90 protein-coding genes, 3 tRNA genes and 1 pseudogene (1 of these 94 running past the window's edge) are annotated in these 115,343 nt (G+C 72.0%); 42 read left to right on the top strand and 52 right to left on the bottom strand.

Going from position 1 to position 115,343, the window contains the following annotated elements; translation table 11 throughout:
• The 5 genes from ABZ172_RS12075 to ABZ172_RS12055 form a co-directional block, all read left to right on the top strand.
• Positions 1-891: the 3' portion of an aminoglycoside phosphotransferase family protein gene (locus tag ABZ172_RS12075; RefSeq protein WP_356882927.1), read on the top strand. 153 nt of this gene lie to the left of the window's left edge; the window shows 891 of its 1,044 coding nt (coding positions 154-1,044); its start codon lies off the left edge, out of view; the stop codon is at positions 889-891.
• Between the two features lie 75 nt (positions 892-966).
• Entirely contained in the window at positions 967-1,557 is a 591-nt protein-coding gene (locus tag ABZ172_RS12070; protein WP_356882925.1) for a DUF4291 domain-containing protein, read from the top strand.
• Positions 1,558-1,833: 276 nt separating this feature from the next.
• Positions 1,834-4,662 carry an alpha/beta fold hydrolase gene (locus ABZ172_RS12065; protein ID WP_356882923.1) on the top strand — a complete coding sequence of 943 codons (2,829 nt, stop codon included), beginning with the start codon at positions 1,834-1,836 and terminating at the stop codon, positions 4,660-4,662.
• Complete coding sequence (locus tag ABZ172_RS12060) at positions 4,659-5,534, top strand: ABC transporter permease (RefSeq protein WP_356882921.1); 876 nt, start codon at positions 4,659-4,661, stop codon at positions 5,532-5,534. Before ABZ172_RS12065 ends, ABZ172_RS12060 begins: the two co-directional genes overlap by 4 nt.
• 119 nt (positions 5,535-5,653) lie before the next feature.
• The gene (locus tag ABZ172_RS12055) at positions 5,654-7,237 is read left to right on the top strand and encodes a von Willebrand factor type A domain-containing protein (protein ID WP_356882919.1); all 1,584 of its coding nucleotides are present in this window, start codon (positions 5,654-5,656) and stop codon (positions 7,235-7,237) included.
• A gap of 98 nt (positions 7,238-7,335) precedes the next feature.
• Here ABZ172_RS12055 and ABZ172_RS12050 read toward each other — a convergent pair whose 3' ends face one another.
• From ABZ172_RS12050 to ABZ172_RS12020, 7 genes are all read right to left on the bottom strand, one after another.
• Complete coding sequence (locus ABZ172_RS12050; protein ID WP_356882917.1) at positions 7,336-7,650, bottom strand: L-rhamnose mutarotase; 315 nt, start codon at positions 7,648-7,650, stop codon at positions 7,336-7,338.
• A gap of 15 nt (positions 7,651-7,665) precedes the next feature.
• Positions 7,666-8,751, bottom strand: coding sequence for a rhamnose ABC transporter substrate-binding protein (rhaS, locus tag ABZ172_RS12045; RefSeq protein WP_356882915.1), 1,086 nt, complete (start codon positions 8,749-8,751; stop codon positions 7,666-7,668).
• Between the two features lie 79 nt (positions 8,752-8,830).
• Positions 8,831-9,883, bottom strand: coding sequence for an ABC transporter permease (locus ABZ172_RS12040; protein WP_356882913.1), 1,053 nt, complete (start codon positions 9,881-9,883; stop codon positions 8,831-8,833).
• On the bottom strand, positions 9,867-10,919 hold the full coding sequence (locus ABZ172_RS12035; RefSeq protein WP_356882911.1) for an ABC transporter permease: 1,053 nt from the start codon (positions 10,917-10,919) through the stop codon (positions 9,867-9,869). The genes ABZ172_RS12040 and ABZ172_RS12035 overlap by 17 nt, the downstream gene beginning before the upstream one ends.
• Complete coding sequence (locus ABZ172_RS12030; RefSeq protein ID WP_356882909.1) at positions 10,916-12,439, bottom strand: sugar ABC transporter ATP-binding protein; 1,524 nt, start codon at positions 12,437-12,439, stop codon at positions 10,916-10,918. Before ABZ172_RS12030 ends, ABZ172_RS12035 begins: the two co-directional genes overlap by 4 nt.
• A 243-nt stretch (positions 12,440-12,682) precedes the next feature.
• Positions 12,683-13,249: a GNAT family N-acetyltransferase gene (locus ABZ172_RS12025; protein WP_356882907.1), complete on the bottom strand. Its 567-nt coding sequence runs from the start codon at positions 13,247-13,249 to the stop codon at positions 12,683-12,685.
• A 200-nt stretch (positions 13,250-13,449) separates the two neighbouring features.
• Entirely contained in the window at positions 13,450-14,715 is a 1,266-nt protein-coding gene (locus tag ABZ172_RS12020) for a phosphoribosyltransferase family protein (RefSeq protein ID WP_356882905.1), read from the bottom strand.
• On the opposite strand from ABZ172_RS12020, the gene ABZ172_RS12015 reads away from it, so the two are divergent.
• Positions 14,659-15,633 (top strand): HAD-IIA family hydrolase, encoded by a 975-nt coding sequence (locus ABZ172_RS12015; protein ID WP_356882903.1) that lies wholly within the window; start codon positions 14,659-14,661, stop codon positions 15,631-15,633. The genes ABZ172_RS12020 and ABZ172_RS12015 overlap by 57 nt on opposite strands.
• A gap of 352 nt (positions 15,634-15,985) precedes the next feature.
• On the opposite strand, the gene ABZ172_RS12010 is transcribed toward ABZ172_RS12015, so the two are convergent.
• Positions 15,986-17,929, bottom strand: coding sequence for a DUF6461 domain-containing protein (locus tag ABZ172_RS12010; RefSeq protein ID WP_356882901.1), 1,944 nt, complete (start codon positions 17,927-17,929; stop codon positions 15,986-15,988).
• 266 nt (positions 17,930-18,195) lie between these two features.
• On the opposite strand from ABZ172_RS12010, the pseudogene ABZ172_RS12005 reads away from it, so the two are divergent.
• Positions 18,196-18,390 (top strand): annotated as a pseudogene (locus ABZ172_RS12005) (ATP-binding protein); the annotation flags it as partial.
• A gap of 391 nt (positions 18,391-18,781) precedes the next feature.
• Here ABZ172_RS12005 and ABZ172_RS12000 read toward each other — a convergent pair.
• Positions 18,782-18,857 (bottom strand) — tRNA-Arg (locus ABZ172_RS12000).
• 1,504 nt (positions 18,858-20,361) lie between these two features.
• On the opposite strand from ABZ172_RS12000, the gene ABZ172_RS11995 reads away from it, so the two are divergent.
• The 5 genes from ABZ172_RS11995 (at position 20,362) to ABZ172_RS11975 (ending at position 24,511) form a co-directional block, all read left to right on the top strand.
• A complete protein-coding gene (locus tag ABZ172_RS11995) occupies positions 20,362-20,580 on the top strand; it encodes a hypothetical protein (RefSeq protein ID WP_356882899.1) in 219 nt (72 codons plus the stop codon).
• A gap of 328 nt (positions 20,581-20,908) precedes the next feature.
• The gene (locus ABZ172_RS11990) at positions 20,909-21,127 is read left to right on the top strand and encodes a hypothetical protein (RefSeq protein WP_356882897.1); all 219 of its coding nucleotides are present in this window, start codon (positions 20,909-20,911) and stop codon (positions 21,125-21,127) included.
• An 81-nt stretch (positions 21,128-21,208) separates the two neighbouring features.
• Entirely contained in the window at positions 21,209-23,566 is a 2,358-nt protein-coding gene (locus tag ABZ172_RS11985; protein ID WP_356882895.1) for an AAA family ATPase, read from the top strand.
• Positions 23,567-23,625: 59 nt separating this feature from the next.
• Positions 23,626-24,039, top strand: a complete 414-nt coding sequence (locus ABZ172_RS11980; protein WP_356882893.1) for a hypothetical protein — start codon at positions 23,626-23,628, stop codon at positions 24,037-24,039.
• Positions 24,040-24,070: 31 nt separating this feature from the next.
• Positions 24,071-24,511 (top strand): hypothetical protein, encoded by a 441-nt coding sequence (locus tag ABZ172_RS11975; protein WP_356882891.1) that lies wholly within the window; start codon positions 24,071-24,073, stop codon positions 24,509-24,511.
• 293 nt (positions 24,512-24,804) lie between these two features.
• Here ABZ172_RS11975 and ABZ172_RS11970 read toward each other — a convergent pair whose 3' ends face one another.
• From ABZ172_RS11970 to ABZ172_RS11950, 5 genes are all read right to left on the bottom strand, one after another.
• On the bottom strand, positions 24,805-25,251 hold the full coding sequence (locus ABZ172_RS11970; RefSeq protein ID WP_356882889.1) for a hypothetical protein: 447 nt from the start codon (positions 25,249-25,251) through the stop codon (positions 24,805-24,807).
• Positions 25,238-25,378, bottom strand: coding sequence for a hypothetical protein (locus ABZ172_RS11965; protein ID WP_356882887.1), 141 nt, complete (start codon positions 25,376-25,378; stop codon positions 25,238-25,240). The genes ABZ172_RS11970 and ABZ172_RS11965 overlap by 14 nt, the downstream gene beginning before the upstream one ends.
• Positions 25,379-25,787: 409 nt before the next feature.
• Positions 25,788-26,018 carry a hypothetical protein gene (locus ABZ172_RS11960; protein ID WP_356882885.1) on the bottom strand — a complete coding sequence of 77 codons (231 nt, stop codon included), beginning with the start codon at positions 26,016-26,018 and terminating at the stop codon, positions 25,788-25,790.
• Between the two features lie 89 nt (positions 26,019-26,107).
• The gene (locus ABZ172_RS11955) at positions 26,108-26,587 is read right to left on the bottom strand and encodes a hypothetical protein (RefSeq protein ID WP_356882883.1); all 480 of its coding nucleotides are present in this window, start codon (positions 26,585-26,587) and stop codon (positions 26,108-26,110) included.
• Positions 26,588-26,993: 406 nt separating this feature from the next.
• A complete protein-coding gene (locus tag ABZ172_RS11950; RefSeq protein ID WP_356882881.1) occupies positions 26,994-27,446 on the bottom strand; it encodes a hypothetical protein in 453 nt (150 codons plus the stop codon).
• A gap of 276 nt (positions 27,447-27,722) precedes the next feature.
• Here ABZ172_RS11950 and ABZ172_RS11945 point away from each other — a divergent pair, with 276 nt between their 5' ends.
• Positions 27,723-28,523 carry a hypothetical protein gene (locus ABZ172_RS11945; protein ID WP_356882879.1) on the top strand — a complete coding sequence of 267 codons (801 nt, stop codon included), beginning with the start codon at positions 27,723-27,725 and terminating at the stop codon, positions 28,521-28,523.
• A 222-nt stretch (positions 28,524-28,745) separates the two neighbouring features.
• Here the strand turns inward: ABZ172_RS11945 and ABZ172_RS11940 are convergent, their stop codons facing one another.
• Positions 28,746-28,919 carry a hypothetical protein gene (locus ABZ172_RS11940; protein WP_356882877.1) on the bottom strand — a complete coding sequence of 58 codons (174 nt, stop codon included), beginning with the start codon at positions 28,917-28,919 and terminating at the stop codon, positions 28,746-28,748.
• 376 nt (positions 28,920-29,295) lie between these two features.
• Here ABZ172_RS11940 and ABZ172_RS11935 point away from each other — a divergent pair, with 376 nt between their 5' ends.
• Positions 29,296-29,589, top strand: coding sequence for a hypothetical protein (locus ABZ172_RS11935; RefSeq protein WP_356882875.1), 294 nt, complete (start codon positions 29,296-29,298; stop codon positions 29,587-29,589).
• A gap of 78 nt (positions 29,590-29,667) precedes the next feature.
• Here the strand turns inward: ABZ172_RS11935 and ABZ172_RS11930 are convergent, their stop codons facing one another.
• Positions 29,668-30,045 carry a hypothetical protein gene (locus ABZ172_RS11930; RefSeq protein ID WP_356882873.1) on the bottom strand — a complete coding sequence of 126 codons (378 nt, stop codon included), beginning with the start codon at positions 30,043-30,045 and terminating at the stop codon, positions 29,668-29,670.
• A 478-nt stretch (positions 30,046-30,523) separates the two neighbouring features.
• Between ABZ172_RS11930 and ABZ172_RS11925 the strand changes: the two genes are divergently transcribed.
• The gene (locus ABZ172_RS11925) at positions 30,524-30,754 is read left to right on the top strand and encodes a GntR family transcriptional regulator (protein WP_356882871.1); all 231 of its coding nucleotides are present in this window, start codon (positions 30,524-30,526) and stop codon (positions 30,752-30,754) included.
• On the opposite strand, the gene ABZ172_RS11920 is transcribed toward ABZ172_RS11925, so the two are convergent.
• A complete protein-coding gene (locus tag ABZ172_RS11920) occupies positions 30,751-31,752 on the bottom strand; it encodes a site-specific integrase (RefSeq protein ID WP_356882869.1) in 1,002 nt (333 codons plus the stop codon). The genes ABZ172_RS11925 and ABZ172_RS11920 overlap by 4 nt on opposite strands.
• A 638-nt stretch (positions 31,753-32,390) precedes the next feature.
• On the opposite strand from ABZ172_RS11920, the gene ABZ172_RS11915 reads away from it, so the two are divergent.
• The 7 genes from ABZ172_RS11915 (at position 32,391) to ABZ172_RS11885 (ending at position 41,216) form a co-directional block, all read left to right on the top strand.
• Positions 32,391-34,034: a dynamin family protein gene (locus ABZ172_RS11915; protein WP_356882867.1), complete on the top strand. Its 1,644-nt coding sequence runs from the start codon at positions 32,391-32,393 to the stop codon at positions 34,032-34,034.
• Positions 34,031-35,983 (top strand): GTPase, encoded by a 1,953-nt coding sequence (locus ABZ172_RS11910; RefSeq protein WP_356882864.1) that lies wholly within the window; start codon positions 34,031-34,033, stop codon positions 35,981-35,983. Before ABZ172_RS11915 ends, ABZ172_RS11910 begins: the two co-directional genes overlap by 4 nt.
• Positions 35,984-36,136: 153 nt before the next feature.
• Positions 36,137-36,562 carry a single-stranded DNA-binding protein gene (locus ABZ172_RS11905; protein ID WP_356882862.1) on the top strand — a complete coding sequence of 142 codons (426 nt, stop codon included), beginning with the start codon at positions 36,137-36,139 and terminating at the stop codon, positions 36,560-36,562.
• Positions 36,563-36,751: 189 nt separating this feature from the next.
• Positions 36,752-38,212, top strand: coding sequence for a Cys-Gln thioester bond-forming surface protein (locus ABZ172_RS11900; RefSeq protein WP_356882860.1), 1,461 nt, complete (start codon positions 36,752-36,754; stop codon positions 38,210-38,212).
• 207 nt (positions 38,213-38,419) lie between these two features.
• Entirely contained in the window at positions 38,420-40,084 is a 1,665-nt protein-coding gene (gene ettA, locus ABZ172_RS11895; protein ID WP_356882858.1) for an energy-dependent translational throttle protein EttA, read from the top strand.
• Positions 40,085-40,089: 5 nt separating this feature from the next.
• Positions 40,090-40,512 carry a thioesterase family protein gene (locus ABZ172_RS11890; protein WP_356882856.1) on the top strand — a complete coding sequence of 141 codons (423 nt, stop codon included), beginning with the start codon at positions 40,090-40,092 and terminating at the stop codon, positions 40,510-40,512.
• Positions 40,509-41,216, top strand: a complete 708-nt coding sequence (locus ABZ172_RS11885) for a hypothetical protein (protein WP_356882854.1) — start codon at positions 40,509-40,511, stop codon at positions 41,214-41,216. The genes ABZ172_RS11890 and ABZ172_RS11885 overlap by 4 nt, the downstream gene beginning before the upstream one ends.
• 241 nt (positions 41,217-41,457) lie before the next feature.
• Here ABZ172_RS11885 and ABZ172_RS11880 read toward each other — a convergent pair whose 3' ends face one another.
• The 18 genes from ABZ172_RS11880 to ABZ172_RS11795 all read right to left on the bottom strand — a co-directional run bounded on the left by ABZ172_RS11880 (position 41,458) and on the right by ABZ172_RS11795 (position 68,578).
• Entirely contained in the window at positions 41,458-42,414 is a 957-nt protein-coding gene (locus tag ABZ172_RS11880) for an ABC transporter ATP-binding protein (RefSeq protein WP_356882852.1), read from the bottom strand.
• Complete coding sequence (locus ABZ172_RS11875; protein ID WP_356882850.1) at positions 42,411-45,182, bottom strand: ABC transporter permease; 2,772 nt, start codon at positions 45,180-45,182, stop codon at positions 42,411-42,413. The genes ABZ172_RS11880 and ABZ172_RS11875 overlap by 4 nt, the downstream gene beginning before the upstream one ends.
• 1 nt (position 45,183) lies before the next feature.
• A complete protein-coding gene (locus ABZ172_RS11870; RefSeq protein WP_356882848.1) occupies positions 45,184-48,507 on the bottom strand; it encodes an FtsX-like permease family protein in 3,324 nt (1,107 codons plus the stop codon).
• Between the two features lie 156 nt (positions 48,508-48,663).
• Positions 48,664-49,068: a globin gene (locus ABZ172_RS11865; RefSeq protein ID WP_356882846.1), complete on the bottom strand. Its 405-nt coding sequence runs from the start codon at positions 49,066-49,068 to the stop codon at positions 48,664-48,666.
• A gap of 84 nt (positions 49,069-49,152) precedes the next feature.
• A complete protein-coding gene (locus ABZ172_RS11860) occupies positions 49,153-50,484 on the bottom strand; it encodes an FHA domain-containing protein (protein ID WP_356882844.1) in 1,332 nt (443 codons plus the stop codon).
• Between the two features lie 114 nt (positions 50,485-50,598).
• Positions 50,599-51,960: a VWA domain-containing protein gene (locus ABZ172_RS11855; RefSeq protein WP_356882842.1), complete on the bottom strand. Its 1,362-nt coding sequence runs from the start codon at positions 51,958-51,960 to the stop codon at positions 50,599-50,601.
• Between the two features lie 292 nt (positions 51,961-52,252).
• Complete coding sequence (locus ABZ172_RS11850) at positions 52,253-53,617, bottom strand: protein phosphatase 2C domain-containing protein (protein ID WP_356882840.1); 1,365 nt, start codon at positions 53,615-53,617, stop codon at positions 52,253-52,255.
• 2 nt (positions 53,618-53,619) lie between these two features.
• Positions 53,620-56,373 carry a tetratricopeptide repeat protein gene (locus ABZ172_RS11845; RefSeq protein WP_356882838.1) on the bottom strand — a complete coding sequence of 918 codons (2,754 nt, stop codon included), beginning with the start codon at positions 56,371-56,373 and terminating at the stop codon, positions 53,620-53,622.
• Positions 56,370-57,728 carry a hypothetical protein gene (locus tag ABZ172_RS11840; protein ID WP_356882837.1) on the bottom strand — a complete coding sequence of 453 codons (1,359 nt, stop codon included), beginning with the start codon at positions 57,726-57,728 and terminating at the stop codon, positions 56,370-56,372. The genes ABZ172_RS11845 and ABZ172_RS11840 overlap by 4 nt, the downstream gene beginning before the upstream one ends.
• Before the next feature lie 46 nt (positions 57,729-57,774).
• Positions 57,775-58,803: a glutamate ABC transporter substrate-binding protein gene (locus ABZ172_RS11835; RefSeq protein ID WP_356882835.1), complete on the bottom strand. Its 1,029-nt coding sequence runs from the start codon at positions 58,801-58,803 to the stop codon at positions 57,775-57,777.
• Between the two features lie 11 nt (positions 58,804-58,814).
• On the bottom strand, positions 58,815-60,194 hold the full coding sequence (locus ABZ172_RS11830) for a hypothetical protein (protein ID WP_356882833.1): 1,380 nt from the start codon (positions 60,192-60,194) through the stop codon (positions 58,815-58,817).
• Between the two features lie 296 nt (positions 60,195-60,490).
• Positions 60,491-61,459, bottom strand: coding sequence for a BadF/BadG/BcrA/BcrD ATPase family protein (locus tag ABZ172_RS11825; protein WP_356882831.1), 969 nt, complete (start codon positions 61,457-61,459; stop codon positions 60,491-60,493).
• On the bottom strand, positions 61,450-62,715 hold the full coding sequence (locus ABZ172_RS11820) for a 6-phospho-beta-glucosidase (protein WP_356882829.1): 1,266 nt from the start codon (positions 62,713-62,715) through the stop codon (positions 61,450-61,452). The genes ABZ172_RS11825 and ABZ172_RS11820 overlap by 10 nt, the downstream gene beginning before the upstream one ends.
• Before the next feature lie 5 nt (positions 62,716-62,720).
• Complete coding sequence (locus ABZ172_RS11815) at positions 62,721-63,620, bottom strand: carbohydrate ABC transporter permease (RefSeq protein ID WP_356882827.1); 900 nt, start codon at positions 63,618-63,620, stop codon at positions 62,721-62,723.
• A gap of 1 nt (position 63,621) precedes the next feature.
• On the bottom strand, positions 63,622-64,620 hold the full coding sequence (locus tag ABZ172_RS11810) for a sugar ABC transporter permease (RefSeq protein WP_356882825.1): 999 nt from the start codon (positions 64,618-64,620) through the stop codon (positions 63,622-63,624).
• 11 nt (positions 64,621-64,631) lie between these two features.
• Complete coding sequence (locus ABZ172_RS11805; RefSeq protein ID WP_356882823.1) at positions 64,632-65,972, bottom strand: ABC transporter substrate-binding protein; 1,341 nt, start codon at positions 65,970-65,972, stop codon at positions 64,632-64,634.
• A 247-nt stretch (positions 65,973-66,219) separates the two neighbouring features.
• Entirely contained in the window at positions 66,220-67,380 is a 1,161-nt protein-coding gene (locus ABZ172_RS11800; RefSeq protein WP_356882821.1) for an ROK family transcriptional regulator, read from the bottom strand.
• Between the two features lie 133 nt (positions 67,381-67,513).
• On the bottom strand, positions 67,514-68,578 hold the full coding sequence (locus tag ABZ172_RS11795) for a mechanosensitive ion channel family protein (protein ID WP_356882819.1): 1,065 nt from the start codon (positions 68,576-68,578) through the stop codon (positions 67,514-67,516).
• A gap of 309 nt (positions 68,579-68,887) precedes the next feature.
• On the opposite strand from ABZ172_RS11795, the gene ABZ172_RS11790 reads away from it, so the two are divergent.
• The gene (locus tag ABZ172_RS11790) at positions 68,888-69,424 is read left to right on the top strand and encodes an HNH endonuclease (RefSeq protein ID WP_356882817.1); all 537 of its coding nucleotides are present in this window, start codon (positions 68,888-68,890) and stop codon (positions 69,422-69,424) included.
• A 31-nt stretch (positions 69,425-69,455) separates the two neighbouring features.
• On the opposite strand, the gene ABZ172_RS11785 is transcribed toward ABZ172_RS11790, so the two are convergent.
• Positions 69,456-72,452 carry a beta-N-acetylglucosaminidase domain-containing protein gene (locus ABZ172_RS11785; RefSeq protein WP_356882815.1) on the bottom strand — a complete coding sequence of 999 codons (2,997 nt, stop codon included), beginning with the start codon at positions 72,450-72,452 and terminating at the stop codon, positions 69,456-69,458.
• Between the two features lie 355 nt (positions 72,453-72,807).
• Between ABZ172_RS11785 and ABZ172_RS11780 the strand changes: the two genes are divergently transcribed.
• The 5 genes from ABZ172_RS11780 (at position 72,808) to alc (ending at position 77,748) form a co-directional block, all read left to right on the top strand.
• Entirely contained in the window at positions 72,808-73,140 is a 333-nt protein-coding gene (locus ABZ172_RS11780) for a hypothetical protein (protein WP_356882813.1), read from the top strand.
• Entirely contained in the window at positions 73,141-75,282 is a 2,142-nt protein-coding gene (malQ, locus tag ABZ172_RS11775) for a 4-alpha-glucanotransferase (protein WP_356882811.1), read from the top strand. It begins immediately after the preceding gene.
• Positions 75,283-75,320: 38 nt separating this feature from the next.
• Positions 75,321-75,533, top strand: coding sequence for a hypothetical protein (locus ABZ172_RS11770; protein ID WP_356883010.1), 213 nt, complete (start codon positions 75,321-75,323; stop codon positions 75,531-75,533).
• A gap of 80 nt (positions 75,534-75,613) precedes the next feature.
• Positions 75,614-76,546, top strand: coding sequence for a LysR substrate-binding domain-containing protein (locus ABZ172_RS11765; RefSeq protein ID WP_356882809.1), 933 nt, complete (start codon positions 75,614-75,616; stop codon positions 76,544-76,546).
• 59 nt (positions 76,547-76,605) lie between these two features.
• A complete protein-coding gene (alc, locus tag ABZ172_RS11760) occupies positions 76,606-77,748 on the top strand; it encodes an allantoicase (RefSeq protein ID WP_356882807.1) in 1,143 nt (380 codons plus the stop codon).
• A 93-nt stretch (positions 77,749-77,841) separates the two neighbouring features.
• Here alc and ABZ172_RS11755 read toward each other — a convergent pair whose 3' ends face one another.
• The 6 genes from ABZ172_RS11755 to pepN (ABZ172_RS11730) all read right to left on the bottom strand — a co-directional run bounded on the left by ABZ172_RS11755 (position 77,842) and on the right by pepN (ABZ172_RS11730) (position 89,714).
• The gene (locus ABZ172_RS11755; protein ID WP_356882805.1) at positions 77,842-78,393 is read right to left on the bottom strand and encodes a hypothetical protein; all 552 of its coding nucleotides are present in this window, start codon (positions 78,391-78,393) and stop codon (positions 77,842-77,844) included.
• 124 nt (positions 78,394-78,517) lie between these two features.
• The gene (gene pepN / locus ABZ172_RS11750; RefSeq protein ID WP_356882803.1) at positions 78,518-81,094 is read right to left on the bottom strand and encodes an aminopeptidase N; all 2,577 of its coding nucleotides are present in this window, start codon (positions 81,092-81,094) and stop codon (positions 78,518-78,520) included.
• Positions 81,095-81,278: 184 nt separating this feature from the next.
• Positions 81,279-82,307, bottom strand: coding sequence for an aspartate-semialdehyde dehydrogenase (locus ABZ172_RS11745; RefSeq protein WP_356882801.1), 1,029 nt, complete (start codon positions 82,305-82,307; stop codon positions 81,279-81,281).
• 184 nt (positions 82,308-82,491) lie between these two features.
• Positions 82,492-85,794: a S8 family serine peptidase gene (locus ABZ172_RS11740; RefSeq protein WP_356882799.1), complete on the bottom strand. Its 3,303-nt coding sequence runs from the start codon at positions 85,792-85,794 to the stop codon at positions 82,492-82,494.
• Between the two features lie 150 nt (positions 85,795-85,944).
• Positions 85,945-86,952, bottom strand: a complete 1,008-nt coding sequence (locus ABZ172_RS11735) for a hypothetical protein (protein ID WP_356882797.1) — start codon at positions 86,950-86,952, stop codon at positions 85,945-85,947.
• A 173-nt stretch (positions 86,953-87,125) separates the two neighbouring features.
• Positions 87,126-89,714 (bottom strand): aminopeptidase N, encoded by a 2,589-nt coding sequence (pepN, locus tag ABZ172_RS11730; protein WP_356882795.1) that lies wholly within the window; start codon positions 89,712-89,714, stop codon positions 87,126-87,128.
• 142 nt (positions 89,715-89,856) lie between these two features.
• Between pepN (ABZ172_RS11730) and ABZ172_RS11725 the strand changes: the two genes are divergently transcribed.
• Entirely contained in the window at positions 89,857-90,507 is a 651-nt protein-coding gene (locus tag ABZ172_RS11725; RefSeq protein WP_356882792.1) for a DsbA family protein, read from the top strand.
• Between the two features lie 60 nt (positions 90,508-90,567).
• Here the strand turns inward: ABZ172_RS11725 and ABZ172_RS11720 are convergent, their stop codons facing one another.
• The gene (locus tag ABZ172_RS11720) at positions 90,568-90,849 is read right to left on the bottom strand and encodes a DUF3253 domain-containing protein (RefSeq protein ID WP_356882790.1); all 282 of its coding nucleotides are present in this window, start codon (positions 90,847-90,849) and stop codon (positions 90,568-90,570) included.
• A gap of 287 nt (positions 90,850-91,136) precedes the next feature.
• A complete protein-coding gene (locus ABZ172_RS11715; RefSeq protein ID WP_356882788.1) occupies positions 91,137-91,778 on the bottom strand; it encodes a superoxide dismutase in 642 nt (213 codons plus the stop codon).
• Positions 91,779-91,914: 136 nt separating this feature from the next.
• Between ABZ172_RS11715 and ABZ172_RS11710 the strand changes: the two genes are divergently transcribed.
• Positions 91,915-92,367 carry a GNAT family N-acetyltransferase gene (locus ABZ172_RS11710; RefSeq protein WP_356882786.1) on the top strand — a complete coding sequence of 151 codons (453 nt, stop codon included), beginning with the start codon at positions 91,915-91,917 and terminating at the stop codon, positions 92,365-92,367.
• A 117-nt stretch (positions 92,368-92,484) separates the two neighbouring features.
• Here the strand turns inward: ABZ172_RS11710 and ABZ172_RS11705 are convergent, their stop codons facing one another.
• Together ABZ172_RS11705 and ABZ172_RS11700 are read right to left on the bottom strand one after the other, a co-directional pair.
• A complete protein-coding gene (locus ABZ172_RS11705) occupies positions 92,485-93,900 on the bottom strand; it encodes an amino acid permease (protein WP_356882784.1) in 1,416 nt (471 codons plus the stop codon).
• 118 nt (positions 93,901-94,018) lie between these two features.
• Positions 94,019-95,416, bottom strand: coding sequence for an amino acid permease (locus ABZ172_RS11700; protein WP_356882782.1), 1,398 nt, complete (start codon positions 95,414-95,416; stop codon positions 94,019-94,021).
• A 262-nt stretch (positions 95,417-95,678) separates the two neighbouring features.
• Between ABZ172_RS11700 and ABZ172_RS11695 the strand changes: the two genes are divergently transcribed.
• Complete coding sequence (locus tag ABZ172_RS11695) at positions 95,679-96,272, top strand: biotin transporter BioY (RefSeq protein WP_356882780.1); 594 nt, start codon at positions 95,679-95,681, stop codon at positions 96,270-96,272.
• 299 nt (positions 96,273-96,571) lie between these two features.
• Here ABZ172_RS11695 and ABZ172_RS11690 read toward each other — a convergent pair whose 3' ends face one another.
• Positions 96,572-98,011, bottom strand: a complete 1,440-nt coding sequence (locus ABZ172_RS11690) for an amino acid permease (RefSeq protein ID WP_356882778.1) — start codon at positions 98,009-98,011, stop codon at positions 96,572-96,574.
• Positions 98,012-98,261: 250 nt separating this feature from the next.
• On the opposite strand from ABZ172_RS11690, the gene ABZ172_RS11685 reads away from it, so the two are divergent.
• Positions 98,262-98,750, top strand: a complete 489-nt coding sequence (locus ABZ172_RS11685; RefSeq protein WP_356882776.1) for a ribose-5-phosphate isomerase — start codon at positions 98,262-98,264, stop codon at positions 98,748-98,750.
• 73 nt (positions 98,751-98,823) lie between these two features.
• Positions 98,824-99,648 (top strand): DNA-formamidopyrimidine glycosylase family protein, encoded by an 825-nt coding sequence (locus ABZ172_RS11680; RefSeq protein ID WP_356882774.1) that lies wholly within the window; start codon positions 98,824-98,826, stop codon positions 99,646-99,648.
• A gap of 153 nt (positions 99,649-99,801) precedes the next feature.
• On the opposite strand, the gene ABZ172_RS11675 is transcribed toward ABZ172_RS11680, so the two are convergent.
• Positions 99,802-101,034 (bottom strand): GNAT family N-acetyltransferase, encoded by a 1,233-nt coding sequence (locus tag ABZ172_RS11675; RefSeq protein WP_356882772.1) that lies wholly within the window; start codon positions 101,032-101,034, stop codon positions 99,802-99,804.
• 105 nt (positions 101,035-101,139) lie between these two features.
• Here ABZ172_RS11675 and ABZ172_RS11670 point away from each other — a divergent pair, with 105 nt between their 5' ends.
• On the top strand, positions 101,140-102,285 hold the full coding sequence (locus ABZ172_RS11670) for a PP2C family protein-serine/threonine phosphatase (protein ID WP_356882770.1): 1,146 nt from the start codon (positions 101,140-101,142) through the stop codon (positions 102,283-102,285).
• A gap of 131 nt (positions 102,286-102,416) precedes the next feature.
• On the opposite strand, the gene ABZ172_RS11665 is transcribed toward ABZ172_RS11670, so the two are convergent.
• Complete coding sequence (locus tag ABZ172_RS11665; RefSeq protein ID WP_356882768.1) at positions 102,417-103,595, bottom strand: cation:proton antiporter; 1,179 nt, start codon at positions 103,593-103,595, stop codon at positions 102,417-102,419.
• 157 nt (positions 103,596-103,752) lie between these two features.
• Here ABZ172_RS11665 and ABZ172_RS11660 point away from each other — a divergent pair, with 157 nt between their 5' ends.
• Positions 103,753-104,247 (top strand): HD domain-containing protein, encoded by a 495-nt coding sequence (locus ABZ172_RS11660; RefSeq protein ID WP_356883008.1) that lies wholly within the window; start codon positions 103,753-103,755, stop codon positions 104,245-104,247.
• 49 nt (positions 104,248-104,296) lie between these two features.
• Here the strand turns inward: ABZ172_RS11660 and ABZ172_RS11655 are convergent, their stop codons facing one another.
• The gene (locus ABZ172_RS11655; protein WP_356882766.1) at positions 104,297-105,460 is read right to left on the bottom strand and encodes an acyltransferase family protein; all 1,164 of its coding nucleotides are present in this window, start codon (positions 105,458-105,460) and stop codon (positions 104,297-104,299) included.
• A gap of 480 nt (positions 105,461-105,940) precedes the next feature.
• On the opposite strand from ABZ172_RS11655, the gene ABZ172_RS11650 reads away from it, so the two are divergent.
• Positions 105,941-106,135, top strand: coding sequence for a hypothetical protein (locus ABZ172_RS11650; RefSeq protein WP_356882764.1), 195 nt, complete (start codon positions 105,941-105,943; stop codon positions 106,133-106,135).
• A gap of 315 nt (positions 106,136-106,450) precedes the next feature.
• Here the strand turns inward: ABZ172_RS11650 and ABZ172_RS11645 are convergent.
• Positions 106,451-106,524, bottom strand: a tRNA-Gly gene (locus tag ABZ172_RS11645).
• Between the two features lie 177 nt (positions 106,525-106,701).
• Here ABZ172_RS11645 and ABZ172_RS11640 point away from each other — a divergent pair.
• The 5 genes from ABZ172_RS11640 to clpX all read left to right on the top strand — a co-directional run bounded on the left by ABZ172_RS11640 (position 106,702) and on the right by clpX (position 111,438).
• Positions 106,702-106,778, top strand: a tRNA-Pro gene (locus tag ABZ172_RS11640).
• A 150-nt stretch (positions 106,779-106,928) separates the two neighbouring features.
• On the top strand, positions 106,929-108,338 hold the full coding sequence (gene tig, locus ABZ172_RS11635; protein WP_356882762.1) for a trigger factor: 1,410 nt from the start codon (positions 106,929-106,931) through the stop codon (positions 108,336-108,338).
• Between the two features lie 288 nt (positions 108,339-108,626).
• Complete coding sequence (locus tag ABZ172_RS11630; protein WP_356883006.1) at positions 108,627-109,232, top strand: ATP-dependent Clp protease proteolytic subunit; 606 nt, start codon at positions 108,627-108,629, stop codon at positions 109,230-109,232.
• Positions 109,233-109,299: 67 nt separating this feature from the next.
• Complete coding sequence (locus ABZ172_RS11625) at positions 109,300-109,983, top strand: ATP-dependent Clp protease proteolytic subunit (RefSeq protein ID WP_356883004.1); 684 nt, start codon at positions 109,300-109,302, stop codon at positions 109,981-109,983.
• Positions 109,984-110,139: 156 nt separating this feature from the next.
• The gene (gene clpX / locus ABZ172_RS11620; protein WP_356882760.1) at positions 110,140-111,438 is read left to right on the top strand and encodes an ATP-dependent Clp protease ATP-binding subunit ClpX; all 1,299 of its coding nucleotides are present in this window, start codon (positions 110,140-110,142) and stop codon (positions 111,436-111,438) included.
• Between the two features lie 70 nt (positions 111,439-111,508).
• Here the strand turns inward: clpX and ABZ172_RS11615 are convergent, their stop codons facing one another.
• Positions 111,509-112,501 carry a hypothetical protein gene (locus ABZ172_RS11615; RefSeq protein WP_356882758.1) on the bottom strand — a complete coding sequence of 331 codons (993 nt, stop codon included), beginning with the start codon at positions 112,499-112,501 and terminating at the stop codon, positions 111,509-111,511.
• Positions 112,502-112,637: 136 nt separating this feature from the next.
• Between ABZ172_RS11615 and ABZ172_RS11610 the strand changes: the two genes are divergently transcribed.
• On the top strand, positions 112,638-115,259 hold the full coding sequence (locus ABZ172_RS11610; RefSeq protein ID WP_356882756.1) for a valine--tRNA ligase: 2,622 nt from the start codon (positions 112,638-112,640) through the stop codon (positions 115,257-115,259).
• Positions 115,260-115,343: the final 84 nt, after the last annotated feature.

Genomic DNA, 115,343 nt, shown 5'->3' with positions numbered 1-115,343 from the left:
GAGGCTCCCGAGGCCGACGAGCGCTACGCCCGCGAGGTGGCCGCCCTGCGCATCGCGGGCCGGGCCTCCGGCGCCCCGGTCGTACCCGCCCTCCTCGGGACCGACCCGGCCGAGCGGGTCCTCGTCCTCGAACACCTCGACCACCGGCGGCCCGCCGCCGACTGGATCGTCGGCTATGCGACGGCCCTCGCCAGGCTCCACAGCACCGCCCGCGCCGACGACACCGGAGCCCTTCCCCGGTGGCAGGGCCCGTCCGCCGCCGACGTCGGCTCGTTCCTCGCGCTGGCCGAGACCCTCGGGGTGCCCGAACGCCCCGGGGTGCGCGACGAACTCCACGCCCTCGTGGACCGCCTCGGCCGGACCGAGGGGACCGCCCTGCTCCACGGCGACCCGTGCCCCGGCAACGACCTGCACACCCCCGGCGGAGTCAGGTTCATCGACTTCGAGCAGGCGTCCCTCGGCAGCGGCCTGACCGAACTCGCCTACCTCCGCATCGGGTTCCCCACCTGCTGGTGCGTCACCAGGGCCGCGGGCCCCTTGCTGGAACGCGCGGAGGCCGCCTACCGCACGGCCTGGCAGAGCGAGACCGGCACGGCACTCCGGGACACCGGCCTCGCCGACGCCTGCGCCGGCTGGCTGATCCGGGGCGACGCCCTCGTCCAGCGCGCCCACCGCGACGGCACCGACCACCTCGCCCGCATCCCGCACGAGGACTGGGAGTGGGGCACGGCCACCGCCCGCCAACGCCTCGTCCACCGGCTCTCGGTGGTCGCCGGGACGACTGCGGACCACGGGCGGCTGCGGGCACTCCGCGCCCTCGCTGCGGACCTGCGCCGCGCGCTCCTCGACAGCCGGCCGGCGCTGCGCCCGGTACCGGCCCGGCGCCCCTAGCACGGCCGGGCGGGCGAGCTGCGCCGGGCGGAAAACCCGTGGCAGCGCGCACCCCGCCGGGCCATCCTGGACGCCATGTCCCCACCGCAGCACGAGATCCGCGCCCGGTACACGGCCACCACCGTCACGGTCCACCAGGCGTATCCGCCGTCCATCGGACGGCCCGCAGCTCGTGACGGGCGCTTCCCCGCCGCCTGGAAACGCGACCGCATGACGTGGATCAAGCCGAGCTTCCTGTGGATGATGTACCGCTGCGGCTGGGGCACGAAGGAGGGCCAGGAGACCGTGCTCGCCCTGGAGATCACCCGCGAGGGCTTCGGCTGGGCCCTGGAGAACGCCGCACTCTCGCACTACGTCCGGGGGACGCACCCCGACCGCGCCACCTGGCAGCGCGATCTGCGCAGCAGCCCCACCCGTGTCCAGTGGGACCCGGAACGCGACCTCCACCTGAACCCGCTGCCCCACCGCTCCCTCCAGCTCGGCCTCGGCGGCGAGGCGGCACGGCGCTACGCCGACGAGTGGCTGGTCTCCGTCACCGACGTCACGCCGCTCGCCCACGAGATCCACGCGCTGGTCCGGGCGGGCGAGGACGCGAAGGCGGCCGCCCTCCTGCCTGCCGAGGAGCCGCTCACCGGCTTCCGGCCCCCGGTGCCGACCGGCCCGTGAGGCCCGGCAGCCCCCGACGGGCCCGCGCCGTGAGCCGGAGCCGCCCCTGGACCCGCACCCGGGCCGGCGCGCGAAGCGGGCCCGCACCCGACCACGAGGCCGGACCGGCCCGCCGGACCCGGCCCACCGGGTGCGAATGCGCGGATAGGGGTGGATTCACGGCACCGGCGTACCGCGGACGGAGTAGGGCAGGGGCCGGGCGTACCTCCCAGGGATGCCGCGCAGCTCCGCCCGGGGACGCCCCGGCCCCCGGGCCGCTCCGTCTAGGGTCGAGTCATGGAGAACCCGACTTCCCGGTGGCGGCACCGGCTGCCCCGTACCCGAGGCCGGTGGGCCGCGGTCGTCGCCGCCCTCGCCGTGCTCGTGGGCGCCGGTACCTGGACCGCCACCGCCGACGACAGCGCGCCGTCCGTGCACCGGCAGGACCGGATGCTGAAGATGAACGGGGTGTCCGTCGACACCTCGTACTTCACGTCCGGGGGCAGCGGGCGCCGGCCGGCCGTCCTGATCGGTCACGGCTTCGGCGGCAGCAAGAACGACGTGCGCGCCCAGGCGGAGAAACTGGCGGCCGACGGGTACGCCGTCCTGACCTGGTCCGCCCGGGGGTTCGGCAAAACCACCGGGGAGATCGAGCTCAACGCCCCCGACGCCGAGGTCAAGGACGTCTCCGGGCTGATCGACTGGCTGGCGGACCGCCCCGAGGTGCAGCTCGACGCCGAGGGCGACCCGCGCGTCGGTGTCACCGGGGCCTCCTACGGCGGCGCCGTGTCCCTCCTCGCGGCCGGGTACGACCGGCGCGTCGACGCCGTCGCACCGGTGATCACCTACTGGGACCTCGCCGAAGCGCTCTTCCCCGACGGGGTGTTCAAGAAGCTCTGGGCCGGGATCTTCGTCAGCTCGGGCGGCGGCTGCGAGAGGTTCCAGAAGCAGCTGTGCGCGATGTACGAGCGGGTCGCCGTGAGCGGCAAGCCGGACGACGCCGCACGCGCCCTGCTGAGGGAACGTTCCCCCGTCGCCGTGGCCGACCGGATCGACGTGCCCGCGCTCATCCTCCAGGGCCAGAGCGACTCGCTCTTCCCGCTCGGCCAGGCCGACGCCATGGCCCGGGCCATCGAGGCCAACGGCTCTCCCGTGTCCGTCGACTGGATCGCGGGCGGGCACGACGGCGGTGACGACGAGGGCGACCGCGTCCAGAGCCGGATCGGGGACTGGTTCGACCGGTACCTGAAGCAGGACGAGAACGCCGACACCGGGCCGGGCTTCCGGGTCACCCGGACCGGCGGAGTCGACTCCACCGACGGCGCCGCCCTGAAGCGCGGCGCCAGCAGCGACGCCTACCCCGGGCTGAACAGCGGCGGACGGAAGATCACCCTCACCGGCACCCCCCGGCAGCCCGCCCCGGGCGTCGCCCAGGACACCACCCCCGACACCCGGCAGGACGCCCCGGGGACCGGAAGCGGCGGCAACGGCCAGGACGCCCCCGCGGCCGGCAGCGGCGACGGCGGCCCGGGCCTCCCGGCCACCGGCAGCGGCAGCGGGCGGGCGGCGTCGGACGGTCTCACCCAGACCTTCCGCAACCCCGCCGGATCCAGCCCGCCCTCGGTCTCCGCGGTGCCCGGCATCGGAGGCGGGCTCTCCCAGCTGTCCTCGCTCGGCGTCGGCCTCTCCCTCGACTTCCCCGGGCAGTACGCGAGCTTCGAGTCCGCCCCGCTGGACAGCGCCGTCCACCTCACCGGCTCACCCACCGCCACCGTGACCGTGAAGGCGGACCGGGGCGACGCGGTGCTGTTCGGGAAGGTCTACGACGTCTCCCCGGACGGGAGGCAGCAGGTGCTGCCCTCCCAGCTGGTCGCCCCCCACCGGTTCACCCCCGCCGAACAGGGCAGGCCGGTCGAGCTGACCCTGCCCGCCGTCGACCACGAGATCGACGCCGGACACCGGCTCCGGCTCGTCCTCTCCGCGACCGACCTCGCCTACGCCTCACCCGCCGAGCCCGCGACGTACCGCGTCACCCTCGACGGGGCGCTGACCGTGCCCACGGCGCCGGACGTGAAGACCGCCGCCGCCGCGCTGCCGTGGTGGATCTGGGGACTCCCCGCGGCCGCCGCCGTCATCGCCGCCCTGCTCCTGCTCACCGCACGCAGGCGCACCGCCACCCCCGCACCCGACCCGGCCCTGGCCGACGTGCCGTTGCAGATCACGGACCTGTCCAAGAAGTACGCCGGGGCCACCGACCGCTACGCCGTGCGCGACCTCGGCTTCCGCGTCGAGAAGGGCCAGGTCCTCGGCCTCCTCGGACCGAACGGCGCCGGGAAGACCACCACCCTGCGCATGCTCATGGGGCTCATCACCCCCGACGCCGGCGAGATCCGCGTCTTCGGGCACGCGATCCGCCCCGGGGCGCCCGTCCTGTCCCGCGTGGGGTCCTTCGTCGAGGGCGCCGGCTTCCTCCCGCACCTGTCCGGCCGCTCCAACCTGGAGCTCTACTGGCAGGCCACCGGGCGGCCCGCCGAGGACGCCCACATCGACGAGGCCCTGGAGATCGCCGGGCTCGGCGACGCACTCGCCCGCGCCGTGCGCACCTACTCCCAGGGCATGCGGCAGCGCCTCGCCATCGCCCAGGCCATGCTCGGCATGCCGGACCTCCTCATCCTCGACGAACCCACCAACGGGCTCGACCCGCCCCAGATCCGCGAGATGCGCGACGTGATGATCCGGTACGCGGCCGGGGGCCGCACCGTGATCGTCTCCAGCCATCTGCTCTCCGAGGTCGAGCAGTCCTGCACGCACCTGGTGGTCATGGACCGCGGACGGCTCGTCCAGGCCGGACCGGTCGCCGAGATCACCGGCTCCGGGGACATGCTGCTCGTCACCACGGACACCGAGGTCACCGAGGTCCTCGTGGACAAGGCGGCCGCCCTCCCGGGCGTCGGTTCCGCGGTCCGCACCGACGACGGCCGCGGCCTGCTGGTCCGCCTCGACGGCGCCACCCCGGCGCAGCTGATCGCCGAACTGGTGCGCCTGGACGTGCCGGTGACGGGCGTCGGACCGCACCGCCGCCTGGAGGACGCGTTCCTCACCCTCATCTCCCAAGGATCCGCATGAGCTCCGCACCCGAGGCCCTGGCCCTCGCCGAAGCCCCCGGCTACCACGCCCGCCGGACCCTGCCGCTGCGCGTCGAGGCGATGAGGCAGCTGCGCAGGCGCCGCACCCTGCTGATGGGCGGGGTGCTGGCGGCCCTGCCGTTCGTCCTCATCACCGCCTTCGCCATCGGCGGCACACCCGGCGGCGAGGGGGGCGGCTCCCGGATCAACCTCATGGACGTCGCGACGGAGTCGGCCGCGAACTTCGCGGCGACCAGCCTCTTCGTCTCCGCGGGCTTCCTGCTCGTGGTGCCCGTCGCCCTGTTCTGCGGGGACACCGTCGCCTCCGAGGCGAGCTGGTCCTCCCTGCGCTACCTCCTCGCGGCGCCCGTGCCCCGCTCCCGGCTGCTGTGGAGCAAGCTCGTCGTGGCACTCGGCTTCAGCCTCGCCGCGATGGTGCTGCTGCCGCTCGTCGCGCTCGGGGCGGGAGCCGTCGCCTACGGCTGGGGGCCGCTCAGGCTCCCCACCGGGGGCGCGCTCGCCACCTCCGACACCGTGCCGCGCCTCGCCCTGGTCGTCGCGTTCGTCTTCGTCTCGCAACTCGTCACCGCCGGACTGGCGTTCTGGCTGTCGACCAAGACGGACGCGCCGCTGGGCGCGGTGGGCGGCGCGGTCGGGCTCACGATCGTCGGCAACGTCCTGGACGCGGTCACCGCCCTCGGGAGCTGGCGCGAGTTCCTCCCCGCGCACTGGCAGTTCGCCTGGGCCGACGCCCTCCAGCCCGACCTCGCCTGGGGCGGGATGGCCAAGGGGGCCGCGGTGTCGGTGGCCTACGCCCTGATCCTGTTCGCCCTCGCCTTCCGCGGGTTCAGCCGTAAGGACATCGTGTCCTGACCCTCCGCCGCCGCGCCGCCCGTCGTTGCGCCATCGAGACGGTTCCGCAACGCTCCTGACGACTCCGCCCGGCCGCCCCGCACGTCACAGTCACAGATGCCGACGACGTGGGGGGACGGATGGACCGCAGGACAAGGACGTACCGAGGAGCGCTCGCGCTGCTCCTGGCGGGCGGGGTGCTGATGACCGGCTGCTCCGGATCGGGGACGACCGGTGAATCGGCCGTCGACCGCGCTTCCGGCGGCGGACCCGCCGGCGGACGGCAGCCGTCGGACGCCCGGCCCGCCGCACCGGAGCAGCGGCAGGGCGGGGCGGACCGGGCGGAGGAGGACACGGGCCGCACGAGCGAGGCGCCCGACTATCTGTCGACGTTCGCGCTCGACGTCGACACCGCCGGCTACGGCTACGCGCGCCGCACTCTGGGCGACGGGCGGCTTCCGGCGGCCGACACGGTGCGCCCCGAGGAGTTCGTCAACAGCTTCCGCCAGGGCTACGAGCGGCCGGCGGGCGACGGCTTCTCGGTGAACGTCGACGGGGCCGCGTCCGGCGCCGACGACTGGTCGCTCGTCCGCGTCGGACTGGCCACCAAGGAGGCCCCGGACACCGGCGAACGACCGCCCGCCGCCCTGACCTTCGTCGTCGACATCTCCGGATCGATGGCCGAACCGGGCCGTCTCGACCTGGTGAAGACCTCGCTGGGCCTGCTCGCCGACGAACTCCGCGACGACGACTCCGTCTCCCTGGTCACCTTCAGCGACGAGGCCGAGACCCTGCTCCCGATGACCCGGCTCCGGGGCAACCGCACCACGCTCCGGGACGCCGTCGAGGAGATGGAGCCCACCGACTCCACGAACGTGGCGGCCGGCGTCGCACAGGGCTACGAGGAGGCGGTCGAGGGCCACCGCAAGGGCGCCACCAACCGGGTGGTGCTGCTCTCCGACGCCCTCGCCAACACCGGCGAGACCGAGGCGGACGCGATCCTGGAACGCGTCGGGGACGCCCGGGAGGAGTACGGGATCACCCTGTTCGGCGTGGGCGTCGGCAGCGAGTACGGCGACCGGCTGATGGAACGCCTCACCAACCGGGGCGACGGCAACACCACGTACATCGCCGACGAGGCCCAGGCCAGGAAGGTCTTCGTCGACCAGCTGCCCGCCCACGTCGCACTCCGGGCCCGCGACGCCAAGGCCCAGGTGGCCTTCGACCGCGCGACCGTCCGGCAGTTCAGGCTGATCGGCTACGAGAACCGCAAGGTCGCCGACGAGGACTTCCGGGACGACGGCGTCGACGGCGGCGAGGTCGGCCCCGGCCACACGGTGACCGCGCTCTACGCCGTGCGGCTCCGCGAGGGAGCCTCCGGCCGCGTCGCGACGGCGACCGTGCGGTGGCTCGACCCGAAGACGAGGAAGGCGCACGAGGCGACCGGGTCGGTGACCACCGGCGCGATCGACGGCGCGCTCTGGGGCGGCACCGGCACACGGCTCCAGGTCACCGCGGTGGCCGCGTACTTCGCGGACACACTGCGCGGCGGCGACCTCCCCGGAACACCCGCACTCGGCGAACTCGCGTCCCGTGCACGGAAACTGGCCGCCGCCACCGAGGACGACGCGGTGGCGAAGCTCGCGACGATGATCGAGCGGGCCGACCGGCTCAGGAACGGCACGGGCGGCGCCCCGCCCGGCGACGAGGGCGAGATCGGCTGACACCCGGCCGGGCCCGGCGCGGGGCGGTCCCCGCGCCGGGCGCGTCGGACGGCGGCGTCCCCGCCGGCCCTCGGACCGGGCGGCGCCCCGCCGGTCCGTCACGCCAGGTGGAACACCTCGGTCAGCGGCACCATGGCCGCGTCGGCGGCCTCCGGCTGCTCGAAGAACCCGGCCATGTCCCGCTGCCACCGCGCGTTGACCTCGGTCGCGGCCATGGCCTCCCGGGCCGCGTCGAAGTCCTCCGTCTCCAGACAGCCGACCAGCAGGCCGTCCTCGCGCAGGAACAGCGAGTAGTTCCGCCAGCCCGCCTCCGACAGGGCCGCGAGCATCTCCGGCCACACCGCGGCGTGACGCGCGCGGTACTCGTCCGTGCGGTCCTCACGGACCTTCAGCAGAAAGCAGACACGCTGCATGGAGACGGCCCCCGGTCAGAAGTCGAACGTGTCGATGTTCCCGGCGTCGAAGACCGTCGGCTCGCCGAGGATGACCTCGCCGTCCTTGCCGACGGTGTACTCGCCGAGCTTGCCCGCCTCGAACTTCTCCCCCTCCGCGCCGGTGATCTGCCCCGAGGCCAGCGCCGCCGCCGCGTACGAGCCGAGGTAGCCGAGCTCCTCCGGGTTCCACAGCGAGAACTGCTCGACCGTGCCGTCCTTGACGTACGTGCGCATCTGGTTCGGGGTGCCCAGCCCGTTCAGGACGACCTTGCCCTGGTACGAGGAGTCGCTGAGGTAGCGCGCCGCGGCGGCGATCCCGACCGTCGTGGGGGAGATGATGCCCTTGAGGTCGGGGTAGGCCTGCATCAGGCCCTGCGTCTGCTGGAACGACTTCTGGTCCGCGTCGTCGCCGTACGCCACCTTGACCAGTTCCATGTCCTTGTACGCGGGGAGCTTCAGCTCCTCCTTCATGAACTCGATCCAGGTGTTCTGGTTCGTCGCGTTCTGCGTGGCCGACAGGATCGCGATCTTGCCCTTGTAGCCGATCTGCTTCCCGAGGTGCTGGACCAGACTGCGGCCGATCTCCTCCGAGCCCGCCTGGTTGATGAAGAGCTGCCGGCAGTCCTTCGCCGTGTCGGAGTCGTACGCGACGACCTTGATGTCCTTCTTCATGGCCTGCTTGAGCGGGCCGCACACCGCGTTCGGGTCGTTCGCCGCGACGAGGATGGCGTCCTGGTGCTGCTGGATCAGGGTGTTGATGTAGGAGACCTGCGAGGACGCGTTCGCGTCGGACGGACCGACCTCCTTGCCGGTGCCGCCGTACTCCTTCGCCGCCTCGATGCCCGCCTCGTCGACGATCTTCTCGTACGGGTTGTTGATCTGCTTCGGCAGGAAGGCGATCTTCAGCCCCTTCTTCAGCGGGGCGTCCGGATCGGCCTTCGCGGAACTTCCGGCCTTCGCGCCCCCGCTCTCCTCACTGCCCTTCGTCGTGCCGGAACAGGCGGCGAGTGCGAGGGTGAGGGAGACGGCGGCGGCTGCGGTCGCGACGGCGCGGCGCCCGGCGGCATTGCGGAGCATCATGGCGGCGTGTGCCTTTCGAAGAGGGGCGAGGACGTACGGGGAGACGGCGAGGACGTGCGGAGACGGGAGAGGGACGGGACTACGTCCGGGACGCGGGGCCGGCCGCGGCCCGCCGGTGCCGTCGTTCGACGACCGCGGCCACGACCCGCGGCGTCAGGACGGACGCCACGAGCAGCAGCCCGGTCACGATGACCTGCACCTCGTTGGCGATGTCGTTGAGGGTGAGCAGGTTCTTCAGCAGGCCGATCAGCAGGACACCGGCGACCGCGCCGAAGAGCGTGCCCTTCCCGCCGTCGAAGTCGATGCCGCCGAGCAGGACCGACGCGATGACGAGCATCTCGAAGCCGAGTCCGTTGTCCGCGCGGGCACTTCCGTACCGGAGGGTGAAGACCACGCCCGCGAACGCGGAGAACAGCCCGGTCACCACGAACAGCAGCAGCTTGATCCGCTTGACCCGGATGCCGGCGAAGTACGCCGCCTCCTCCTGGGCGCCGATCGCGAAGAGGGCGCGGCCGAGCCCGGTGGCGTGCAGCACCACCGCGGTGATCACCGCCAGCACGGCGAACAGCAGCACCGGATAGGTGACGAAGGTGCCCGGGACGGTCGTCGTGTCGACCGCCCAGTCCGCGTAGACCTGCGGGAAGTCCGTCACCGCGTCGCTGCCGAGCACCACCGAGGCCAGCCCCCGGTACAGCGCCAGCGTGCCGATCGTGACGGCCAGGGACGGCAGCCCCACCCGGGTGACCAGCCAGCCGTTGAGGAGCCCCCCGGCGACCCCCACCAGGAGCACCACCGGGACGATCGTCTCGAACGCCCAGCCCGCCTCCCACAGCGCGCCGGTCAGCGCACTGCCCAGGCCCAGCATGGAGGCGACCGACAGGTCGACCTGGCCGGCGACGACCAGGAGGGTCATCGGCAGGGCGATGAGGGCGACTTCGGCGATGTCGTTGAAGGCGAAGGCGAGGTTCCCGCCCGAGCCGAAACCCTCGGTGGTGCCGAGCCCCACGACGAGGACCGCCACCAGCAGGACACCGACCGCGGTGTCCCAGCGCAGCGCCGGCGCGCGCACCGGGGAGGGCTTCGCCGCGGCCCGCGGCGCGGGAGCCGGCTTCGTGTCAGGCGCCGTGGTCATGACGGGCGTTCCTCTTCCTCAGTGCGGCGGTCATCCGCAGGTTCACGATCCGGTCGACGCTGATGGCCAGCAGCAGGAGGGCACCGGTGATGGCGCCCTGCCAGAAGGAGTCCACCTTCAGCACGACCAGGACGCTGCCGATGGTGGTGAGCAGCAGGGCGCCGAGCGCCGCGCCCCAGACGGTGCCGGTGCCTCCGGTGATCGCGACCCCGCCGACCACCACGGCGCTGACGACGGTCAGTTCCCAGCCGTGCGCGTTGTCCGCGACGACCGTGCCGAAGCGGGCCAGCCACAGGGCCCCGGCGAAGCCGGCGACGGCCCCGGAGAAGACGTACGCGGCGAGCACCCGGCGCCGGATCGGGATGCCGGCGAGGCGGGCGGCCTCGGGGCTCGACCCGATGGCGTACAGCTCGCGCCCCGAGCGGTAGGAGCGCAGGAAGTACGCCGTCACCGCGAGCAGGACGAGCGAGATCAGCGGCAGGTACGGGACGCCCAGCAGGCTCCCGCTGCCCAGGCCGAGGACCGCGTCCGGGACGTCCGACGCGCTGATCTGCTCACCCTGCGCCCACCAGTAGTCGACGCCCTGGATGATGTAGAGCATCCCCAGGGTCACGACGAGCGCCGGGACCCGGCCGAAACTGACCAGGGCGCCGGAGACCAGGCCGCAGACGACGCCGACGGCGGTGCCGAGCAGCAGTACGACCGGCACCCCGTGGTCGGTCCCCGCCACGAACGTGCCGCAGGCGAAGGCGGACAGCCCGACGACGGAACCGACGGACAGGTCGATGTTGCGGGTGATCACCACGGCGGACTGGCCGACCGCGAGCAGCACCAGGATCGATGCGTTCAGCAGCAGGTCCTTGACGCCCTGGTCGGACAGGAAGCGCGGGTTCGCCAGGTAGGTGCCGAGGACGAGCACGACCAGCGCCCCGGCGATGGAGATCTCCCGCGCCCGGAAGACCGCGTCCACCAGCGAGGAGGCACTGCGCTGCGGTGGCTTCCCGGTGTCCGGGGGGCTCTCGATGGTGGTGGTCACGCCGCCGCCCTCTCGTCGCGTCCGGTGGCCGCGGCCATGACCGACTCCTCGGTGGCGTCCGCGCGGGGGATCTCGGCGACCAGCCGGCCCTCGTGCATCACGAGCACCCGGTCGGCCATGCCGATGACCTCGGGGAGGTCGGAGGAGACCATCAGGACGGCGAGGCCGTCCGCCGCCAGCGAGGAGAGCAGCCGGTGGACCTCCGCCTTGGTGCCGACGTCGATCCCGCGGGTCGGTTCGTCGACGATCAGCACGGCGGGGCCGGTCGCCAGCCACTTGGCCAGCACCACCTTCTGCTGGTTGCCGCCGGACAGCACGCCCACGGTGTCGGCCAGCCGGTTGTACTTCAGCTGGAGCCGCACCGCCCAGTCGGCCGCCCGGTCGTGCTCCAGGGTCCGGCTGACGAGCCCCCGCCTGCGGACCTCGCCCAGACCGGTGAGGCCGATGTTGCGCTCGATGGACAGATCCATGACCAGACCGCGCTGGCGCCGGTCCTCCGGCACGAGCGCGAGCCCGGCGTCCATCGCCGCGGTCGGCGAACCGGGGCGCAGCACCGTCCCGGCGACCCGCACCTCGCCCGCGTCGGCGCGGTCCACCCCGAAGACCGCCTGGGCGACCTCGGTGCGTCCGGCACCGACCAGCCCGGCGAGCGCGACGATCTCGCCGCGGCGGACGTCGAAGGACACGTCGCGGAAGACGCCCTCCCGGGTCAGCCGGCGGACCGACAGGGCGACCTCGCCGGCCACGGCGTCCTGCTTGGGGTAGAGGTCGCCGAGGTCGCGCCCCACCATCCTGCGCACCAGGTCGTCCTCGGTGAGCCCGTCGAGCGGCTCGGAGGAGATCCACCGGCCGTCGCGCAGGGTCGTGACGCGCTGGCACAGCGCGAAGATCTCGTCCAGGCGGTGCGAGATGAACAGCACCGCCGCCCCCTCGGCGCGCAGTGCGCGGACGACGGAGAAGAGCCGGGCGGTCTCGCTCCCGGTCAGGGCGGCCGTCGGCTCGTCCATGATCAGGACACGGGCGTCGAAGGAGAGGGCCTTGGCGATCTCGACGATCTGCTGGTCGGCGATCGACAGGCCGCGGGCCGGCCGGTCCGGTGCCAGGTCCACCCCCAGCCTCCGCATCAGCCCGGCGGTGGTCGCGTGCACGGCCCTGCGGTCGATCCGGCCCAGGGACCGCCGCGGCTGACGGCCCATGAAGATGTTCTCGGCGACCGAGAGATCGGGGAAGAGCGTCGGCTCCTGGTAGATGACGGCGATGCCCGCGTCACGCGCGTCCGCCGGGCCGTGGAAGACGACGGGCGCGCCGTCGAGGAGCACCTCCCCGCCGTCCGGCCGGTGCACTCCGGCGAGGGCCTTGATGAGGGTCGACTTGCCTGCACCGTTCTCCCCCGCGAGTGCGTGGGCCTCGCCGGGGAACAACTGCAGGGACACGTCCCGCAGGGCCCGTACGGCACCGAAGGACTTGCTCACGCCCTTCAGGGCCAGGACCGGGGCCGGGTCCGGGGCGGACTGGTTCATGGGAGCTCCTCAGCGGTGGACCGTTCCGCACCACCCGCCGTGAAAGGTTTCAATGAGGTTGCTCGGAAGCTAAACGGGGATTGCGGGCACAGTCAATGGGTTGATGCCGAGAAGTTCCGTGAGGAGGCGCGATGTGCGACCTGGGTGGGAGGAATGGGCGGGCGCCCTTGACAGTCGTCAGGGCGGGCCACTATCTTCCGGCGGCTTGAATCGATTCATGCCGTGCGGTGCGCGGAGCCTCGGCTACGGATGGGTACCGGCCGCCGCCGGGTGACCGGGCCCGAGCAGCACGGTGAGCCCCGCCCGGCCGGGAACGGCCACCGGGATCCGGTACCACCCCGTGCGCCGGTAGAGGCGCAGGGCCGGCTCCGCTCGGACGGACGTGAGCAGCCAGCACCGCCCGTCCGGTGCGTTCCGGGTGACCGCGGAGAGCAGCCCCGCGCCCAGCCCGGTGCGGCGCGCGTGCGAGGAGACGGCGAGTTCGTCCACCTTCAGGGCGCCGCACAGCCACCGCGTGAAGCGCTCGGGCCCGAGCGCCTCGGCGACAGCTCCGGTGCCGGAACCGGAACCGGAGGGGAGGGTGCCGGGCGTGGTCCAGGCGGTGGCGAACCCCCGCACGGTGTCCCCGTCGAGCGCCAGGGCCGCGGTGAAACCGGGGCGTTCGGCGTCCTCGGCGAGCCGCTCGGTGTACCGGCCCGCGGACGCCGGGTCCTCGTCCCACGGCGGCGCCGAGAACGCGTCGGCGTACACCCGCCGGATCCCTTCGCCGTACGCGGCGAGCCCCGCTCCGTCGACCAGCCGCACCCGCATGACCGCACCCCCAATCCGCCCGGGCGCCCCGGGCCGATTCCAGGACCTCGTGACCCGGCGGCCCCCGAAGCCCTGGCGCGCCCCTCCGCCCGCTCCGGTGACGCTCCGCAGAGGATAGGCCGCCCGCCTGCTCGGCCGCCTGCCTGTCGCGCCGCTCGCCCGTGGTCCGGGGATACCAAGGGCCGGGCGCGGCCGGGCGGTTATCGCAGGAGGTGGGCCGTGAACCAGTCCCGTGCCAGGTCCGCGACGCGGTCGAGGGCGCCCGGCTCCTCGAACAGGTGGGTCGCGCCCGGCACGACCTCCAGCCGGTTCTCGCAGTGCAGCGCCGCCTGCGCCTGCCGGTTGAGGCCGAGCACCGTGGTGTCGTCGCCGCCCACGACGAGCAGGGTCGGCGCGCGCACCGCGGACAGGTCGGCGCCGGCCAGGTCGGGGCGTCCGCCGCGGGAGACCACGGCGCCGACACCCGAGTCCGCCGCGGCGGCGGCCCGCAACGTAGCCGCCGCCCCCGTGCTCGCCCCGAACGAGCCGACCGGGAGCGAGATCCGGCGCCGCAGCCAGTCGGTGGTGTCCGCGAGCCGGCCCGCCAGCAGACGGATGTCGAAGACGTTCGCGCGGTAGACCTCCTCGCCGGGGGTGAGCAGGTCGAAGAGCAGCGTTCCCAGACCGGCGCGGTTCAGGACCGTGGCCACCGAGCGGTTGCGCGGGCTGAAGCGGCTGCTGCCCGAACCATGGGCGAACACCACCACCGCCCCGGCGTCCCCGGGAAGCACCAGGTCACCGGCGAGCGGCACCCCGCCCGCGTCGACCTCGACCTTCTCGGAGATCGCGGCGCCCGCCGAGGCCCGGGTCAGCAGGGAGATCACCTCCGCGTCGGAGGTCTGGGAGAAGTCCCGGTACCACTCGCCCACCGCGGAGAACAGGCTCGGCGTGGACAGGCACACGACCTCGTCGGCGTCCCGGCGCAGCTCCGTGGCGGCGTCCGGCGAGGCCACCGGCACGGCCAGGACGACATACGCGGCGCCCTGGGCCCGCACCACCCGGCAGGCGGCTCTCGCGGTCGCTCCGGTCGCGACCCCGTCGTCCACCACGATCACCGCGCGCCCCTCCAGCGGAAGACGCGGACGGCCCTCCCGGTAGGCGTGCGCCCTCCGGACGAGCTCGGCCTCCTCGGCCCGCTCGACGGCCGCGAGATCCCTCTCGCCGACCCCGGCGCGGCGGACGATCTCCTCGCTGACGACCCGGACCCCGTCCTCGCCGACGGCCCCGAACCCCAGCTCCGGGTGGTACGGGACGCCGAGCTTGCGGACCACGATCACATCGAGCGGAGCGCCGAGGTCCCGCGCCACCTCGTAGGCCACCGGGACGCCGCCGCGCGGCAGCCCCAGGACGACGGGATCGCGTCCGCGCAGGTGCCGCAGCGCCCCGGCCAGCCGTCGCCCCGCGTCCGTGCGGTCGGTGAACAGCACGGTGGTTCACCTCCAGGAGAGGTCTCCGACAGTGCGGGAGGGCGGCACACGCAGCACGCCCCCCACTTCGAAAGAAGCCCATGTGCGCCGGTCCGGCAAGTCGGGGACGATCGGTCCATGGAGCGAATCGACGCGGTCCTGATCGACATCGACGGGGTGCTCACCGTGTCCTGGGAGCCGCTGCCCGGCGCTGTGCGGGCCGTGGAACGCCTGCGGGAGGCCGGCACACCGCTCGCGCTCGTCACCAACACCACCTCACGGACGCGTGCTTCGATCGCCCGCCGGCTCGGCGCCGCGGGCTTCCCCGTCGGCCCCGACGACATCCTGACCGCACCCGCGGTCACCGCCGCCCACCTGCGCGAGCACCACCCCGGAGCCCGCTGCCTGCTGATCAGCGCCGGTGACGTGCGGGGAGACCTGTCCGGGGTGACGCTGGTGGAGGCGGAGGACTCCGAGGGCGCCGTGCCGGACGTCGTCGTCCTCGGCGGGGCGGGCACCGCGTTCGGCTACGCCGCCCTCAACCGGGCCTTCCACCTCGTCCAGCGGGGCGCGGCCCTCGTCGCCATGCACCGCAACCTGTACTGGCGCACCGCCGGTGGGCTCGACCTCGACACGGGCGCCTTCCTCCTCGGCCTGGAGCGAGCCGCGGGCACCGGAGCCGTCGTCACCGGCAAGCCGTCCGGGGCGTTCTTCGCCGCCGCGCTCGCCCACCTCGGAGCGGACCCGGCCCGGACGCTGATGGTCGGCGACGACATCGAGACGGACGTGCTGGCCGCCCAGCACCACGGCATGACCGGGGCGCTGGTCAGGACCGGCAAGTACCGTCCGGAGACATACGCTGCCGCCGACGGCACCCCGGACCACGTGGTCGACTCCTTCGCGGACGTGCCGGACCTGCTCGCACGACCGGCCGCCTGACGCCGGGCACCGGCGCACGGCCCCCGTCCCCGTGCGGGGACGCGGCGGCTCCCGGCCCGGGGCTCCGGACGCCCGGGCGGCGACTCCCGGCCCACACGGCCCACGACCCACCGCCCACGCCCCCCCCCGGACGCCGGTGCCTGATCGGTGCTCCCGGCGGCCTCCGCGCAGGAGCGCCGCGGCAGATCCCGGACCCCGGTGCCCGGAGCCGCCGGAGCGAACCGGCCTCCAGCGCCGCCACCGTCGTGCCCCGGCCGTACACCGGGTCGGACGCGCCGAGCGCGTCACCGAGGATCACTTCCCCGGCGGGCCCGGACGCACCGCCCCGCCGAGGGCGTGGCCGCTGCCGTGTTCAGGAAGCTGGAATGATCGTGAACCGGGCCGCCCCTGTCACGTCTGCCACCGTCGGGCGGACATCCGCCGTCCTGCACAGGAGTTCCAGGATGTCCTCGGACGCGGCTTCCAGCGGATCGTCCGCTCCCATCGCCGCCATGGCCGCCTCGATCTCCGGTGGGACCGGCTCCTCGCTGATGTCGCCGTGCCGGTCGACGACCGTCTCACCGTTGCGATGGACCACGAAGTCGGTGTCCCCGTTGACGCTGCTGTACGCGGAGACCGCGAGGGTTCCTGCGGACAGCGCCGGACTGTGTATGCCCAACCAGCCGTTGTCCTCGACGAGCAGGGTGTGCGGGCCGAGAGCGAAGGCGGCCACGCGCACGTCCTCCACGCCGGTGTCGTCGATCTCGCTCCGGGTCAGCAGGTCGCTCCAGTCACCGGTGCGGATGCCCGCCGGGTCCGCGCCCAGCCGGACCAGAGCCTCGTCGGGCGTGATGTCGTGCACGACGGTCGCGCAGTAGGTGACCCGGTCCGTCAGTTCCGTCATCCACGTTCCGAAGTCCTCGGCGGTCTCCTCGGGCACGGCGCCGGGCTCGATCACCTCACCGTTGCGCCAGACGACACCACCGTCGGCGCGGCGCAGGACCACTTCGCCCTCCTGGACGCACAGTTCTTCGGCCGGCCCGCCCAACGGGGGGCGTTCGTCGCCGAGGACCCGCAGCATGCCGTCCTCGTCGAGGCGCAGTCCCGGCTCGTCCGTCTCACCGAGGCGCGTGTTCCAGAGCCAGGTGTGATCCGCTGCGAACAGCACGAGATGCCGTTCGTCCCAGTGGCCGAGCACGGTTCTCCCGCAGGTGGAGGTGAGGGAGTGCGGTCCCAGCGTCTGTCCACGGCGCAGCACCGCACCCCGCGGGGCATCGGCGGCGGGTGCCTCACAGGCGTCGTGAGGGCCGGTCGACCACACCGATCGGCCGTCCGCGTCGAGGAGTTCGGCACGGCCGTCGTCCCGGACCACGAGCCGGCGGGCGCCCGAACCGGCTGTTCCGGAGCTCCAGATTTGGGCGCCGAGAACGTTGCGGACCGACAGGTCGCCGTTCTCGGACAGCTCCGCCCATCCATCGCCGATCCCGTCCGTCCCGGTCCGCCACACGACGCGGTGCTCGGTGTGACAGTGCAACGCCAGATCGCCGTTGCCCCGATGGACCAGCGTGTGGGTCCCGTCGGGGGACGTCAGGGACTGGTTGCGCAGGCGCCCTCCCGTCTCCAGCGTGGGGCCGCCGTACGCGTAGGGCGTGCCCATGAGAATCGGCCCGTGCGGGAGCAGGGTGCCCTCGTGCCACAGGACGGCGCCCTCGGAGTCGACCAGGCTCAGCAGCCGGACCTCGGCCGTCGATCCGCCCGGCCGGTGCAGGCGCCAGGTGAGCTGGGCACCCTCCTGGTGGTCCAGCCAGTCGACCAACCGGCCGGTGAGCGCGTAGCTTCCGCCCCCGCCCTTCGAGCTCCGGCTGACCCGCAGCCATCCGTTCTGCTCGCGGGCCACGGTCCGGCGGGTCCTCCCCTCGCGGACGAGGTACGCGTCCGCGGTGATGGCAGCCGCGGGTGCCGCGTCCCCGAGTGCCACGGCGTGGACGGGGCCGGTGCGTATGTTGCCCAGGCGGACGTGCGAGCGGTCCAGGAGTTCCAACTCGCCCGCGTCCGTGAGGATCAGGTACTGCGCACCGGGCGCGGCGAAGCCCGAGCGCCAGTCCGGTTCGTGGTCGTCCTCGGTCTCGACCAGCACCTCGTAGCCGTTTCCCAGCAGCAGCGTCCCCGCAGCGCCCGCCCGCCACACGACCTGGTCGCTCCCGGTGTCCGTGATCACCGGGACACCGGCGGCATCGCGGCTCAGCACGAACCGCCCCGAGGGGGACGTCAGCCGGTCGTCCGGATAGAGGCGTTCGAACTGCGGCATTTCGAGCATGGAGATCCTCTTCTCGTCATCGCCGGCCGGTGACGGCGGCGTCCATGGCGGTCATTCTGCGGGACGGCACTGACAACCGGAGAAGGACGGCGTGACCCACCCGGTCGAGGCCGCGCCGGAGCACCGGCAGCGGCCCGGAAGGCCGGCGGTCCCCGTCGGCGCACCGGTCAGTTCCTCAACGAACCCGCCCGGGAGAGACTCGGGTTGAGCGGTCCGGCAGTACCTGATCCTTGTCCACCGATTGCGGCGGAAGCAGGGCCGGCGGGTTCCGGCGCGCCGACAAGTCCCGCAGCCGCCACACCGGCGGCAGCGGCCTGGGCCCGGCCATCGTGCGCCACCTCGTGGAAGCCCGCGGCGGCTCGGTCTCGGCGACCAGCACATCTCGGGAAGGAACCGTGTTCACCGTGGCCCTGCCCGCATGGAGGGGAGGCCAGGACGATCACCCAGCCGGCGGGCGGTGAGAGGCCGGTCCCCTCGGCGGTGGACGGACCTCCCCGAACCGTGCGTCGCCGCTGGGAGTCACCGTTACCGCCGGTAGGGATCGGTGTACGGCTCCATCGACTGGCGGACCTCGCCCCGGACCGGGTCCATGAGCGGGCCCGGGGCGTAGGAGCGGGCGCGGGCCTTGCCGTGGGGGAGGCCCCCTCGGTGCCGCGCGGCGGTGGCGGGGGAGGGGCGGGGTGTCTCCGTGGATTCTCCGTGGCAGACCGCGCGAATCCGGCGGCGGGGGCGGCCCGCGCGGGCGTCCGCCCCCGCCGCCCCGCGCTTATGCCCCTGCTACGCGCGGCCCGCTAGCCTCCCCTGACCGGCGAAAAGGCCCTCCGGTGCGGAGGGCCTCAGGGTGGTGCGCGGTGGTGCCCCCGGCAGGACTCGAACCTGCGGCCAAGCGCTTAGAAGGCGCCTGCTCTGTCCACTGAGCTACGAGGGCCGATCACATGACGTCGGCGCAGCTTAGAGAGGTGGCTGACCTGCGTCAACATGGTGACGGTACTGTGAAGCACCTTGCCATGTACACACCTGGGTCAGGCGCTTCGGGCCATAGCCTACCTGGATACGGTGGACATCCTGGGTACCAATGGGGTAACGGGTGGCACACGTGGCACGCTCTAATCTGGCCGGAGAATCGCTTGCCACAAGAGAGGCACGCCTGGCCTCATGGCAGCCGTTCGGGGGGATCTAGCCTCACCCTGTCGCGCGTACACACGACCAGGGCTTCCGGGCTTATCTCACGCCTCACGTTCCACACCCCCCGAACACCTCTGCTCACCCGCTAGTCCTGCCCAACAGCCTCGCCCCACTCGCGCTCACGCCTGCACGCTCACCCGTCCGCACACACGCGACCGCATGACGCGCACACGCGCTCACCCGCATACGCATACGCGAGAGGGGTACGAGACATGCCCTGTCGCGCGCTCACGCTCACGCGCTCATGCGCACGCGCGTACAAACACACAACTCCAAAAGACTGTAATTCTGTCTCCTAACAGTGTGTTTGTTAAAAAACACTGCCTGAAAGACTGCGAAAAACTGAAGAAAGATTGATGGAGCCTCGACTCAGACACAACAGACAGAGTGTCCCCTAATAGCTCATCTTCTCCTTTTCTTAAACTTACTGGTGCGAAAAACGGACACGTGCAGCTCAGCGCCAGTTTCTCAGTGTTGGTAGAGATGTCTACGCGCGCACGCACGCTCACACGCGTGAGCCCGCGCACACACGCGCGAGTAGGACCCCACTCACGCGCTCACGCGCACGGACGCGCGCTCACGTCATGCGCCCGCAGGCGCTCACCCACCCGTGCGCACGCCCAAGCGCAAGCGCACACGCGCGACAGGCTCTCGCCGTCCATTGCTCACGCCCTCTCGCCTCTCACAGGCGGGTGTGGAACATGTGACGGACGCCACACAAGCCTCTGACCTGCGCCTTCTCGACCCCGCGCTACGCATGGCGGCTGCCATGCTAACGCGGGCAGTTATTGGCCACCATCGCCCGATCCGGTCCACTCTTGCCCCATGACATCCCAGCGCATTACCGAGCCGACCGCCGACCCCAACGCGTCCGATAACCCGTTCCTCGACCTCATGGAGTGGCGACAGCGCCGAAGCTCTGAGGGCTTCTTTGGGCGCCTCGAAGTGTTCGCGAACAGAGTTCGACACACACCGCTTGTCTGGCGCCTCACGCGTCGATTCTGAGCGCCTAACGCACACGCACGCTCGATACGCGAGACGCAGCGAACACACGCACACACGAGAAAGCCCGCATTGGTTATCCGCCAGTGCGGGCTTTCTGTATTCCACGTCGAACTCAATTGCAAAGAATGAGTCAAGAATCTATGCCGCCCCGGCGAGAAGAGATACGTGGCCACTTGCCGGTAAACATGCCGCAGACGCAGACTGATCACGTCAGAAACCGGCAATTCCAACCGGGAGCGGTAATGCCCAAGCATCTTTACTCGTGGCGCGAATGGATGGACGGAGAGGTCCACATCCTCAAGCGCGGTGAGCACTTCGAGAAGGACCCGGAAGCGTTCGCCAAGTCGGTCCGCAGGTACGCCAGTCGGCACGGCATGGCGGCCACGGCCATCAGGGGAACTGACACCGTAACGGTCCAGTTCTTCGACGCCGACGAGACGGAGCGGGAGGGCGAGTCGTGAGCGCCCGCCTGGTCGTGGAAGAGGCGAGCCGAGACCCCCAAGCGCGGGACCAGATCCGCCAGGCGGTAAACGAGATGCCTTTCCACATACGGGTTATCGCCGCTCTGTCGGCTGGTCAAGTCGTCGCCACGGGAGACGCCGAGGACGGCTCGTTCGTGGTGGGTGTGGGAGTGAACCCCAACGCTCGGCGCCCTCGTCGCTAAATATCCACCCGCGAACCGAGGGGGAACGGGAACGATGAACCATGACCACCGCCATAAGGCCCAAGGTATACCGCCGCCACTATTGCGAGCGGCAACACCGGACCTACGAGACGTTCGCCAAGTGTGTGTGGCCCCGCGCTCTCTACGTCTGGACCAGGAACGAGGAGGGCACGCACACGCCCTACGCCCTGGTGATCCGCTGCAAGAAGGACCACGAGAGCTGGGCTCCGCCTCGTATCCGTCTGTGGGCGACGCAAGAAGCGGCCGAGCAGGCAGGCAGGGCGTACTGCGGGGGGAACTGCTCCCAGGTCCACGAGGTCATTCGCCTGGAGATGGAGCCATGAGAAAGGCCCGCTCCCTCACAAAGCGGGCCAGTCTCGACACCCTGAACACGACACGAACGGGAAAGGCATAGGCAGACTAACATGCCTCAGAAGACGTCGGGAAACGCCAATATCGAGGACGCCGAGCGGGAGCAGAGGCGGTTCTTTTACGCCCTCTTCGGGACCGCTGCGCCTGTCCTGGAGTTCAACCTGAGCCCATACAGGAAGAAGGGTCGGGAGGGGAAGACCGAGGCCATTTTCAGCACCAACTGGAAGTGGCGGGCGAAGCCGACGAGGAATGGACTCTACGCCGCGAACCGAGCTATCCAGGAGCAGGGCCGGGGCATGTTCCAGTTGCTCCGTGTGGACGAGAACGGGGAGAAGACGGGCGAGACGTTCACCGTCGCTGGCAAGCTCATTGCACCCGAGCTGTACTTCCGCGTGGTGCCTTTCCGGGGTGGTGAGGTTCCGCAGAGCGGCAGTAAGAAGTCCCTGGCTCGCCGGTGCGCGGTCGTCTTCACCGAGCTGGATAAGCACGGCCTCACCGATGAACAGTGGGCGTTCCTGGAGAGCGTTAACGCCACTGTGGTCGAGTCGGGGGGTGTGGCAGAGGACGGCAAGCCGAAGGTCCACATCTACATCCCCTTGGATGTTCCACACCCCCCTGCCGTCATCGAGGCTGTGAGCCGTGCTCTCCGTGACTTCCTCGGCGGGGATAAGTTCGACCTGACCACGTTCCTCCGCGTGCCTGGCACCTGGCACAAGAAGGACAAGAACGACCCCCGGCCGGTGCGCGTGCTGCGCTACTCGTCGCGCTCACGTCTCGTGACGCTCTCCAAGCTGTGTCAGGCGCTCGGTACGGACGCTCAGAGCATCGCGACGCACGAGAGCGCACAGAGCGCGCGTCAGTCGTCCACAGGCGCTCTCAGGGCCTCTGACGCGCTCAAGCCGAAGGCGTACAACAAGCGCGCGGAGCGGGCACTCCAGGACGCCAACAGCCGCTATGAGTCGGGCAACCAGGACAACCGGGACCAGGTGCTTTGGGGGCTCTACAAGGACCTGGCCCGCTCTCACACGGTGAAGGGCATTCCCAGTCCGGGTGTCACCAACGGCCGTCACATCCTCTGGTACGCCCTGCGGTGCGACGCGGCCAAGCATGACGACAACTGGGTGGCCAAGGACGTAGACCGCTTCCTGCGGAGCAAGGCTTACGCGGATCTCCTGGACCAGGCAGACGGGACGTCGGGGGGTGTGGAAGAAGAGACGGACGAGGCGACTCCCACACCCCCCGAGACCAAGCGTCGCAAGAAGGCCCAGGTCAAGGGGCGAGCCAAGAGTGCCGGCGAGCCCGTCACGAGTGGCCGCAGGATCACCCTCGTTCCCGCGTCGACCATCAAGCCGCTGTCCGTCCTCTGGGGCTGGAACACAACTAAGCCTAAGGTCTTCCCGCCCAACCAGGAGGGGCGTATTCCCGTCGCCGCCCTGACCATCGGCGCGGGAATGGCTGGAGTGGGGAAGTCTCAGTTCGCTATCTGGAAGACCGCGAGGCTGACCACGGGAACTCTGCCTGGGCAGTGGTTCGGTAAGCCGCGATCGGTTATTTACTGCTCCACCGAGGACGACTGGGCCCGAACCATCGTGCCCCGCTTGCTCGCAGCAGGTGCAGACATGAGCCGCGTATTCCATGTGAGCGTGACCGAGGACGACGACCGCCAGGTCCAGTTGTCACTTCCGGGTGACATCAAGGGATTGGGCGAAGCCTGCGCAGAGAATGACGTGGTTCTCCTTGTCGCGGACCCGCTTATCTCGTTCCTTGCCGACTCAATCAATGACTTCCGAGAGCGGGAAGTCCGAGCCGCGCTGGAACCTCTGGCCGCTATGGCAGCCGATCGTGACCTGATGGTCTACGGTCTCGCCCACTTCACCAAGAACGGCGGGGCTGACCCCTTGTCGCGTATCCACGGCTCGGGCGCGTTCGGCCGAGTCGTACGTGCGGTTATCGCGTTCAGCGCCACCGAGGATGGCGGCTTCGTTCTGTCCCAGGTGAAGAACAACCTGGGCCGTACTGATATCCCGTCCTACTCGTACACCATCGAGAGCGCCACGGTGAAGGGTGAAAAGGGCGGAGAGGACATCTATACATCCCGCTTCGTGCTCGGGGATGAGTCGGATACGGACGTCACCAGGGAGATGGAAGCCTCCAACCGTCGAAGCCGAGGGGATAAGAGCGACGACGGTAAGCCCAGCGTGACTCAGCAGTGTGCCGACTGGCTTATCGACTACCTGACCAAGCATGACGGCGTAGCTCCGCGAGAGCAGATCATGGAGGCTGCAAAGACCGATATGGGATTCACTCAGGCCCGGGTTTACGCCGCACGCCGCTTGAAGGACGACCGTATCCAGATCGACCAGTCCGGCGGATTCGGGGGAGACAAGGTCTCTCGATGGCGGCTGATGTGAGCCCGCATAACGGGCTCTAGCGTTGACCACGAACACGACACAGAGAGGTTAGGCAAGTAATGGGAGAACTCAGGCTGAATCCGAACCTGAGAGTATGGCTCAAGGACCGTGAGGGGAACTTCAGTCACTCGAAGCCGGTTGCCGCGTGGGATGAGGACGGAGACCCGTACGTCATCCATGAGTCGGAACTGTTTCCCGCCAAGCGGTTCGCCAACTATGGGGGTCTCACCCTCCCCAACGAACTGCTTGGGGTTCTGCCCGGAGCGGGCTACAAGGTGACCACCGAATCGGACGAGGGCGAAATAGACGTGATCGCCTGGGTGGTCGAACGAGACGATGAGGGACACGTGGCTGCCACTCCGGTAACCGTCCAGGGGGATGAAACCGTGACCTACACCGGTGAATCCCTCGACTACTCGGAGATCTTCTGCCCTGGGAGCAAGAAGGACACGGGGGGTGTGGGAGATGTCTGACCGATTCGCAGAACCCATCAAGGTCCCGGCCTTGCCGAGCAAGTTCAACCAACTGGTAATCCAGTGTCCCTACTGCGGAAACAAACATCGCCACGGGAATCTGATGGGTACCCGAGTTCCCCACTGTGCGGAAGACAAGTTCGATCGCTGGGACCGTCAGGTGTCGTTCTCGTCGGTGAAGAACAGTCTTCCCACGTACGACCTGTGTCCGCCCGACCCCGAGGTGAACTGGTCGGCTGAGTACCTGCGGGCCCACAAGCTGATGATGGCCCACGTGGAAGAGATGTTGCTCTCTGAGTCGTGGGCCAACACCGGGGATAAGTGCGTGGACCAGACACGCGAGAAGCACAGGGAGGCGGTCCGCAAGTGGTACGCGGGTGTTCTGCATCGCAACCTGGCTTCCATTCCCCTTGAGTGGAAGGTGGCCGTGGCCCGCAAGGCGATTGAGTCTCGCTCAGCGCGCGACGAGTGAGCGCGTAGCACGCTCCTAACTCAACAGAACAGCGCCTGTAGGGCTCTCTCAGTGCTTGTGCGTCAGTCTGTGCGTGCGCAGTGCTGAGAGAGCCTTACGCGTCGATTCACGCGCTCGCCGGCACAGACGCCAGAGAGCCCCACGAGAGACTAGGTCCCGTGGGGCTCAATGGTTTGTGGGGCAAGTCGGTTGCCCGACTCCTCCCCGAACTGCCCTGGCGAGCAAGTTCACGTGGATACGTGCCATAAGCGTATATCAGCGCTGAGCCACGCTCCAAGAAAGTCGCGCGGTGATCAGAGTGGGATGGTATTGATCTTGCCTGTGTCCACGAGGTACTGGAGAGCCGCGTCAATCATCGTGGCATCTGACCCCGGGTACTGCTGGCGGACCCATTCGCGCGTGAACACATACCGCCCGTCGCGGTTGTACTTCATCCGCTTCCAGATGAAGTGGGCCATCTTCGGGACGGTAAGTCGACTCTCGGCCCTCCACCCACTCTTGTCGTACCTGGCCTTGGGGTGGGGTTTGCCAGGCGTCGTCTGAGGCTTGGGCGGGGCTGCCGCCACCGCTGCCTTTGCCTTCTTACGGGCGGCGACCTCTCTCTTTCGAGCCTCCTCCCGCGCGACCTGACTCGGGCTCAATAGGCCATGTTCCCTGCGGCACTTCTCCCGAGCTGCGCCGGTGCTCGGGTGGGTGCAGTTGGCGTGGTTGATCCGCTGCCGACCGTCAACGGTGTTCATCGGTCACCTCCCGTATCAGTGCACCCCACAGGGCGTCGGCCATGGCGAGAGAGCGGAGCGCCTTAACCTCGGTCGGCTTCCGCTGAGCAGCGAGCCGCTTATGGGCCTTGTTCTTCTTCTTGGGCACGGCTACTTCTGAACTCGGAAGTGGAGCTCACCGCGGCTTCTGTATGCCGAGTACGACATTCCTACACGGCGGCAATACTTGACGAACCGCCTACGGAACTCCGTCACCGTGAGCCCGTATTCCTCGCGGATGAACCGCTCGGTAAGTTCGTGAACCTCACCGTTGCCGTATCGGTCCCACGAGATCTTCTGTGCCATCTCAACACCTCCCACGCGGATTACTCGGACATCGGAGAAGCCGGGCAGTGTGGGTCAGAGAGGACCTCCCACACCACCCGGTCTCACTTCCCGGCTGGTGGCCAAACACCGGGTCTCCCGCCACACCAACGGGAGTTGAGAGGCTGGTGTGGGACGGCCCTCTGGAAAGCTCGGGCCGCAGAAGGGGACGGCCCGCGTCCCACACCAACCAGCTATGCGGCAGCGGCGATGGCGGTCTTCACGCGGGTGACCACGGTGTTCTCCACCTCGGTCGTGCCAGGGCTGGTGGGGGTCAGGATGACGCTGTCCGGGCCGCTGGCGGTGGACGCGCTCAGCTTGGTGCGGCCCGTGTTGTAGAGATCCAGGAACACCGCGCGACGACGGGCAGTGCCCAGCGCCATCAGGGAGTTGAAGTCCTGGAGGTCCATCGTGATGTCGGCCATTGCGGGCCTGCCTTTCTACTGGCGGCACTTGGGAAGTGCACGCGTTCTACGCGGTTGGATGAGGGCTGTTCAGTTATGCCGGCGCGCGTCTACGCGCTGGCGTTGAGCTGGGCCATGAGAGAGGCCACGAGCCGCTTCATGTTCTCTTCGCGGCGCTGGGTCGTGCTGGCCTTGATGTCGTTGCGGAGGCTCTCGGTCGAGACCTTCTGGCTCTCCGCCCGGTTGCTCGTGACCATCGCGTCGTAGGCGGCGCGCTTCTCGTCCTGACGCGCCTTCTCGGCGACCTCGCGGCGAAGCTGAGCGCGTGCCGCTTCCAGCGGGTGGTGTCCGCCCTCGTGACGGCTCACGAGCTCCTGGGCACGGGCCCGGACACGAGCCTCGAACGACTTCTCGGCCTGGCGGTCGCTCTCGCGGTGCTCGGCGTAGAGCCGTCGGGCGCTCGGGCCGTCGCCGCGCATCTGGTCCCAGAGAGCCTGGGTACCGGGGTCCACCTTCGGCTCTCGCGTCGGGCTGGGGGGCGCCTCGCCGCGCATCTTGGCGAGGAGACGTGCCGCCATGTCGTCGGCCATGGTCGTCACTCCATCTCTTCAAAGTCGGGGGGTGTGGTACGGAACGTGGCGGGTGCGCCTCGTCCGGTGCGGATCTTCTCGGCGAGTTCCAGGTCGAGCGGGGGAGGCGATGCGAGAGGCACCGGCTTTCCCTTCCGCAGGGCGTCGCCGACAACTGCCGCGCGCTTACTGCGTTGCCGTAGCTCCTCGTCCGAGAGCTTCCGGGGCTTGCAGGGCGGAGGCGTAAGAACAGCGGGACCACCCGCTTTGATGCGGCCCTTCCGGACCATCTCTGCTAGCTCCAGGTCGAAGGCATCCACCCTCGCGCCAGGAACGGGGTACTTCGGGCAGGTGTCACCGTGGGTCATGCAGACCTGGACACCTGCCTCAGCGCGTCTCTTGGCCTCATCCAGGGAACGGAGCGGCATTACTCCACATCCCCGGCCCAGACGCCATCGCGCTGGCTGGTGAAGATCTGCTCCATCTCCAGGACCACCTTGGAGGGAACCTCCAGGCCCAAGAGCTTGGCCAGCTTCATATTCAGATCTGCGACGGTACGGATAACCGCGTTCTTCTCGGCTACCGTCTCGGCGTTGTTCAGGTTCTCGTGAGCCTCGCGGATCATGTCGATAAGCGAGGACTCACGGTCTGCTCGGAGGGCGTCCGCCGTCTCCGATGGCAGATTCTTCCGGGCCCGAGCAATACGGCGTTCCACCGCATCCTTGGTCAGACCCATTGAGCGACCGATGGCGATAAGGGAATGGCCTTGCTTATGCAGGGCGTAGACCTCTTCGGCTTGCTCGTCCAGCTCGGCCGCAGTGAGAGTGCCAGCGCCCAGCGGGGCATCCGGCTTCCGTGGCTTGGGGTTGCTCTTGCCCACGACTCCTCCTCTCGACCGAGACAGTTCCTATCGCTGAATACTCGGTTTCAGCTCTGTAATCGTCGCATAGCACGATTCAAACGGCAAGGCAAGTCAGGTGGGCTAGGGTGTGGAGATTGGATAACCCACCATGAATTGAAGCCGCAGAATTGGCGCTTAGCTCGATTCATGCGAATCAATCACGCGGAGTGCCAACACCCTCGCACTAAAGACGCCAGGGCTAAATGCCGCAGAGAAGGTAAGCAGCGACCCAAGGTCGGTCGAGGGCGAGACCCCATGGAACGTTTCATGGAGAAGGTGGCGATAGACGAGAAGACCGGGTGTTGGCTTTGGACCGCGTCTGTCATCACCGGATACGGCGCATTCAGGGTGGACGGCAGAATGGTCATGGCTCACAGGTGGAGCCTGGAACAGAAGCTAGGACGAAAGCTCGGACCGGAAGAAGTCGCCCGTCATATGTGCCACACCCGCCTGTGCGTCTCGCCTGCCTGCCTTGAGCCTGGCTCTAAGGCGGACAATATGCGCGACGAGGTCGCACGTCGTGGCCCCCGTCCCAAGCTCCACGACGATTGCGACCACCCCGACACCGTCTATCAACGTCGAAAGTGCCCCAAGACCCAGAGGCGGCGATTCCCCAGCCATGGGCTTACCGACATCGAGCGGTTCGCATTGAGGGTGGACACTTCCGCTGGGCCCGACGCCTGCCATTTGTGGACGGGCAGCAAAAACGAGAACGGGTACGGACGCTTTCGCGCGGAAGGCAAGTTCCATACCGCTACCCGCTGGCTCATGGGTCATCTGCGCGGCAAGGAACTCACGCCGGATGAGGTGGTCTTGCACTCCTGCGATGTGACGTCCTGCCTCAATAGGCGGCACCTGCGGGTTGGAACCCAGGCGGAGAACATGCGCGAGAAGGTCGAGCGCGGTCGTCATCGCAACGGCAGCACCAGGAAGGAAGCTTGTGGTCGGGGGCACAAGTTCACCCCCGAGAACACCCGCCTGGATAAGAAGGGTCACCAGCACTGCCGGGCGTGCAAGCGCCGACGCCGTCCCACACCAGCCAAGCAAGCGGCGTGAGTTCGTGTCGTCTCGTGCGCACTGCGTTCGTACACATCGAGTGTGCTTGTGCGTTAGGGCGACAGAATCGCGTCTCTCGGCTCCCGGCAGAGCGACTGAGTGTCTGTGTACGTCGCGCGTCTGCTGGGCGCTCAGAGAAGCGCACAGAGCTTTTCGCTATGCCGGCGAGACCACGAGAAAGGGCGTACACAGTGTGTACGCCCTTCTCTGTTGGGTGTGGGACTACTTCGCGGCGTCAGCCTTCGGCGCGGGCTTGGCGGGAGCCGTCGCGGTCTTCTTCGCAGCCGTCGCACGGACGGGCGACTTCTTCGCCGGGGCCTTCGCAGGAGCGGCAGGCTTCGCGGCGGGCGACTTCTTCGCGGGCGCTGCCTTCTTGGCGGGCGTCTTCTGTGCCACACCAGCCTGAGGCGTAGTCGGCTTCGAAGCCGTGTCACCGAGTGCGGCGGCTCGCATCTCGCGGCGGCAAGTTGCCCGTCCCGCCTTGGTCTTGGGGTGCTGGCAAGCGGTGTGATCAAAGTGCGAGCGGGTCACTGGGTGCTCCCTGGTTCGTCGTGGTGTTGCTGACAGGGACGACACTCCCAAGACGTGAGAGCCAGCCCAAGGGGTCGGTAGGGGACTGACGGCGTTCTGTGACCTGGCTCCTTGGCTGCCCGTGACGTGGCAACGGTGCCAGGTCTCGATCCGCCTAGGAATCGCTGGATGACCCTTCGGATCATGGTGCCCGCTCCGAGAGCTTCGCCGTGTCAGTTCAACCCATCCACTCCATGAGTGGATGCGACACGAGGAGCACGCGATGAACCGCTACCGCTACACCCGCCGCAACGGGAAGACGTTCGTGTCCTGCACCCGCTGTGGTGAGAACCTGGTGCCCGCGCCGACGACGTTCGAGGAAGACCCCATCTGCTGGGAGTGCTGCCCGCTCCCCGCTGTGTCCGAGCGAACCCACTTCGCCCGACTCGTCGCCATGCTGTGCGCGGCAGAGGCCGCCGTCGTCTGCACCCTGCTCGGGTGGGACGGTATCGCCAAGATGTACCGGCTGGTGTGGGACATGATCACCCCGTGGTGATGAGCAACTGAGCCAGCACACAAGAGAGCCCCGACTCAGGGTAAGTGAGTCGGGGCTCTCGGCTGGTGAGCTTAGCCGCTAGCCGTCGCTAGCCTCCTCGGCGTCTGAGTCGTCCGTGTCGGCGTCTGAGTCGCCGTCTGCGGCGGCGTCACCCTCGTACGGCGGGATGCGTCCCGCTCGGCTCTCGGCGATCCTCAGCACGTCGCCCAGGCTCTCGATGAGCCGCGTAGCGATCCACCGAAGCTCGGGAGCCGTGAGTGTGGCTTCCTCACTGACCATCGGCTTGGCCAGGCTCACGATCACGGCGGCCGTCTCGATCTGCTTTTCCTCCATGCGGTCGGCCATGAGTGACAAGTGGGTGGCAGTGCCGTCGGTGGAGAGGTAGGCAGTCTTGCCCTCGGGACCGGGCCACGGCAGCAGACGCAGGTGTGACGGGTTGGTGTGGGAGATGGTCATGCCGTCGCTCCGTGGGCCGGGGTCGGGAAGTCGATGCCGAGGGTTGCGAGGGTTGCAGCGGTTCGCCTGTCCTTCTGTCGTCGGCGCTCCTGCTCCTGTTCCCAGGCGATGAGGTACGGCCTGATCAGAGCCACGTCCTCACCGCGTAGGTAGTCACGGTGAGAGGGACGTTCCACACCCACCATTCGCAGAGTTGTGGTCGGCGCGTCTGCCGTGTCAGGTGTCGTTACCAACGACGTCTGCTCGGCGGTGGCTCGTCGCTTGCCGTTGGACGGCAAGAGCCACGAGAGGATGAAGGACAGTAGAGTTCGCACGTCGGTCACTCCTTGGGTGATCGGCCACGCCCCCGGACCGGTCGCACGGTCGCGGGGGTCTTCTGTTGTTGGTCGTGGTTGCTGTTGTGTCGTACGTCACCGAGCATACGCGTATACGGGCATACGCGGTCGCGTGATCGCGGAGATACGCGGATGCTCGGCTTATGGACCTTGACCGTGGGAAGCCCGTATGGCCCCAGGTGGCAGAGGAGCTACGTCGTCGCCTGGACGCTGGGCAGTACCCGGCGGGCCAGAGGTTCCCTGCCGTCGTGGATCTCGCCGCTGAGCTGGACGTGGCTCCCTCGACTGTGCAGAAAGCCGTGGCCGCCCTTCGAGAAGAGGGACGGCTCTACACGATCCTGGGTCAAGGCTCGTTCGTCTCGACGGGTGGCTAGTAGCGGTCCCCGAGCTGGCGCACTGCTGAGTGGGCGCGGGAGGTAGCCATGTCGGCCGCGTAGCGTCGAACCATGCTCGCGTCCTTCCAGCCCTGGAGGGTCATCACGTCGCCCTCGGACACGCCTGCCGACAAGAGGTCGTGCGTCGCCGTGTGACGGAACTGGTGCGGGTGGACGATCGAGCGGGACTCCGGGTTATCCGGGTTGCCGTAACCGGCGTCAGCCGCCCGGCGGTTGATGAGGCGGTAGAGACCCGAGTACGTGAGCTTGGGTCGGCCTCGTGTCCCAAGCCACAGGTCCTCTGTGTAGTCGGGTGACAGGGGGTTCGCTCGCCGGTGGTTCTCTCGTGCCCGCAGATACCGCGTGATGGCCACGACGGTCTTGGGTTGGAGCGGAATGATCCGTCCCTCTCCGCTGGCTCGTGCCTCCTTGAGTGGCGTCACGGGGCCGAGTAGCCCCTGATCCAGGTGGAGGGAGTCGAGCCGGAGGGAGAGAAGTTCCTCGGCTCGCAGACCCTCCGTCAGAACGCGGATGATGGCGTGGTCTCGAACCTTCTCGAATGCGCGGACCCTGGGTGAGCCGTTGCCCGTGACCTGGAGAAGGTCTTGGATGAACTCCTCGGATAGCGTGGTGGGGCGCACGTCTGTCGGGTGCGCGTAGCGCTGGAGCCGTGAGTCGTCGTATGGGTTCGGGTGGTCGTACTCCTCGGACAGCCACTTGAAGAACGGGCGCAAGTTGCGCTGGAGAGTGTGGGTGCCGCCCTGTCGCTCGCCCTTCCCGCCGTCGTAGTGCGCGCGGAAGAAGACGTTCAGGGCCGGGGCATCGCACTGGGTGAAGTCGGCGAGTACCACACCCACCGCGTCTGACGTGCTGATCTGTCCGATCCAGCGGTCTAGCGTGCGTGCCGCCTTGGTGTACGCGGTGACGGTCTTAGCGGCATACGGACGACCTCGCTTGTTGTTGCTGGCCCGGAGATGCGTCGCGTAGTCGCTCAGCATGTGAGCGCGCGTCTGTGCGCTGTCCTCACGCTCCCCTGATGACGGTACGGACGTCAGACGACGTGCGCTCTTGCTCGTGCTCTGCTGTGCTCGCAGAGGGCTCCGTGTCATTGCCTGACTCTCTCTGTCGGCACGCTGGGCAAGAGAGAATCGGCGACTCACCTTGTCCACGCGTGCGTGGGTAGTGAGTCATGCGATGGTGGGTACGCGCTGGTCCTGCAATAAGTACAGGTCAGACGCTCACCGTGCCCGTATTCAGGTGGGCTACTAAGCAAGGGACTTAGAAGGCGCCTGCTCTATCCACTGAGCTACGGGGGCCCGGGTGTCTGCCTGGCGTCCTGGAGGGCGCTGGTTCAAGCCGTCCATGGACCTTGCCGGGACAAGGATAGGGCTCCGATCGCCTCGTCCCGGTTGCTTCACCTGCGTGGCACGATGTGGAGGTTCGGTGAAGCGAACCGATAATCGCAGGTAGGTGCGACTCGTGCACGGCTTTTGGCGTCTCGCGCGCCGGGTGTTGTGCACTCGTTATGCCTGCGCCCCACTCGTCCCCTCTGTCCCCTGGGATGGATTCGCCGCGCAGAGGGCCCTATACGCTTCAAAAAGGCTTCAAAATTGGGCATTCTTCGCATGTGGTGACCATGGATGTACGGCCTCAGCTCATCGACGCACTTTCCGCCCTGCGCGACCGTGTCGCTGCCGTGCGTCTCCCACTCCCGCTGCCGGGTGCGCCACGTGCCCGGCAGACGCGGACCGAACTGCTCGCCCAGCTCGACGACTACCTCGTCCCCCGGCTCAAGGATCCCGAGGCTCCGCTCCTCGCGGTCATCGGGGGATCCACCGGCGCGGGCAAGTCCACCCTGGTCAACTCGCTGGTGGGGTGCCGGGTCAGTGAGGCCGGGGTGCTGCGCCCCACCACGCGGACCCCGGTGCTCGTCTGCCACCCGGACGACCACCACTGGTTCGCCGGGGTGCGGGTGCTGCCCCAGCTGACCCGGGTGTGGCTCCCTCCGGGGCAGACCCCGGACCCGGACGGCCTCGACCACCTCGGGACCGAGGGCGAGCGCGACGACACCGTGCTGCGGGTCGAGACCGCCGCCACCCTGCCCCGCGGCCTCGCACTCCTCGACGCCCCCGACATCGACTCGCTCGTCGTCGGCAACCGGGTGCTGGCGGCCGAGCTCATCTGCGCCGCCGACGTGTGGGTCATGGTGACCACCGCGTCCCGGTACGCCGACGCCGTGCCGTGGCACCTGCTGCGCACCGCCAAGGAGTACGACGCCTCCCTCGTCACCGTCCTGGACCGGGTGCCGCACCAGGTGATCGCCGAGGTGTCCCGGCAGTACGCCGCCCTGCTCACCCGGGCCGGGCTCGGCGACGTGCCCCGCTTCACCATCCCCGAACTGCCCGAGTCCGCGGGCGGGGGCAGCGGACTGCTCCCCACCACCGCCGTCGCGCCCCTGCGGGCCTGGCTCACCCACCGGGCACAGGACCCGGCGGCCCGTCAGCAGGCCGTGGGGCGCACCGCGTCCGGGGTCGTCGACTCGCTCAACGTGCGGATGCCCGAGCTGGCCGGGGCGGTGGCCGCGCAGTACGCCGCGGCCGTGCGGCTCACCGGCGTGGTGGAGGAGACGTACGGGAAGGAGCTGGCGCGCGTACGGCGGCGGCTCCGGAACGGTTCGGTGCTGGCCGGCGACGCACGGACCCGATGGCGCGGATATCCGCTGTACAGCACGGCGGGAGAGGTGCTGGACGCCCTCGTGGAGAGCCTGGTCGCCCTGTTGCAGTGCGCCGTGGCCGCCTCCGACGAGCAGATCCGCGCGACCTGGCAGCGCGAGCCCGCGGCCGGGATCTTCCGCTTCGAGGACGCCGGCCGCGAAGCAGGTGGATGGGGGCCGGCCGAGGACATCCAGGGCCGGATCGGCATGGCCGTACGACGCTGGCGGCGGGTGCTGGAGGAGCTCGCCGAGGAGGAGACCCGGCTGCTCGAACGCAACGCCGCGCCCGACGCCGAGACAGTGGCGGCGCTCCTGGCGGCGGCCCTCCTCGGCGGACGCCGCGCCAAGAACGCGGGGGAGCAGCTCGCCGAACGGATCGGCGCCCAGGGGGCGCTGCGCCTCCGCGACAAGGGCGCGACGCTGCTCACCGGCTGCCTGGACCAGGTCGTGCACGGAGAGCGCGACCGGCGGCTGGCCCCGCTGGACGCCCTGGAGATCGCCCCCGAGCCGCAGGCCGAGCTCATCGCCGCGCTGTCCCTACTGCAGAAGGAGAGGTGGCAGCGATGACTGCCGTCACTGACCACGGCCGGGACCGAGGACAGGGGCCCGGCGAGGAACCCGGACGTGGGCCGTCGGCCGAGGCCCCGGCGGACGGCACACGGCGCTGGGACGACGGGCTCATCGCCCGCCGCGCCGCCGAGGTCGCGAAGGAGCGCCTGGACACCGGGCGGTCACCGCAGGACGACGAGGCCCCCGAGGCCGAGGCCTACACGACGCCCGGCGGCGCCCTCCGGCCGCGGCTGGACGCGCTGCGCGAACTGGTGGGCCTCTCCCGCGCCCGCCTCGACGCGGACACCCTGGCCGAGGCGGGGCGCGTGCTCGACGAGGCGTCGGCCCGCCGGCGGCTCTCCTCCCGGCACACCGTGGTCGCCGTCGCGGGAGCCACCGGCAGCGGGAAGTCCACCCTCTTCAACGCCCTCGCGGGCGTCCAGATCTCCGACACCGGACTGCGGCGGCCGACCACCTCCGCGCCCATCGCCTGCAGTTGGACCGACGGGGCGGCGGGACTGCTCGACCGGCTGGCCATCCCGGGGCGGCTGCGGCGCAGGCCGGTCCAGAACGGCACGGCCGCCGACGAGGCGCTTCAGGGGCTCGTCCTGGTGGACCTGCCCGACCACGACTCCGCGGCCACCGGCCACCGGGACCAGGTGGACCGGGTGCTGGCCCTCGTCGACGCCGTGATCTGGGTCGTCGACCCGGAGAAGTACGCCGACGCCGCCCTGCACGAACGCTATCTGCGGCCGCTCGCCGGGCACGCCGAGATCACCTTCGTGGTGCTCAACCAGATCGACCGGCTGTCCGCCGAGGCCGCCGACCTGGTCCTCGACGACCTGCGCCGGCTGCTCGACGAGGACGGCATGGCGGTGGGGGAGCACGGCGAGCCCGGCGCCACGGTCATGTCGCTGTCGGCCCTCACCGGGTCCGGCGTGGGCGACCTGCGCGAACTGCTCGGCAGGTTCGTCCAGGACCGCAGCGCGGCGGCGCGCAGGCTCTCCGCCGACGTGGACGCCGCCGCCGCACGGCTCCGGCCGGTGTACGTCGCCGACGGGCGCACCGGACTCGGCGAGCGGGCCCGCGACGCGTTCACCGAGCGGCTCTCGGAAGCCGTCGGCGCGGCCGCGGCCGGGCAGGCGGCGGAGCGGGAGTGGCGCAGGAACGCCGGGCGGGCCTGCGGGACCCCCTGGCTGCGGCTGTGGCGCTGGTACGAGTCCAGCCGGCAGCTCGGCGGCCTCGACCTGATGGCGCAGGTGCTCGCACCGCCGGAGGAGGAGGTGACCGCCCGCCAGCGGGTGGAGCAGGCCGTACGGAAGCTGGCGGACGACGCCGTCGACGGGCTGCCCGCGCCGTGGGCCCAGGCGGTGCGCGAGGCGGCGGTGAACGGCGCGGAGGGGCTGCCCGAGGCACTGGACGAGCTCGCGCGGAACGCGCAGGCGGAGGCCGGCGGCCGGGGCCGCGGGAGCAGCGGGGACACCGCCTCCACGCCCGCCGCGCCGGGCGGACCCGGCACGGCGGCGGGGCGGGGCGCCACCGCCGTGCCGGACGCGAGGTCCGCACCCGTCGCCGGGGCCCGGGCGGGCCGCGGCACCCGGCCGCCGCGTCCGGCGTGGTGGCCCGCGGCGGTCCTCGCGCAGGCCTCGATGACCCTGCTCCAGATCTTCGGCGGCCTGTGGCTGCTCGGCCAGATCGTGGGGGTGCTCGAACCCGGACTGCTCACCCCGGCGCTGCTCATGCTGGCGGGAGTGGTCGGCGGGCCCCTCGTGGAGTGGTCGTGCGCGGCCGCGGCGCGGGGACCGGCCCGCCGCTACGGGCAGGAGGCGGAACGGCGGCTCCGGGAGGCGGCGGCCGGCTGCGGCAGGGCCCGGGTCCTCGATCCCGTCTCGGCGGAACTGGCGCGCTACCGCGAGGTCCGCGAGCGGTACGCGGCGGTGACGGAGTTGTCCACAACCGGCGTCTGATCCACAGGCCCCGACGGGATTCCGTCTTTCCGTCCAGCATGGTTCCGGGCGGCCCGGACGGACAGACCGGGCCGCACGCCGCCGCACCTCGGTCCGTGACGGGCCGGCGGGCGGCGGCGGAGGACGTGTCGAAGGGGAATCGGGGGACGGGACATGAACGAGACGATGGTGACCCTGGTGGGGAACGCCGCGACCGCGGTGGACTTCCGGGAGACGGCGACCGGACCGACGGCGCGGTTCCGGCTGGCGGTGACACCCCGGCGGTGGGACCGGGAGCAGCAGGTGTGGACGGACGGCGGCACCGCGTTCTACACCGTGTGGGCCCGGCGGACCCTCGCGGCGAACCTCTCCGGCTCGGTGTCGGTCGGAGAGCCGCTCGTCGTCCACGGCCGTCTGAAGGTCCGGGAGGAGGAGCGGGACGGGGTGTGGAGAACCTCCGTGGACGTCGACGCCGTGGCGGTGGGCCACGATCTGACCAGGGGGACGGCCGCGTTCCGGCGCGTGCTCAAGGGCGACCCCGCGCTGACCGCACCCACGCGTCGTCAGAAACCGGCCACAGAAGTGCCGTCGGTGTCCTGAAGGGGAGGGGGCGCGCCGAACAGGCCTATAACGATTGCGAGTCAGAATGCTTGTGCGACGGCATCACGGGGGATACACGTCGGCTCGGCTCCTTACGATTCCCCCGTACTCATGCGGCACTTGAGTTTGCTGGCGAGGCACCTCCCACACGCACATCACGCGTGAAGGCCTCGCCCGGAGGGGAATTCTGTGTTTTCTGTGTCTTCAGCGTCCACTTCTTCATCGGCGGGGGGCTCCTCAGGGAGCCGGGGCCGCGGCCGCGGTCTCGTCAGGGCGGCCGTCGCGATGCTGGCCGGCGGACTGGTCGCCGCGGGATCGCTCGCCGGTGCGACGTCGGCGGCGGCGGACGAGTCGGAGCAGCACCAGGGCGGGGCCGTCGCCGTGCTGGAGGGTCTGAAGACCTTCGGCACCGCGCAGCTCCACACCGGTGACGGCAAGAAGCCCCAGGAGCTGCCCGCCGGCCTGTTCGAGATGAAGGTCGACGGCGGCGGCACGATCCAGACGTACTGCATCGACTTCCACACGCCCACCAAGGACGGCGCGAAGTACCTGGAGACCCCCTGGGACCAGTCCTCGCTCGGCGCCAACCAGGACGCCGGCAAGGTGCGCTGGATCCTTCAGCACTCCTACCCGCAGGTCAACGACTTCGCGGCGCTCGCCAAGGCGGCCGGTACCGGCCCGCTCGACGAGAAGACCGCCGCCGCCGGCACCCAGGTCGCCATCTGGCGCTTCTCGGACAAGGCCGACGTGACGGCCCAGGACGACAACGCCGAGAAGCTCGCCGACTGGCTGGAGAAGAACGCGCAGGACGTCGCGGAGCCCAAGGCGTCCGTGGGCCTCTCTCCGGCCGCGGTCTCCGGCAAGGCCGGTGAGAAGCTGGGTCCGATCGCCGTCCACACCGACGCCGGCCAGGTCTCGGTGGTACCGCCCGCCGACGCCGCCGCCAGCGGCGTCCAGATCACCGACAAGGACGGCAAGCCCGTCACCGAGGCCGCCGACGGCTCCGACCTCTACTTCTCGGTCCCCGAGGACGCCTCCGACGGCTCCGCCTCGCTGACCGTCCAGGCCACCACCTCGGTGCCCGTGGGTCGGGTCTTCGCCGGGCTGATCAAGAGCCAGACGATGATCCTCGCCGGCTCCAGCGAGTCGACCGTCTCCGCGGCGGCGTCCGCCACCTGGGCCGAGAAGGGTGCCGTCCCGGCGGTCACCGCACAGAAGAACTGCGCCAAGGGCGGCGTCGACATCACCGCGAGCAACACGGGTGACGAGGCGTTCACCTTCGAGCTCGCCGGCGCCGAGCACACCGTCCCGGCCGGCGAGACCCGCACGGTGACCGTCCCGGTCGGCGAGGACGAGGCCTACGACTTCACGATCACCGGCCCCGGCGGCTTCAGCAAGAACTTCAAGGGCGTCCTGGACTGCGAGACGGCCGGCACTCCCGCCCCGGGCGACGACACCACCACCCAGACCGGTTCCGAGCCCTCGCCCGTGCCCGCCGCGAGCGCCCCGGGCACCGAGGGTGACCTCGCCGCGACCGGCGGTTCCAGCGCCACCCCCGTCATCGCGGGTGTCGCCATCGCCCTCGTCGTCCTCGGCGGCGGCGCGGTGTTCCTGCTCCGCCGCAAGAAGCCCCAGAGCAGCGGTGAGTGACTGATCACGGGCGCAGCGGTATCGCGCCGGTGAAGGGCCTGGTACGGACCTCCGTACCAGGCCCTTCGTGCTTCCGCGGCCCCCTCCGGCCGGTCCGCCGGGCCGCAGAGGGCCGTACCGCGGACCGGACGGGTTTCCATCCGGGTGCGGACGTCAGGCAAGATGGGTGTATCTGCCCACACCTCTATTGCTGCCGGACGGTTTCTCTTGGCTGAGTACATCTACACCATGCGCAAGACGCGCAAAGCGCACGGCGACAAGGTGATTCTCGATGACGTCAATCTGAACTTCCTGCCCGGCGCGAAGATCGGTGTCGTGGGACCCAACGGCGCCGGTAAGTCCACGGTGCTGAAGATCATGGCGGGCCTGGAGCAGCCGTCCAACGGCGACGCCTTCATCTCGCCCGGCTTCAGCGTCGGCATCCTCATGCAGGAGCCGGAGCTCGACGAGAACAAGACCGTGCTGGAGAACGTCCAGGACGGCGCCGCCGAGACCATGGGCAAGCTCAAGCGCTTCAACGAGGTCGCCGAGCTCATGGCGACCGACTACTCCGACGCGCTCATGGACGAGATGGGCAAGCTCCAGGAGGACCTGGACCACGCCAACGCGTGGGACCTGGACGCCCAGCTGGAGCAGGCCATGGACGCCCTGGGCTGCCCGCCCGGCGACTGGCCCGTCAACAACCTCTCCGGCGGCGAGAAGCGCCGTGTGGCGCTCTGCAAGCTGCTCATCGAGGCCCCGGACCTGCTCCTCCTCGACGAGCCCACCAACCACCTCGACGCCGAGTCGGTGAACTGGCTGGAGCAGCACCTCTCGAAGTACGCGGGCGCCGTCGTCGCCGTCACGCACGACCGGTACTTCCTGAACAACGTCGCCGAGTGGATCCTCGAGCTCGACCGCGGCCGCGCCCTGCCCTACGAGGGCAACTACTCCACCTACCTCGACAAGAAGGCCACCCGCCTCAAGGTCGAGGGCCGCAAGGACGAGAAGCGCGCCAAGCGGCTCAAGGAGGAGCTGGAGTGGGTCCGCTCCAACGCCAAGGGCCGGCAGACCAAGTCCAAGGCACGTCTCGCCCGTTACGAGGAGATGGCGGCCGAGGCGGACAAGATGCGGAAGCTGGACTTCGAGGAGATCCAGATCCCGCCGGGCCCGCGGCTCGGTTCCATCGTCGTCGAGGTCGAGAACCTCTCGAAGGCCTTCGGCGACAAGGTCCTCATCGACGACCTGTCGTTCACGCTGCCGCGCAACGGCATCGTCGGCGTCATCGGCCCGAACGGCGCGGGCAAGACCACGCTGTTCAAGATGATCCAGGGCCTGGAGACCCCCGACTCCGGCTCCATCAAGGTCGGCGACACGGTCAAGATCTCCTACGTCGACCAGTCCCGCGCCAACATCGACCCCAAGAAGACCCTCTGGGCCGTCGTGTCGGACGAGCTGGACTACATCAACGTCGGCCAGGTCGAGATGCCCTCGCGGGCGTACGTCTCCGCGTTCGGCTTCAAGGGCCCGGACCAGCAGAAGCCGGCCGGTGTCCTCTCCGGTGGTGAGCGCAACCGCCTGAACCTCGCGCTCACGCTCAAGGAGGGCGGCAACCTGCTGCTCCTCGACGAGCCCACCAACGACCTCGACGTCGAGACCCTGTCCTCGCTGGAGAACGCCCTGCTGGAGTTCCCCGGAGCGGCTGTGGTCATCTCCCACGACCGCTGGTTCCTCGACCGGGTCGCCACGCACATCCTGGCGTACGAGGGCGACTCCAGGTGGTACTGGTTCGAGGGCAACTTCGAGTCGTACGAGAAGAACAAGGTCGAGCGCCTCGGTGCGGACGCGGCCCGTCCGCACCGTGCCACCTACAAGAAGCTCACGCGAGGCTGATCGACTTGGCGCGTCACATCTACAGCTGCCCCCTGCGCTGGTCGGACATGGATGCCTTCGGCCACGTGAACAACGTGGTCTTCCTCCGCTACCTGGAGGAAGCGCGCATCGACTTCATGTTCCGGCTGGCGCCGGGGGACGGTTCGCCGTCCTTCTCGGGCGGCTCCGTCGTGGCCCGGCACGAGATCGACTACGTGCGCCCGCTGGTCCACCGGCACGCTCCGGTGACCATCGAGTCCTGGGTCACGAAGCTGACCGCCGCGTCGCTCACCATCACCTACGAGGTGAAGGACCCCGAGCAGGTCTACGTACGGGCCTCGACGGTCGTCGTGCCCTACGACCTGGCCGAGGGGCGGCCCCGGCGGATCACGGCCGAGGAGAAGCTCTTCCTGCAGGAGTACCTCGACCAGGAGCCCGCCGCCGCATGACAGTGCCCGTACGGTCACCCCGGTTCGCCGACGTGCGGGAGGCGGCCGACCTCGCCGCCTTCCTCCGCCGGCTGCTGCATTACGACCGGGCCGCCGCCGTCCGCCTCCAGGCGGGCGGCGGCGCGCTGGCCGTCTTCGGCCGGCCGCCGTCGTTCGAGGTCCTCGCGATCCGCACGGCCCGGCTGTCCGCGGACCAGGGCGCGGACCACACGTTCGACGTGACGGTCTCGGCCGGTGAGCTCCTCGAAACGCTGGACACCGACGGGACCGGCGAGGGCGCCCGCGGGAGCGCGCTGCCGTCCCCCGTCACCGGCCCGCCGTGGGCGGGGATGCTCCCGCCCCGCGGCGGCTGGCGGGAACGCCCTGGCCTGCCGGGAGCCGTCGACCTGCGCACCCGGCTCGCCGCCGCCGTGGCCGAGTTCCGGTCCCGCGACGCCGCGCTGCCCGAGGACCGGCGCACCCGGGCGGAGCGCGACCTGATCGGCCACGACATCTGGTCCCGGACGGTCGGGGACACCGACCTCCCGCTCCGCGCGGTGCACGCCGCCCAGTCCCTCGGATTCCTGCGGCCCGCGCCCGACTTCCCGGTCGCGCTCCTCACGGCCGGTGCCTGGCTCCGGCTGCGCACGCCGTTCGGCTCGATCGCCCTGCGGGGCGCGGGCGGCGGCCTCGGCACACTCGCCGTCACGGTCGGGACCGCCTGAGGACCGGTCCCCCGTGCGGGCCCGTCCGGTGGTGCATCGCGAGGCACCCTCGCCGCCGGGAGGCCCCGCCCCCCGGCGCCGCGGAAGCGCTGCGGAGCCCCGCCCCCCGGCGCCGCGGAGTCCGTCCTTCCGCGCCACGAAGCCCCGTCCCCGGCGCGGCGGTCCCGCCGACCCGAGCCGGTCCCGCGTCCCCCGAGACGGTCCGGCGGTCCGCCGCCCCGGATCCTGCCGCCGGCCGGAGCTACTCCTGCGCCGCGTCCGGCCACACCCCGATGTGGTCCTGCTCCAGCTCCAGCACCACCCGGTGCTCCATGCCCAGCGCCGCGACGTGGTCGGCCGGCAGCTGGAGCCTGCCCGCCCGGTCGAGCATCGCGTACTCCCGCGCCACCTGGGACTCCTGCCCCGTCGCCGCGTCGACCTCGGTGCGCCGCAGCACCTCGGAGGACGTCCGGCCGTCGCGGATCGCCACCGTGCGCCGCACCTCGCTCGCCACCGCCTGGTCGTGGGTGACGATCACGATCGTCGTCCCGAGCTCCTCGTTGGCCCGGCGGAACGCGGCGAACACCTGCTCGCCGGTCGCGGAGTCCAGCTCACCGGTCGGTTCGTCGGCGAGCAGCACCGAGGGGCTGTTGGCGAGCGCCACCGCGATCGCCACCCGCTGCTGCTGGCCGCCGGACATCTGGGCGGGGCGCCGGTCGCGGCAGTCCGCGACGTCCAGCATCGCCAGCAACGCCTCGGCGCGCGCGGCCCGTTCGCGGGAGCGGCCACCGCCGCGCAGCTGCATCGGGAGCGTGACGTTCTGGACCGCGGTCAGATACGACAGCAGATTGCGGGAGGTCTGCTGCCAGACGAAGCCCACCACGTCCCGGCGGTAGCGCAGCCGCTCCTTCGGCCCCATCGCCAGCAGGTCGCACCCCGCCACCTTCGCCGACCCGGCCGTGGGGACGTCCAGACCCGCCAGGATGTTCATCAGCGTCGACTTGCCGCTGCCCGAGGCGCCCACCAGCGCCATCAACTCGCCCTCGGTGACCAGGAGGTCGAGCCCCTGGAGCGCCTGCACCTCCACACCGTCCGTGGAGAAGACGCGGACCAGGCGGTCGCACGCGATCAGGGCGTCGTGCCCGTACGAGGGCCGGTCGCGACGGGCCGCGGCCCGTCGCTCCAGCTCCGCCAGGGTGGTCTCCGTCGATGAGGTCACCGGGTGTCTCCTGCCCTGAGTTCCTTGACCGAGCCACGGCGGCTCGCCCACCACGCCTGGACGCCGGCGACCGCGCCGGCGAGCACGACCACGCCGGCCGCCGGAAGGACCAGCGACGCGGGATCCGCGCGCAGCGCGGCCGTGTGCCGCGCCGAGGGGTCGCCGCCCGCCAGCGCCAGCGCCCCCAGATCGATGCCCGGTGCCAGCAGGACGATGGCCGCCCAGCCGACGAGGAGCCCGCCGCCCGCCGCCAGCAGCGCCTGCGGCATCGCCTCGTACGCGAGGAGGCGCCGGCCCTGCCGGGTGGTGAGCCCCATGGTGCGCAGCCGGGCCAGCAGCGCGGTGCGTTCCGGAGCTGTCTGCAGCAGGGAGAGGAGCACGGCGATCAGCGCGTAGCCCGCACCCGCCACGACCGCCGCCCCGTAGATGCGTTCGGCGCCCGACTGCATCGGGGTGTCCACCAGCCGCGCGCGCTCCTCGGACCGCACCCGCACCACGTACTCCGGACCCGCGTCCCGCGCCGCCGCCCGCAAGCGCTGTCCGTCGACCGCGGAGCCGGTGACCAGCAGCGTGGTGGGGCCCGGTTCGGGCAGCGCCTCCGCGTCGACGATCAGGAACTCCGCGTCGTCCACCGCCGGGGTGCGCGGCACGACCCCGGCGACCCGCACCGTGACGTCGCCCGCCTCCGACCGGACGGTGTGCGGCCGGTCGCCGAGCCGTTCCGCGAGCGCGGGCGAGACGATCGCGGGAAGCGCCCCGTCCCGTCCCGGACCGCTCCGCAGCGCGGACACGGGGAGGGCGGGCAGCTCGGTGGCGCGGGCCAGCCGTGCGTACGACTCCGGCTCGACACCCAGCAGGGTGGTGCGCTCCGCGCCCTGCGCCGCGCCGGCGGATGCCGTCGACGGGACGCCGTACTCGATGCGCACCGGGGCGACGTCCTGCACCCCGGCCGTCTCCCGCACCCGGCGGAGGAAGCCGTCCGGCACCGGGGACAGCCCGCTCTCCCCGCTGATCCTGGCGTCCGCACCGACCGCCCGCAGCGCCGCCTCGTCCCGCGCGTCCGCGACGCCCGCGAGCACCGAGCCGCCGAACGCGGCCGTGCTCAGCGCGATCAGCAGCGCGAGCAGGGGCAGCGTCCCGCTCGACGCGGCACGGCCCGCACGGGCCAGCGACAGGAAGCCCACCGCCCCGCGCAGCCGCGCCACGGGACGCGCCGCCAGCCGCAGCGGCAGCGGGTACAGCCGCACCAGCACGAGCGCGGCGATCAGCCCCACCAGCACGGGCGCGGCGCTGACCAGCAGATCGGCGTCCCCGCCCGTCGTCGTACCGCGGCGGCGCAGGGCCGCGACGGCGCCGACCGCCAGCACGAGCAGGGTCAGTTCGGCCACCGTGCGGCGCCGGGTCGGCCGGGAGCCGACCACGTCGTCGCGGGCCCCGTGCAGCACCGGCCTGCGGTGGCGCAGCGCCGTGCGCAGCGGCAGCACTGTGCAGACCAGGACCGCGACCGCAGCGGCGCCCACCAGGGCCGGCCGCAACCGCGCCTCGCCGACGAGCAGGACCGCCGCGGCCAGGCCCAGCGCCGCCGCCGGAACCACGGCCACCGCCGTCTCGGCCAGCAGCCGCCCGCCGATCCCGCGCAGGGAGCCGCCGCGGGACCGCAGCAGGGTGAGCTCGTGGTGGCGGCGGGAGCCGATCAGGCCGCCCGTCATCAGCAGGACGACGGCGGCCACCGCGCCGATGCCCACGGCCGCGACGGTGACGACCGGCCCGATCGCCGCCCGCACGGAGGAGTAGGAGCCGAGGACCGCGTCGAGGTCGGTGGTGAGCGTGGTGTTCGGTCCGGCGATCTCGCGCAGCCCCAGCAGCCCGGGACCGTTCTCCAGGGACGCGACGCCGCTCTCCAGCGCGGGCACGTCGGCCGCGGTCAGCCCCGAGCCGTCCGGGGCGAGCCGCCAGAACAGCTCCGGCTCACCGGTGGTGGCCAGCAGGGCCGGGCCGGTGTCCTCAGCCAGGAGCAGCGTGGCCCGCCAGTAGAAGACGGGCGCCGCCGATCCGGGGTCCCTGATCAGCGAGGGGGCGCGCAGCAGCGGGTCCACCGCCCAGTAGCCGCTCTCCGGCGCCGACGGTGCGACGACCCCGGTGACGCGCACCGTCAGCGACCGGCCGTCCCGGGTGGGCACCGCGACGGTGGAACCCGGCCGCATCCCCAGCTCGTGCGCCGTCTCCTCGGTGACGGCCGCCTCGATCTCCGCGGTGTCCTGCGTCACCGCGGCCCGCGCCACGGGCAGACGCCCGGACCGCAGGGTGCTGTGGTCGGCCAGTGCCGACGGGGCCGCGTACGTGAGCCGGGGCGGCAGCCCGTCGGGGCGGGGCAGCCACGGTTCGTCCGCGGCCAGCGGCTTCGTGGTCTGCACCCCGTACGAGGAGGCGGGCAGGTCCGCGCGCACGGGGGCGGGCAGCTTCCCGGCCAGCGTCCGGTGGGCCCACGCCAGCGTCTCCTCCCGCATCGCGGCCTCGCGGATCGCGGCGGGCCGGCCGAGCGGGGGCGGGAGCGTCGTCACCTCCAGCACGCTCTGCCCCGGCGGCGCGGTCGTGACGTCGTGGCGCAGCGCCCGCGTCTCGTACGCGTCCACGGAGCGCGGGAACGCGGCGGCGAGGAAGGCGGTCAGGAACACCAGCACCGCCAGCGCGGCGGAGATGCCCGGGGCGGTACGCAGCCGCGTCCGCACCCAGGGGGCGCAGGCGGCCGGGATCGTGGTGGCGTTCACGTCAGTTGTCCCCCTGGTGGCGCAGCGACACCGCGGGATCGGTGCGGCGCGCCGTGAGCACCGCGACGGTCAGCAGCGGCAGTACGGCGACGGCGCCGAGCAGCGCGGCGACCTGGCCGGCCGGCAGCAGCACCAGCACGTCCGGCACCGGCCTGGTGGCCTGCCCGGTCAGCACGACGAGCGGCACGACGGCCCGGGTGAGCACCGTGCCGAGGGCGAGGCCGATCAGCAGGGCCAGGGCGATCAGTACGCCCTGTTCGGCGGCCGTCATCCGGGCCAGCCGCCGACGCGGGGCGCCCAGGGCCCGCAACACCGCGAACTCGGCGGCCCGTTCGCGCTGGGAGCCGACGAGGCCCACGGCGAACCCGACCGCCGCCAGGGCCGCGGCCACCACGGCGACGGCCGGCAGCGCGGCCTGCGGCCCGGCCCCCAGCGAATCGTCCGCCAGCTCCCGCGCCCTCTCGTCCCGCACCCGCACCTGCGCGGGATCCGTGCCGGGCAGCGCACGCAGCTGCGCCGCCACCTCCGCGGCGCCGCCGGGTGCCGTGCTCAGCCACCACTCGGTGGGCGCCAGGGTGGCTCCCGCCCGGTGGGCCAGCACCTCCGACACCGCCCGGAGGTCCAGCAGCAGACTGCCGCCCGGCTTCGCGGAGGCGTCCCGCGGAGCGTCCCCGGGAGCCCCGGAGTCCGCGCCGGGGCCGGTGGTCGGCAGCTCCCGCACGGTCTTCGCCAGGGTGACCCGGACGGTGTTGCCCGCCAGCGTGAGGTCGACCTGATCGCCGGGCCGCGCGCCCGCGTACGTCAGATACGCGTCGGTGGCCACCGCTTCGAGCGCGGGGGCCGCGGGGCGGACCGCGGTGACCCGGAGGGTGCTGACCGGGTCGTCGTAGCCGCCGTCCGCGGAGGTGCGGCCGGTCGCGTACCGGAAGGCCGGCGAGGCGCCGGAGCCCGTCACCGTCCCGGGCGGCTCCGCGGCCTGCTCCTCCCCGGCCGCCGCCACGGTCGCCCGTGCCTGCCAGCGCACCCCCTCCGCGGCGCCGGCCGGCCGCTCGTCCCCGCCCGCGGTGCGCGACCGGAGCCCGGTCAGGGAGACCAGACGCGTCTCGGAACGGCCCTCGGGCACCTCGGAGTCCAGCTCGAAACCGGTCACCGCCAGGCCGCCCGCCGCCGCCACGGGGACGGACAGGCCGTGCGCGCGGCCGTCGACCGGGACGCTGCCCGCCCCGACCCGGTACCCGGTGCCGTAACGGTCCTCCAGCAGCACACCGACCCGGGCCGTCGCACCGCTCGGGGACACCCCGCCGGGTGCCGAGGTGTCACGGACCCGCAGGTCGAACAGCACCCGCTCGCCGCCCTCGGGCAGGACGACCCCGGCCCGCGGCGTGCGCGGCGGGGCGATCGCGTCGAACAGACCCTGCGGCGGCGTGCCGGACAGGTCCCCCCGCATCAGCATCCGCTCGTCCGCGTGCGCGGTGTCCAGGACCAGCACCTCGGCCGTCCGGCCGCCGGACAGATCGGCCGTCGTCCGGAACGCCGGTGCCGCCTCCCGCACGCCCGGCAGGTCCGCGTACGCCGGTGCCTTCGCCGGGTCACCGGACTGCACCCCCACCACGCGCACCGAGGCGCCCGACGCGAAGTCCGCCCGGTCGCTCTGCGAACGCTCCCAGGACGCGTTCTGGCCGATGGCCAGCATGCCCATCGCGACCGACAGCACCAGCAGCAGCACCGGGCCCGCGCCCCGCAGCGGCCGGCGGCTGAACTGCCAGCCCGCCAGGGCCGCGGACAGCCCCCGGCCGCCCGCCGCCCACCGCTCCGCGAGCCGGGCGGCCGGCGGGAGCAGCCGCAGGGTCAGCACGGTGCCCGCGAGCAGCGCCAGCGCCGGGGCCGCCACCAGCAGCGGATCGATCCCCAGACCGCCCGCCCGGTCCCCGCTCAGCACACCGCCGCCCGACGCCCCGGTCCGCCGGTCCAGCTGCCAGTACGCCACCCCGGCGATCAGCAGCAGCCCGAGGTCGGCGCCCGCCCGCACCGGCGCGGGCAGCGCAGCCGCCCGGCTCCCGCGGCGCCCGCCCGCGCCCGCCGCCAGCGCGGGGGCGACCACGGCGAGCGCACACGCCAGCGCGACCGCTCCGGCCACCAGCCGGACGCCGCCGTCCACCCCGTCCTCCAGCCGCACCCCGATCCGGCCCAGCTCGCTCCTGGCCGCCAGGAGCCGGGTCAGCGGGCCGGCGAGCAGCGGCGCGACGACGGCGGCGGGCACCGCGAGCAGCAGGGCCTCGATCCCGGCCAGCCCGGCCGTCCGGCCCCTGGACCCGCCCCGGGCCCGCAGCAGTTCGCTCTCCCCGGCCCGCTCGCCGCTCAGCAGCCGGGCCACCAGCAGCAGGGCGTACCCGGCGAGCAGCACCAGCTGGACGGCGACGATCATCACCGTCGAGCGGGACACCAGCAGGGCCCGCTCGATCCGGTCGACGACGGCCGGCAGCCCGGTCCGCACCGTGGCCCCGTCGCCCAGGACCGCCGAAGCGGACAGCGCCTTCGGGCCCTCCTCGGCGGCCCGGCGCAGCGCGTCGGTCCGGTCCGTCGTGACCGTGCGGAAGTCCGCGGCGGCCAGCCAGGACACCGGGCCGGCGCCGACCCGGTCCGAACCGATGACCGCCGGATCGGCCAGCAGCGGGCCGTACGTGGTGAAGACGACCGTGCGGGCACCGCGCCCGCCCAGCGGGTCCAGCCCCCAGTACGGGTCGTCCAGGTCGGCCGCCTCGTAGAAGCCGGTGATCTCGACCCGGAGCGGTGTCTCCGTCAGCCGGTCGGTGAGGGTGATGCGCGAGCCCGGCGCCAGCTCCAGCGCCTCCGCTGCGGTGCGCGGCAGGGCCACCTGCACGGGAGCGTCCGCGTCCCCGGCCCCGGCGTCCGGCATGCGGCCCCCGACCAGACGGACCCGGCTGCGGTCGAGCGCGGCGAGGTGCGTCAGGTCGGGCTGGCCGCCCCGCGCGGCGGGCGCCCGCTCATCGCGCGGCAGCGCGTACGGCCCCGAACTCTCCAGCTTCCGCACGGTCACCGGCAGCCCGTCGAAGGTGGCGCGGGCCGCCCGGCGGACCGCGGCGTCGGCCTCCTCGCGCTGCTCCCGGTCCACGTCGGCGGAGACGGACAGGGCGGCCTGCCCGGCGGAGCCGTGGGTGAGGGTGTGCCGCAGCGCGGCGTCGCCCATCGAACCGGAGAACGCGGTCAGTGCGGCCAGGACGCACGTGGTCAGCAGGACGGCCAGGAGAGCGGCGGCGAGCAGGAGCCGGTGCGCGCGCACCCGCAGAAGGACGAACCCCGTCACCCGATCCCCCGAACCTCAGCAGTCCCGCATCTCGCACGCCCCCCGGCGTTACCAGATGCTTTCAGAGTGCACGGGCTCCTGGAAACCGGCCCCGGGCCCACCTTGACGGGATCGTGACCGTTGTACGAATGCGGATCACCGGAATCCGCACGCGGATCAGCCCGCGGTGTTCACCATCGACGCGGCGGCGTAGGTGAGGTAGTCCCACAACTGCCGCTCGTGCGCGGGGGAGAGACCGAGCTCGTCGAGCGCCACCCGCATGTGGCCGAGCCAGGCGTCGTGCGCCGCCCGGTCCACCCGGAACGGGACGTGCCGCATCCGCAGCCGGGGATGCCCCCGCTGGTCGCTGTAGGTGCGCGGGCCGCCCCAGTACTGCATCAGGAACAGCGTGAACCGCTCCTCGGCCGGGCCGAGATCCGCCTCCGGATACATCGGCCGCAGCAGCGGGTCGTCCGCGACGCCCTGGTAGAAGCGGTGCACCAGGCGCCGGAACGTCTCCTCGCCGCCGACCTGCTCGTAGAAGGTCTGCTCCTGAAGCGTGTCGCGCGGAATCTCAGTCACCCGTCCATCGTCGCAGACGCACCGGCCGAGGACCGGGGTCCTAGGACCCCGGTCCGACCGGAGGGCCCTTCGGCCCCATCACGGTCAGTCCCGGCGGACCGTGATCGTCGTCCAGGCCCCGACGTGCACCTGGTCGCCGTCCTGGAGCGGGACGGGGATGTAGGGCTTGATCGGGTCCTCGGCGCCGTTGAGCGTGGTGCCGTTGGTGGAGTTCTGGTCGACGACGGCCCAGCCGCCGCCCGGCTGCTGCACCAGCACCGCGTGCTGGTGCGAGACCCCCGGGTCCTCCGGCGGAACCGCGAGATCGATGTCCGGGGACTCGCCGGTGCTCTGCCGGCGGCGGCCGATGGTCATCTGGCTGCCGGTGAGCGCGACGCGCTGTTCCGGGGAGTACGCGGGCAGATTGAGCCCGTTCGCCTCCGGCCCGCTGCGCTGCATCATCGCCAGGAAGTAGTCACGGTCCGGCGCGATCACCGCGCTCCAGCTGCCCGGGCCCTGGTCCCGCCCGCCCCGGTCCTGCCCCCGGCCGGGGAACTGCTGCTGCGAGGACTGCGGTGCCGGGGGCGACTGCGGGCCCTGCTGGAAGGCGGCCGGCGGCTGCTGCTGCTGCGACGGCGGCGGCAGCATCCAGTCGTCGTCCCCGCCGGTCCCCGGTGCCTGCGGCCGCGGCGGCGCGGGCGGCGCGGACTGCTGCTGGAACGACGGCGGGGACGGCGGCCCCTGCCGCTGAGGCTCGAACGGCGACGGCGGACCGGACCGGCCGGCACCGCCCTGACCGGGGCCGTCGTGGCCGGAGCCCTGCGGACCCTGCGCGCCGGGGCCTTCCTGCCCCGACCCCTGCGGGCCCTGCCGGCCCGGCTGGTCCGGGCGGCCCTGCGGCTCGAACGGGGACGGTGACTGCTGCTGGAAGGCAGGCGGGGGCGGGGGCCCGTCGAGGAAGGACGGCCGGGGCGGCGGCGTGTCCGGCCGGCCGCCCTGCTCCGGTGCGAGGGGCTCGGCGGACCGGTTCACCTGGGAGGGCCGGGAGCCCTGGTACTCGAACGGGTCCCGCGGCTGCCGCGGCGGACCCTGCTGCGCCTGGAAGCCCGGCGGGAGATTCAGTCCGGGCGGTGCACCGGTCCCGCCCTGCGGGGCCAGCGGGGTGTACGACGTCGCCGTGTTCGTGAGGTAGTTCCAGCGGCACTCCTCGCAGTACGGCGCCATCGCCTCACGCGGGGTGCGGCACTGCGGGCAGAGCTCGGCCTGTGCGGTCGGGCCCCCGCCCTGCGGCGGCGGGTAGCCGTAACCGGGTGCGGGCGGCGGGGGAGGGGGCGGCGGGACCGCGCCGGCGGGCGCGCCCGTCCCGGCCATGCGGTGTCCGCAGACCTCGCACCAGTCCTCGGAACCCGACTGGTGTCCGTTCGGGCAGGTCGGCATGTCGGCGCTTCCCCCTCTCCTCGTCCGGCCCGGAGGCCGCCATGCTCGTCGGTGCACCGTCCGGTGGGCCCGGGAGGCCCTCCGTACGGCTGTCTGTGATGCCGGTCCGTGCCGCTACTTCTTGACGCGAACCGTCTTGGTCGAGCGCGTTTCGAGTGTCATCTCGTCCGCCTCCGCGACCCTCGCTTTCAGTCGCACAGTACCGGTCGCCGCATCGACGACGTCCACCACCTTCGAAAGCAGTTTCGCGGTATCCGCGTTCCCCGAGGCCGAGGCGAGCTGCACCGCACGGCCCAGTTTCGCCGTCGCGCCGTCGAAGTCTCCCGATTTGCGCGCATCCAGTCCCTGCTGGATGGCGTCGGCGAGCTCCGCCTGTCCCGTGTAGTGCGCCACCTGCGGGTTGATCGAGGTCGACGCCGCCATGTCGTCCGTCCACACCGCGCGGACGAGGCCCTGCGAGAGGGTCTGCGCGGGGCCGCCGTCCGGCCCGGCCGGCAGGACCAGCGAGACCCGGGCCGCCAGCATCTCCTGGCCGATCCCGGCTTCCGGGACCCGGACGCACACGTGGTAGTCACGGGACTCGTCACCCCAGGACCCGGTCGGGTAGTCGCCGGATCGCGGCCCCGATGCGGTGCGGCGGCCGGTCAGTTCGGCGACCGCGGGCGCCACCTGCTTGACGAACACGATCTCGGCGCCGACGGGCGTCCAGAGCCGCAGCGCGACGTCCGCGACCTCCTTGCCCATCGCGTCCTCCATCATCCGTGTGAAGTCGGCGGCGAGCCCGGCGGGATCGGCGACGATGTCCGCGGTGCCGAGCAGGGCGGAGGCGATCGCTGTGACCTCTTTCACCTCCCAGTCGGTGCCGACGCCCCGCGCGTCACAGGTGAACCGGCCCGCACACGCGTCCAGGGCGGCCCGCAGATCCTCCGGCGACTCGTGCTCGTTGCGCCCGTCGGTGAGGAGGATGCCGTGCCGGATCTCCACCTCGGCCGCCCCGAGCAGCCGGTCGGCCAGCCGCAGCCAGGTCCCGATCGCGGTGCCGCCGCCCGCGCCCAGCCGCCGGATTGCCTCCTTCGCCTGCGCCTTGGTCTGCGGACCGGCCGTCGCCACGCGCCCGCCGCCCGGGTACACGTCCTTGGCCACGTGTGTTCCGGCGACGACGGCGAACCGGGTGCCGTCCCGGAGGGTGTCGACGGCCGCCGCCGTCGCGTCCCGCGCGTGGTGCATCTTCGTCGGCGGATGGTCCATCGAGCCCGAGCAGTCGACCATGAGCACCACCGCCGCGTCGGGCGCCCGCCCCGGGCCGTGCGCGGAACCCCGGTCCCCGTGGGCCAGCGGCACACCACCGGTCGTCCCGCCTCCCGTGGAGGTGACCGTGACGATCGCGTTGACGTCACGGCCGCCCTCGGGCAGGTAGGCGTTCTGGTACACCTCGACGGAGAACTGCGGGACGCTGGACTTGGCGAAATTGGCCATCTGATCGGCTCCTTGAGGCTCCATGCGGGTCGGACGAGGACAGTGCTGCGGACGGTGCTTCCGGTGCTGCGGACGCGGGCCCGGCCCCGCGGACGTAGGTCCGGGCCGCCACGGTGACGCGGGACGCCGGTCACGGGACGGCGGTCACGGAGCGGGCGGGTACGGCAAGGGCGCGGACGGGAACGGGAACGGGGACGGGCCGTGGGGACGGTCCGTCGGGCGAGGTGGCGGACGAGGAGCGGGGGACGGGGAGCGGGGGACGGGGAGCGGTGCCGGCCGGGCGGAGTGCCGCTCAGGAGGGTCCCGGTTCCGGCGCCGCCACGGCGAACGGCACCAGCGCCACGGTCACGTTGTCGTGCCCGCCGCCGTCCAGCGCGTGGCCGACCAGCACCTGGGCCCCGTGCAGGGGCCGTTCGTACGCGTCGGCGGGTACGGCCGCGGCCATCTCCGCCGGTGCCTCCGCGTAGTTCCACAGGCCGTCGGTGCACACCACCACCAGGCCGGACCGGTCCGGTTTGAACGACGCGGTGTGCGGCTCCAGTTCGTAGGCGTCGGCCCCGAGCCACCCCGTGATGGCGTGGGCACGCTCGTCGGCGTACGCCTCCGCCTCGTTCATCAGGCCGGCCGCCACCATCTGCGCGGCCCAGGAGTCGTCCTCGGTGAGCCGGGCCGGAGGGTGCGAACGGTCCTCGGGGACCCAGTAGACACGGCTGTCGCCGACCCAGCCGACGATCAGCAGACCGCCCGCCGCGATCGCCCCGACCAGCGTGCAGGCCGGGGCGTTCTGCCGGCGGTGCCGCTCGTGCTCCGACGCCCGGTCCGGCTGCTGCGCCAGGGAGTTCACCGCCTCGGACGCGGCCACGATCGCCTCGTGCATCGCCTGCTGCGGATGCGTCCCGCGCGGCAGCGACTCCAGCAGCGACGCGTCCGCCGCGCTCGCCGCCGCGGCGGACGCCTCGTCCGGACGGCTCGCCGACGAGACTCCGTCGCACACGATGGCGACGACGGCGGGGGAGCCGTCCGGGAGGGTGGTGGAGGACACCGCGAACGCGTCCTCGTTGCGGTGATGGCGCAGCCCCCGGTCGCTGACCGCCGCGACCGGGCCGAGCTCCTGCTCCATGTGGTCGCGCTCACGCGGCTGGGCGTGGCCGCAGTTCCCGCAGTAGCCGTCGGCGTCCACATGGCCCGACCGGCAGGCCACACACACCTTCGCTGCGGCGGCCGGAACGCCGCCCGCCGCAGCGCCGTGCTCCGCGGCACGGGGTGCGGGCGCGGCCAGTTCGAAGTCGTCCGGGCCACCGGGGGCGGGGTCCTGCGGGGCGTCCGGCCCGTCGAGGCGGACCGCCTCCCCGTCCGCGCCGGGCAGGGGCTTGCCGCCCGAGTCCACCCCCGGGAGGTCGGCCGGACGGTGTGTGGTGGCCGACGGGTCGGAGCCGTCGGCCCCGGAGGCGCGCGGCCACTCCACCTGCCCGGCGGCGGCCGGCTCGCCGGCGCCCTGCGCCGGGACGCCGACGGCGACCGTCGGACGGTCGTCCGGGGGAGCGGGCACGGCCGAGAGGTCGCACCCGCACGCACCGCAGAAGCGGTCGCCCGGCTCCAGCGGTTCCGCGCAGCTGGGGCACCCCGGCAAGGAGGCCTGCTGGTGGCTCTGTGACATCTTCACACCCAGGTCCGGGGGCGGAGGCGGTTGGCCCGCTCCACCAGTTCGATCCTCTCGTCGCCCCGCTGCGCGAGCCGGGCGAGCATCCGGTACGAGCGTTCGAGACCCGATCTCAGGCCCCGCTCGTCCAGCTCGCTGCCCAGAAGCGTCCCCGGCCCCGGGGCCCCGGCGGAGGACGGAGCCGCGGGCCGGGCCGCGGGACTACCGGAGAGTACCCAGTCGAGCGCCGTCCCCAGCACCTCGGTCGACAACCGCTCGCGTCGCACCGCGTCCAGACCGTAGCCCTGCAACGCGGTCACCTGCTCCGCGGCGGCCGACAGGTCGTCGGCCAGCGGCTCCTGCGGGGCGCGTCCGCGGAGCCTGGCCCGCACCGCGGCCACCCGGGCCGCCGTGCAGTGGACCGACGACTCCGGCACCGACTCCAGGGTCCGCACCGCCGCCGCCCGGTCCCCGGCGGCGATCTGCACCCGGGCCAGGCCGAACGCCGCGCTGACGAAGCCCGGATCCGTGGTCCACACCAGGCGGTAGTACTCGGCGGCGTTGTCCAGCTGGCCCAGCACCTCCGCGCACACCCCCAGCGCGAGCTTCGGCGCGGGCTCGCCGGGGAAGGCGTCGTAGACCGCGTCGAAGGCGAGCGCGGCGTTCACATGGTCACCGGTCACCAGCGAGGTGACACCGCGGTACCAGACGACCCGCCAGTCGTCGGGGTGCTGCGTCTCCACCGCCGTCAGCGTCTCCACGGCGGAGCCGGGTTCGCCCGTCTCCAGGCGGGCGCGCAGTTCGCGCAGCCGGGTCTCGAGCGAGGCGGCCGGCACCGAGTGCAGCGCCTGGATCAGCTCCGCGGGGGCCGCGGCCATCACCCCGGCCAGGAAACCGGCGTTCGGGTCGTCCGGGTCGACCCGGGGGACCGGCAGCGCCAGCGACGTGGCCCGCGCGTCGAACGCCGCGAGCCGGAGATCCGCGCCGGGGGGCGCGGGGAGCGGCGCGACGGGCTCGGCGACGGCCCGCCGGGGCGCCGGGACCGCCGCCCGCCGCGGTGCGGGCGCCGCGCTCCCGCTCCCGGTGCCGCCCCGGGCATGGGTGTCGGGAGCGTGCAGCGGGGCGGCGCCCGCCCCGGGCCGAGCCGCGGGCGACGCCGGCACCACGGGTGTCGCGGTCGGCGCGGGGCGCTCCGGTCGGCGGGGCGCCCCGGCCGCCGGGGCGACAGCGGCGCGCCGCCGGCCGAACCGTCCCGCACCGGGCGGGGGCCCGGTCCTGGCACCGAGCAGCGACACCTCCCCGGTGAGCTCCGCGAACAGCTCCGTGTCCGTCACCCGGGTCTCCACCCCGAACAGGGTGGACAGCGCCGGACGCGGGCGGCCCGTCTGCAGGGCGATCACCTCCCGCAGCACCCCCGTCAGCTGCTCCGCCATCTCGGCGGCCGAGGAGAACCGGCGGGCCGGGTCCGGGTCGGTGGCCCGCACCAGCAGCCGGTAGAAGGACTCGTACCTCCGGAACACCTCGATGTGGTCCGGATCGGGCAGCGAGTCCGCGAAGACGTTGGTGTACCCCTGGAAGTCGAAGGTGAGGACCGCGAGCGTCCGCGCGACCGTGTAGAGGTCCGAGGCCACCGACGGGCCCGCCTCGGCCACCTCGGGCGCCTGGTAGCCGACGGTGCCGTAGATCGCCGACTCGGCGTCGTCCGTCCGGCGCACCGCGCCCATGTCGATGAGCTTGAGCTGGTCCTCGGTCTGGATCGCGTTGTCGACCTTGAAGTCGCAGTACAGCAGGTTGCGGCTGTGCAGGTGCCCGAGCGCCTCCAGCGCCTCGATGCCGTACGCGCAGGCCTGCTCGACCGGCAGCGGGTCGCGCCTCCCGGCCGGCGTGCGGCGCTCGTTGGCGATCTCCTTCAGCGACTTCCCGCCGACGTACTCCATCACTATGTAGCCGTCGAGGGAGCCCGTGCGCTGGTCGAGGTGCTCCACGAAGTTGTAGATGCGGACGATGTTGGAGTGCTCGATCTCCGCGAGGAACCGCCGCTCGGAGATCGCCGCCGCCATGGCGTCCTGGTCCCCGGTGTCCAGCAGGCCCTTGAGGACCACCCAGCGGTCCGAGACCGCCCGGTCCACCGCCAGGTAGACCCAGCCGAGCCCGCCGTGCGCCAGGCAGCCGGCCACCTCGTACTGCCCGTGCACGACGTCGCCGCCGCGCAGCTTGGGCACGAAGGAGTACGGGTGGCCGCACTTGGTGCAGAACCCCTCGGTGCGGCCCGGCCGTTCGCCGCGGGCCCGGCCCACCGGCGCGCCGCAGTCGGAGCGTGAGCAGAACCGCTTCCGCTCGGGGACCTCGGGGTTCTCCATCACCGCGGTGTACGGGTCGGGGCGCGGCACGTCGGGGACCAGCACCAGGCCCGCACCCAGCCTTCCGCGCCCGGACGCGGAGCCCGTCGAGGTGCCCGAGGAACGGACCGAGACCGAGCGGGACGTGGGGCCTCCCGACAGGGAGGCGGAGAGCCGCCCCGACACGGAGCGGCGGGAGGTCGACGAGCGGGACGAGGTGCGCGCGGACGCCCGCGAACCGCCCCGCTGCGCGGCGCTGTCACCGCCCCGTCCGCCGGCCGCCCCGCCGCCTCCGGCGATCCCGGTGGGCGGCGAACCCACCAGGCCCGTCGGCGACACGACCGGAGCGAGCCCGCACGTGTCGCAGTACAGTTCACCGCTGCCCATGTCCTCGTAGGCGCCCCCGCACGCGGGGCGCTGGCACTCCGTACTCATGACGATGTCTCCCCCTGTCCGACCTGTCCGTCCTGTCCGTCCTGTCCGTCCGGACGACGCGGTGTCAGCAGGTCCGTGACGGCCCGCTGGTAGCGCAGCACCGCCTGCTCGGCCACCCGCAGGTCGCACGGGGCGCTCCACAGCATCCGCCGGGCCGCGTCGTACCGCTCGACCAGCAGCGGCTCCTCCGCCAGACCGTGCCGGACCACCTTCGCCCGGTACGCGTCCAGCCGGCCGCGCAGCTCCGCACGGACCGCGAGCGGCTCCGTGACGGACGTCAGCGACTCCCGGGCGCGCAGGAGTTCGTCCTCCGCCTCCCGTTCGAGCGACTCCAGCAGCGGGGACAGCCGGCTCCACTGGGCGTGCCTGCGGTACGCCGAGGCCGCCGCGAGCCGCTCCTGCAGCACGGTCGTCGGCCCGCTGACCGCGGGCACCTCGGAGGCGGCGATCTTCGCCAGCACCTCGCCGCGCGCCAGCCGGGCCTCGGCGAGCGTGCGGTTTGCACGCGACAGCAGGTCACGCACCTGGACCAAGCGCTGCTCGGCGTCCTGACGGACCGCCAGCACCGCCTCGATCTCCCGGCGCACCTCCTCCAGGGCGCGGGCCGCCCGGTCGTAGCGCGTGGTGTCGGGCCGTCCCCCGCCGGGCGCGGCGCTGCCGGGGCCCGGCACCCAGAACGCCAGCGGATCGGAGATCACCTGCTCCCGGAGGGCGGTCAGCTCCTCCGCGATCGACTCCAGGTCGTCACCGGCCGGGTGCTGCCCGGGCCGCACCCCGACGGAGTGCGCCAGCGAACCGGTGCGCCGCAGCTCGGCGGCCAGCAGGTCGATCCGGGCGGGCAGCGCCGACCACACCGAGTCCGAGGAGAGGACCATGTCCAGCGCCCCGGCGTACAGGTCGTTCATCCGGGCGACGACCTCCTCCAGCGTCAACCGCTCGGAGAGCCGGGCCGGACCGGTGAGCGCGGTCCCCGGGCCGGCCGCTCCGTGGTTCGGCACGGTCACCCCGTCGCCGCGCAGCAGGCCGGTCAGGGCCACCAGGTCGCTCCTGCCGGGGTAGCGGCGCCTGGACCGGATCTCACGGGCCGAGGCCAGCGTCCCGGCGTAGGCGTCGAAGTACTGCCAGAGCAGCGTGATCGACCGCTTGGTGGAGGCCCAGCGCTCCTCGGTGGCACCGGCCAGGGCGGCGCCCTCCAGAAGCCGGCGGCCGGCGTGCTCCTCCAGGGCGAGCAGCGAGGTCTCGATGGCCTCGTGCTCCGCACCGAGCCGGGCCAGCGTACGGTCCGCCTCGTCCCGGCCCATGACCGGGCCGGGGGGCCTCCCCGCGAAGCTGGGGAAGGATCCCGCGACGCCCATCGATCACCTCTCCGCTCGTTCCTCCGGACCCGGGGGCCGGTCGGGGTCAGTTGCTCCGGTACCGGGGCGCCGGGGGCCCCTCGATCCCGGGCAGTCCCGTCGCCAGCCACGTCCGGTACGACCTCATCCAGGGGCTGTCGGCACCGCCCCGACGGTAATTCTCCAGCACGTGGTTGACCCGGGCCACCAGGTCGTCGGCACCGAGCTTCGCGGCGACCCCGTAGTACTCCGTCGTGAACGGTGCGCCGCCCTTGAGCTCCACCGCCGGGTCCTGCGCCGCCTGCCCGGCCGCCAGCGCGTTGTCGGTGACCACCGCGTCGACCTCGCCGAGCTGCAGCCGGACCAGGCAGTCCAGCTGGTTGGGGACGGTCAGCAGGTCCTCGTCCTGCTCGGTCCCGTCGTGCTCGTCCTCGAAGACCGCGCCGAAGGACCGCGCCTTCAGCGCGTCGTACGCCGTCGAACCCTCCGCCGTGCAGACCCGCTTGCCCCGCAGCGAGGTGTCGTAGCCGGTGATCGTGGAGGACTTGGGCGCCAGGACCTGCTGTCCGGTCTGGAAGTAGGAGGTGGAGAAGGCCACCTGGGCGGCCCGGGCGCAGTTGATCGTCATCGTGCGCACGACGACGTCCACCTGGCCGTTCTCCAGCGCGGTGATGCGCTGGTTGGTGGGGATGGCGCGGAAGACCACCGCGTCCCGGTCGCCGAGGAGGTCCTGCGCGATCGCGTGCACGAGGTCGATGTCGAAGCCTTCGAGCGTGCGGCTCTCCGGGTTGCGGTAGCCCCACTGGAAGCTGTTCTGGTCGACGCCCGCGATCAGTTTCCCGCGCTTCCTGATCCTCTCGACGTCCGGGCCGTCGGCGTCCCTCGCCGGCAGGCTCGCCTCCGGGTCCTCGCAGTCCTTCGCCGCGGCGGGCGCCGCCGAGGTGACGCCGGGGCCCGCGCCCGTCCCGTCGCGCGTGTCCTCGCCGTGCGCCAGCGGCAGCAGCGTGAGCGCGGCGGTGACGGCGCAGGCGGCCGCCATGCCCGCCACCCCGCCCCAGCCGCGCAGTCCGCCGCGTCGGCCCTTCACCCTGGTCATCCCTCGTCCCCTCACCGGTACTCCGAGAGCCTGCGGTTGACGCCGGCGATCACGGCCGCCGCGCCCAGGACGGCGAGGACGGCGGCCCCGGCGGGCAGCCCGCCCAGCGCCCCGCGCCCGCCCTCGGCCGCCGTGTCGAACTCGTCCTGCTCCTGGGCGACCGCACGCTCCAGCGCGTCGTCGACCTGCTCGAAGGACTCACCCGTGGAGTCCTCGGGGCCGATGACCTGGCGCAGCGCGCTGTCGTAGTCGCCCCGGTCGTCCGTCGCCCGGGCCTTCCGGTGCCGCTCCTGCCACGTGGACACCCCGTCGATCGCCTCCTGCACCGGCCCCCTGCCACGGGCGTCGTCGGCGAGCCCGCGCGCGCTGCCGAGCTGGGCGCGCAGCGCCTCCATGCCCGTGCCGTAGTCGGTCTCGTACTGGTCGCGCGTGCCGTCCGGGGTGAGCACCGCACCACGGGCGACCAGGGTGAGGTTCTCGTTGGCGCGTGCCTTCAGCGAGTTGATCCGGGCCTTGTTGAGGACGTCGAGGGACTGCTGCCCGTGCACCATCGCGCCCCGCAGCTCGGTCCGCGCCACCGTGTGGCCCACGGCCAGCCAGAGCAGCACCACCGTGGCGGCGGCCGTCGCCGCGAGCAGCCCGTGGTTGAAGACGCGGTGGGTCCGGCGGTAGGTGCGCCGCTGCATCCACACCAGCGCGGCCAGCGCGACGGCCCCGGCACCCAGGGAGAGGAACGGCAGCCGCCGGGCGTCGGCCGAGTCGGTGGCCAGCCGGCCGGTCTCGGCCGCGTACAACCGCTCGGCCGCCGGGAGGAGTTCGTCCGACATCTTCTGGTTGGCGTAGCGGAGGTAGGCGCCACCGAGCGGGAGCCCCTGCCGGTTGTTGGCCCTGGCCCGCTCGATCAGACCCGTGTAGACGGGGAGCAGCCGGCTCAGGGTCGTGATCTCCTCGTGCGTCGCCGTCGAGGACTCGGTGCTCGCCGCCGCCGCGTCGACGAGCAGCCGGGAGGCCTCCTGGATGTCCGCGTCGTAGCGCGCGAGCACCTCCGGGGGCTCCTGCGCGCCCGCGAGGAAGCCGCTCGCCGCCATCGTGTCCGCGTCGGCCAGCGACCGGTAGAGGTCCGCCGCGTCGGCGCTCAGCGGCTGGCTGCGGGTCACCACGTCGTCGGCGGACGAGGCCCTCGCGGCGATCTCCAGGGCGGTGACGGCGCCGAACACCAGGACCAGCAGGGCGAGTACGGCGCCGTAGATCCGCAGCCTGCCCGGCTCGGTGGTCGCCGCGGTGCGCAGCCGCTCGGCGGCCTCGGACCGGACACCGCGGCGCTGCGCGGGTACGGCCGGCCGGTCCGGACCGGGCTCGCGCGGCGCGGTCCCGCTCTGCGGGTGTGTCACTCGACCTCCCCCTCGGTCACTGACGATCGGCCCGGGCCCCCCGGCCGATCGGAGGACGCACGGTCCCGGCCAGAAGTATGGACCCCGGGGCCACCGTCCACCAGGAAGGTCCGGATCCCGCGTCGTCCCCCGTATTCGATCAGGGCGGGCGCGGGCGGGCAAGGCGTCCGTCCGGCGCCGGCTCGTGCGGTCCGGCCCTTCCCCCCATGAACACGTCCGGGGCGCCCGGCCGGTTCCCCGGCACGCCGCGGGCGCCCCGCCGAACAACCGCGAGGCGCCCGGGAGATGACGGCCATTCAGGCGTAGTGCGCCCGCAGTCTGTCGTGCGTCCGCGGGGCGGCGCCGGTGCGGTCCAGCCCGAGCAGCGCGGCGCCCAGGACCGGCGGCGCCGACACCACCCGGATCTCCGCCTTCGGGGCGCGTGCGGCGAGGAGTTCGGCGATACGGTCGTCCAGCGCCGGGTGGCGGGCCGCGAGCACACTGCCGCCCAGCACCACCGGCACCTCCTCCTCCAGCAGGCCGAGCCGGGTCAGCGCGACCGAGGCCATGGCCACCACCTCGTCGCCCAGCCGTTCCACCAGGCCGCGCGCGATCCGGTCGCCGGCCGCGCCGGTGGCGAACAGCACCGGGGTCAGCTCGTGCCGCCGCCCGAACGGGATGTGCCCCAGGTGCAGCGCCTCGATGAGCGCGTACATCGAACCGAGCCCGAAGTGCCCCGGCAGGGTGCGGGCCAGCTCGGTCGGCTCACCGCGGCCGTCCTCCGCCCGCGCCGCGTACCACAGCGCCTCCTCGGCGAGTCCCGAACCGCCGCCCCAGTCACCGGAGATCCGGCCGATCGCGGGGAACCGGGCGGTGGCGCCGTCCGGCCGCATGCCGACGCAGTTGATCCCCGCACCGCACACCACGGCCACCCCGAGGGGCCCGTCCACCCCCGCGCGCAGGATCGCGAAGGTGTCGTTGCGCACCTCCACCGTGCGCCCCCAGCCGCGCGCCCGCAGCGCCTCGGCCAGCTCCCGTTCCTCGACCGGCAGGTCGGCGTTGGCGAGGCAGGCCGACACATGCGCGACGCCGTCCACCCCGGCCCGCTCGAAGGCGGTGCGGACCGCCGTCCCGAGCCCGTCCACGGCCACGTCGACCCCGACGGCCGGCGGCTGGAAGCCGCCCCCGCGGGCCGCGCCGAGGACCGCGCCCCCGGCGTCGACCACGGCCACGTCCGTCTTGCTGTTGCCCGCGTCGATCGCGAGCACCTGTCCGGTCAGGCCCACGCCAGGTGCTCCCGGTTGTGCGCGATCAGCTTGTCGGTGAGCGCCTCGGCGTACTCGAACTGGCCGATCAGGGGGTGCGCCAGCAGCGCCTTGAACACCCGGTCGCGGCCCCCGCGCAGGGCGGCGTCCAGAGCCAGGTCCTCATAGGCGGTGACCTGCCCGATCAGCCCGGCGTACAGCGGGTCCAGGGCGGGGACGGCGAGCGGCGAGGCACCCGTGCCGTCGACCCGGGCCTGCACCTCGATCACCGCGTCGTCCGGCAGGAACGGCAGCGTCCCGTCGTTGGAGGTGTTGACCACCTGCACCGCGGAGCCGCCCCCGCCGAGCAGCGAGGACGCCAGGTCCACGGCCGCCTCCGAGTAGAAGGCACCGCCCCGCTTGCCCAGCAGGGCGGGCTTCTCGTCCAGGGACGGGTCCCCGTACATCGCCAGCAGCTCCTTCTCCATCGCGGCCACCTCCGCGGCACGGGACGGCTTCGTGCCCAGCTCCCGCACCACCGCGTCGTGCGCGTAGAAGTACCGCAGGTAGTACGAGGGCACGACACCGAGCCGGTCCACGATCTCCCGGGGCATGCGCAGGTCGCCGGCGATCGCCTCGCCGTGCTCGGCCAGCAGCCGCGGCAGGACGTCCTCGCCGTCCGGGCCGCCCAGCCGCACCCCGAGCTCCCACGTCAGGTGGTTCAGCCCGACGTGGTCGAGGTGCACCTCACCGGGTGTCACGTCGAGCAGCGCGGCGAACTTGCGCTGGAAGCCGATCGCCACGTTGCACAGGCCGACCGCCTTGTGCCCGGCCCGGAGCAGCGCCCGGGTCACGATCCCGACCGGGTTGGTGAAGTCGATGATCCACGCGTCGGGGTTGGTGCGGCGGACCCGCTCCGCGATGTCGAGCACGACCGGCACCGTGCGCAGCGCCTTGGCCAGGCCGCCCGCCCCGGTGGTCTCCTGCCCGACGCAGCCGCACTCCAGCGGCCAGGTCTCGTCCTGGTTGCGGGCGGCCTGCCCGCCGACGCGGAGCTGGAGCAGCACCGCGTCGGCGCCGGCGACCCCGGCGTCCAGGTCGGAGGTGGTGACGATCCGGCCCGGGTGGCCCTGCCGGGCGAAGATCCGCCGCGCCAGGCCGCCGACCAGCTCCAGCCGGTCGGCCGCCGGGTCGACGAGCACGAGCTCCTCCACCGGCAGGGTGTCCCGCAGCCGCGCGAAACCGTCGATCAGTTCGGGGGTGTAGGTGGACCCGCCGCCCACTACTGCGAGCTTCATGGTTCTCAGCCCTTTACTCCGGTGAGGGTGACGCCTTCGACGAAGGCCTTCTGTGCGAAGAAGAACACGATGACGACCGGCGCCATGACGAGCAGGGTCGCGGCCATCGTCAGGTTCCAGTTGACCGCGTGGGCGCTCTTGAAGGACTCCAGGCCGTAGCTCAGTGTCCAGGCGCCCGGGTTCTGCGCGGCGTAGATCTGCGGCCCGAAGTAGTCGTTCCAGCAGTAGAAGAACTGGAACAGGGCCACGGCCGCGATGCCCGGCCTGGCCATCGGGACGACGATCCTGAGGAGGGTGCGCAGCTCGCCGCACCCGTCGACCTTCGCCGACTCGACGTACTCCTGCGGGATCGTCAGCAGGAACTGCCGCAGCAGGAAGATCGAGTAGGCGTCGCCGAACGCCATCGGGACGATCAGCGGCCACAGCGAGCCCGACAGGTGGAACTGCTGCGCCCACACCAGGTACATCGGGATGATGACGACCTGGGGCGGCAGCATCATCGTGGAGATCACGAGGATCATCGCGGTACGCCGCCCGCGGAAGCGGAACTTGGCCAGTGCGTAGGCGACCGGTACCGACGAGCACACCGTGAACACGGTGCCCAGCAGGGCGTACATCAGCGAGTTGCGCCACCAGTCGAGGAACCCGGGTGTGTGGAACACCGTCGCGTAGTTCGACCAGTTCCAGGAGCCGGGCCAGAGATTGCCGCTCATCGCCTGCTCGTCGCTCATCACCGAGGTGAGCAGGACGAACACGAACGGCAGGACGAAGAACAGGGCGAGCGCGACGGCCACGGAGTGCACCGCGATCCAGTGCAGGACGCGCCGGCGGCGCTGCCCGGCCGCGTCGGTGCCCCTCCGGCGGCCCGGTGCGGCCGTCTCCGGCCGGGTCAGGGTGGTGGTCATCTCAGTCCTCCGCCGGGACGAGGCCGACGCTCTTGCGCATCAGCAGAAGGGTGACGGCCATGGCGATGGCGAAGAGCACGAGGGAGAGCACGCAGGCCGCCCCGGTGTTGAAGTTCTGGAAGCCCAGCGAGTAGACGAGCTGCGGCACCGTCAGGGTGGAGTGGTCCGGGTACCCGGGCTGGATCACCGTACCGGGGCCGATGGAGACACCCGAGGCGAGCTTCCCCGCGACGAGGGCCTGGGTGTAGTACTGCATCGTCTGCACCACTCCGGTGACGACGGCGAACAGCACGATCGGTGTGATGGCCGGCCAGGTGACGTAGCGGAACTTCGCCCAGGCGCCCGCGCCGTCCAGATCGGCGGCCTCGTACTGCTCCTTCGGCACGTCCAGCAGCGAGGCCATGAAGATGACCATCAGGTCGCCGATGCCCCACAGGGAGAGCAGCACCAGCGAGGGCTTCGCCCAGGCCGGGTCGTTGAACCAGTTCGGACCGGTCAGGCCCAGCCACGACAGCATCTCGTTGACCGGCCCGGTGGACGGGTTGAGGAGGAAGACGAAGGCGACGGTGGCCGCGACGGGCGGGGCCAGGTACGGGATGTAGAAGGCCGTGCGGAACAGCCCGACCCCCGTCCTGACCTTCGTGACCAGCAGACCGATGCCGAGTCCGAAGACCACCCGCAGCGCGACCATCACGACGACCAGCCACAGCGTGTTCCACAGCGCCGGGCCGAACAGCGGCATCTGCTCCAGCACGTACCGCCAGTTCCGCAGCCCGACGAAGGTGGGCTCCTTGATCTGGTTGTAGTGCATGAAGGAGAAGTAGACGGTCGCCAGCAGCGGGTAGCCGAAGAAGACCGAGAACCCGACCAGCCAGGGCGAGAGGAACCCCAGGGTGCGCAGCCGCTCGCGGTTCCGTTTGCGCCGCAGGGGCGAGGTGCGGGGGGCCGGTCCGGCCGGCCGCCCGGCGGACTCCGCCGGGGTGGAGAGGGACAGTGCCATGGCTCGGCTCCTCAGCTTTCCGACTGGAGGTTGTCGGCGTCGATCTGTGCGTCGAGTTCCTGGAGACCCCGGTGCAGGTCCTTCGTCCGGCCCGCCTCGACGGACTGCGCGAAGGCACCGAACGAGGTGATGTACTGACCGCCGTTGTCCGAGGGCGGGACCGCCTGGCTGTGCGGGTTCCGCGCGATCTCGATGAAGGTGCGGAAGGCCGGATCGGCGTCCAGAGCGGGTGAGGCGAGGGCGTCGAACGTGGACGGGACGTTGTGGATCGCGTTGGCGAAGCGGACCACCGGCTCGGTGTCGACCGTCAGGTACTTCACCAGCTCCCAGGCCGCGTTCTGGTGCCGGCTGCTGTGCGCGATGCCGGCCACGGTGCCGGTCAGGTACCCGCGCCCGTAGGTGTCCGCCTGGTCGTCGGGGACCGGCATCGGGGCGACCCCCCAGTCGAAGTCCGCCTTCGCCTCGTCGAGCATCAGCCCGCGCCACTCACCGTCCAGGTGCATGGCGAGCCGGCCGGTCAGAAAGCCGTTCTGGGAGGACATCTCGTCACCGAAGCGGGCGCGGAGCCTCTCCATCGCGGCGTAGCCGCCCTGCGCGTCGCCGAGGCCGCGCAGGGTGGCGAAGAAGTCCTCGGTCTTCGGCTCGTCGGCGAGCGCGGCCCGGCCCTCGTCGTCGAAGTACCGCGGCCCCCACTGCGCGAACATCCGGTCGGGGGAGTTCTGGTAGAGCTGGACGTTCGGCATGAAGCCGGCGCGCTCCAGCGAGCCGTCCCCGCTCTTCCGGGTCAGCTTCACCGCGTCGGCCTTCAACTCCGACATGGTGCGCGGGGGCCGGGTGATCCCGGCCTCCCGGAACGCGTCCTTGTTGTAGTACAGCCCGAACGCGTCGGCGAGCAGCGGCGTCGCGCACTGCACCCCCTCGTACCGCGTGTAGTCCAGCAGCGTCTCCGGGAAGACCTTCGTCTTGTCGATCCCGCTCTTCCGCAGGAAGGGGTCGAGGTCCACCCACATGCCGGACGAGCAGTACTGCCCGACGTTGTTGGTGGTGAAGGACGTGACGACGTCGGGTGCGTCGTCACCGCCCGCGCGCAGTGCCTGGTTGATCGTCTCGTCGCTCACGTTGCCGGTGGAGACGACGTCGATGTTCGGGTGGAGCTTCTCGAAGCGGGCGATGTTCTCGTCGATCGCCTCGACCTCGCCGGGTGCCGACCAGCCGTGCCAGAACTTCAGCGTCACCGGCTCCGTGGGGTCGTCGGTGTCGCTGCCGGTGCTCGGGCCGGCGCAGCCGGACAGCAGCAGTACGGCTGCGCCCAGCGCCAGGGGCACGCGGGTACGAAAGCGCCGTGGCGTCATAGCGGACTTCCTTTGCAGCGGGGCTTCGCGGGGGACGGGGACGGGCGGTCGGGGGTGGGGGACCGCCGGCCACGGGTACCGGTCGTGGTGGTGCCGGACACGGGGGTGCGAGTGCGGGTACCGGATACGGAGGTGCCGTACCCGGCGCCGGGCGGGACGCCGGCGGTGCGGGTGTGGTGACGGCCGGCGTACGGGCGTTCCGCCGGAACGGTCCGGGCGGAGGGTGCGGGCGGAGGGGGCGCCGGGTTCAGCCGGTGTCGAAGACGCTGTCGCGCGCCTGGGCGAGGGCGGTCCGCAGCGCACCGGTCAGGATCGGGTCGCCCTCGATGTCGCTGACCCGGAGTAGCGGCCGGGGGAGGGCCAGACCGGTCATCTCGGCCTCGACGCGCTCGCGGAGCGCCTCCCCGCCGGCCTGGGCCACCCGGCCGGACAGCACGACCAGTTCGGGGTCCACCACGGCGACGACGGAGGCCAGCCCGGTGGCCAGCCGACGGGCCACCTCGGCCCGCACGGAGGCGTCGGCGAGGGCTTCGGCCAGCGGTTTCCCTCCGGCCAGGTCGCGCACGGCGGGGCCGGAGACCTGGCTCTGGAAGCCGCCGCCCGCGTCCGGGCCCGCCCAGTCGGCGGCCCCGCCGCGGGCGAGCGGGGCGCCGGGCAACGGCATGTAGCCGATCTCCCCGGCACCGCCGGTGGCGCCGCGCAGCAGCGTGCCGCCCAGCACGATCGCGGCACCCACGCCCTCGTCGAGGTAGGCGAGGACGAAGTGGTCGTGGTCCTGGGCCGCGCCCTCGTACTGCTCGGCGACGGCGGCGAGGTTCACGTCGTTCTCGATGGTGACCGGCCTGCCGACCACCTCGGCGAGATCGGCGAGCAGGGTGCGGGAGTGCCAGCCGGGCAGGTGCGGCGCGTACCGGAGCTGTCCGGTGTGCGGGTCGATCGCGCCGGGGGTGCCGATCACCACGGCGCCGAGGTCGTCGTGGCCGAGCCCGGTCGGACGCAGGGCGCCGTCCACGGCCTCGGCGACGAGCTGGGCGGTGCGGTGGCGTACGTCCTCCGCGACCGCGTCGGCCTCGACGCGGCAGGAGCCCACCACGGTGCCGGTGATGTCGGCGACGACGGCGTCCGTCCCGGTGGGGCCGACGGAGAGCGCGGCGACGTGGGCGGCGGCCGGATCGATCTCGTACAGCACGGCGTTCGGCCCCGGCCGGCCGCTCTGGCTGCCGGTCGACCGGACCAGGCCGGCCTCCTCCAGCCGCGCCAGCAGCTGGGAGGCGGTGGGCTTGGACAGCCCGGTCAGCTCTCCGATGCGGGTGCGGGTGAGGGGCCCCTGGGTGACCAGGAGGTCGAGCGCCGCCCGGTCGTTCATGGCCCGCAGCACGCGCGGGGTGCCCGGTGTGGTTCCGGCCATGTGCGCCGCACCCACCTTCTGTTAGGAAACCTTACTGTCGATGGGAGGACGCTATGGCGGCGTCCCGGAGCCGTCAATGGGAAGCGCCCCCGGGGCAACCAAAGTGTTACCTCGGGGGCGCGCTGCGCGGGTGCTACTTCGACAGGTTGGGCGGCGCTATCGGGGTCGCCGCCAGCGACTGCGGCGAGGTCGCCGACGCGTACGCCGACGGGGCCGCCACGGACGCCGTGGGATCGGCGGTGGACTCGCTGTCCGGCTGGGCGGGAACGACCCCGATCATCCGGATGCCGGCCGCGTCCAGGGCCTCCTTGATCCGCCAGCGCAGCTCGCGCTCGACGCCCAGCGCCTTGCCCGGCATGGTCCTGGCCGTGACCCGCACGGTCATCGAGTCGAGCAGCACCGCGTCCAGGCCGAGCACCTCGACCGGACCCCACAGCCGCTCCGACCAGGGCTCCTCCTTGGTCATGGTCTCGCCGGCCCCGGCGATCGCCTTGCGGACCAGGTCCAGGTCCTCCACCGGGCGGACCGTGACGTCGACACCGGCCGTGGACCAGCCCTGGCTGAGGTTGCCGATCCGCTTGACCTCACCGTTGCGGACGTACCAGATCTCGCCGTTGTCGCCGCGCAGCTTGGTGACCCGCAGGCCCACCTCGATGACCTCGCCGGACGCGACCCCGGCGTCGATCGAGTCCCCGACGCCGTACTGGTCCTCCAGGATCATGAAGACGCCGGAGAGGAAGTCGGTCACGAGGTTGCGGGCGCCGAAGCCCAGGGCCACACCGGCGACCCCCGCGGAGGCCAGCAGCGGGGCCAGGTTGATCTCGAAGGCGCCCAGGATCATCAGGGCCGCGGTGCCCAGGATCAGGAACGAGGTGACCGAGCGGAGCACGGACCCGATGGCCTCGGAGCGCTGGCGGCGCCGTTCGGCGTTGACCAGCAGACCGCCGAGGGCGGTGCCCTCCACCGCCTGTGCGCTGCGGTTCATCCGGTCGATGATGTTGGTCAGGGCCCGCCGGATCATGTAGCGCAGCACGATCGCGATGGCGGCGATGAGGACGATCCGGAGCCCGGTGTTCAGCCAGGTGGACCAGTTCTCCTCGACCCAGCCTGCGGCGTTCCCGGCCCGTTCGGCCGCTTCGTCCAGCGAGCCCGGGGCGCCGGGTGACGAGGCCGCGGCCAGGAGGGCGGACAGGGGCACGGCGGGGACCTCCGGAAGAGACGACGACAGACCGTCAACCCTAACGAAGCCGGGGGAGTGATCCGTGGCCGACGGCGGGGGAGAGACGCGTCTCACCCGGGGTCCGTGGCCGATCGCACAGCGGGGCCCCGGACCCCGTGCGCGGCCCCGTTCCGGCGTCCTCGGACGGTGCCCGCCGCGGCCCGGCGGGGAAAATCCCTCCGGCCCGTTACCCGCACGTGGTGGCGCTCGGACCAGGCATGAGGGGAGACTGAGAGCGGATCGTCCCGGCGCGAGCCACGCGTCGCCGGCGTACAAGGAGGCATCCACGTGCCGCACGTCCTGGTTCTCAACGCTTCGTACGAGCCGCTCGGCGTCGTACCACTGCGCCGCGCACTCGTCCTCGTCCTCGAGAACAAGGCCATCTGCCTCGAGGAGTCCGGCGCCTTCCTGCACAGTGCGACCCGCGCCGTACCGGCGCCCAGCGTCGTCCGCCTCAAGCGGTTCGTGCGGGTCCCCTACCGGGGGCCCGTCCCCCTCACACGCCGGGCGCTCTTCGCGCGGGACGGCGGGCGCTGCATGTACTGCGGGGCCGCCGCGACCAGCGTCGACCACGTCATCCCGCGCAGCCGGGGCGGGCAGCACGCCTGGGACAACGTGGTGGCCGCCTGCCGCCGCTGCAACCACGTCAAGGCGGACCGCCACCTGCCCGAGCTGGGCTGGCGGCTGCGCCACCAGCCGGCACCGCCCAGCGGCCTCGCCTGGCGGATCATCGGGACCGGGCACCGCGATCCGCGCTGGCTGCCCTATCTGCAGCCGTTCGGGGCGGAGGACGTGATGGCCCGGATCGACGGCGTCTCCGCCTGAGGAGCCGGGCCCTCCGCGTGTCCGGGCCCCGTCAGGGCGTGCCCGCGCCGCCCCCGGCGACGGCGTACGCCTCGACCGACCAGAGCGAGTAGCCGTACTCCGTGGCCCGGCCGTCGCCCTGGATCCGGATGAACCGGGTGTCCTTCGCGTCCATCCGGAGCGTCTCGCGCCCGCCCCCGCCCTCCCGCACGGTCGCCGCCGTGCGCCAGGTGCGCCCGTCCGCGGACACCTGCACGCGGTAGCGGGAGGCGTAGGCGTCCTGCCACCGCAGCACGACCTGGCCGAGCCTGACCGGGGCGGGCAACTCGGCCTGCCACCAGGCACCGTCCTCGGCCGGCGAGGACCAGCGGGTCTCCGGATCGCCGTCGGAGGCCGCCGCGGCCGGGAAGTCCGGGGTCTCGTCGGCCGAGGAGGAGGCCGTGGCCGTACGCAGCAGATCGGGGCCGCCGGTGGGAGGGAAGGCCCGCACGGTCAGCGTGCTCCGCTCGTCCCCGAAGCGCAGCGGCACGGTGTACTCACCGGCCGGGGTGCCGGCCGGGACGGTGATGTCCACCGGGACGTCGGTCCGCGAGCCGCCCGTCACCCTGGTCTGCTCCGGCACCTCGACCTCGATGCCCTCGGGCGCCTTCGCCGTGAGCCTGCCCTTCACCTCGCCGGGGCGCCCGCCCGCCAGCCGGGCCTTCACCCGCTGTGTGCCGCCGCCGATCACGGCGTCCGTCCGGTCGCGGACGAGGTCGAGCCGGGCCGCCGGCTCGTCGCCGAACCACGGGACGAGCGCCCGCACCTCCGGGCTGCCGTCGGCGTGCGCGCCCGCGACCCCCGGGGCCGGGGGACCGGTCAGGACCGGCCGGGCGGACGGCGCCGAGACCCGCAGGGCGTCGGCCCGCAGACCCTCCACCGCCGTCTGCGTCCAGCCCGACGGGGCCAGGGCGCCGAGCCGGCGCCAGCCCTCACCGGGGACGTGGACCTCCAGGACCGCGTCCGCGGCGCCGCCGCCGGGCCGGGTCAGTGTGGTGACGGCCTTCAGCGGGCGGGCGCGGTCCAGGCGGAGGGTGTAGCCGTCCGCGTCACGGCGCGGCGTCCCCGCGTCGCGGTCGGTGCAGTTCCAGGCCTCCGCCTCCTTCACGACCCGGTCCAGGAACGGATCGAGGACGCCCTCGCCCACCGTCGCCCTGCTCGCCGCGATCTCGTCGCGCAGCGGTTCGAGCGCCAGCTGGGCCTTCCAGGCGGCCGCCCCGTCGCCGCGCTCCTGCGCCCGCAGCAGGTCGACGGCGAGTTCGCCCGCCCTGCCGTACCGGGCCAGCTGGCCGGACCACGGGCGCACCTCGTTCCGCAGCCGTCCCTCTGCCAGGGCCTCCAGCCGCTCCGGGGCCCGCCGCATCACACCGAAGGCCGCCCGCAGCTCGTCGGCCGCCTTCTCGCGCGCCGCCCCGTCCGCCGTGTGCGCGGCCGGACGCGTCTCCCAGAACGCGGACAGCAGGGGCCGCAGGTACGCGGACTCGTCGCCGCCCAGCACCGACCCGGCGCTGTTGCCCGCCAGCGCCTCCAGGGCGGCCCGCGCGTCGGCGTCGCCGCCCGCGAGGTCCTCGATCGCGGCCCGCCAGGACTCCTGCGGCCGGTACCCCTTCGGGTTCCAGGCGAAGTCGGCGGCCGTGAACAGCGGGATGCGGGAGGCCGAGGGCTGCTCCATGGCGGTGGAGAGCAGCGCCGCCGACCCGCCCGCCACGGCCGGGTCGCGGCCGGTGTACGGACCGAGGAAGATCCGGTCCTGCGCGTAGTCGTTCACCGGGTAGTTGTCCATGGTGACCAGGGGGCGCCGGAAGGCCGACCGGGCGTCCGCCAGCTCGCGGCCGGTGATCGTCTTCGGCACCACCCCGACCCCGCTCCAGGCCACCTGCACCCGGTCGTCCAGCGCGGCGGCGAGCGCCGTGCGGTAGTCGGTGGCGCCGTCCTGGTAGAACTCCGTCGGCATCAGCGACAGCGGCTCCGCGCCCGGGTGCCGCTCCGCGAGGTGCCGGGCGACCGCGCCGGCCACCCGGGCCTGCGCCCGGGCCGCCGCCTCGGGCCCGCTGCCGTACGTCCGCGCGTCGTCCTCGCAGTGCCACTCGCTGTAGCTGACGTCCTGGAACTGCAGCTGGAAGGCCCGCACCCCCAGCGCCCACATCGCGTCGATCTTCCGGTTCAGCGCCCGTACGTCCGCGTCCGACGCCATGCACATGGCCTGTCCGGGGGAGACGGCCCAGCCCAGGGTCACGTGCTCGGCCCGCGCCTTCTCGGCCAGCGCGCGGAAGTCGGCGCGCTCGGCCGCCGGGTAGGGGTCGCGCCACCGGGCCTGGCGGTACGGATCGTCGCCGGCCGCGTAGAGGTAGCGGTTCTGCTTCGTGCGCCCCATGAAGCCGAGCTGCGCGAGCCGTTCCGCACGGGTCCACGGCTGCCCGTAGAAGCTCTCGGCCGTGCCGCGCACGGCGGTGCCCGGCCAGTCCCGGACCACGGCCCCGGCGACGCTGCCGTCCCGCACGAGCTGGCGCAGCGTCTGGACGCCGTGGAACAGGCCGTCCTCGCCGACACCGTCCAGGGCGACCGTGGGGCGTCCGTCGGCGACGCCGACGGCGAGGCGGTAGCCCCCGGACGGCAGATCGGCGCGCTCCGGGGCCCGCAGGCCCCGCAGGGCGCGGTCCGCGTCCGTGCCGCCGAGCCGGAGCACCGGGCCCCTGCCGGGCAGCGTGTCGTGCACGGTGCGCACACCGGCGTCGCGCAGGAGCACCCTGAGCGACTCCACCGCGTACGGATCGGCCTCCGGGTCGGCGAGGAGGGTGACCTCGCTCCCGAGGGCGACGTCGTGGCCCGAGGGCCGGACGGACTGCGGGCGGGGCCAGACGGCGGGCAGCCGGGTGTCGCCGACGCGGTCCGCGGCGGTCGCGGCGGGGGTGACGGGGTCCGCGGCCGCGGCCGGTGCGAACGGGCCGAGCAGTCCGCCGATCACGGCGACGGCCATGGCCGTCGCTTGCCTCCTGCGCCCGAGCTGCACGCCCCTGCCCCCTTCGTCCCCGGCCCGGGTCCGGCGTCCGGACCGGGCCCGGCGTCCGGGCGCCGGACCGCTGCCCCGGCCATGCCGTCCGAGCCCACCACCCGGGCGCGGGAGTGTCAATGCGCATGGCCGTTTCGCCGGAAATGCCCGCCGCCGTGACGGGTGTGGCGCGTGTGCGTCCGGGGAAGACTCGCCGCGTGGCCGAAAACAGTCCATATCCGACGGGCAGGGGAACGAGGTGTGACCTGCGGCACGTTGAGCTCGTTGGTCATAACGCCTGTGTCACGTCCACGCCTGCACCCGCCCCCGCTGGGTAGGCCTGCTGTGTCCTGTAGTCCACGGCCAGGAGGCCCACGTGCCCGCATCCGCGCAGCTTCTGCTCTCCGCCCTCTCCAAACAGGTACCGAGCCCCATGGACCCCGATCGCCCGGCGGGCAAGACGTCCCCGTCCTTCACCGCCCCTCCGATGATCAGCGAGCTGCCGCTCGCCGACGTGTCCCCCCTGACCGGCGAACCCGCGTTCGCCGACAGCGTGCCGCTCCTCAGTGAGCCCCCGCTGACCAGCGAGCCTCCGCTCGCCGACGCCACACCCCTCACGAGCGAGCCACCGCTCGCCGCCGTCGCCCCTCTGACCAGCGAGCCGACCGCACCCGGCACCGCGGGGGGCATGGAGTCCCCAGGAGTCTGAATGGGCTTGTCCCGGCTCGCCGCACTGCACGGCGTCGCCACCTCCTTCTCCCCGTCCCCGGACGTCACGGTGTCCGTCCCCGACGACACGGTCACGGCCGTGCTCGCCGCCCTGGGCGTCGATGCCGCCACGCCCGAGGACGTACGGAGATCACTCGCCGCAGCCGAGACGGCGGCGGCCTCCCGACTGCTCCCGCCGACGGTGGTGACCTGGTCCGGGGAGCCGCTGCCGGCGGCGCTCACCGGGCTGCCGCACGGCACGCTCCTCACGGTCGATCCCGAACCGGACACCTCCGCCGCCCCCGGACCGCTGCGCATGCGGGTGCTCCCCGCCCCCGCCGGGGACGCGCCGCCCACGCCCTCCTGGTGGACCGAACCGCCCCCGGGGATCCACCGGCTGACCCTGCGCACCCCGGACCGCCGCCACGCCACCGCCACGCTCGTCGTGGCCCCGGACCGCGTGCCCCAGCCGCCCCCGCGCACGCACGGATTCCTCGTCCAGCTCTACTCGCTGCTGTCCGCACGCTCCTGGGGCATGGGCGACCTCGCGGACCTGGCCGACCTCGCCGCCTGGGCGGGACGGACCCAGGGCAGCGGATTCGTCCAGATCAACCCGCTGCACGCCGCCGTGCCGGGCCGCCCCACCGACCCGTCGCCGTACCGCCCCTCCTCCCGGCGCTTCCCCGACCCCGTCCACCTGCACATCGAGTCGATCCCCGAGTACGGCCACGTCGCCGAGCCCGGCAGGACGGCGCTGGACGATCTGCGCCAGGAGGCCGCGGCGCTGCGCGAGGCCGTGCTGGACAAGGGCGCCCTGATCGACCGGGACGCCGTCCTGGAGCTCAAGCGGCAGGCCCTGGAGATCGTCCACCGAGTCCCCCTGTCCCCGGGGCGCCGCGCCGCCTACTGCGACTTCCTCGCCGCGCAGGGACAGGCCCTGGAGGACCACGCCCTGTGGTGCGCCCTGGCCGAGGTGCACGGCCCCCGGTGGCGCGAGTGGCCCGAGGGGCTGCGCGACTCCCGCTCCCCGCAGAGCGCGCGGGCCCGCACCGACCTGCTCGACCGGGTCGACTTCCACTGCCGGCTCGCCTGGCTCACGGACACCCAGCTCGCCGCCGCCCAGAGCGCCGCCCGGGAGTCCGGGATGGCCGTGGGGATCGTCCACGACCTCGCGGTCGGCGTGCACCCGGACGGCGCGGACACCTGGGCGCAGCAGGACGCCTTCGCCCGGGGCATGTCCGTCGGCGCGCCCCCCGACGCCTTCAACGCGCACGGCCAGGACTGGGGGCTGCCCCCGTGGCGCCCCGACGCCCTCGCGAAGTCCGGGTACGCCCCCTTCCGGGCCCTCCTGCGCGGCCTCCTCGCCCACGCCGGGGCGCTGCGCATCGACCACGTCATGGGCCTCTTCCGGCTCTGGTGGGTGCCCGAGGGGCTCCCGCCCACCGAGGGCACCTATGTCGCCCAGGACGCCGAGGCGATGCTCGCCGTCCTCGTCCTGGAGGCGCACCGGGCCGGTGCCGTCGTGGTGGGGGAGGACCTCGGCACCGTCGAGCCCGGGGTGCGCGAGGCGCTCGCCCGGCGCGGGGTGCTCGGCACCTCCGTGCTCTGGTTCGAGCGCGACTGGGCCGGCGACGGCCGCCCGCTCGCCCCCGGGGAGTGGCGGCAGGGCTGCGTGGCCACCGCGACCACCCACGACCTGCCGTCCACCGCCGCGCGGCTGACGGGCGAACACGTGACGCTCCGCCACCGGCTCGGGCTGCTGCCCCGCCCCCTGGAGCAGGAGCTGGCCGAGGACGCCGCCGACACCGCCGAGTGGCTGGCCTTCCTGGCCCGGCTCCGGCTGCTGCCCGAGGGCGAAGGCGACGAGGAGGCGGCGGTCCGCGCCGTCCACCGCTTCCTGCGGAGCACCCCGGCCCTGATGTCCGGCGTCTGGCTCCCGGACACCGTGGGCGACCGCCGCCCGCAGAACCTCCCCGGGACCTGGGACCAGTACCCCAACTGGCGTCTGCCCATCGCCGACGCGGACGGCCACCCGGTCACCCTGGAGGAGATCACCGCCTCACCACGGCTGCACCGGCTGACGGCCGTCCTGACGGACGGTCCGGAGTCCCGTACGGCACCCCCGGGCGCGCGCCCCTCGTAGGCGTTCGCTACGTTTGCACCGTGGACAAGAAGAACGCTATGCGCGCCGGAGCCGTCGCGGCCGGTACGACGCTGATGATGCTGCTCATGTCGTCCCCGGCGCTCGCGCTCACCCGCGACGACGGCGACGACCCGGGTCCCGGCCTGAACGTACTGGAGACCCTCGGTCTCTACGTCGCGCTGCCGATCGTCCTGTTCCTCGTGATCGTGGGCCTCGTGATGGTCCTGGACAAGTCCGAGAAGCAGGCCTGAGGAACGTTCCCCCGGGTGCGCCGCCGGTACGCCGTACCGCGCGGCGCACCGGTGTGTCCGGACCCGGGTAGGTTGCGGGCATGACCGAGTGGGACGTGAAGAAGCTCCGCATCCTGCGCACCCTGCGCGACCGGGGCACCGTCACCGCCACCGCCGAGGCCCTGCGCATGACGCCGTCGGCGGTCTCGCAGCAGCTCACCAACCTCGCCGGCCAGCTCGGGGTGCGGCTGCTGGAGGCGCAGGGGCGCCGGGTGCGCCTCACCGACGCCGCGCACCTCGTACTGCGGCACGCCGAGGCGGTCTTCGCCCAGCTGGAGCGGGCCGACGCCGAGCTCACCGGCTATCTCAGGGGCGAGGCGGGCCAGGTGCGCGTCGGCGCCTTCTCGACCGCCGTGCCCGCCCTGGTCGTCCCCGCGGTGCGGCTGCTGGCGGCCGGGGAACGCCCCGGGCCCCAGGTGCGCGTGCGGGAGGCGGAGGCGGCCCAGGCCTTCGAGCTGCTGTCGGCCGGCGAGGTGGACGTGGCGCTCTCCCTGGCGGCGCACTCCCCGACGGCCCGGGACCCCCGCTTCACCCTGCTGCCGCTCCTCGCGGACCCGCTGGACGTGGCGCTGCCCGCCGGGCACCGCCTCGCCGGCGTCCCCGGTCTGCGGCTGGCGGACCTCTCCCAGGAGCCCTGGATCTTCGGCGGGTCCGGTCCCTGGTCGCAGATCACCACCGCCGCGTGCGAGGCGGCGGGCTTCGTGCCCGAGCAGGCCCACAGCGCGGCCGGCTGGACGGCGATCCTCGCCATGGTGCGGGCGTCCATGGGCGTCGCGCTGGTCCCCCGGACGGTCTCCGCCTCCGACCGCCCGTACGACGGGGTGGTGATGCGGGTCCTGGAGGCGGACCGGCCGTACCGCCATGTGCTGGCGGCCGTACGGCAGGGCGCCGAGCAGGGTCCCGCGGTGGCCCGGGTGCTGGCCGCGCTCCAGGAGGTGGCGGCCGGACCCGGCCTGAATGTTAAGCAGGATTGAAAGGATCCTGCGAAAACTTTCGATGGACCTGATCGTCGGTGCGGCGGCAGAGTAGCCGCATGCCCACCGACACGATCCAGCCGGAGTCCGGTTCCGACGACCCGCACGCCAACGACGCCGCCCCCTACGGCGGGGGTGACCCCTACGCCGACTACCGTGCGGGCGACTTCCCCTTCACCGGGCTGGTCGACCTCGCGGACCGCCGCCTCGGCGCGGGGGTGGTCGCGGCGAACGACGAGTTCTTCGCCGAGCGGGAGAACCTCCTGGTCCGCGAGCCCGCCGTGTTCGACCCTGAGCGCTTCGGCCACAAGGGCAAGATCATGGACGGCTGGGAGACCCGCCGCCGCCGCGGCGCGGACGCGGAGCACCCCTTCCCGGCCCCGGAGGACCACGACTGGGCGATCGTCCGGCTGGGCGCCCCCGGGATCGTCCGCGGCGTCGTCGTCGACACCGCCCACTTCCGCGGCAACTACCCGCAGCGTGTCTCCGTCCAGGCGGCGGCCGTGGAAGGCGCCCCCGGCCCCGCGGAGCTCCTCGCCGACGACGTGACGTGGGAGGAGCTCGTCCCGCCCACCCCCGTGCGCGGCCACGCCGCCAACGGCTTCGCGGTCACCGGCGGCCGCCGCTACACGCACCTGCGGATCTGCCAGCACCCCGACGGCGGGATCGCCCGCCTGCGCGTCCACGGCGAGGTCGTCCCCGACCCGGCCTGGCTCGCCGCGCTGGGCACGGTCGACCTGATCTCGATCCTCAACGGCGGGACGTACGAGGACGCCTCGGACCGCTTCTACTCCTCGCCGGCCCAGATCATCCTGCCCGGAACCTCCCGCACGATGGACGAGGGCTGGGAGAACCGCCGCCGCCGGGTCCGCGACACGAACGACTGGGTCCGCTTCCGCCTGCCCGCCCAGGGCGCGGTGCGCGCGGTCGAGATCGACACCGCCTGCCTCAAGGGCAACGCGGCCGGCTGGATCGGCCTCCACGGCCGCGACGGCACGGGCGACTGGTTCGAGATCCTGCCCCGCACCCGGCTCCAGCCGGACACCCTCCACCGCTTCGTGCTGGACGCCGAGGCCGTGGTCACCCACGTACGGCTGGACGCCTACCCCGACGGCGGGGTGGCCCGGATGCGCCTGCACGGCTCGCTGACGGAGCCGGGCGCGGCCGAACTGGCCCGCCGCCACCGGGAGTCCGGCGCCTGAGGCCCCCGTCCGGCGGGCGGCTGCGCACCCGCGCCCGCCCGCCGGACGGTTTCCACCCGCGCCGGGGTCCGGAGACGCTCGCCGCGCCCCCGGTCACGTCCCGGCGTGCGGCTGCCCCAGCCTGGCCTCCATGCGGCCGATCCTCGCCGAGGAGCGACGGGTGAGTGCCGGGACGCCGCACTGGAGGGCGCAGCCCGCCAGCGTGATCGCACCGGTCAGGACGCGCCCGTCCAGGAACTGCACCAGGGCACTCAGCCCGAGGCAGACGGCGAGCAGCCGGCAGACCCACAGGAGGCGGACGACCCGCTCCACGGACCTCCGCTGACGGTTCAGGACCCGGCCCATCGCCGCCCGCTCCCGCGGGTCGTCGGGGACCTCCTCGCGCCGGATGCGCCGGCCGAGTGCCCGCAGGCTCCCGGGGGACACCCCCGCGCTGCGGGCCAGGGTGCGGTTCGCCCGCAGACCCCACGCCGTCCCGAGCACGACGAGCAGCAGCCCGCCGACCACCAGCGGGAGGGGGCTGCCGCTCCGCGCGAAGGCCGCCCCCGCGGCCGCGGCCGTCGCGGCGACGAGGACCGCGTGCAGCACCGCCCTCACCCGGCGGCGTCCACGCCCGCCTCCCGCGTCCTGCTCGTGTTCCGCCATCGTCCGCCCCTCGGCACCGTGGAGCGGCACGGGCACCGCCCCGGATGCCACGGGTACCCCGGTTTCCCGTCATGATGAGGGGGCGCCCCGACGGGAGCGCCCCCTCACCGTGCTGCCGGGACCGCTACGCGGACGCAGCGGCCGCGTCGGCCGCCTGGGCCTTCAGCGCACGCTCCACACCGGAACGGGACTCCGACATCAGACGGCGGAGCGCCGCGCTCGGCCGCACCGACTCCAGCCAGGCGTCCGTGGCGTCCAGGGTCTCCTGCGAGACCTGGAGCGACGGGTACAGGCCGACCGCGATCTGCTGGGCCATCTCGTGGCTGCGCGCGTCCCAGACGTCCTTGACCGCCGTGAAGAACCGCTCCGTGTACGGAGCCAGCAGCTCACGCTGGTCCGTCTGCACGAAACCGGTGATGACCGACTCCTGGAGCGAGTTCGGCAGCTTGTCCGACTCGACGACCGACGCCCACGCCTCGGCCTTCGCCTCCTCGGAGGGCCGGGCCGCACGCGCCGACGCCGCGTGGCGCTCGCCCGCGGCCGTCCGGTCGCGCTCGTACTCCGCGGCGATCTCCTCCTCGTCCAGGAGACCCGTCGCCGCCAGCCGCTGCACGAACGCCCAGCGCAGCTCGGTGTCGACGGCCAGGCCCTCGATCTCCTGGGTGCCGTCGAGCAGCGACTGCAGGACGTCCAGGTGCAGCGGGCTGCGCGCCGTCGCGGCGAAGGCACGGGCCCAGGCCAGCTGATGGTCCCCGGCCGGCTCGGCCGCGCGCAGATGCGCCAGCGTCGCCTCGGTCCACTGGTTCAGACCCGCCTCGCGCCACTCCGGGGCCGCGTAGAGGTCGAGGGCCAGCTTCACCTGGCGGTGCAGCGACTGCACCACGCCGATGTCGGACTCCTTGCCGATCCCGGAGAGGACCAGCGCCAGGTAGTCGCGCGTCGCCAGCTCGCCGTCGCGCGTCATGTCCCAGGCCGACGCCCAGCTCAGGGCGCGCGGCAGGGACTCCGTGAAGTCACCCAGGTGCTCCGTGACGATCCGCAGCGACTCCTCGTCGAGACGGACCTTCGCGTACGACAGGTCGTCGTCGTTGAGCAGGACGACCGCCGGACGCGCCGTGCCCGCGGGGAACGGCACGGTGGTGCGCTCGCCCTCGACGTCCAGCTCGATCCGGTCCGTGCGGACCAGCTTGCCCGCGGCGTCGAGGTCGTAGCAGCCGATCGCGATCCGGTGCGGGCGCAGGGTGGGTTCGCCCTTGGCGCCGGCCGGGAGCGCGGGCGCCTCCTGCAGCACCGTGAACGAGGTCACGTGCCCGTCCGCGTCGGTCTCGATCTCCGGGCGCAGGATGTTGATGCCGGCCGTCTCCAGCCACGCCTTGGACCAGGTCCTCAGATCGCGGCCCGAGGTCTCCTCCAGCGCGCCCAGCAGGTCCGACAGCCGGGTGTTCCCGAAGGCGTGCGCCTTGAAGTACGCCTGCACGCCCTGGAAGAAGGCGTCCTTGCCGACGTACGCCACGAGCTGCTTCAGGACCGAGGCGCCCTTCGCGTACGTGATCCCGTCGAAGTTGACCAGGACGTCGTCGAGGTCCTGGATGTCCGCCATGATCGGGTGCGTCGACGGCAGCTGGTCCTGCCGGTACGCCCAGGTCTTCATGGAGTTGGCGAACGTCGTCCAGGAGTGCGGCCACTTCGACCCCTCCGCGTCCGCCTGGCAGGCGATGGAGGTGTACGTCGCGAACGACTCGTTCAGCCAGAGGTCGTTCCACCACTCCATGGTGACCAGGTCGCCGAACCACATGTGGGCGAGCTCGTGGAGGATGGTCTCGGCGCGCGTCTCGTAGGCCGCGTCCGTGACCTTCGAGCGGAACACGTACTGGTCGCGGATGGTGACCGCGCCGGCGTTCTCCATCGCCCCCGCGTTGAACTCCGGGACGAAGAGCTGGTCGTACTTGGCGAAGGGGTAGGCGTAGTCGAACTTCTCCTGGAACCAGTCGAAGCCCTGCCGGGTGACCGCGAAGATGTCCTCGGCGTCGAGGTGCTCGGCGAGCGACGGGCGGCAGTAGATGCCCAGCGGGACCGACCGGCCGTCCCGCTCGTAGCTGCTGTGCACCGAGTGGTACGGGCCGGCGATCAGCGCGGTGATGTAGGTGGAGATGCGCGGCGTCGGCGCGAAGGACCAGACGTCGTCCTTCGGCTCGGGCGTCGGCGAGTTGGAGATCACGGTCCAGCCGGCCGGGGCCTTCACGGTGAACCGGAAGGTCGCCTTCAGGTCGGGCTGCTCGAAGCTGGCGAACACCCGGCGGGCGTCCGGGACCTCGAACTGGGTGTAGAGGTAGGCCTGCTCGTCGACCGGGTCGACGAAGCGGTGCAGGCCCTCGCCGGTGTTCGTGTACGAGCAGTCGGCGACGACCGTGAGCTCGTTGGCACCGGCCTTCAGGTGCGCCAGCGCGATCCGGGAGTCCCGGAAGACGGCGGCGACGTCCAGGTCCTTGCCGTTCAGCACGACGTCGTGCACGGCCGGGGCGACCAGGTCGATGAAGGTCTCCGCACCGGCCTCGGCGGAGTCGAAGCGCACGGTGGTGACGGACCGGTAGGTGCCGCCCTCCTGCGCGCCGGAGAGGTCGAGATCGATCTCGTACGCGTCCACGGTCAGCAGGCGCGCCCGCTCCTGTGCCTCTTCGCGGGTCAGATTCGTGCCAGGCACGCGGTCATCTCCTTGATATGCGACGTTTTTGGTCATCCTTCCACGTGGGGCGGGCGCCGCGCGATGTCCGTTTTCCGCCGGGCCGGTCCGGGCGTCCGCGGGCCCCGCGCCGCCGCCCCCTCCGGGTACGGGAAAGGGCGGCCCCCGGCGCCGGGGACCGCCCTTCCACGAGGTGCCGGGGGTGTCAGCCCTGGAGCTCCGCCGCCACCAGCTCCGCGATCTGGACCGCGTTCAGCGCGGCGCCCTTGCGCAGGTTGTCGTTGGAGACGAACAGCGCGAGGCCGTGCTCGACGGTCTCGTCGACGCGGATACGGCCCACGTACGAGGCGTCCTGGCCGGCCGCCTGGAGCGGGGTCGGGATCTCGGATAGCTCGACGCCCTCGGCGCCCTCGAGCAGCTCGTGGGCGCGCTCGACGCTGATCGGACGGGCGAAGCGGGCGTTGATCTGGAGGGAGTGGCCGGAGAAGACCGGGACCCGCACACAGGTGCCGGACACCTTGAGCTCCGGGATCTCCAGGATCTTGCGGGACTCGTTGCGGAGCTTCTGCTCCTCGTCCGTCTCGAAGGAACCGTCGTCGACGATCGAACCGGCGAGGGGCAGCACGTTGAAGGCGATCGGGCGCTTGTAGACGGCCGGCTCGGGGAAGTCGACCGCGCCGCCGTCGTGCGTCAGCCGGTCCGCGTCGGCGACGACCCGGGACGCCTGGCCGTGCAGCTCCGCGACACCGGCGACCCCGGAACCCGACACCGCCTGGTAGGTGGCCACGGTCAGCGCGTCGAGCTGCGCCTCGTCGTGCAGCGGGCGCAGCACGGGCATGGCGGCCATCGTGGTGCAGTTCGGGTTGGCGATGATGCCCTTGGGGCGGTGCGCGATCGCGTGCGCGTTGACCTCGGAGACGACCAGCGGAACCTCGGGGTCCTTGCGCCATGCGGAGGAGTTGTCGATCACCACGGCGCCCTGCGAGGCGACCTTCTCGGCCAGCGCCTTCGAGGTGGCCCCGCCCGCGGAGAACAGCACGATGTCCAGACCGGTGTAGTCCGCGGTGGAGGCGTCCTCGACGGTGATGTCCGTGCCTTCGTAGGCCAGGGTGGAGCCGGCGGAGCGCGCGGAGGCGAAGAGCCGCAGTTCGGCGACGGGGAACTTCCGCTCGGCCAGGATGCTGCGCATGACTGTGCCGACCTGACCGGTGGCGCCGACGATTCCGACCTTCACTGGGACTCCCTCACGGATGCGAACGGGCACGATTGCCGGTCCATGATGCGTATGTCCCCGGCTCCCTTGTCCAATCCATTGTCCGGCAGGCGGACGGGCTCCGCAGAAAGCGGTGGGGCGGGAGCCCTGGAGAGCTCCCGCCCCACCGTCGTGCGGTGTCGTGCGGATCACACCGCTGCGGAGACTACGGCGCGACCTTCTCGATCACGACGCTGCCGGTGCCCGCCGCGGTGCCGCGGGCGTTCACCAGCTGCACCTCGCCGAAGAACTGGCGGCCCTCGGGAGCCGCTCCGGCGACCACGACCTCGGCGCCGACCCGGGCGGACTCGCCGTTGGCCAGGTTCACGGCCTTCGACTCGTCGACCGTGATCTCACCGAGCGAGGACGCGTAGTACACGTCCCGGTAGTCGTACTCCGTGGTCCCGGCCGGGACCGAGTAGCCGTCGACGACGACGGTGTACGTGCCGGCCGCCGGGTTCACCAGGCTGACGGACTCCTCGGAGCCCGCCGTGGTGGACGCGCCGACCTCGGTGTCGCCCCGGTACACGTACAGGTCGATGTCGGCGTTGGCGTCGGACGTGTTGCCGATGGCGACGTCCAGCTTCTCGACGCCCTCACCGATGGTGATCGTCCTGGTGTACTCGCCGCCGGTGGAGATCGACGGACGCTCGACGTCGGCCGACCCCAGCGAGCCGCCCTTCAGGGAGCCCTTCAGGTCGCCCGCGTTGTTGGTGACGGTCCAGTCCACCGCGGCGGGGGTGCCGATCTTCGCCTCGTCGATGGTCCGCACCGCCGGGTCGAAGGAGGCGCCGAGCAGCGAGACGTCCAGCTTGTACGGGTTGTCCAGCAGCGGCGACGTACGGCGGGACTCGACCTCGATCTCCCAGACGCCGGGCTGCGGCGCCTTGTACGAGCGCGTGTCCGGGCGGCAGGTGTTGGCCGGGTTCTCGTAGTTCGGGTAGCAGTAGATCGTGGAGCTGTCCTCCACCGAGACCCCGTACGGGTGGATGGAGATGAACCGGGTCTGGCTGCCCGAGCGCAGGGCGCTCAGCGCGACCTCCAGGGTCTCCGCGCCCTCCGGCACGTTCACGAAGTACGACGTGGTGCCGTTGCGCTGCACCGAGCCGGTCGTCGAGAACGCGTACCCCGGCTTCGCCAGGTCCTGGGCGACGACCACCGTGGCCAGGATCTGCTGGTCCACACCGCTGGTCTTTGCGTCGTCCACCCGCAGGATCGCGCTGTGGACGCCCGCGGAGCGCGGCTTGGCCTGCACCTTGACGGTCACCGGCGTGCCGAGCGGCAGCGAGAGGGTGCTCGAACCGGTCAGCGAGAAGGTGCCGTCGTTGTTCTTCCAGGACAGCTTGTGCTTCACGGCGCGGTCCGGGCCCGTGGTGCGGGTCACGGTCACGTCGTACGACTTCTTCTGGCCGGCCTTCAGGCCGCCCTCGCGGTCGTACAGGCCGGTGCCGAAGCCCGGGTCCTTCAGCGCGAAGTCGATCGCGGTGTCGACCGGGGCCTTCACCGAGTACTCGTGCGCCGGGGTGCCCTGCTTCGCGATCTGCTTCCAGGCGCCGACGATGTTGATGAGACCCGAGCCCTGCGCGTGCGCGGGCACACCGTCGATGTGCGTGGCCGTGCTGGTCAGCGCGGTCCGCAGGTCGGCCGGGGGCAGCTCGATGTGCTTCTGCTTCGCGGCGGACAGCAGCAGCGCCGTCGCACCGGCGGCCTGCGGCGAGGACATCGAGGTGCCCTGCAGCATGGAGTAGCCGGCCGGGAGCGAGTAGCCGGCCTCCTTGACCGGACCGCCCGGGAACCAGGTCTGCGTGGTGTTGATCGACGCGCCCGGAGCCGTCAGCGTCGGCGTGAAGCCGCCGTCCTCACGCGGACCGCGCGAGGAGAAGGGCAGCATGTCGTACTTCTTGGTGACGTGGGAGCCGTAGTTGGCGGCCCAGGTCTCCTTGGAGATCGACGCACCCACCGAGATGACGTGGTCGGCGAGACCGGGGTCACCGATGGTGTTGAGCCCCGGGCCCTCGTTGCCGGCCGAGATGACCAGCTGGACGCCGTAGATGTCGATGAGCCGCTTGTAGAGCTCGGCGCGCGCGTTGTTGCCGTCGTTGAGCGGCGGCAGGCCGCCGATCGACATGTTGACGACGTCGACGCCGCGGTTGACGACGAGGTCGATCATGCCCTCGGTCAGCGCGATGTTGGTGCAGCCGCCGGACCAGGTGCAGGCGCGCGAGGAGACGACCTTGGCGCCGGGCGCCGCGCCGTTCATCTTGCCGCCGAACAGGCCGTTGGCCGCGGTGATGCCGGCGACGTGGGTGCCGTGCTCGCTCTCGATGACACCGATGTTGACGTAGTCGGCCTTCGCGCCGGCCGCGTTGTAGACGACGTCCTTGCGGGTCTCGACGACGAACGGGATGCGCTCGACGATCTGCGTCGCCGGGTCGTCCGTGCCGAAGTAGCCGACCTGGTGCTTCTCCTTGTACGGCTTCAGCACGGCGTCGTTGCGGAAGTCCGCGTCGTTGTCCAGGTCGACGCGGACCGTGCCGGCGACCGGGTCGTAGAGCACGGCCCAGACGTCGGTGGTGTCGCCGTCCCGGTTCAGGTCCCCGGCCATGTCGCCGCCGCGGGTGGCGGCCTCGGCGAACAGCTGGATCTTGTAGGACCCGGCCGGTGCCGAGTAGGTGCGGCCGCCGGCGGTGAACGTCGGACCGGTCACGGAGGTCGTCATCCGCAGCCAGGTGCCGTCACCGTCGCTGACCGGGTCGGTCGCCGTCACCCAGTCGACGATCTTGCGCTCGCCGGTGGTGGTCTTCTGCAGCGCGGGGTGGCCGAGGTCGACACCGGAGTCCAGGACGCCGATGGTGATCCCGCGGCCGTCGGCCTTCGGGTGCTGCTTCACGAAGTCGACCGCACCCGTCTCGAAGGACGGGTTGTACGGGTTCTTCGCGGGGGTGTTCTTGCCCGGCGCCGGGTAGCTTCCGGTCGCCTTCGGCTGCTTCGCCCCGGCCGCCCGGTCGCCCGCGGGCGTCGGGTCGTCCAGCTTGATCTCCTGCTTGAGATCGATGCCCTGGACGGAGGACAGCTTCTGCGCCGCCTTGATGGTGGCCTCGGCCGTCGCGGTCGGCACGGTGGCCCGGACGTAGCCGAGCTTGTCGTACGTCCGCCCCAGCACGGACCCCTTGACGGCGTCCAGCTGTTCGGCGACCTTCTCGGTCGCACCCGGGGTGGTGGCGACCATCATCGTGATGTTCTTCTCGCCCTTGGCCTCGGCCTTCGCCAGCACGGCGGCGTCGGCCTCGCCCAGCTTGTCGCCCTTCGCGCTCGCGGCGGCGGGCTTCACCGGGGAGGCGGCCGGGTCGTCGGCCGCGAAGGCCGGGGCCGCGCCGGAGGCGGCCAGTGCGGCCGCCAGGCCGGCTGCGGCCGCGATGCGTGCCGCGCGTCTCGCCCCGGGTATGGAGCCGGGGGATTCCTTGGTCATCAGCGTCCCTGTGGTGTGAACGAAAGAGAGAGTCCGGAATTCGGTACCCGATGACCGCTCAGCCTTTCGTAGAAGACAGGGTTTTGTGGAGAGTTGACGGAGGTCGAAAAGGCACATGGCGTAGATCCGCCACCGGTGCCATTGCGCCACTCAGCGTGGCAGGACCACTACATATGCGGCCGGTTCGCGGTCCTCGGCCGCCATCATCGCCGTGCGCAGCACCACCGACAGCTGCTCGGGGGCCTCCCGCAGCTGCCGCGGCGCCACCCGCACCACCGTCACGCCGAGTCGCTCCAGGTGTTCCCGCTCCGCGGCGAACACGACCTGCTCCTCGCGGGGCGAGCGGGTGCCGATCTCCAGCGCGACCGCCTGGTCCGGCCAGTAGGCGTCCACCCCGCCCAGGAAGCCGCCGCCGGGCAGGGAGAGTTCCACGTTCCAGAGCGGCTCCGGCAGACCGTGGGCGCGCACCACCCCGTACAGCCGCCCCTCCGCCACCGCCCGCCCCTCGACCAGCAGCGCGTCGACGGCCTCCACCACGTGCGCACGGCCCAGCAGCCCCGCCGCGTCCAGCTCCCGTACGACCGCACCGGGTTCGCCGTACCCGCCCCGCACCGCCTCCGTCAGGATCCGGCGCACCGTCGGGGCGTCCGTGAGCGAGGCCACCGCATCGGCCAGGGCCCGCTCCACCGGCGCCACCGGCACCCCGCGCCGGCGCAGCGGCCGGGGCAGCACGGCGGCCCGGGTCACCTGGACGAAGCGGGTGGAGCGCAGCCGCCTGGTGCGCGGCACCAGGACGTCGATCCGGTGCAGGGCGATCACGGGCGGCGCGGACGGGAAGCCGTACAGGGCCAGGGCCGCCAGGCCGGTGACCATCGCCTCGCCGTAGCCGGGCTCCTGCCGGGCGGGCACGGCCCGCAGGGCGCCGGCCGGGGGCCGCCCGGCGTACAGCAGGGCACCGCGCATCCGGTCGTCGTCCGTGGGTGCACCCCGGTGCAGCAGGTACACGCCGGGGAGCAGCTGCTGCCACGGTCCGCCGGGCCGGCACTGGGCGGCGGTGTGCGCGGCGCTCACACCGCGGGCGCGCAGCTGCGCCGCGGACTGCACACGGCAGATCGTTTCGTGGACGGGGCGCGGGGACAGCGGGGTGTTCTGGGTCATGCCGGGGAGGTTCCCGCAGCCCCGCCGTGCGATAGCCCGTGTTACAAGCCCGTCGACATTCCAGGACAGCGCCGCACTGAAGGGCAGCAGTTCGAACGTCGAAAAGGGCGGTCACGGCAGGGATTGCACGGCGCGCGATCCCCCCGCGTGCGCGGGGGGCGCGCGCCGTACGGTCATGCCGCCGCGTCACACTCCTGTCCCCGCAGCGCCCGTGCCAGATCGTCCCGCGCCTCCAGGACCAGCCGCCGGAGCGCCGGTGCCGCGTCCGGGTGGGAGGTCAGCCACGCGTCCGTCGCCGACAGCGTCGCGGGGTCGTCCTGCAGCCCGGGGAACAGCCCCTTGACCACGTCCATGCCGGTCTGGATGGAGCGCTCCGCCCACACCCGCTCGATCGCCTCGAAGTACGAGGCCGTGTACGGCGCCAGCAGCTCCCGCTGCGCGGGCTGCTCGAACCCGGCGATCGTCGCCCCGGCGAGCGCGTTGGACAGCTTGTCCGACTCCACGACCGCCGCCCACGCCTGCGCCTTGACGGCAGCCGAGGGGCGGGACGCCAGACACCGCACGTGGTGCCGCTTGCCCGACGCCGTGTCGTCCCGGGCCAGTTCGGCGTCCAGGACGGCCTCGTCGGCCCTGCCGTGCGAGGCCAGCGGTGACAGGAACGCCCACCGCAGCTCCTGGTCGACCTCCAGGCCGTCGATCACGGCGGAACCGTCGAGCAGCCCGTCCAGCAACCGGAAGTCGGCGTCCGAGGCCGCGACCGAGGCGAAGAACCGGGCCCACGTCAGCTGGTGCTGACTGCCCGGCTCCGCACGCCGCAGCTCCGCCAGCGCGCCCTCGGCCAGCGCCGCGCCGCCCTCCTCGCGCCAGGCCGGCGCCGCGTAGTGCACCAGGGCCGACCGCGCCCAGACGTGCAGCATCTGCAGGACGCCGATGTCCGACTCGCGCCCGGCGAACGCCAGCACCAGGGACACGAACTCCCGGGCCGGCAGCAGGGCGTCCCGCGTCAGGTTCCACAGCGCGGACCAGCACAGCGCCCGGGCCAGCGGGTCGGTGAGGTCACCGAGGTGCTTGCGCAGGGTGGCCAGCGACCCCTCGTCGAAGCGGATCTTGCAGAAGGTCAGGTCGTCGTCGTTGACCAGGACCAGGTCGGGCCGCTCCGCCCCGGCGAGCTCCGCGACCACGGTCCGCTCCCCGGCCACATCGGTCTCGGCCCGGGCGAACCGGACCAGCCCGCCCTCCGGGGACAGCCGGTACAGGCCGACCGCGACCCGGTGCGGACGCAGCTCCGGACGGGAGCCCGCGGCCTCCTGGACCACGGCGAGCTCCGCGATCCGCCCCTCGGCGTCGTACGCCACGACCGGGGTCAGCACGTTGACCCCCGCCGTCTCCAGCCACGCGTGCGACCAGGCCGTCATGTCGCGGCCCGACGTCTCGGCCAGGACCGACAGGAGGTCGCCCAGCCGCGTGTTGCCGTAGGCGTGCCGCTTGAAGTAGCGGCGCGCGCCCTCCAGGAACGCCTCCCGGCCCACGTACGCCACGAGCTGCTTGAGCACCGAGGCGCCCTTCGCGTACGTGATGCCGTCGAAGTTCAGCTTGGCGTCCTCCAGGTCACGGATGTCCGCGGTGACCGGGTGCGTGGACGGCAGCTGGTCGGCACGGTACGCCCACGCCTTGCGGTTGTTGGCGAAGGTGATCCAGCCGTCGGTGAAGCGGGTCGCCTCCACCATCGAGAACGTCCCCATGAAGTCGGCGAAGGACTCCTTCAGCCACAGGTCGTCCCACCACTGCATGGTGACCAGGTCGCCGAACCACATGTGCGCCATCTCGTGCAGGATCACGTTGGCACGGCGCTCGTACGACGCCGAGGTGACCTTGCCGCGGTAGATGTACTCCTCGCGGAAGGTGACCAGGCCCGGGTTCTCCATCGCGCCGAGGTTGTACTCCGGCACGAACGCCTGGTCGTACTTCCCGAAGGGGTACGGGAAGTCGAAGTGGTCGTGGAAGAAGTCCAGGCCCTGCTTGGTGACGAGGAAGACGTCCTCCGCGTCGAAGTGGCGCGCGAGCCCCTTGCGGCACATCGCGCCGAGCGGGATCTCCAGCTTCGTGCCCTCGTCCGACGTCCGCGTGTAGAGATCGCTCACGTAGTGGTACGGGCCCGCGACGACCGCGGTGATGTACGTCGAGATGGGCAGCGTCTCCGCGAACCGGTGGACCCCGTCCTCCTGCGGCTCCTCGACGCCGTTGCTCCACACCCGCCATCCCTCGGGCGCCGTCACCTCGAAGCGGTAGGGCGCCTTGAGGTCGGGCTGCTCGAAGTTGGCGAAGACGCGCCGCGCGTCGGCCGGCTCGTACTGCGTGTAGAGGTAGACCTCGCCGTCCTCCGGGTCGACGAAGCGGTGCATGCCCTCGCCGGTCCGGCTGTAGGCGCACCGGGCGTCGACCACCAGGACGTTCTCACCCGCGGCGAGGTCCTCCAGGGTGATCCGGGCGCCGTCGAAGACCGTGCCGGGGTCCAGGTCGCGGCCGTTCAGCGTCACCGCGGCCACGGACGGGGCCAGCAGGTCGGCGAAGGTCGAGGCGCCGGCCCGGGCGGCGCGGAAGCGGATCGTGGTCCGCGAGCGGAAGGTGCGCGGACCGGCCTCGTCGCCCCCGTCGGGCCCGCCGACGGCCGAACGGAGGTCGAGGGCGACCTCGTAACCGTCGACGGTCAGCAGCTCGGCCCTCGCGCGGGCCTCGTCGCGGGACAGGTTCTCACCGGGCACGGAGCACTCCTTTGTTCTCTTGTGTCTCATTCGAAGACCTTTGATCCTCCCACGCGGCGGTCGGGGCCGGTGCACGGGAATGGCGGGAGGGTCCGGTGGTGTTCCGGCAGTCAGGTGCCAGACCGATCCCACGAGGAGAGACATGCCCGAGAACAGCACGTCCGGCGGCAGGGTCCCGGCCGATTTCTGGTTCGACCCGCTCTGCCCCTGGGCCTGGATGACCTCCCGCTGGATGCTGGAGGTGGAGAAGGTCCGTGACGTGGAGGTGCGCTGGCACGTGATGAGCCTGGCCGTGCTCAACGAGCCCCGGCTCGACGAGCTGCCCGAGGAGTACCAGGACATGATGCGCACCAAGGCCTGGGCGCCCGTCCGGGTCGTCGTCGCCGCCAGGGAGAAGCACGGGGACGAGGTCGTCGGCCCGCTGTACACGGCCCTCGGCACCCGCATCCACAACAACGGCGAGGGCCCCACCCGCGAGGCGATCGCCGGTGCGCTGGCGGACGTCGGCCTGCCGGCCGAGCTGCTGGACTTCGCCGACTCCGACGCGTACGACGAGCAGCTGCGCGCCTCCCACCAGGAGGGCATCGACAAGGTCGGCCAGGACGTCGGCACCCCGGTCATCGCCGTGCCCGGCGCCGACGGCGAGCAGATCGCCTTCTTCGGCCCGGTCGTCACCCCCGCCCCCAAGGGCGAGGAGGCCGCGCGGCTCTGGGACGGCACGCTGCTGGTCGCGTCGATCCCCGGCTTCTACGAGATCAAGCGGACCCGCACGCAGGGCCCCGTCTTCGACTGACCCGCTCCGGCCGGTGCGGGCTCCCGGGACCCGGGCCCGCACCCCCGGCGGTCCGGGGGGTCAGCCGGACCCGCGGGCGCGGCGGACACGGACCGGACCACGGGCCTCCGCCATGTCGACGGGCCGGCCGCCCTGGGTGATCTCCACCTCGCCCGCCTCGACGAGCCGCCGGGCCGCGCGGCGGACCGGCTCCATGAGCGCCCGCCAGCCGTCGTCGTCCCCGGTGTACACCGCCCGCGCCGCGTCCGAGGGGCAGATCGACGCCCCCGGCCCGCGCCGGTCGAGCAGGTCGAGGACGGCCCGTTCCAGCTCACGGTCGGTCCGCCGTCCGGTGTCCGTCATGCCGCCAGTCTCCCACCGGCCGCGGCGGAGGGCAGGACGGCGGCCCGCGGGGCGGACCGCCCCGCGGAGCCCGCGGGTCCTGCCGACCCCGGTGCTGCCCGGGGCGCTCGAGGAGCGGCTGCTCGCCGAGTTCATCGGCTCCGTGTTCCGGATCCGAGCGCGCCCGCGCCCGTGGGGGAAGCGACGGGAGGACCCCCGCGAGTCCTGTCCTCGCGGGGGTCCTCCGTCCATCCGCCTGCCCGGTGAAGGTTGAGAAGACGATCACGAGGCAGGACGTACCGGGTCCGTCAGGGGGCCAGGAGCAGCACGTCCGCGCGCTCCGTGGCGGCGCGGTAGCGCCTGGCCACGTCCTGCCAGTCGACGAGGCGCCACATCGCCTCGATGAAGTCCACCTTCTGGTTCTTGTACTGCAGGTAGAAGGCGTGCTCCCAGGCGTCGAAGACCAGGATCGGGACCGATCCCTGGCCGACGTTGCCCTGGTGGTCGTAGACCTGCTCGACGATCAGCCTGCCGCTGACCGGCTCGTACGCGAGGACGCCCCAGCCGGACCCCTGGGTGGTCGCCGCGGCCTTCGTGAGCTGCGCGGTGAAGCCGGCGAACGAGCCGAAGGACTCGGCGATCGCGTCCGCCAGGTCGCCGACGCCGTCCGCCGCGAGGGGCTCGCCGCCGCCGTCGCCGCTCATGTTGTGCCAGTAGATCGAGTGCAGGATGTGGCCGGAGAGGTGGAACGCGAGGTTCTTCTGCAGGCCGTTGACCGCGCCCCAGGCCCCCGTGGCGCGGGCCTCCTCCAGCTGTTCCAGGGTGTCGTTCGCCCCCTTGACGTACGCCGCGTGGTGCTTGTCGTGGTGGAGCTCGATGATCTGCGGGTCGATGACCGGTTCGAGCGCCGCGTAGTCGTACGGGAGTTCCGGGAGCGTGTACGTGGCCATGGGGTCGAACCCTCCAACTGCTACCTGGACGTTGTTGCAAGTCTTTCGCAATTGCAGGTTAGCAGGAAGAAGTGACGGAGGTGCGGGAACTCGCCCCCGGTACAGTCCTCGTGGCGGGCGACGGAAGGTGCAGGGCGTGCGGATACGGCCGGGACGGTCCGAGGAGGCCGGGGCGCTGACCGAACTGGCCCTGCGGTCCAAGGCGCACTGGGGGTACGACGAGGCCTTCCTCGCGGCCTGCCGTGCCGAACTGACGCTCACCCGCGGGGACCTGGCGGACGGACGCACGGCGGTCGCGGAGGAGGACGGCCGCGTCCTGGGCTTCACCACCCTGGCGGGAGACCCGCCCGAAGGGGCGCTGGCCATGATGTTCGTCGAGCCGGACGTCATCGGCCGGGGCGTGGGCCGGCTCCTGTACGCGCACACCGTGGGCGCGGCGCGCCGGTGCGGCTTCGTGCGGCTGACCGTCGACGCCGACCCGCACGCCGAGGCGTTCTACCGGGCGATGGGCGCGCGGCGTACCGGCTCGGTTCCGTCGGGCTCCGTACCGGGCCGGGAGCTGCCGCGGTTGGAGATCGCCCTCGGCTGACGGGCCCGCTCACTCGGGCCCGTTCACTCGGGCCCGTTCACTCGGTCGCGCTCGCGCCGCGGACCCGCTGACCGGGAGGGCCGTCCAGGCCGGCGGGTCCGCGGCGGGCGCCCGCGCTCAGTCGCCGGCCGGTGCCTCGCGCCCGGCGCGCCTCTGCCGCACGGCGCCGATCGCGATCAGCACGGCGGTCAGCGCCCCGGTCGCCAGCAGCTGGTCCCGCGTGTCGGGCTGCCACAGCATCAGGACGAAGATGCCGGCCATGGCCACCAGCGCCACGATCGTCAGCACGGGGAACAGCCACATCCGGACGACCAGGCGCTCCGGGGTCTCCCGCTCGGTCCGCTTGCGCAGGATCAGCTGCGAGACGGCGATGAAGACCCAGACGACCAGGATCACCGCGCCGATCATGTTGAGCAGCCACGGGAAGACGTCGTCGGGCCGCCAGTAGCTGAGCAGCACGCACAGGAAGCCGAACACCGAGGAGGCGAGCACCGCGTTGCGCGGGACGCCGGAGGAGATCCGGCCGAGGACCTTCGGGCCCTGGCCGCGGGCGACGAGGGAGCAGGCCATGCGCGAGGAACCGTAGATGTTGGCGTTCATCGCGGAGAGCAGGGCGACGAGGATGACCACGTTCATGATCTCCGCGGCGCCGCCGATGCCCAGGTGGTCCAGCATCGCGTAGAACGGGCCGACCTCGACGACCTGCGGGGCGTCCCAGGGCACCAGGGTCACGATGACCGCCATCGAGCCGATGTAGAAGACCGCGATGCGCCACATCGCCGTACGCACCGCCTTGGCGACACCCCGCACCGGGTTCTCGGACTCGGCCGCCGCGATGGTGACGGTCTCCAGGCCGCCGTACGCGAACACGGACGCGAGCAGGCCGATGATGAGCCCCTCGGAGCCGTTCGGCAGGAAGCCGCCGTCCCCGGTGAGGTTCGAGGTGCCGGGGGAGTCCGTGCCGGGCAGCACGCCCAGGATCGCGAGGAGGCCCAGCACCAGGAACAGGCTGATCGCGATGACCTTGAGCGCGGCGAACCAGAACTCGAACTCGCCGAAGTTCTTCACGGCGGCGAGATTGGTGCCGAGGAAGATCACCATGAACAGGGCGACCCACACCCACTCCGGCGTGCCGGGCAGCCAGCCGGTGACGATCTGCGCGGCGCCGATGCCCTCCAGCCCGACCGCGACGCAGAGCAGCACCCAGAACGACCACCCGGCGGTGAAGCCCGCCCAGGGGCCGATGGCCCGCTCCGCGTGGACGGAGAAGGAGCCGGAGGCCGGGTTGGCCGCCGACATCTCGCCGAGCATCCGCATCACGAACATCACCAGCAGCCCGGAGACTCCGTACGCCACGACGATCGACGGGCCGGCCGCGGCGATGCCCGCACCCGAGCCGACGAAGAGCCCGGCTCCGATCACCCCGCCCAGGGCGATCATCGACAGGTGGCGCTGCTTGAGCCCGTGGGTGAGTGCGGAGTCGGCGGCGGGGGCGGTGGCGTCCTTGGGGGGCGGCGCGGAGGTCCGGGACATGGACGGGCTCTGTTCACTGGTCGGGACAGGGGTCGGCCACAGTCTGGCCACGAGCCCCGTCCAGGGGGAACGGACGTCCGCTATACGGTCACCAGGCTCACACAAGGTGCGCACGCGCCTACTGCTCCGAGCGCAGCTCCCGTACGACCGCGACGAGCACGACGAGACCCGTGGCGCCCGCCGACCACAGCACCTGCGGACGGGCCGCGTCGTCGGTGAGCATCAGCAGCAGCACGGCCAGCAGACCGGCCAGGGTCACCCAGGTCAGATACGGGAAGCACCACATCCGCAGCGGCAGGGCGCCCGCCGCCCCGCGCTCCAGCCGGCGCCGCAGCCGCAGCTGGGAGGCGGCGATCAGCCCCCAGACGAACAGCAGGACCGCCCCGACCGAGTTCAGCATGTACAGGAACACGGTGTCGGGCCACCGGAGATCGAGCAGGACCGAGACGAACCCGAAGGCTACCGAGGCCAGCACCGCCCGGCGCGGCACCCCGCCCCCGCCGGCCCGCCCTCCGGACACCTTCAGCAGCCCCCGCGGCGCCTCCCCGCGCTCGGCCAGCGAGAAGACCATCCGGGACGAGCCGTACAGATTGGCGTTGAGGGCCGAGAGCAGGGCCACGAACACGACGATGTTCATGATCTGCCCCGCCGACGGCACCCCGATCGAGTCCAGCACCTTCACGTACGGGCTGAGCCCGGCCCGCTGCGCGGTCCACGGCAGCACGGTCACGATCACCAGCATCGAACCGACGTAGAAGAAGAGGATGCGCACCACCGCGCTGCGCACCGCCCGGCCCACGGCGCGCGCCGGGTCGTCGGTCTCCGCCGCCGCGATCGTCACGACCTCGAGGCCGCCGAAGGCGAAGACCACGGTGAGCACACCGGAGACCACACCGCCCCAGCCGTGGGGCAGGAAACCGCCCCGGCCGGTCAGGTTCGTCAGCCCCACCGGACGGGTGTCGGGCAGGACGCCGAGGACGGCCAGCAGCCCGAGCACCAGGAAGAGCACGATCGCCGCCACCTTGAGCGCGGCGAACCAGAACTCGAACTCGCCGAAGTTCTTCACCGCCGTCAGGTTGGCCACCGTGAACACGGTCATGAACAGCAGCACCCAGAGCCGCTGATCCACCGCGGGCAGCCAGCCGTGGGCGATCTGTGCGGCGGCCGTCGCCTCCACCGCGAGGACCACCACCAGCAGGAACCAGTAGAGCCAGCCCACACTGAAACCGGCCCAGCGGCCCAGCGCCCGCTCCGCGTGGACCGAGAAGGAACCGGACGCGGGCATCGCCGCCGACATCTCGCCGAGCATCCGCATCACCAGCATCGCGAGCGCGCCCGCGATCAGGTACGACACGACGACGGCGGGACCGGCGACCGCGATCCCGGCGCCCGAACCGACGAAGAGGCCCGCGCCGATCACCCCGCCCAGACCGAGCATCGTCAGATGGCGCTGCTTCAGGCCGTGGGCCAGGGGCTCGGGGGGAGCGGAGGGACGGGTGGCGGGCGCGTCGTGCATGAGCTGCGGATCACTCTCGGATCATTTATGGGGAACCTACAGTCTCACGAGGTGCTGCCCCCTGCCGAACGGAGGGCCGCACACACCCCTGCCTCCGTGACCAGCATCACGCCGGGGAACGATTGCGCAGCGCTCTTTGTGTGAACCCCACTAACCCCTCAACCGCCGCTTTGTGGACGGCTGATGGTGAGGGAGCGAGGGCGCGTCGGCTAACGTCACCCTCAGTCCGTCCCTGCCCACCCTCCTCACCCGCGGAGTCCCGATGAGTACTGCTGCCGCCCCCGTCCGTTCCGGAGCGGTCCTCGCCGACCTGCTGCCCGCAGCCCGGCACCGCCACGCCGTGGACACGGCGCTGGTCGTCGGCGGCGCCGCGCTCACCGGCATCGCGGCCCAGATCGCCGTGCCCGTCCCCGGCTCCCCGGTCCCGGTCACCGGCCAGACCTTCGCCGCGCTGCTCATCGGCACCGCGCTCGGCGCCCGCCGCGGGTTCCTCTCCCTCGCCCTGTACACGCTCGTCGGCATGGCCGGCGTGCCGTGGTTCTCCGAGGGGACCTCCGGTCCGGGCGGCGCGTCCTTCGGCTACGTCCTCGGCATGCTGCTCGCCGCCACGGTCGTCGGCGGCCTCGCCCGCCGCGGCGGTGACCGGTCCGTCCTGCGCACCGCGGGCACCATGGCGGTCGGCTCGCTCGTCGTCTACGCGGTCGGCGTGCCCTACCTGGCGCTCTCCACCGGCATGTCCGTCAGCGCCGCCGTCGCCGCCGGACTCGTGCCGTTCCTCGTCGGCGACGCCCTCAAGGCCGCACTGGCGATGGGCGCGCTGCCCGCCTCCTGGAAGCTGGCCGGACGCCGCGGCTGACGCAGGAGCCCACCTCGGCGGACCGCCGCGCCCCGAGGTGACACCACCCGACCACCGGGCGTCGCCGCCGACGCCGCGGACACCACCGAAGAGGCCCGCCGGCCGCATCGCGACCGGCGGGCCTCTCGTGCGCCGGGTGCCGTGGCGGACCGGCGCCAACTCCTGGGGATTCCGGCCGGCCGCGGCGGCGCGGAAGTCCGGCCGCGGCCGTGCACGACGAAGGCTCTCCCGCCGCGTGGAAGCGCGTGGCGGGAGAGCCTCCGGGGGAACTCCGCACCCGCCCTCGGGCGGGCGCCCGGTCACTCGGCCGGGGCGTCCGCCTTCCGGCTGCGGGCCTCCCGCACCAGCGAGACCACCACGACCAGGGCGGCGACCAGCAGGGAGAGCAGCACCTGCTCGCGTCCGGCGTCGTCGGTCAGCATGTAGACGAGCACGAAGGAGATCATCGCGATCGTCGCCCACGTCAGGTACGGGAAGAGCCACATCCGGACGACGAGCTTCTCGGGCGCCTCACGCAGGATGATGCCGCGCATCCGCAGCTGGGTGAAGCAGATCACCAGCCACACGAACAGCGCGACCGCGCCGGAGGAGTTCAGCAGGAACGCGAACACCGTGTCGGGCCACTGGTAGTTGAAGAACACGGCCACGAAGCCGAAGACGACGGACGAGAGGATCGCCGCCTGCGGCACGCCCCGCTTGTTGACCGTGGAGAACGCCTTCGGCGCGTCCCCGCGCTGTCCGAGCGAGAAGGCCATGCGCGAGGCCGTGTAGAGGCCGGAGTTGAGACAGGACAGCACCGCCGTCAGCACGATGACGTCCATCACCTGACCGGCGTGCGGGATCCCGATGACGTTCAGCGCGGCGACGTACGAGCCGTCCTCGACGATCGACGGGTCGTTCCACGGCAGCAGGGTGAGGACGACGAAGATCGAGCCCAGGTAGAAGATGGCGATACGCCAGATGACGCTGTTCGTGGCCTTCGAGACGGCGCGGCGCGGGTCCTCGGACTCACCCGCCGCCAACGTCACGATCTCGCTGCCCATGAAGGAGAAGACGACCATCAGCACACCCGTGAGGATGGCGCCCGGCCCCTCCGGGAAGAATCCGCCGGTGTCCGTGAGGTGGGCGAGGCCCGAGCCCGCGTGGTCCGTGCCCGGCAGGACGCCGAAGACGGCGAGCAGCCCGACGACGACGAAGGCGCCGATCGCCACGACCTTGATCCCGGCGAACCAGAACTCGAACTCGCCGTACGAGCCCACGGAGACCAGGTTGGTCGCCGTCAGGACCACCATGACGATCAGCGCCCAGGCCCACTGCGGGACGCCGGGCACCCAGCTCTCCAGGATCTTGGCACCCGCCGTGGCCTCGACGGCGAGCACCACGACCCAGAAGAACCAGTACAGCCAGCCGATGGAGAATCCGGCCCAGCGGCCCAGGGCCTGGTCGGCGTAGGCGGAGAAGGAACCGGAGCTCGGCCGGGCGACCGCCATCTCACCGAGCATCCGCATGACGAAGACGACCATCAGGCCGACCAGCGCGTACGACAGGAGAATGGCCGGCCCGGCGGCGGCTATGCCGGCACCCGAACCGACGAAGAGGCCTGCGCCGATCACGCCGCCGATGGCGATCATCGAGAGGTGACGGTTCTTGAGACCGGCCTGGAGCCCGTCCGGCGAGCCGGGCTTACCCGGCTCGCCGGGCTGTTCGCCCGGTCCGGCCAGAGTCGTCTGCGACGTCATGGATCGAATCCTTACGTTTCCTGATCATGTAAGTCCGTATTACTTGCCTCAGCTGGGGTGACGCGAAGGCAAGGCCACGCATTCAAGCCCGATCGGTACAGCAAGCGGAACCCCCTCATCCGGTCCTTGACCCGATCGTTGCCCGTGTGGCAGGGCGCACAGGTCCGGACCTGAACGGCCCCCGGGAAACCCCCATGGGTCCCGACCCCGCTGACCATTACCCCGCCCGGTCCGTGCCACACTTCGCACCATGCGCGTGTACCTCGGCTCCGACCATGCCGGCTTCGAACTGAAGAACCACCTCGTCGAGTGGCTCACGGCCCACGGCCACGAGGCCGTCGACTGCGGCCCCCACATCTACGACGCCCAGGACGACTACCCGCCGTTCTGCCTCCGTGCCGCGGAGCGGACGGCCGCCGACGGGGACAGCCTCGGCATCGTCATCGGCGGCTCCGGCAACGGCGAGCAGATCGCCGCGAACAAGGTCAAGGGCGTCCGCGCCGCGCTCGCCTGGAGCGAGCAGACCGCCGCGCTCGGCCGTGAGCACAACGACGCCAACGTGGTGGCCATCGGCGGCCGGATGCACACGGTGGAGGAGTCCACCAAGTTCGTCGAGATCTTCCTGGCCACGCCGTACTCGGGTGAGGAGCGCCACACCCGCCGCATCGAGATGCTCTCGGCGTACGAGAACACCGGCGAGCTCCCCCCGGTCCCGGCCCACCACCCGCAGCAGGGCTGAACCGGCCCCTGCCCGCTTCCCCGTGCCGCCGGGCCCCGCCCGGCGGCACGGGCGCTTCACCAGGAGAACCGCCGTGCCCGAGGGGCATACGATCCACCGGCTCGCCGCCGACCACCACGAGCGGTTCGCGGGCCGCCCGGTGCGGGTCAGCAGCCCCCAGGGCAAGTTCTCCGACGGTGCCGCCCTGCTGGACGGGCGGACCCTCACCGGTGTCGACGCCCACGGCAAGCACCTCTTCCTGGGCTTCGAGGGAGCGGCCTGGGTCCACATCCACCTCGGCCTCTTCGGCAAGCTCGGCTTCGGCGCGGTCCCCGCCCCGCCGCCCACCGACACCGTCCGGCTGCGGCTGCTCAACGAGGCCCACCACGCCGACCTGCGCGGCCCCACCACCTGCGCCCTGATCACCGGCCCCGAGAAGCGCGCGGTGCACGACCGGCTCGGCCCGGACCCGCTGCGCACCGACGAGGACGGCGAACGCGCCTGGCGCCGCATCTCCCGCAGCCGTGTCACCGTCGCCGCCCTGCTGATGGACCAGAAGGTCGTCGCGGGCGTCGGGAACGTCTACCGCGCCGAGGTCCTCTTCCGGCACGGCATCGACCCGTACCGCCTCGGCAAGGACCTCACCCGGGGCGAGTGGGACGCGGTCTGGGCCGACCTCGGCGTGCTGATGCGCGAGGGCGTGCGGAACAACCGGATCGACACGGTCCGCCCCGAGCACCTGCCGGAGGCCATGGGCCGCCCTCCGCGGATCGACGACCACGGGGGCGAGGTGTACGTCTACCGCCGCGCCCTGCAGGCCTGCCACCTCTGCGGCACCGAGATCCGCACCGCCGAACTGGCGGCCCGCAACCTCTTCTGGTGCCCGGCCTGCCAGCGCCCGGCGACGCCACGCGCCTGAGCGGGCCGCCCGGCGACGCGGCACGCGCCTGAGGCAGCCGACGCCCGGCGACGCGGCAGAGCGAGCCTGCTACCGGCGACGCGGCAGCGGCCCGACCCGGCCGGCGCACGGCAGCACGGCAGCAAGGCGGACCCTTCGGGCCGGCGGGCGCGGTCAGAAACCGTGCGGGCACCACGGCTGCGCGTCCGAGGAGAACGCCAGGGACGCCTCGGCCAGCGCGCCGTCCCGCAGCTCGCGCACCGCCCCGGCCGCCGCCAGCGACGTCAGCGAGACCCCGCCCAGATAGGCGGCCCCCAACTCCTTCACGGACAGGGCCAGTCCGGGTTCCTCGTCGGTCCGCCGGCAGAAGGCCGCGCCCTCGGCGTCGGCGGTCAGACGCCACCGCCCGGCGTTCCACGGGCAGAAGGAGTCCTCCACCTCCAGCACCACGTCCACCGGGGCGCGGTAGGAGCGGGCGCCCAGCGCCCCGCCCAGCTCGACCAGCCGCACGTACAGCCCGTCCCGCACCCGCACGTCGCACCGCCGGACGTCCGAGACCAGCCGGAGCAACGCGTCGTCCACGGGCCGGTTGCCGCACTCCACGACCGAGGTCAGGTCGATGCCGAACACGAAGCGCCACAGGGCCGCGTACGAGGCGGGGTCGAGCGCCGCGAGATCGCGCACCGCGACCGTCCCCACCGGCACGGCGCCGTCCCAGCCCGGCCGCACGTGGAACGTGACGTACCCGGTGACCTCGCCGTCCCGCTCCGCGAGCACGCACTGGAGCGGCGAGCCGCCGCCCCGGGCGCTCTCCGGGTCGTTCACCGGCACCCGCTCCCAGCCGGGCTGCCGCACCAGGGTGCCGGGGCGGCCCGGTGCCACCCGGGCGTACACCTCCTCGCAGGCGTCGAGCGCCTCCCGCGGTGACGACCGGCGCACCCGCACCCCGTCCGTGCCGCTCGGCAGCGCGAGGCCGACCCGGGAGCTGTCGATGCGCAGGCGCGTCTCCGCCGTGGCCGCGCCGTAGCCGAACCGGCCGTAGATGGCGGGCTCCGAGGCCATCAGCACCGCGAGCGGCTCACCCCAGGAGCGGACGTCGTCCAGCTGCCGCCGCATCATCGCGGTCAGCAGCCCCTGCCTGCGGTGCGTCGGGGCGACGCTCACCATCGTGACCCCGGCGGCCGGCACCGCCGCCCCGCCGGGCACGGTCAGCCGGAGGCTGTACGCACCCGCCGTCCCCACGCACTCGGCACCGTCCCAGTGCCCCAGCGCCCGGCGCGGCTCGGCCAGCCCGGTGTACATCGCGCGGTCCTCGGGGGAGAACGGGACGCCACCGAACGTCCACTCGACGCAGCCCATCCAGGAGTCCAGTTCCGTGGCCGACAGCGCGCGCAGATCCGTGTTCATGCGCCCTGCTTATCAGGACCGCGGGGCCCGGAGCGACCGGGTTTCGAACACATTGGCACCGGGTCCCCCTGCACCGGAGGCCGCCGGGTGGATAAGGTCCCGACAATGGCCCGTCGCAGAGGAGCAGAGACCTACACCGCCCGGTGGCGCAGATCGGCGCACCGGGCGCGCATCGCGCTGCGCCGGTCCGGTGTCGACTACTTCCGCGGGGACGGATCCGACTGGATAGCCCTGGCCGGTCTGCTGCTCACCGTCCCGCTGATCACCTGCGCCACCCTGATCAACCCGGTCTGGTGCTCCCCGACCGCCCTGACCCTGCCGATCGTGGCCGGCGGCCTCCTGCTGCGGCCCGCCAGCCTGCTGGGTCTCTACGCGGCCACCGCCGCCGCCCTGATCGTCGAGTCCCTCGCTCTCGGCCCCTACGCGGACGGACCCGCACGCGTCACCCCCGGCACCGTGCTGGTCGTCGCGGCCTGCGGCTTCCTCGGGCTGGTACTCGCCCAGTTCCGGGCCAGGGTCGGGGTGCCGTGGCGACGCGGCGGCACGATGCTCTTCGACCTGCGCGAGCGGATCCGGGTCCAGAGCGCCCTGCCCCGGCTGCCCGACGGCTGGCACCGCGAGATGGCGCTGCGGCCCGCGGGCGGCCAGTCCTTCTCCGGCGACTTCGTCGTCGCCGCCCGCACCCACGGCGGCCGCACCCTGGAGGTCGTCCTCACCGACGTCTCCGGCAAGGGCATGGACGCCGGTTCCCGGGCCCTGCTCCTGTCCGGGGCCTTCGGCGGCCTCCTCGGCTCCCTCCCGCCGCACGGCTTCCTGCCCGCCGCCAACGGCTACCTGCTGCGCCAGGACTGGGACGAGGGGTTCGCCACCTCGATCCACCTCGTCCTGGACCTGGAGTCCGGTGACTACGAACTCCTCTCCGCGGGACATCCCCCCGCGCTCCAACTGCACGCCGGCAGCGGCCGCTGGGAGGAGATGGCGGCCGAGGGCCCGCTGCTCGGTGTGTACGACGGCGCGGAGTTCGACGCCGTGAAGGGCTCGCTGGCACCGGGGGACGTGCTGATGCTCTTCACCGACGGGCTGGTCGAGGCCTCCGACCGGGACATCGCGGAGGGCATCGACCGGCTGACCGGCGAGGCCGACCGCTATGTCACGACGGGGTTCGAGGGCGCGGCCTGGCACCTGATCGAGGCCTGCGCGAAGGACGTCAACGACGACCGCGCCCTCCTGCTGCTGTCCCGTCGCGGCTGAACCGGACGGAAGCGGTCGAAACCGCACGAGCGTCAACCGCGGTTTCCCCCTGTCACTCGAAAGTGGAGGGCTTCCGGAGGGCGTCATCCCGGGTGCGCGGCCGCGGCCCCCGCACCCGGGGCGTCCGCACCTCAGACCGGTACCGCCTCTTTCTCGGTCTCCTTCTCCGGCACCCGTCCTCCGGGGAGGATCCGGGCCAGCCAGTGCGAGCGGCCGGCCGCGAGCGGTGACAGCACCGCGAGCAGGAGCACGTACCCGGCGATGAACGGCGAGAGCCGCTCGTCCAGGCCCGCGCCCGCCGCCATCGTGGCGAGGATCAGCGCGAACTCGCCGCGCGCCAGCAGGGTCGTGGAGACGTTGGCGGTGGCCTTCGCGCCGAAGGTGTAGATCTTGGCCGTGGCCATCCCGGCGAAGACGTTCATCAGGACGGTCACCGCGACGGCGGCCAGCACCGGCCACACCACGCTCGGCAGGTCGCCGGGGTTGATGGAGAGTCCGAAGGCGAAGAAGAAGATCGCCCCGAACGCGTCCCGCAGCGGATGGACCAGCTTCAGGATGCGGTCGCCCGAGCTGGTGCTGCCCAGCATCAGGCCGACCATGAAGGCGCCTATCGCGTCGGCCACCCCGAACCACTCCGAGACCCCGGCCACGAACACGGCGACACCGAGGAAGGAGATGACGAGGAGCTCGTCGTCCTTGGTGTTCATCAGCTTGCCGACGAGCTTCGTGCCGAACCGGGCCATCAGGGCGAGCAGCAGCAGGAAGCCGAAGGCCTTGCCGCCGTCCAGCACCGCCGCCCCCAGGCTGTCCGCGCCGGACAGGATCGGCTGCAGCGCGGCGAGGTAGAGGGCGAGGAAGACGTCCTCGACGACGATGATCCCGAGGATCGGCCGGGTCTCCGGATTGCCGATCCGGCCGAGGTCGACCAGGACCTTCGTGACGATGGCCGACGAGGAGATGCCGAGCACACCGGCGAGCACCAGCGCCTCCGAGGTGCCCCAGCCCAGCGCGAAGCCGAAGCCGAGACCGGCGCCGACGTTCAGCGCGAGGTAGGTGCCGCCGGCGAGCGCCATCTTGCGCCCGCCCTTCTTCAGGTCGTCCAGGTGGAATTCGAGACCGAGGTAGAAGAGCAGCAGCACCAGGCCGAGCGCGGAGAGCATCTCCAGGTCGTGCGGATCGTCGAGGAGGACGACCCCGGGAGTGTGCGGGCCGAGCAGGATCCCGGCGAGGATGAACAGGGGGATGGTCGGCAGCCCGATACGGCCGCCGACGCGGGCGAGGACGGCGGCCGCGAGGAACGCGCCCCCCATGGCGATGAGCGTGTCTGCGTGTCCGATGAGCCTGTCTCCTTCTTTCGGTCAAGAGCGCGTCAAGGAATCGTCAGTAATTAGTTTACCGAACGATTGGGAGTGCACGCGTGACTCCGTCGGAGAGCGGTGCTCGCGGGCGTACAGTCGGCCCATGCCGATGACGCGTCTGACCCTGTCCCAGGTGGAAGCCATCGCCCGCGAGGCCCATCGCGGGCAGACCGACAAGGCGGGGCGCCCGTACGCGGAGCACCTGGCGGCGGTGGCCGGGGGTGTGCGGAGCCGGGGCGGCGACGAGGAGCAGATCGCCGCCGCCTGGCTGCACGACGCGATCGAGGACGGGGCGCTGTCCCGCCGGTGGCTCGACGAGGCCCCGCTGTCCGAGCGGACAAAAGAAATGGTCCTCGCCGTCACCAAGCGGGACGGCGAGGACCTCTTCACCTACACCGGGCGGATTCTCGCCACCCCCGGTGCGCTGCTGATCAAGGAATCGGATCTGGCGCACAACGCCGATCCCGGACGGCTCGCGGTCCTGGAACCGGCCACCCGTACCCGTCTGACCGAGAAATATGCGCAGGTGCGCGGCCTGCTGGGGCTCGACGGCGCCTCAGGGACGGCCGAACGGCGGGATCAAGCCAACCCCGCCGCCGGCTGACGCCCCTGCCGGGACCGGCCCCGGTGCGAGGGGGCCGATCCGGACAGCGTCAGCGCTTGGCGGTGTTCCGGCGGAACGCCCAGTTCATGTCCGGCTCGGTCACGGCGCGCAGCACGCGGCGGACCGGCGGGGTGCAGAGCAGCGTCACGGCGACGGCCGCGACGAGCGAGATGACGACCAGCCCCAGGGGCTCCGAGAGCCACTCGTTGCGCTCGAAGAGGCCGTAGTAGTCGGCCCCCCTGATCAGGAATCCGTGCAGCAGGTAGCCGCAGATGGTGCCGGCGCCCAGTGCGGTGAACCACATCGGGCGGCGCGGCACCCAGGCCAGGAACGCCGCCGTGAGCAGCAGGGCGCACCCGAACATGGCCAGGGTCATCACGGGCCCCGCCCACCACTGGAAGTCCATCTCCTGGGCGCTGTTGCTGCGGTAGAACCAGCCCGTCCCCACGCGCGGCGCCGCCCAGTAGGCGAAGACCAGGGCGCCGAGCGCCAGCGGGACGGCCGCCAGCCGCACCTCGCGCCGCCGGAGCAGCTGGAAGTGCTCGGGCTTCAGCAGCAGGCCCAGCACGAAGAACGGCAGCAGCTGGCAGACGCGCTGGAGGTCCAGGTCGTCGCCGATCTCCGGGCTGACCGAGGCGAGCATGGCGATGACGAGCGCGACCGGCAGCGGGTGGCGCAGCGACTGCCACAGCGGCGTGGTGACCCGCCAGATGAACAGGGCGATCAGGAACCAGGTGAGGAACAGCGGGTCCATCAGGCTGATGGGGGCGTCGTCCACCCCGCCCGCGTACCGCTTGAAGAGCGAGTACGCCGTCTCGAAGACGACGTAGGGCACGACGACCCCGGTGACGAGGCGCTTCACCTTCGGCGGGCTCATGTCGAAGGAACGCGAGAAGTAGCCGGAGACCAGGATGAACGCCGGCATGTGGAACGTGTAGACGAACATGTACAGGGCGCGGGTGGTCCGGCTGCCCTCCATCACCGGTTCCCATGCGTGGGCCACGGCGACGAGCACGATCGCGAGGTATTTCACATTGTCGAAGTACGCGTCACGACGCTTGGCCGGGGCGGCGGCGCCGGTGCGGTCCTGAGCGGTCCCGGAGACTGCGGCGGGAGCGCGCTCCGCCGTCCGGACCTGTTCATGTCTGGGCTCCGACTCCCGGTTCTCCGGGGTGATCTGGGCCCGCTGAATTTCGCTCGGAGCTTGGGACATCTGCAGCACCTTAGACCGGTCGATCGGCATGCGTAAAACTCACCAGAAATATCGCGTGTTCCCGGTCATTCGAGTGTGAAACTCCCAAGTCGTGTCCGTTACATGATGATTCATCCATCTTGAACGGGGCATATCCACGGCTGGTCGGTGAGAGTGAATTTCGTCGCACGAACTCCACGCAAACCGCTGTGAATGAAGTGTGCGGATATGGAAACGATCACATCGACCGTTATTCGAACCGCCCCGTGCGCAGCGGGTGCACGGGTGCACCGCCCCGGCGCGCGCTGCCCGCGCCGGGCCCGGCGCACCACCGGATCGCACTCGGGCGCGCGCGGGCGCGAGGATGGCGCGATCCGGCCGTTTCCCTCCTTCACCCGGCAGCACACGCAGGGGAGTTGGTGGCACGATGGGCGCGACGGAGGTGTGCCGGCCGCACACCGCCGGGCCGGCAAGGCGGACCGACCAAGGATGTGATCAGTCGTGGCCATTTCACTGTCTGTGGTGCTGATGCTGGGGATCGTCCTGGTGGTGCTGATCCGCGGCGGATCGATCAAGGGCGGGCCCGCGATCGTCGCCGTGCTCTTCGGCTTCTTCCTGGCGTCGACGGGCATGGCGCCGTCGATCAACAGATTCATGAACTCGATAGCCGAGACGATCAACCAGATCAGCTTCTGAGGGGCCACCCGGAAGCGACCGGCCCGGCAGGTGACGGTCCGTCGGGTCCCGCCCACGCGCCGGGCGTACGCGCCCGTGCGCCCGCGCCGCACCGGGGGCACCGCCATCCCCGTGCGGGGCGCTCCCGGGGCCGGGCATTCCCCTTGCCCTGCGACTCCCCGCGTCTGCCGTTCCGCTGCGGACGCCGTGTCTGGTGCGGATGCCGCGTCGTTCGCGCGACGGCCGGCCGGGCCGGGGCCGCCCCGGTGCGAGGTGCCCCGGAGAACGCACTCAGGGCCGGGCGGAGGAATCATCCTCCGCCCGGCCCTGAGCCGTTGGAGCGGGCGACGGGAATCGAACCCGCGTAGCTAGTTTGGAAGACTAGGGCTCTACCATTGAGCTACGCCCGCATGCATCGGTTCACCGGCCCCGAAGGCCCGGCGGAACGCGGTACGCACAGCATCGTAGCGGGTCGGGGAAGGTGTCCGCACACCCGCGTCGACGTGCCCCCGTGACGGCCTCGGCGACGGGCCGCGCAAAGCGGCCGACGCAGCGCTCGTCTGCATGTACCCTACGTGTCGCACCGACGGGGTGTGGCGCAGCTTGGTAGCGCGTCCGCTTTGGGAGCGGAAGGTCGTCGGTTCGAATCCGGCCACCCCGACCACCGGCAAGATCGCATTGTGGGAGTCCTCCACCTTGCCGTTACTATGCAAAATGCGTGCCCGTGTGTCTGATGTACCGGGCTCGGTCCGCGAAGCCGCCACTCGGCGGCCCAGCAGAACCCCAAGAAGTCAGCCACCAAGGAGACCGAACCGTGAAGAGCGCCGTGGAGACCCTGAACCCGACCCGGGTTCGGCTCAGCATCGAGGTGCCCTTCGAGGAGCTCAAGGACAGCCTCGACGCGGCGTACAAGAAGATCAACCAGCAGGTCACGGTGAAGGGCTTCCGCAAGGGCAAGATCCCGAACCGCGTCATCGACCAGCGGTTCGGCCGTGGTGCTGTGCTGGAGGAGGCCGTCAACGACGCCCTCCCGAAGTTCTACACCGAGGCTGTCAACGAGGGTGAGCTCAACGTCCTGGGCCAGCCCGAGGTCGACATCACCGAGCTCAAGGACGGCGAGCTGCTGGCCTTCACCGCCGAGGTGGACGTCCGCCCCGAGATCGAGATCCCGGACTACTCCGGCATCGAGGTCACCGTGGACGCCCTCGAGGTCACCGACGAGGACCTCGACAAGGCCGTCGAGCAGCTCCGTGAGCGCTTCGCCTCCACCGACCCGGTCGAGCGCGCCGCCGCCGAGGGCGACGTCGTGACGATCGACCTGGAGGCCAAGGTCGACGGAGAGGTCCTGGAGGACGGCGTCGCCGCGGGTGTCTCGTACACCATCGGTTCCGGCGAGCTCCTCGACGGCATCGACGAGGCCGTGACCGGCCTGGAGGCCGGTGGCGAGGCCACCTTCACCTCCGAGCTGAAGGGCGGCTCCGCCGAGGGCAAGGAAGCGGAGGTCACCGTCAAGGTCACCGCCGTCGCCTCCCGCGAACTGCCCGAGCTGGACGACGACTTCGCGCAGATGGCGAGCGAGTTCGACACGCTCGCCGAGCTCCGCGAGGACAGCCGCAAGCGCCTCGAGAACACCAAGCAGTACGACCAGGCCACCCAGGCCCAGGAGCGCGTCCTCGAGGAGCTCCTGAAGCTGGCCGAGGTCCCGATCCCCGAGAAGCTCCTCGCGGACGAGGTCCAGACCCGCAAGCACAACCTCGAGCACCACCAGCTCGGCCAGATGGGTCTCGACCTGGAGAAGTACCTCGAGATCCAGGGCAAGACCCTGGAGGAGTTCGAGAACGAGACCTCCGAGCAGGCCGTCAAGGGCATCAAGACCCAGTTCATCCTCGACGAGATCGTCAACAAGGAGAAGCTGAACGTCAACCAGGAGGAGCTCACCGAGCACCTCATGCGGCGTGCGCAGTCCTCCGGGATGAGCCCCGACCAGTTCGCCCAGGCCGTCGTCGAAGGCGGCCAGGTGCCGATGCTCGTCGGCGAGGTCGCCCGCGGCAAGGCGCTCGCCGTCGTCGTCGAGGCCGCCAAGGTCACCGACACCAACGGTGAGACCGTCGAGCTGGAGGACGACGAGGAGACCGCGGACGAGGCGACCGAGGTCGTCGAGGCGGCCGAGGGCGACACCGCCGAGGCGGCCGACGCGAAGAAGGACGAGAAGAACGAGGCCTGAGCCCCGCTCCGCTCGTTGATCCGATCCGCATGACGGGTCCCGGACGTACCGCGTCCGGGACCCGTCGTCGTAGGGGCCCCGCACGCCCCGGGCAGGACCCGGGAACCCTTGTGCGGACTGCGCACCTTGCGCTCCCAGCGAACAGTTGGGGAAGCGGGATGGCGTTGTCCCACCTGCGCGTTAGGGTCCATGAAGAGGAAGGGTCGGGTAGTCCCGGCCCACCCGGTACGAAGACGCTGAGACGGCCGGAGCCGTCAGAGACGAGCAGGTGGATACGTGACGAATCTGATGCCCTACGCCGCCGGAGAGCCGTCCCTCGGTGGAGGCCTCGGTGACCAGGTCTACAGCCGACTGCTCGGCGAGCGCATCATCTTCCTCGGTCAGCAGGTCGACGATGACATCGCCAACAAGATCACCGCACAGCTCCTGCTCCTTGCCGCGGAACCCGACAAGGACATCTACCTCTACATCAACAGCCCCGGCGGCTCGGTGACGGCCGGCATGGCGGTCTACGACACCATGCAGTACATCCCGAACGACGTGGTCACCATCGGTATGGGCATGGCGGCCTCGATGGGCCAGTTCCTGCTCACCGGCGGCACGGCGGGCAAGCGCTTCGCGCTCCCGAACACCGACATCCTCATGCACCAGGGCTCGGCCGGCATCGGCGGCACGGCCTCGGACATCAAGATCCAGGCGCAGTACCTGCTCCGCACGAAGACGCGGATGGCGGAGATCACCGCCCACCACTCCGGCCAGTCCGTGGAGACGATCATCCGCGACGGCGACCGCGACCGCTGGTACACCGCCGAGGAGGCCAAGGACTACGGCCTCATCGACGAGATCATCTCGGTCGCGTCGGGCATCCCGGGCGGCGGCGGCACCGGCGCCTGATCCGGGCGTGCACCACCCCGCACCTTCTCGTACGCCGAGACCTCCAGCCCCCATGAACGCCACCAGGATGGTGAACACCCACATGAACAACCTCTCCGGCGCCTCCGCGAGCGGCCTCTACACCGGCCCGCAGGTGGACAACCGCTACGTCGTCCCGCGCTTCGTGGAGCGCACCTCGCAGGGTGTGCGCGAGTACGACCCCTACGCGAAGCTCTTCGAGGAGCGCGTGATCTTCCTCGGCGTCCAGATCGACGACGCCTCGGCCAACGACGTCATGGCGCAGCTGCTCTGCCTGGAGTCGATGGACCCGGACCGCGACATCTCGATCTACATCAACAGCCCCGGCGGCTCGTTCACCGCGCTCACCGCGATCTACGACACGATGCAGTTCGTGAAGCCGGACATCCAGACGGTCTGCATGGGCCAGGCCGCCTCCGCCGCCGCCGTCCTGCTGGCCGCGGGCACCCCGGGCAAGCGCATGGCGCTCCCGCACGCCCGGGTGCTCATCCACCAGCCGTCCTCGCAGACCGGCCGTGAGCAGCTCTCCGACCTGGAGATCGCGGCCAACGAGATCCTGCGGATGCGCACCCAGCTGGAGGAGATGCTGGCCAAGCACTCCACCACCCCGCTGGAGAAGATCCGCGACGACATCGAGCGGGACAAGATCCTTACGGCCGACGACGCACTCGCGTACGGTCTGGTGGACCAGATTGTCTCCACCCGTAAGACCACCGCAGGCGCGTCCGTCTGACGTCGGTCTTTCCCCTTGGCACATTCCGTTCGCAGGGCCCCGGCCGTGTGAACCGTGCCAAGGGGGGCCCGAACGGGGGGCCAGGCAAGGTACCGTCGGATAGAGGCACCAGGAGCCGCTGTACCAGGCTGCTCCCAGGCGAAGGGGAAGCACCTCGTGGCACGCATCGGTGATGGCGGCGACCTGCTCAAGTGCTCGTTCTGCGGAAAGAGCCAGAAGCAGGTGAAGAAGCTCATCGCGGGACCCGGTGTGTACATCTGCGACGAGTGCATCGATCTCTGCAACGAGATCATCGAAGAGGAGCTCGCGGAGACCTCCGAGGTGCGGTGGGAGGAGCTTCCCAAGCCGCGCGAGATCTACGAGTTCCTCGAGGGGTACGTCGTCGGGCAGGAGCCCGCCAAGAAGGCCCTCTCGGTCGCTGTGTACAACCACTACAAGCGGGTCCAGGCCGGCGAGAACGGCGGCGGGTCGAACCGCGACGACGCCATCGAGCTCGCCAAGTCGAACATCCTGCTGCTGGGCCCCACGGGCTCCGGCAAGACGCTCCTCGCGCAGACGCTGGCCCGCATGCTCAACGTCCCGTTCGCCATCGCGGACGCGACGGCGCTGACGGAGGCCGGCTATGTCGGCGAGGACGTCGAGAACATCCTGCTGAAGCTGATCCAGGCCGCCGACTACGACGTCAAGAAGGCCGAGACCGGGATCATCTACATCGACGAGATCGACAAGGTCGCCCGCAAGAGCGAGAACCCGTCGATCACCCGCGACGTCTCCGGCGAGGGCGTCCAGCAGGCCCTGCTGAAGATCCTGGAGGGCACCACCGCCTCCGTGCCGCCGCAGGGCGGACGGAAGCACCCGCACCAGGAGTTCATCCAGATCGACACGACGAACGTCCTGTTCATCGTGGGCGGTGCCTTCTCCGGTCTGGAGAAGATCATCGAGTCCCGGGCCGGTGCCAAGGGCATCGGCTTCGGCGCGACGATCCGCTCGAAGGTGGAGATCCAGGCGAGCGACCAGTTCCAGGAGGTCATGCCGGAGGACCTGGTGAAGTTCGGGATGATCCCCGAGTTCATCGGCCGTCTGCCCGTGCTGACCTCGGTCCACAACCTGGACCGCGAGGCGCTCCTCCAGATCCTCGTCGAGCCGCGCAACGCCCTGGTGAAGCAGTACCAGCGCCTGTTCGAACTCGACGGCGTGGAGCTGGACTTCGAGCGCGAGGCGCTGGAGGCCATCGCCGACCAGGCGATCCTCCGCCAGACGGGTGCGCGCGGTCTGCGCGCCATCATGGAAGAGGTCCTCCAGTCCGTGATGTACGAGGTGCCGTCCCGCAAGGACGTGGCCCGCGTCGTCATCACCCCGGACGTCGTCCGCGACAACGTCAACCCGACCCTGGTCCCGCGCGAGCCCCGCGCCATCGGCAAGAACGACGGCGGCCGCCACGAGAAGTCCGCGTAGCGGCGGCCCCCACGACGCGCACGCGAAGGGGCGCCCGGCCACCGGCCGGGCGCCCCTTCGGCGTCGGGGATCAGACCTTGGTGCGCGAGGTGTTGTACAGCTTGGCCGCGAGGGCGGCCGTCTCGTCCTGCGTCATGGACTTGTTGGTCATGGCGGCGCCGATGTCCACGCCGACGACCGCGGCGACGGTGCTGTAGTCCGCCCAGATGCAGACGGGCATCAGCATCTCCTTGGGACCGGTCGCGGGGGTCCCGTCGGCCTGGTCGTTGACCACCTTCATGTTCTGGCACTTCATGAGCGCGCCGTCGAAGCCCTCGGGCGTGACGCTCTCGGGGCTGCCCACCAGGGTGGTCTTGCCCTCGCTCTGCATCATCCCGATCTTGGCCTGGGTGAACATGCCGTCGAGGGCCTTCGCCGGGTCGGAGACCTCGCCCCAGTTGCCGAAGAGCATGAGCATCTTGGTCGTGAGCGGGTTCTTCTCGAACTCGCCGCTCTGGTACTGGGCCTCGGCCTTGTGCGCGTCCTTGATGCCCAGGGCCTCGGCCTCCGCCTTCTCCTTGCTCGACAGCGTGTCCGAGGAGGAGCCCTTGTCGGCCTTCTTGTAGTCGTCCACCGAGGCGGCCGGGGTGATCTTGTACCCCTTGGTGGCGTCGGCCACGTCGCCGTTGCCGCCCGCGGTGAGGAAGTACACCCCGCCCGCGACCACGGCCAGCGCGACCACGGCCGCGCCGATGATCAGGCCCGTCTTCTTCTTCGGGGCGCCCTGCTGCGGCGGCATCCCGGGGTAGGCCGGCTGGCCGCCGTACGGCGGGGCGGGCGGCTGCTGGCCGTAGGGGCCCGGCTGCTGGCCCTGCGGGTAGCCGTAGCCCTGCGGGGGCTGCTGCTGCGGCGGGACGCCCTGGGGAGCCTGCTGCGGGTAGCCGTAGCCCGGCTGGCCGCCCTGGTGCTGCGGCTGGCCGTAGGGCCCCGGCTGCTGCCCGTACGGGCCCGGCTGCTGGCCGTACGGTCCGGGCTGGCCCTGCGGCGGCTGCCCGCCGTACGGACCCGGCTGGTTGTGACTCATGGTGCTGTCCCCTCCGAATGTTTATGCGTTCCGAACATCCTGACGGACAGGGCGCCCGCTCAGGGCATCCGGGTGCGGACCGTTACTCAACAAACCGGTTTCGGCGCACGACTGTGACGCCCCTAAACTGTCTGCCGTGACCGAGAACCCAGCGCAGCAGCCAGCCAGCATCCCCGAACTGCCGACCCAGTACGCGCCGGCCGACGTAGAGGGGAAGCTGTACGAGCGCTGGGTGGAGCGCGGTTACTTCGAGGCCGACGAGCACAGCGACAAGCCGCCCTACAGCATCGTCATCCCGCCGCCCAACGTCACGGGCTCCCTCCACCTGGGCCACGCCTTCGAGCACACGCTGATCGACGCCCTCGTCCGCCGGAAGCGGATGCAGGGGTTCGAGGCGCTCTACCAGCCGGGCATGGACCACGCGGGGATCGCCACCCAGAACGTCGTCGAGCGCGAGCTCGGCAAGGAGGGCAAGTCCCGGCACGACCTCGGCCGTGAGGCCTTCGTCGAGCGCGTCTGGCAGTGGAAGGACGAGTCCGGCGGCCAGATCTCCGGCCAGATGCGCCGCCTCGGCGAGGGCGTCGCCTGGTCCCGTGAGCGCTTCACGATGGACGAGGGCCTGTCCAAGGCCGTCCAGACCGTCTTCAAGCGGATGTACGACGACGGGCTGATCTACCGCGCCGAGCGCATCATCAACTGGTGCCCCCGCTGCCTCACCGCGATCTCCGACATCGAGGTGGAGTACCAGGAGGACGACGGCGAGCTCGTCTCCATGACGTACGGCGAGGGCGACCGGACGATCGTCGTCGCCACCACCCGCGCCGAGACGATGCTCGGTGACACCGCCGTCGCGGTCCACCCCGACGACGAGCGCTACCGGCACCTGGTCGGCGAGCGGATCAAGCTCCCGCTGACCGACCGGACGATCCCCGTTGTCGCCGACCACCACGTCGACCCGGAGTTCGGCACCGGCGCGGTCAAGGTGACGCCCGCGCACGACCCGAACGACTTCGAGATCGGCAAGCGCCACGACCTGCCGTTCCTCACCGTCCTCGACGAGCGCGCGGTCATCACCGTCCCCGGCCCCTTCGAGGGCCTGGACCGGCTGGAGGCCCGCTCCGCCATCGTCGCCGCCCTGCGCGCGGAAGGCCGGATCGTCGCCGAGAAGCGGCCGTACGTCCACTCCGTCGGGCACTGCTCGCGCTGCAAGACCACCATCGAGCCGCGCCTCTCCCTCCAGTGGTGGGTCAAGGTCGCCCCGCTCGCCCAGGCCGCCGGCGACGCGGTCCGCGACGGCAGCGTCAAGATCCACCCGCAGGAGATGGAGAAGCGCTACTTCGACTGGGTCGACAACCTCCACGACTGGACCATCTCGCGCCAGCTCTGGTGGGGTCACCGCATCCCCGTCTGGTACGGACCGGACGGCGAGGTCGTCTGCGTCGGACCGGACGACGAGGTGCCCTCCGGCGAGGGCTGGACCCAGGACAGCGACGTCCTGGACACCTGGTTCTCCTCCGGCCTCTGGCCGTTCTCCACGCTCGGCTGGCCCGAACGGACCGACAGCCTCGCGAAGTTCTATCCGAACTCCGTCCTGGTCACCGGCTACGACATCCTCTTCTTCTGGGTCGCCCGGATGATGATGTTCGGCCTGTACGTCAACGACGGCGTCCCGCCGTTCGGGACGATCGTCCTGCACGGCATGGTCCGCGACGAGCACGGCAAGAAGATGTCGAAGTCCTTCGGCAACGTGGTCAATCCGCTGGACTGGATGGACAAGTACGGCTCCGACGCCCTGCGCTTCACCCTCGCGCGCGGCGCCAACCCGGGCACCGACGTGCCGATCGGGGAGGAGTGGGTCCAGGGCTCGGCGAAGTTCTCCAACAAGATCTGGAACGCCACCCGCTTCGCCCTGATGAACGGCGCCACGATCGAGGGCGAACTGCCCCCGGTCGAGGAGATGTCGGTCACCGACCGCTGGATCCTGTCCCGGCTCAACAAGACGGTCGCGGACGTCGACGCCTTCTACGACGACTACCAGTTCGCCCGGATCAGCGAGTCCCTGCGCCACTTCGCCTGGGACGAGGTCTTCGACTGGTACGTCGAGCTGTCCAAGACCACCTTCTTCGCGGGCGGCCGCCCGGCCGAGGTCTCGGGCCGGGTCCTCGGCGAGGTCCTGGACGTCATGCTGAGGCTGCTGCACCCGATCGTCCCGTTCGTCACGGAGGCGCTGTGGACCGCGCTCACCGGGCGCGAGTCCATCGTCATCGCCGAGTGGCCCGGCGACTCCGGCTTCCGCGACGACGCCGCCGAGAAGGAGATCGAGCTCGTCCAGCAGGTCGTCACCGAGGTCCGCCGCTTCCGCAACGACCAGGGCCTCCAGCCCGGCCAGAAGGTCCCGGCCGAGCTGACCGTCACCGGGACGGTGCTCGCCCCGCACGAGGCGGCCATCCGCCAGCTGCTGCGCCTGCAGCCCGCCGGCGAGGGCTTCCACGCCACGGCCACGCTGCCGGTCGCCGGTGCCACGGTCGCCCTCGACCTCTCCGGCACCATCGACGTCGGCGCGGAGCGCAAGCGCCTCACCAAGGACCTGGGCGCCGCCGAGAAGGAGAAGGCCCAGGCGGTCGGCAAGCTCGGCAACGAGGCCTTCCTCGCGAAGGCCCCGGACAACGTGGTCGACAAGATCCGCGGCCGGCTCGACAAGGCGGAGGCCGACATCGAGCGAATCAGCGCCCAGCTGGCGGCCCTGCCGACGGGCTGACGACCTGAGAGCGGAGCCCCCGGGGGGGGCGCGGGGCGGGGGGGCGGGGGGGGGGGGGCGGGGGGCCGCGCCGGTATACCTCAA

The sequence above is a fragment of the Streptomyces sp. NPDC006296 genome (assembly GCF_040613235.1).
Lineage (GTDB): Bacteria > Actinomycetota > Actinomycetes > Streptomycetales > Streptomycetaceae > Streptomyces.
Note: the sequence above shows the minus strand (reverse complement) of the source record. Positions and strands in the feature narration are given on the sequence as shown.

Excerpts from the sequence above, each read along its gene's own strand:
- ABZ172_RS12070 (WP_356882925.1), top strand. The coding sequence starts at position 967 with ATGTCCCCACCGCAGCACGAGATCCGCGCCCGGTACACGGCCACCACC.
- ABZ172_RS12065 (WP_356882923.1), top strand. The coding sequence starts at position 1,834 with ATGGAGAACCCGACTTCCCGGTGGCGGCACCGGCTGCCCCGTACCCGA.
- ABZ172_RS12060 (WP_356882921.1), top strand. The coding sequence starts at position 4,659 with ATGAGCTCCGCACCCGAGGCCCTGGCCCTCGCCGAAGCCCCCGGCTAC.
- ABZ172_RS12055 (WP_356882919.1), top strand. The coding sequence starts at position 5,654 with ATGGACCGCAGGACAAGGACGTACCGAGGAGCGCTCGCGCTGCTCCTG.
- ABZ172_RS12050 (WP_356882917.1), bottom strand. The coding sequence starts at position 7,650 with ATGCAGCGTGTCTGCTTTCTGCTGAAGGTCCGTGAGGACCGCACGGAC.
- rhaS (WP_356882915.1), bottom strand. The coding sequence starts at position 8,751 with ATGATGCTCCGCAATGCCGCCGGGCGCCGCGCCGTCGCGACCGCAGCC.
- ABZ172_RS12040 (WP_356882913.1), bottom strand. The coding sequence starts at position 9,883 with ATGACCACGGCGCCTGACACGAAGCCGGCTCCCGCGCCGCGGGCCGCG.
- ABZ172_RS12030 (WP_356882909.1), bottom strand. The coding sequence starts at position 12,439 with ATGAACCAGTCCGCCCCGGACCCGGCCCCGGTCCTGGCCCTGAAGGGC.
- ABZ172_RS12025 (WP_356882907.1), bottom strand. The coding sequence starts at position 13,249 with ATGCGGGTGCGGCTGGTCGACGGAGCGGGGCTCGCCGCGTACGGCGAA.
- ABZ172_RS12010 (WP_356882901.1), bottom strand. The coding sequence starts at position 17,929 with ATGCTCGAAATGCCGCAGTTCGAACGCCTCTATCCGGACGACCGGCTG.
- ABZ172_RS11995 (WP_356882899.1), top strand. The coding sequence starts at position 20,362 with ATGCCCAAGCATCTTTACTCGTGGCGCGAATGGATGGACGGAGAGGTC.
- ABZ172_RS11985 (WP_356882895.1), top strand. The coding sequence starts at position 21,209 with ATGCCTCAGAAGACGTCGGGAAACGCCAATATCGAGGACGCCGAGCGG.
- ABZ172_RS11980 (WP_356882893.1), top strand. The coding sequence starts at position 23,626 with ATGGGAGAACTCAGGCTGAATCCGAACCTGAGAGTATGGCTCAAGGAC.
- ABZ172_RS11970 (WP_356882889.1), bottom strand. The coding sequence starts at position 25,251 with ATGAACACCGTTGACGGTCGGCAGCGGATCAACCACGCCAACTGCACC.
- ABZ172_RS11960 (WP_356882885.1), bottom strand. The coding sequence starts at position 26,018 with ATGGCCGACATCACGATGGACCTCCAGGACTTCAACTCCCTGATGGCG.
- ABZ172_RS11955 (WP_356882883.1), bottom strand. The coding sequence starts at position 26,587 with ATGGCCGACGACATGGCGGCACGTCTCCTCGCCAAGATGCGCGGCGAG.
- ABZ172_RS11945 (WP_356882879.1), top strand. The coding sequence starts at position 27,723 with ATGGAACGTTTCATGGAGAAGGTGGCGATAGACGAGAAGACCGGGTGT.
- ABZ172_RS11935 (WP_356882875.1), top strand. The coding sequence starts at position 29,296 with ATGCGACACGAGGAGCACGCGATGAACCGCTACCGCTACACCCGCCGC.
- ABZ172_RS11930 (WP_356882873.1), bottom strand. The coding sequence starts at position 30,045 with ATGACCATCTCCCACACCAACCCGTCACACCTGCGTCTGCTGCCGTGG.
- ABZ172_RS11925 (WP_356882871.1), top strand. The coding sequence starts at position 30,524 with ATGGACCTTGACCGTGGGAAGCCCGTATGGCCCCAGGTGGCAGAGGAG.
- ABZ172_RS11920 (WP_356882869.1), bottom strand. The coding sequence starts at position 31,752 with ATGCTGAGCGACTACGCGACGCATCTCCGGGCCAGCAACAACAAGCGA.
- ABZ172_RS11915 (WP_356882867.1), top strand. The coding sequence starts at position 32,391 with ATGGATGTACGGCCTCAGCTCATCGACGCACTTTCCGCCCTGCGCGAC.
- ABZ172_RS11910 (WP_356882864.1), top strand. The coding sequence starts at position 34,031 with ATGACTGCCGTCACTGACCACGGCCGGGACCGAGGACAGGGGCCCGGC.
- ABZ172_RS11905 (WP_356882862.1), top strand. The coding sequence starts at position 36,137 with ATGAACGAGACGATGGTGACCCTGGTGGGGAACGCCGCGACCGCGGTG.
- ABZ172_RS11885 (WP_356882854.1), top strand. The coding sequence starts at position 40,509 with ATGACAGTGCCCGTACGGTCACCCCGGTTCGCCGACGTGCGGGAGGCG.
- ABZ172_RS11860 (WP_356882844.1), bottom strand. The coding sequence starts at position 50,484 with ATGCCGACCTGCCCGAACGGACACCAGTCGGGTTCCGAGGACTGGTGC.
- ABZ172_RS11855 (WP_356882842.1), bottom strand. The coding sequence starts at position 51,960 with ATGGCCAATTTCGCCAAGTCCAGCGTCCCGCAGTTCTCCGTCGAGGTG.
- ABZ172_RS11850 (WP_356882840.1), bottom strand. The coding sequence starts at position 53,617 with ATGTCACAGAGCCACCAGCAGGCCTCCTTGCCGGGGTGCCCCAGCTGC.
- ABZ172_RS11845 (WP_356882838.1), bottom strand. The coding sequence starts at position 56,373 with ATGAGTACGGAGTGCCAGCGCCCCGCGTGCGGGGGCGCCTACGAGGAC.
- ABZ172_RS11840 (WP_356882837.1), bottom strand. The coding sequence starts at position 57,728 with ATGGGCGTCGCGGGATCCTTCCCCAGCTTCGCGGGGAGGCCCCCCGGC.
- ABZ172_RS11835 (WP_356882835.1), bottom strand. The coding sequence starts at position 58,803 with ATGACCAGGGTGAAGGGCCGACGCGGCGGACTGCGCGGCTGGGGCGGG.
- ABZ172_RS11820 (WP_356882829.1), bottom strand. The coding sequence starts at position 62,715 with ATGAAGCTCGCAGTAGTGGGCGGCGGGTCCACCTACACCCCCGAACTG.
- ABZ172_RS11815 (WP_356882827.1), bottom strand. The coding sequence starts at position 63,620 with ATGACCACCACCCTGACCCGGCCGGAGACGGCCGCACCGGGCCGCCGG.
- ABZ172_RS11810 (WP_356882825.1), bottom strand. The coding sequence starts at position 64,620 with ATGGCACTGTCCCTCTCCACCCCGGCGGAGTCCGCCGGGCGGCCGGCC.
- ABZ172_RS11805 (WP_356882823.1), bottom strand. The coding sequence starts at position 65,972 with ATGACGCCACGGCGCTTTCGTACCCGCGTGCCCCTGGCGCTGGGCGCA.
- ABZ172_RS11800 (WP_356882821.1), bottom strand. The coding sequence starts at position 67,380 with ATGGCCGGAACCACACCGGGCACCCCGCGCGTGCTGCGGGCCATGAAC.
- malQ (WP_356882811.1), top strand. The coding sequence starts at position 73,141 with ATGGGCTTGTCCCGGCTCGCCGCACTGCACGGCGTCGCCACCTCCTTC.
- ABZ172_RS11770 (WP_356883010.1), top strand. The coding sequence starts at position 75,321 with ATGCGCGCCGGAGCCGTCGCGGCCGGTACGACGCTGATGATGCTGCTC.
- ABZ172_RS11765 (WP_356882809.1), top strand. The coding sequence starts at position 75,614 with ATGACCGAGTGGGACGTGAAGAAGCTCCGCATCCTGCGCACCCTGCGC.
- alc (WP_356882807.1), top strand. The coding sequence starts at position 76,606 with ATGCCCACCGACACGATCCAGCCGGAGTCCGGTTCCGACGACCCGCAC.
- ABZ172_RS11755 (WP_356882805.1), bottom strand. The coding sequence starts at position 78,393 with ATGGCGGAACACGAGCAGGACGCGGGAGGCGGGCGTGGACGCCGCCGG.
- ABZ172_RS11740 (WP_356882799.1), bottom strand. The coding sequence starts at position 85,794 with ATGACCAAGGAATCCCCCGGCTCCATACCCGGGGCGAGACGCGCGGCA.
- ABZ172_RS11735 (WP_356882797.1), bottom strand. The coding sequence starts at position 86,952 with ATGACCCAGAACACCCCGCTGTCCCCGCGCCCCGTCCACGAAACGATC.
- ABZ172_RS11725 (WP_356882792.1), top strand. The coding sequence starts at position 89,857 with ATGCCCGAGAACAGCACGTCCGGCGGCAGGGTCCCGGCCGATTTCTGG.
- ABZ172_RS11720 (WP_356882790.1), bottom strand. The coding sequence starts at position 90,849 with ATGACGGACACCGGACGGCGGACCGACCGTGAGCTGGAACGGGCCGTC.
- ABZ172_RS11715 (WP_356882788.1), bottom strand. The coding sequence starts at position 91,778 with ATGGCCACGTACACGCTCCCGGAACTCCCGTACGACTACGCGGCGCTC.
- ABZ172_RS11705 (WP_356882784.1), bottom strand. The coding sequence starts at position 93,900 with ATGTCCCGGACCTCCGCGCCGCCCCCCAAGGACGCCACCGCCCCCGCC.
- ABZ172_RS11700 (WP_356882782.1), bottom strand. The coding sequence starts at position 95,416 with ATGCACGACGCGCCCGCCACCCGTCCCTCCGCTCCCCCCGAGCCCCTG.
- ABZ172_RS11695 (WP_356882780.1), top strand. The coding sequence starts at position 95,679 with ATGAGTACTGCTGCCGCCCCCGTCCGTTCCGGAGCGGTCCTCGCCGAC.
- ABZ172_RS11690 (WP_356882778.1), bottom strand. The coding sequence starts at position 98,011 with ATGACGTCGCAGACGACTCTGGCCGGACCGGGCGAACAGCCCGGCGAG.
- ABZ172_RS11685 (WP_356882776.1), top strand. The coding sequence starts at position 98,262 with ATGCGCGTGTACCTCGGCTCCGACCATGCCGGCTTCGAACTGAAGAAC.
- ABZ172_RS11675 (WP_356882772.1), bottom strand. The coding sequence starts at position 101,034 with ATGAACACGGATCTGCGCGCGCTGTCGGCCACGGAACTGGACTCCTGG.
- ABZ172_RS11670 (WP_356882770.1), top strand. The coding sequence starts at position 101,140 with ATGGCCCGTCGCAGAGGAGCAGAGACCTACACCGCCCGGTGGCGCAGA.
- ABZ172_RS11665 (WP_356882768.1), bottom strand. The coding sequence starts at position 103,595 with ATGGGGGGCGCGTTCCTCGCGGCCGCCGTCCTCGCCCGCGTCGGCGGC.
- ABZ172_RS11660 (WP_356883008.1), top strand. The coding sequence starts at position 103,753 with ATGACGCGTCTGACCCTGTCCCAGGTGGAAGCCATCGCCCGCGAGGCC.
- ABZ172_RS11655 (WP_356882766.1), bottom strand. The coding sequence starts at position 105,460 with ATGTCCCAAGCTCCGAGCGAAATTCAGCGGGCCCAGATCACCCCGGAG.
- ABZ172_RS11630 (WP_356883006.1), top strand. The coding sequence starts at position 108,627 with ATGCCCTACGCCGCCGGAGAGCCGTCCCTCGGTGGAGGCCTCGGTGAC.
- ABZ172_RS11625 (WP_356883004.1), top strand. The coding sequence starts at position 109,300 with ATGGTGAACACCCACATGAACAACCTCTCCGGCGCCTCCGCGAGCGGC.
- ABZ172_RS11615 (WP_356882758.1), bottom strand. The coding sequence starts at position 112,501 with ATGAGTCACAACCAGCCGGGTCCGTACGGCGGGCAGCCGCCGCAGGGC.